Genomic DNA, 114,273 nt, shown 5'->3' on the forward strand with positions numbered 1-114,273 from the left:
GTGCCTTGGATCGGTGATCGTCGTGCGTGGAACCGGTCGGCGCGGAACAACTCCTCGTTTCAACCCACCGAGCCTTCCATCTGCAATTCGATCAGCCGGTTCAGTTCGACGGCATATTCCATCGGCAACTCCTTGACCAGCGGCTCGATAAAGCCGCTGACGATCATGGTGCTGGCTTCGGACTCGGATAATCCGCGGCTCATCAGGTAGAACAGTTGCTCCTCACCGATCCGCGAAACACTGGCCTCGTGGCCGACGGACGCGTCCTGTTCGGCAACTTCGATATACGGGTACGTGTCGCTGCGGCTGCGGGAGTCGAGAATCAAGGCGTCGCAAACCACCTTGCACTTGGCGTGCTTGGCGCCCTGCTCCACCTTGACCAGCCCGCGGTAGCTGCTGCGGCCGCCGTTTTTGGAGATCGACTTGGAGACGATCTGCCCGGTGGTGTGCGGAGCACAAAACACCAGTTTTGCGCCGGCGTCCTGGTGCTGGCCCTTCCCGGAAAAGGCGATCGACAGGATCTCGCCCCGGGCTCCGGGTTCCATCAGGTACACGGCGGGGTACTTCATGGTCAGGCGGCTGCCCAGGTTTCCGTCGACCCATTCCATGGTGGCATCGCGGTACGCCATGGCCCGCTTGGTCACCAGGTTGTAGATGTTGTTGGCCCAATTCGGGATCGTCGTATAGCGGCAACGCGCGCCCCGTTTGACGATGATTTCCACGACCGCCGAATGCAGGCTCTCGGTGCTGTACATGGGCGCCGTACAGCCTTCCACGTAATGGATCGAGGCTCCCTCGTCGACGATGATCAACGTGCGTTCAAACTGGCCCATGCTCTCGGCGTTGATGCGAAAGTAGGCCTGCAGCGGGAAGTCGATCTTCACGCCGGGGGGCACGTAGATGAACGAGCCGCCCGACCACACCGCCGTGTTGAGCGCGGAGAACTTGTTGTCTCCGGCCGGGATCACGGTGCCGAAGTACTCCTTGAACAGCTCCGGGTGTTCCTTGAGCGCGGAGTCGGTGTCCAGGAAGATGACGCCGAGCGCCTCCAGGTCCTCCCTGATCGAGTGGTAGACGACCTCCGACTCGTACTGCGCGGCGACACCTGAGACCAGTCGCTGCTTCTCGGCCTCGGGGATGCCGAGTCGGTCGTAGGTGTTCTTGATGTCGGCGGGCAGGTCATCCCACGTGGCGGCCTGCTTCTCGCTGGACCGGACGAAGTACTTGATGTTGTCGAAGTGGATGCCCTCGAGGTTGGAACCCCAGTTGGGCATCGGCTTCTTGTCGAACGTGCGCAGCGCCTTGAGCCGCATGTCGAGCATCCACTGGGGCTCGCTCTTCTTGGCCGAGATGTCCCGCACCACGGCCTCGGACAGGCCACGCTGCGCGCTGGCGCCCGCGACGTCGGAATCCGACCAGCCGTAGCCGTACGTTCCCAGCGAGGCAATGGTTTCCTCTTGGGTCAAAGCCTCCGGTGTGGTCGTCATCGTGACGCTCCTTGATTCTGGTTGGCGGGGGTGGGTTCGACGCGGGCCGTGCGCCGGGCGGGCTCGGAGATGAGCGGAACGTGCGTGGTGCATGCGCAGTCGCCGTTGACTATGGTCGCCAGCCTCTGCACGTGAGTACCCAGGATGTCGGCGAAGGCCTCTTGTTCGGCCTCGCACAGCTCGGGAAATTCCTCCGCGACGTGCGATACCGGGCAGTGGTGCTGGCAGATCTGGACGCCGTCGATCGGACCGGTCACCCGCGTCGTGGTCGTGGCGTACCCGGCCCCCGTGAGCGCTACGGCGACACGGTCGGCAGCGGTCGCGACGTCACCCTTGGTCTTGCTGCCCTCGACTCCGGACAGGATGGTGTCGATCCGCCGCCGCGCAAAGGCGCGAATGGCGCTGTCGCCGCCGACCTCGCGCAGCTGACGCATGGCGGCCACGGCCAGGTCGTCGTAGGCGTGGTCGAGCTTCGCCCGTCCTGCGGCGGTGAGCCGGTACCGCTTCGCGGGGCGACCCCGCCCGTTGTGCTGCCACGACGCCGCAGCGTTCGCTTCGGCATCGCCGCCATCGACCAGAGCATCCAGGTGCCTGCGCACACCGGCAGCCGAGATACCCAGGCGATCGCCGATCTCACCGGCCGTCGTAGGACCTTCGAGCAGCAGTTGAACGATCGCGCTTCGGGTGTGGCCGTCAGAGGTCGACGCGACACTGTTCGCGCCCACGGCCTTCGGACTTATTTTCACAACACCATTGTGACGGAATTCGGCAAACGGGTCTAGCAAGGCAACCCTTAGATAGCCGACTTACTACGCTGCGTCTATGGCCGCCCGCCGTCCGTCGCTGAGCACTGCCGTCGCGCGGTGGCATGCCGACGAGACGACGGTCGGCTCGCCATTGATCGCCTCCGAGGTCGCATTGCTGCGCCGCACCCGGGTGTTCGGCGCGACCGGCACGGTGCTGATGGCCATCGGCGCCCTTGGCGCAGGCGCCAGGCCGGTCGTGCAGGATCCGACGTTCGGGGTGCGGCTGCTCAATCTTCCGTCGCGCATCCAGACCGTGTCACTGACCATGACGACGACGGGCGCGGTCATGATGGCGCTCGCCTGGCTGATGCTCGGACGCTTCGCGCTGGGAAGTCGGCGCATGTCACGCAGCCAGTTGGACCGCACATTGCTGCTGTGGGCGCTGCCGTTGCTCGTCGCACCTCCGATGTACAGCAAGGACGTCTACTCATATCTCGCGCAGAGCCAGATCGCACGCCTCGGACTCGACCCCTACCGCGTCGGACCGGCGCCCGGCCTCGGGCTCGACCACGTCTTCACGCTGTCGGTGCCGAGCCTCTGGCGCGAGACACCCGCGCCGTACGGCCCGCTGTTCCTGTGGATCGGCCGCGGCATCTCCGAGATCACCGGTGACAACATCGTCGCCGCAGTCCTGCTCCACCGCATCGTCGTGCTCCTGGGCGTCGGGTTGATCGTCTGGGCCACGCCACGGCTGGCACGCCGGTGCGGGGTGGCCGAGGTCAGCGCCCTGTGGCTGGGCCCCTGCAACCCGCTGCTGTTCATGCACCTCGTCGCCGGGATCCACAACGAGGCCCTGATGCTGGGCCTGATGCTGACGGGCACCGAGTTCGCCCTCCGCGCGATCAGCCGTACTCGCGACAACTACCCGGCGGGCGCGCTGGTGCCGCGGCCACTGCACCGACCCCGCGGCCGTGAGGAGTGGGCGCGATGGATGCCGTTGGCCATGCTGGTCGCCGGCACGGTGCTGATCACCCTGTCGTCGCAGGTGAAGCTGCCGTCCCTGCTGGCGGTGGGGTTCGTGGCGATGGCTCTGGCGTGCAAGTGGGGAGGCACGTTCCGCGCGTTCGTCACGGCAGGCGGTCTGGTGTCGGCGATCGCGCTCGCGGTGACGGTGCTCATCGGTTGGGCCAGCGGGCTGGGCTTCGGCTGGTTGTTCACCCTCGGCACCGCGAATGTCGTGCGGTCGTGGATGTCTCCGCCGACGCTCGTCGCCCTGGGTACCGGCCAGGTAGGCAACCTCCTCGGACTGGGCGACCACACCACCGCTGTGCTCGGGCTCACCCGCGCCATGGGTGTGATCATCATCGCAATCCTGGTCACCTGGCTGCTGCTGGCCGTGTTGCGCGGGCGCCTGCACCCCATCGGCGGCCTCGGCGTCGCGCTGGGCGCCACGGTGCTGCTGTTTCCCGTGGTGCAGCCGTGGTATCTGCTGTGGGCGATCATTCCCCTGGCGACGTGGGCGACACGACCCGGATTCCGCGGCACGAGCATCGTGATCACGCTGATCGTCGGCATATTCGGACCGACGGCGAACGGCGACCGGTTCGCGCTCTTCCAGATCCTCGACGCGACGATCGCCAGCACGATCATCGTGCTGATCCTCATCGCGATCACCTACAACCGCCTGCCGTGGCGACCGGTGTCCGACTCGAACGAAGCCGAGGAGACGGAGTCTCCGCCACCGGCCACCAAGACCGACGCCTACGCTGAGTCACCGTGACCTCCCGTTCCGATACCCCCGTGAGACTACGGGGAGTGAGCAAGCGGTATGGGTCGACGACCGCCGTCGACGGACTCGACCTCGAGGTCCACGAAGCCGAAGTGCTGGCCCTGCTCGGGCCCAACGGCGCGGGCAAGACCACGACCGTCGAGATGTGCGAGGGATTCCTCAAACCCGACTCGGGAACGATCGAGATCCTCGGACTCGACCCGTTCGTCGACAACGCGCGACTTCGCGAACGCATTGGCGTGATGCTGCAGGGCGGCGGCGGCTATCCCGCGGCGCGCGCAGGCGAGATGCTCGACCTCGTCGCCGCGTACTCGGCCGACCCGCTGGACCCCAAGTGGTTGATGGCGACCCTCGGCCTCACGGAGGCGGCCAGGACCACTTACCGCAGGCTGTCAGGTGGCCAGCAGCAACGGCTCGCACTCGCGTGCGCCGTGGTCGGGCGCCCGGAACTGGTGTTCCTCGACGAGCCCACCGCGGGCATGGACGCCCACGCGCGCATCGTGGTGTGGGACCTGATCGACGGCCTGCGGCGCGACGGCGTCACCGTCGTCCTCACCACGCACCAGCTCACCGAAGCGGAGCAACTCGCGGACCATCTGGTGATCATCGACCACGGTGTCGCCGTGGCCAAGGGCACGCCCGCGGAGCTGATGGGCAGGGGCGCGGAGAATCAGCTGAGATTCTCCGCCCCGCCGAAACTCGATCTCTCGCTTCTGATTTCGGCGCTTCCGGAGACTTACCAGGCCAGCGAGGTCGGTTCCGGCGAGTACCTCGTCGAGGGTGAGATCGACCCGCAGGTGCTGGCCACCGTCACCGCCTGGTGTGCGCGGCTGGACGTGCTGGCCACCGACATGCGCGTCGAACAGCGCAGCCTCGAGGACGTGTTCCTCGACATCACCGGGCGGGAGTTGCGGCCGTGACCAATCGCTTCGAGCCGGGGACGTTCGCGCCCGACCCGCGTCCGGCGACCGTGCCGCACATGCTGGCCGCTCAGTTCCGCCTCGAACTCAAGCTCCTGCTGCGCAACGGCGAGCAATTGCTGCTGACGATGTTCATCCCCATCACCCTGCTGGTCGGGCTCGTGCTCATGCCGCTGGGCTCGTTCGGGCCCAACCGGGCGGCTACCTTCGTGCCCGCCATCATGGCGCTGGCGGTCATCTCGACGGCCTTCACCGGGCAGGCCATCGCGGTGGCGTTCGACCGTCGTTACGGCGCGTTGAAGCGGCTCGGGGCGACGGCGCTGCCGGTGTGGGGCATCATCGCGGGCAAGTCGCTCGCCGTCGTCACCGTGGTCTTCCTGCAGTCGATTCTGTTGGGTGCCATCGGTTTTGCACTCGGCTGGCGCCCCGCGATCGCGGGCTTGGCCCTCGGTGCACTGATCATCGCACTGGGTACGGCCGGCTTCACCGCGCTCGGTCTGCTGCTGGGCGGCACGCTGCGGGCCGAGATCGTTCTTGCGGTCGCCAACCTCCTGTGGTTCGTATTCGCCGGGGTGGGCGCGCTCACGCTCGAAGGTGACCTCGAGGGCGGCATGGTCTCCGACACCGCACGGTTCGTGGCGCGGTTGACTCCTTCCGGGGCTCTGACCGAGGCGCTCACCCAGGCCTTGACGGTGTCCGTGGACTGGTTCGGCGTCGCCGTGCTGGCCGCCTGGGGCGCGCTGGCCGGGCTATGCGCGTTGCGCTGGTTCCGCTTCACGTGACAAGCACCCCCTACTACGTCACGTAGTTACAGCTGCTCTACGATCGGGCGATGGCCGTCGGACGCTTCCTGATGCGGCTCGTCGACGTGCTCCCGCTGCCCAGCCTGCGAACGCAACGGATCATCGCGGCGGCGGTCATCCTGACTCAGGGCGGCATCGCCGTCACCGGCGCGATCGTCCGCGTCACCGCCTCGGGGCTGGGCTGTCCGACTTGGCCACAGTGCTTCCCGGGCAGCTTCACTCCCGTCCCGGTGGCCGAGGTTCCGATCGTCCACCAGGCCGTCGAGTTCGGCAACCGATTGATCACCTTCCTCGTCGTCCTCACGGCGGCCCTGGCCGTGCTCGCCGTGACCCGTGCACGTCGCCGCCGCGAAGTGCTCGTCTACGCCTGGCTGATGCCGGCATCCACGGTGGCGCAAGCCGTGATCGGCGGGATCACGGTCCTTACCGGACTGCTGTGGTGGACGGTGGCGATCCACCTGCTGGTGTCCATGACGATGGTCTGGTTGTCGGTTCTGCTGTTCGTCAAGATCGGCGAACCCGACGAGGGCGTCCCAGAACTCCTGGTGCCGAACCCCTTGCGCCAGTTGACCGTTCTCAGCGGTATGGCGCTCGCAGTCGTTCTCGTCACCGGCACGATGGTGACCGGCGCCGGGCCCCATGCCGGTGACAAGAGCGTCGACGCGCCGGTGCCGAGGCTGGGTCTGGACATCATCACGCTGGTCTACCGGCACTCGTCGCTGGTGGCCGCGTATCTCTCTCTGCTGATCGGCCTCGGCTTCGCCTTGCTCGCCGTGCGTGCGCCGCGGCCGGTGACACTGCGACTGGTCGCCGTGCTCGTGCTGGTCGCGCTGCAGGGCATTGTCGGGACGGTGCAGTTCTACACCGGTGTGCCGGCAGTCCTGGTGGCGGTGCACGTCGCCGGTGCGGCTGCCTGCACGGCGGCGACGTCGGCGCTATGGGCGTCGATGCGACAGCGGGCCGAGCCCGAGCCGATCCAGGGCTGACTCGACGCCGAGGGCGAACTCGCGTTGCTGCGTCGCGCGGGTGACGTCGTCGAGTTGGCGCCAGCCCAGCGAGGGTTCGACGAGTTCGAGTTCCAGCAGCCGTGGGTCGTCCGGACCCCCGATGACGTCGACGCGGGCATACAGCAAATCGCCGACGTCGAGGCCCAGCTTCGCCGACGCAGCGGTCAGCGCAGCGTGCCCGACGTCCCACAGCTCGAAGTCGGGTTCGGCGGGTTGCAGGGTTTCCTCGGCATAGGTGCCGGATTCGTCGAGCGCCGCCAGTTCGCCAGGCGGCGGCAGCAGCGGCCCCTTGTTGAACGCATGCGACTGGCGGCCGCCGATGAACACCAGTGCGGTCTCGCCGTCCACGATCCGCGGGTCGTAGGGCTGCACCAACGCGGTCAGACCTTCGGCCTGCAGCGCCAGCGCATGCTCGCGCGCCAGGTCGGCATCGGTGAAGCGATGCACACCAACGGATCCCGCACCGATCGCGGGCTTGACCACGACCTCGCCGCCCGGGATGCGTACCTTCGCCCCCGGAGCGAAGAACGCACTCGGCACCGTCGGCACGCCCGCTGCCGCGAGATCGGCCAGGTATCGCTTGTCGGTGTTCCATGCCACCACGGCAGGAGCGTTGACGAGGTTGTGGACCCGACGGGTCCAGGCGAGGAACTCGTCGAGCCGCTCGGTGTAGTCCCACGTCGCACGAAGGATGACGAGGTCGGCCTCGAGGGTCGCGGGGTCGTCCCACGACAGCCAGCGGGCGTGCAGACCCCGCGACCGCAGCGCGGGAATCAGGCCTGCATCGTCACCGTCGCCCTCGACCAGGGCGCTGCAACCTGCAAGGACGATGCGGGGATGACGAACGTCGGGCCGTGCGAGCTTCACGTTGGAATGATAGGTGGCATGTACGCGATCGAAGTGACCGAAACCGGCGGCCCTGAAGTCCTCACCTACGTCGAGAAGCCCGAGCCGGTGCCGGGCCCGGGCAAGGTGCTGATCAAGGCCGACGCCATCGGCGTCAACTTCATCGACACGTATTTCAGATCGGGTCAGTATCCGCGCGAGCTGCCCTTCGTCGTCGGCACCGAGGTCTGCGGCACGGTCGCCGCCGTCGGCGACGACGTCGCGGCCCTCAACGTCGGCGATCGGGTGGTCACTGCACAAGCCGACGGTGCCTATGCCGAATACTGCGTCGCACCTGCCGATTTCGTGGCCTACGTGCCCGATGCCGTCCCCGCCGAGGTCGCGGCGTCGTCGCTGCTCAAGGGGATGACCGCGCACTACCTGCTCAAGTCGGTCTATCCAGTGCAGCAGGGCGACACGGTCCTGGTTCACGCGGGCGCAGGCGGCGTCGGACTCATCCTCACGCAGTGGGCGACCAGCCTGGCGGTCAAGGTGATCTCCACCGTTTCCACCACCGCGAAGGCCGAACTGTCCCGGCAGGCGGGTGCCGTGGAAGTGCTCGACTATCCGGAGGACCCAGCAGAGTTCGGTGCCAGGATCCGCGAGCTCACCGGCGGGCGGGGCGTCTCGGCCGTGTACGACGGCGTCGGGGCGTCGACGTTCGACGCCAGCCTGGCCAGCTTGGCTCTACGCGGCACGCTCGCCTTGTTCGGCGCGTCCAGCGGACCCGTTCCCCCGTTCGACCCGCAACGTCTGAACAGCGCAGGCTCGCTGTTCCTGACCCGACCCACGCTGGCGCACTACACGCGTACACCCGACGAATTCTCATGGCGTGCTGGCGAACTCCTCGACGCCATCGCAACGGAGGCCATCTCGGTCACGGTCAGCGAGCGCTATCCCTTGGCCGACGCCGCCAAGGCACACACCGACCTGCAGGGCCGCAAGACCGTCGGCTCCGTGGTGTTGATTCCCTAGCAGCCGGTCGACGTGGCCGGGGACCTGGAGGTGGCACGGGGATTCGTGATTCCCGGGTCGGAGCTGAGCGAGCGGTTCTCCAGGTCCTCCGGACCCGGCGGACAAGGGGTGAACACTGCAGACAGCCGAGTCGAGCTGTCCTTCGACGTGGCTCACTCGAAATCAGTGCCGGAGTGGTTGCGCTACCGGATGGTCTGTCGCCTGCGCGGCCGCCTCACCGGCGGCGTACTCACCGTCACGGCGAGTGAACATCGCGGACAGCTGCAAAACCGTGCCGCGGCCCGCGAACGCATGGCCCGCCTGCTCCGCGATGCCGCCGCGGCACCTGCCCCGACGCGCCGGCCGACCAAGCCCTCCAGGGGTTCGAAGGAACGCCGACTCGCAGACAAGAAGCGGCAAGGGCGGATCAAGCAGGGGCGTCGCGGAAGCTGGGAGTCGAACTAGCCGAACAGCGTCGGCAGCGCCAGCGCGGAGTCGACGGCCAACGCGCAGAAAACCACGGCCAAGTAGTTGTTCGACTGCAGGAACAACCTCAGCGGCTTCACCGGCTCGCCGCGCTTGACGCCCGCGTACAGCTGATGCGCCATCGTCAGGAACCATGCGCCCGCCAGCAGGGCCACCGCGGCGTACAGCCAGCCGGTGGCCAACCCGAGCGCGAGCGTGGTGAGCACGGTCAGCCACGTGTAGATCAGGATCTGCTTGGTGACCTGCCGTTCGGTGGCCACCACCGGCAGCATGGGCACGCCCGCCGCCTTGTAGTCGTCCTTGTAGCGCATCGCCAGGGCCCAGGTGTGCGGCGGCGTCCAGAAGAAGATGATCCCGAACATGACCAGCGCGGGCCAACCGATGGTGCCGGTGACCGCGGACCAGCCGATCATCACCGGCATGCACCCCGCGGCGCCGCCCCAGACCACGTTCTGCGAGGTACGGCGCTTCAGCAGCAACGTGTAGATGAAGACGTAGAACGCGATGGTCGCGAGGGCCAGCACGCCCGACAGCAGATTGGTGGTCCACCACAGCCAGGCGAAGGACCCGGCGGTGAGCACCAAGCCGAACACCAGAGCGTTCCGCGTCGGCACCGCAGCGCGCGCCAGAGGTCGCAGCGCCGTCCGCTTCATCACCTTGTCGATGTCCGCGTCGGCGACGCAGTTCAGCGTGTTGGCACCCGCGGCGGCCAGCATGCCGCCGAAGAGGGTGTTGATGATCAGGATCGGATCGACGGTGCCCCGGTCGGCCAGCAGCATCGCGGGGATGGTGGTGACGAGCAGGAGTTCGATCACGCGCGGCTTGGTCAACGCCAGATAGGCCAACAGCGTGGTGCGGATTCGGCTCGGCGCCCTAGGGACGAGACGGCGCTCGCGAATGCTCACGCAGTTGTTCTCCTCGTAATTCGCGGCAGCACGCAGCTTCTACTACAGAGGATGGTAGACCGTGGATCTGTGCATCCGACAATGCAGGGTCGGTCGACGTGAACGCCCGACCAACTTGGGTGACGCGGCCTGCAGCGATGAGCTCATCCGCATTAGGGTATTCAAGGACAGCTTGCCGACCGGAGGAGCTCGCTCGTGACCACAGTGGAAGAGATTTCCGAACTGACCCGCCCCCACCATCCTGAGGACTGGGCGGACGTCGACTCGGTCGCCGTCGACACGGTGCGCGTGCTGGCGGCCGACGCCGTCCAGAAGGTCGGCAACGGCCACCCCGGCACCGCCATGAGCTTGGCGCCGTTGGCCTACACGCTCTTTCAGCGCCAGATGACACACGACCCGTCCGACGTGCACTGGCTGGGTCGTGATCGCTTCGTGCTGTCGTGTGGCCACAGCAGCCTGACGCTCTACATCCAGCTGTACCTCGGCGGGTTCGGGCTGGAGCTCGACGACATCGAGTCGCTGCGCACGTGGAAGTCGAAGACGCCCGGCCACCCGGAGTTCCGGCACACCAAGGGCGTGGAGATCACCACCGGACCGCTCGGACAGGGGCTGGCCTCGGCCGTCGGCATGGCGATGGCGTCGCGCTACGAGCGCGGCCTGTTCGACCCCGACGCCGCCCCCGGCAGCAGTCCCTTCGACCACTTCATCTACGTGATCGCCTCGGACGGTGACATGGAGGAGGGCGTCACCAGCGAGGCATCGTCACTGGCGGGCACGCAGCAGCTGGGCAACCTGATCGTGTTCTACGACCACAACCAGATCTCCATCGAGCACGACACCAACATCGCGCTTTCCGAAGACGTGCCTGCCCGCTACCGCGCCTACGGCTGGCACGTGCAGGAGGTCGAGGGTGGCGAGAACGTCACGGGTATCGAGGAGGCCATCGCCGCGGCGAAGGCCGTCACCGACAGGCCGTCGTTCATCTCGCTGCGCACGATCATCGGCTATCCCGCCCCCACCAAGATGAACACCGGCGGGGTGCACGGGTCGGCGCTCGGCGACGAGGAAGTGGCCGCCACCAAGAAGGTGCTCGGCTTCGACCCTGACAAGACCTTCGAGGTGCGCGGCGAGGTCATCGAGCACACCCGCAAGCTGGTCGACCGTGGCCGGGAAGCCCACGAGAAGTGGCAGCCAGAGTTCGACGCGTGGGCCGAGCGCGAGCCCGAACGCAAGAAGCTGCTCGACCGGCTGCTGGCCCAGGAGCTGCCCGACGGCTGGGATGCCCACGTGACTCATTGGGAACCGGGATCCAAGGCCGTAGCCACCCGCGCCGCGTTCGGGCAGGTACTCAACGACGTAGCACCCAAGCTTCCCGAGCTGTGGGGCGGCTCGGCCGACCTCGCGGGCAGTAACAACACCACCATCAAGGACGTCAAGTCGTTCGGCCCGCCGTCCATCTCGACCGAGGACTTCACCGCGGACTGGTACGGCCGTGTGCTGCACTTCGGCATCCGCGAGCACGCGATGGGTTCGATCCTGTCCGGCATCGTGCTGCACGGGCCGACGCGCGCCTTCGGCGGCACGTTCCTGCAGTTCTCCGACTACATGCGCCCTGCCGTGCGGCTGGCCTCGCTGATGGACATCGACACCATCTACATCTGGACGCACGACTCGATCGGACTGGGCGAGGACGGACCGACCCACCAGCCGATCGAACATCTCTCGGCACTTCGGGCCATCCCGAACCTGTCAGTGGTGCGGCCGGGCGACCCGAACGAGACGGCGTACGCGTGGCGCAGCATCGTCGCGCGCGGCAACGGCAGCGGCCCGGTCGGTTTCATCCTGACCCGGCAGGGCATCCCAGTCTTGGAGGGCACCGACTGCGAGGGTGTCTCCAAGGGCGGCTACGTGCTCGGCGGCGGGAACCCCGCCGACGACGCCGACGTCATCATCATCGGCACGGGTTCGGAACTGCAGTTGGCCGTCGAGGCGAAGAAGCTGCTGGCGGAAAAGGACATCACCGCCTACGTCGTCTCGATGCCATGCGTGGAGTGGTTCGAGAGCCAGCCCAAGGAGTACCGCGACAGCGTGTTGCCCCCGGAGGTGTCGGCGCGGGTGGCCGTCGAAGCTGGCGTCGCGCAGAGCTGGCACAAGCTGGTCGGCGACACCGGCGAGATCGTCTCGATCGAGCACTACGGCGAGTCGGCCGACGACAAGACGCTGTTCCGCGAGTTCGGCTTCACGCCGGAAGCCGTTGCGGCCGCAGCCGAACGATCACTCGACAACTAAGACAACGAGGAGCACTCATGACTCAGAACCCGAACCTCGCGGCACTGAGCGCCGCAGGCGTGTCCGTCTGGCTCGACGACCTGTCGCGTGAGCGCCTGCAGACCGGCAATCTGCAGAACCTGATCGACACTCGTAGTGTCGTGGGCGTCACGACCAACCCGTCGATCTTCCAGGCGGCCCTGTCGAAGGGGAACGCCTACGACGACCAGGTCAAGGAACTCGCCGAGCGCGGCGCCGACGTAGACGCCACCATCCGGACGGTGACCACCGACGACGTGCGCAACGCGTGTGATCTGCTGGCGAAGGCCTACGAGGCGTCCGACGGCGTCGACGGCAGGGTGTCCATCGAGGTCGACCCGCGGATGGCACGCGACGCCGACAAGACCATCCTGCAGGCCATCGAGTTGTGGAAGATCGTCGACCGGCCGAACCTTCTGATCAAGATTCCGGCCACCGAGCCGGGCCTGCCCGCGATCACCGCGGTCATTGCGGAGGGTATCTCGGTGAACGTCACCCTGATCTTCTCCGTGGAGCGGCATCGGATGGTGATGGACGCCTACCTGGCGGGCCTGGAGAAGGCGAAGGAAGCCGGCCACGATCTGTCCAAGATCCACTCGGTGGCATCGTTCTTCGTGTCCCGCGTCGACTCCGAGATCGACAAGCGACTCGAGGACATCGGGACCGAGGAGGCGCTGGGATTGCGCGGTCAGGCCGGCGTCGCCAACGCCCGCCTCGCCTATGCCGCCTACCAACAGGTGTTCGTGGGCGGCGAGCGGTTCGACGCGCTGGCCGTCGACGGAGCGCGGGTGCAGAGGCCGCTGTGGGCGTCGACCGGCGTCAAGAACCCGGACTACTCCGACACGCTCTACGTCACCGAGTTGGTCGCCAAGAACACCGTGAACACCATGCCGGAGAAGACGATGGACGCGGTGGCCGACCACGGCGAGGTCAAGGGTGACACCATCAGCGGGACTGCAGGCGCCGCGCAGATGTTGTTCGACAGGCTGTCGTCGATCGGCATCGATCTCACCGACGTCTTCCTGGTTCTGGAGAACGAGGGCGTCGACAAGTTCGAGAAGTCGTGGGGCGAGCTGCTCGAGGCGACTCGGGGACAGTTGGACGCCGCCGCCAAATGACCGGCACTGGGTCTGCTCCCACCGACTGGCAGAACCCGCTGCGCGACAAGCTCGACAAACGCTTGCCGCGCATCGCCGGTCCGTGCGCGGTGGTGATCTTCGGGGTGACCGGCGACCTGGCCACCAAGAAGTTGATGCCCGCGATCTACGACCTGGCCAACCGCGGTCTGCTGCCGCCGACGTTCTCGTTGATCGGCTTCGCCCGACGCGACTGGGCGGACGAGGACTTCGGCGACATCGTGCTGAAGGCGGTGCAGACGCACGCCCGCACGCCGTTCCGTCAGGAAGTCTGGGACCGGCTCAACGAGGGCATCCGCTTCGTGCAGGGCACGTTCGACGACGACGCCGCGTTCGCACGATTGTCCGCGAAGCTGGCGGCACTCGACGCCGAGCGTGGCACCGGCGGCAATCACGCGTTCTACCTGTCGATTCCGCCGAACGCGTTCCCGATGGTGTGCGAACAGCTCTTCAAGTCGGGCCTGGCCCGGCCCGACGGCGATCGGTGGAGTCGGGTCGTCATCGAGAAGCCGTTCGGCCACGATCTCGACAGCGCCCGCTCGCTCAACAAGGTGGTCAACAGCGTCTTCCCCGAGTCGTCGGTGTTCCGCATCGACCACTACCTGGGCAAGGAGACGGTGCAGAACATCCTTGCGCTGCGCTTCGCCAACCAGCTGTTCGACCCGATCTGGAACGCGCACTACGTCGACCACGTTCAGATCACCATGGCCGAGGACATCGGCCTGGGTGGACGAGGCGGCTACTACGACGGTGTCGGCGCCGCCCGCGACGTCATCCAGAATCACCTGACCCAGTTGCTCGCACTGACCGCCATGGAGGAGCCCGTCAGCTTCAGCCCCGCCGAGCTGCAGGCCGAGAAGATCAAGGTGCTGTCGGCGACGCGACTGGCGGAACCGTTGGACGAGAACACCTCCCGTGGCCAGTACACGGCAGGCTGGCAGGGCGGCGAGAAGGTGGTCGGGCTGCTCGAAGAAGAGGGCTTCTCACCGACCTCGACCACCGAGACCTACGCCGCGATCGCCTTGGAGGTCGACACCCGACGCTGGGCCGGGGTGCCGTTCTACCTCCGCACCGGAAAACGCCTCGGCCGTAGGGTGACCGAGATCGCGCTGGTCTTCAAACGAGCTCCGCACCTCCCCTTCGACGCGACCATGACCGACGAACTCGGCAAGAACGCACTCGTGATCCGGGTGCAGCCAGACGAGGGCATCACGCTTCGGTTCGGTTCGAAGGTGCCCGGCCACACCATGGAGGTCCGTGACGTCAACATGGACTTCTCGTACGGATCGGCGTTCGCCGAGGACTCCCCCGAGGCGTACGAGCGGCTCATCCTCGACGTCCTGCTCGGCGAGCCGTCGTTGTTCCCCGTGAACCAGGAGGTCGAATTGTCCTGGGAGATACTCGATCCCGCGCTCAAGTACTGGGCATCACATGGCAAACCCGACCCGTATGAATCAGGTGGCTGGGGTCCGGATTCGGCGTCGGAGATGTTGCGCCGGACCGGCCGGGAATGGCGGAGGCCCTAACATGATCGTCGATCTCGAGGCCACCACCACCACGGCGGTCAACAAGAAGCTGGACGGCCTACGTGAAGAAGGCGGCGCGTTCACCATGGCGCGGGTGCTCACCCTGGTCATCGCACCCGCCAGCGAGGCCATCCTCGAAGACTCCATCGAGGCGGCCAATGCCGCCAGTCGCGAGCATCCCTGCCGCGTGATCGTGGTGCTACCGGCGGACCGCGATGCCGTCGATGCCAAGCTGGACGCCCAGATTCGGGTCGGCCACGATGCGGGCGCGGGCGAGGTGGTCGTGCTCAAGCTGTCCGGCCCGCTGGCCGACCACGCCAGCAGTGTCGTCACGCCGTTCCTGTTGCCGGACACTCCGGTGGTGGCGTGGTGGCCGGACATCGCCCCGCGCGTGCCGGCTGAGGATCCGTTGGGACAGCTGGCCATCCGCCGCATCACCGATGCGACCTACGGCACCGACCCGCTGGCGTGCATCAAGAGCAGGCTGGAGGGCTACACGGCGGGCGACACCGATCTGGCGTGGAGCCGGATCACCTACTGGCGGGCGATGCTCACCTCGGCGCTGGACCAGGGACCGCACGAGGACATCCAGTCGGCGCTGGTCTCCGGTCGCAAGGAGGAACCGGCGCTCGACATCCTGGCGGGTTGGCTAGCCAGCCGCATCGACGGTCCGGTGCGGCGGGCAGTCGGCGAGCTCAAGGTCGAACTGGTACGCGCGAGCGAGACGATCACGCTCAGCAGGCCGCAGCAGGGCGTCACCGCGACCCTGACTCGCACCGCGAAGCCCGACGCCAAACTTCCGCTGGCGCGCAGGGAGACCCGCGATTGCCTGGCGGAGGACATGCGCAGGCTCGACGCCGACGTGATCTACTTCGCGGCGCTGCAGGGCATCGACAAGGTGGAATATGTCTGACACCGTCATCGAGACCTACGCGGACGCCGACGCCCTGGTTGCTGCAGCGGGTGACAGGCTGGTGATCGCCATGGCCGCAGCCATCGCGAAGCGTGGCGTCGCCTACGTCGTCCTGACGGGTGGCGGAACCGGCGTCAAGCTGCTGAAGCACCTCGGCGATCACGGCGAGGCGATCGACTGGTCGAAGGTGCACCTGTTCTGGGGTGACGACCGCTATGTTCCGGCCGCCGACGACGATCGCAATGACAAGCAGGCCCGCGAGGCGCTGCTCGATCACATCGCCATTCCGGCCGCAAACGTGCACGCGATGCCCGCCAGCGACGGCGAGTTCGGCGACGACATCGACGCCGCCGCACTGGCCTACGAGCAGGTGCTGGCCGCCAACGCCGTCGACGGCGGGCCTACGCCGGAATTCGACGTGCACCTGCTCGGCATGGGCGGTGAGGGCCACGTGAACTCGCTCTTCCCGCACAACGCGGCCACCCGAGAGGCCGACCGCATGGTCGTCGGCGTCGCCGACTCCCCCAAGCCGCCGCCGAAACGCATCACGCTGACGCTGCCCGCCGTCACCCGCTCGCGCGAGGTGTGGCTGGTGGTCTCCGGAGCCGAGAAGGCCGAGGCGGTGGCGGCAGCAGTGGCCGGCGCAGCCGCAGAGGACGTGCCCGCGGCGGGAGCGGTGGGGCGCGACGCGACGGTGTGGCTCCTCGACGAAGCGGCCGCGGCAAGCCTGTAGCAGCCCGCATACTGATTGCCATGGCAGACAGAGGGGACGGTCGGCGCAGGCAGGCCCCGGCGCGGCAACGCATCAGGACGCTGACCCAGGCCGCGTTGAACGTCGATGCCACCGTGGAGCAGGTGGACGCTCTGCTCTCGGACCTCGGGCAGACGCTGACGGACCTCGACAAGTCGACCAGCGGTCTGGACGCCACCCTCGAACGGTTCAACGACACCATCACCCGCATCGACGAGCTGGCGCCCCGGCTGATCGGCGTGGTCGAGCGTCTCGAAGGCATCGTGGAGCGCGTCGAACGCATCGTGGGTCTCGGTGAATCGGTGATGGCGCCGTGGACCGCGACCGAGCACGCCGTCCGCGGCGCGGTCAACGCGGTGCGCAAGAGCACCGGTCTCTGAGCGTTCGAACGTAGTGCCGGGGCCCCTCGACGTCCTTCCCCTGGCCGACGGCGTCGGTCTGCCATGGGACGTCCCGGTCGACGACGCGGTCGAGGCGATTGCGGCAGCACGCGCCGCGTGCGGTGACTCGTTCGTGGTGCGCAGCGCAGGGAGCCACTACCTGTTCACGTTCTCCCCGACCGGCGTCGAGTCGTTCTACGCGTTGCCGGAGGACGCGGCCAGCAAGGGCGTCGCGGACTATCTGATACTGCGGCGCAACTGCCCGACGAGGTGTTCGCGGGACGGCGGCTACTACCGGGTTCGCTGTTCCGGCGCGATGACGTGTCGTCGTACCTGGGTCATCTCGAGCATGCGCTCGACGCGACGGAGGTCGATTTGGGCGAACGCGGGTCGGTGGAGCTGTTCGCGCTGACGCGGCGGCTGGGCCACAGCATGGGACTGGCGTCGTGGGCCGGTCCCGGATGTGCGGACGGGGAGGCGTTCGAACGGCTGGTGCGCGCGTTCGACGTACTCGACGGCTCGGAGGCCTTCGTGCATCCCGATGCCATGGCGGCGGTGGCCGCCTCGGCCATGGGGGCTGAACGCGCCGCGCTCGACGACGTCACCGTGGTAATCGAAGATGCCGTGCGGCAGCATGATTCGGCGACACTGCCCGATGCGGGACTGTTCGGCCGGATCATCGACGCCTGGGCATCGGAGACGGCCGAGGTCCGGACGCGTGGCATCGCGATGGACGTCGCGCTCATCCACATCGCGTCGATGTCGAATCTGATGGCGGCGCTGGGCTGGGCGATCGTCGATCTGCTGGTGCATCCGGAGCAGATGCGGCAGGTCGCTGCGGGCGATGCGGATCTGGCTCAGCGCTGCGCCCTGGAGAGCACGCGGTTGGCGCAGCGGTCGATCATGGCCCGCGCCGTGATGAAGCCGGTCGCCTTCGATACGGGCGCGGGCGTCGTCGACGTGCCCCCGGGGTGGACGATCGCCACGCTGCTCCCCCTGGTGAACACCTCCGCGGCGACAGGCTGGCTTCGCCGATGCTGGTGACCGCCTTCGGTCAGGGCAGACATTCGTGCCCGGCGCAACCGTTTTCGTTGTCCGCGATGGCGATGGCGATGACTCGCCTTCTCGGTCGGTACGACATGAAGCCGCAGTGGCACGACTATCCGCGCCCCGTGCCCGCGCAGATCGGCGGCGTCGCGCGTTCAGCCGGGCTCTTTCGGGTCGATTACGTGCGCCGCTGACGCTCAGCCGCTGTTGCGCAGGGCGGTCGCCAGCCCGCTCATCGTGAGCAGGATTCCGCGTTTCACCAGTTCGCCCTCGTCGCCGGACCGATACCGCCGCAGGAGTTCGACCTGCAGATGATTCAGGGGTTCGAGATACGGGAACCGGTTGAACACCGATCGGGCCAGCGCCGGGTTGTCGGCCAGCAGATCGTCCTGCCCGGTGATGAGCCGGAGTATCTTGATGGTCCGGTCGTGCTCGGCCACGATCTTGTCGAAGACCCTGTGTCGCAACGCTTCGTCGTCGACCAGTTCGGAGTACCTGGCCGCCAGTCCCATGTCGGCCTTCGCGAGCACCTGGGCCATGTTGGACAGCACGGAGCGGAAGAACGGCCACTTCTCGTACAGGTCACGAAGCACGTGGAGTCTTGCGCCCTCCACACCGTCGGCGATGAACTCCTCGAACGCCGTGCCCGTCCCGTACCAGCCGGGCAGCATGACGCGAGACTGGCTCCACGCCAGCACCCACGGGATGGCGCGGAGGTCGGAGATCGCCGTGGTGGACTTGCGGGAGGCAGGACGGCTGCCGATGTTCAGCGCGCCGATCTCGCTGACGGGCGTGGACGCCGTGAAGTAGTCCACGAAACCCGGTGTCTCGTGCACCAGTTCGGAGTATGCCCGCTGGGCTCGCGCGGCCAGGTCGTCGAGTACCTCGTACGCGGGTCCTGCCGCGTCGCCCAGACCCTCCACGTCAAGCAGCGTCGACTCCAGCGTCGCCGCGAGCAAGGTCTCCAGATTGCGGAGCGCGATGGTCGGTTCGGCGTACTTGGCGGCGATCACCTCGCCCTGCTCGGTGATGCGCAACGATCCCTTCACCGCGCCGGGCGGCTGGGCCAGGATTGCGTCGTAGCTCGGTCCACCGCCACGGCCGACGGTGCCACCGCGACCATGGAAGAGCCGCAAGCGAATTCCTGTCTTGCGGGCGGATTCGACGAGGTCGAGCTCGGCACGGTAGAGCGCCCAGTTGGCGGCGAGGTAGCCGCCGTCCTTGTTCGAATCGGAATACCCAAGCATCACCTCCTGCTGCTCACCGCGGGCGTGCACCAGCGCCCGGTACGGCGGAATGTCCAGGACCGCTTCCAGAATCGCCGATCCGCGTTGCAGGTCGTCGATGGTCTCGAACAGGGGCACCACACCGACCGGGCTGTACGGCTCCTCTCCCGAGGCGTCGAGCAGGCCGGCCTCCTTCAGGAAGACCGCCGCTTCGAGCATGTCCGACACCGACTGGCACATGGAGATGATGTAGTTGGGCACCGCCTGGGGGCCGAACACTCGGACCGCCCGCGCGGCGGCAGCGGTGATGTCCAGCTCCTTGCGCGCGAGTTCCGACAGCTTTGCGCCGAGGCTCACCAACGGCCGACGGGTGGCCAGCTCGGCAGCCAGGATCTCGACGCGGTCGGACTCCGGCAGCGAGCGGTAGTCGGGATGCACACCCGCCCAGGCCAGCAGCTCGGCCATCACCTCCTCGTGCACTTCGGAGTTCTGCCGCAGGTCCAGCCCAGACAGGTGAAAGTCGAAGACGTGCACGGCTTCTCGCAAGCGGGCTAAGCGGTCGTCGGCCAGTACCGCGCTGCCGTTGGCGCGCAGGGATGCGCCGATGACGTCGAGATCGGCCAGGAACTGCTCCGGCGTCTCGTAGCGTTCCATCCCCAGGTCGAGCTCATGCTCCGGCTGTCGGTCCAGAATCTCGGCGGCGGTCGCCGTCAAACGGCCGCGCATCACTCTGAGCGCGCGCCGGTACGGTTCGTCGGCGCGCGCCGGCTCGCCACACGTGTCGGCCAGCGCCCGCAGCTCGTCGCTGATGTGCACCAGCCGCACCGACATCGAGAGTTCCTCCTCAAGCGCGGTCAGCTCGACGAAGTAGTGCGCGAGCGCGGTGTAAGCGGCACTGCCGGTCGCCAGCCGCACGACCTCGGACGTGACGTTCGGGTTGCCGTCGCGGTCGCCACCGATCCAGGAGCCGGGGCGCAGGATGGGCTTCTCGAGCACGTGGGACTCGGGCCAACGCGCCTGCAGAGCAGTGCGGACCTCGGCGTTGACCTGCGGGATGACCTCGAAGAAGGCAGCCGGATAATAGCGCAGGCCCGTTTCGATCTCGTCTTGAATCTTCAACCGCGACAACCGGATCAGTGCAGTTTGCCACAGGGTGAGAATGTTGCGGCGCAGTTCGAGGTCGATGCTGCGGCCGTCGTCGGTGTGGGCATGTCCGCGCATCCGGAGCCGCATCAGCTGGGTGATCCGGTGCTGGGTGTCGAACACCGTCCTGCGGCGGGTCTCGGTGGGGTGCGCGGTGATCACCGGCGATACCAGCGCACCGGTGAGGGCGTCGGCCACCGTCGCGGAGTCCAGCTCGGCGGACTCCAGCTTCAGATAGGTGGCGGCGAGGCTGCTGCGCTGCGGCGGTTCACCCGCTTCGACGTGCACGACGCGGCGCCGTTCCCGGTGGATGTCCTCGGCGACGTTGGCCAGTAGCGCGAAGTGGGTGAAGGCCCGGATGACGGGAATCGCCTCGTGGACGTCGATGCCGTCGAACAGGCTTGCGAGCTCGGCGCGGTCGATCTCGGAACGGCGCACCCGGAACGACTCCACGCGTGCCCGCTCCACCAGATCGAAGACCTCGTCACCGTTCTGCTCGCGCACCGTGTCGCCGAGGATCGCGCCGAGCAGACGGATGTCCTCTCGCATCGGTTCGGTCGCCTCACGGCCCACTTGGGTTCGGCGAACCGAGCCGATGGGTGCGAGAGCGGTATCGGGAGCATCGGCCATGGTTTCCAGTATCGACGTACCGGGATCGGGCCGCAGGACGAGCCCGGCATGCGCGGCCCGGGCACACCCGGGGCGGCTGGCGACGGCCGAGCATGGCACCTTTACAGCAAATACGAAGACAAGCCCGGCAAGCGATCGGAGGCAGGCTGGCGAACTTCGTCACGCGCAGGACTAGCTTCCGGTGCGCGGCATCGACAGCACGGGTAGCGTCGGCGGTGGCGTGCAGGGCGCCACCGGTCCGCGGAAATGGGTTCAACCCACCTGGAGTGAGAATCGATCAGGCCCGTCCTCCTTTCGGCCCGACGCAGCGGACCCCGGGCTGACGAAAGGAGGCCGCCATGGCCCCGTCTCTGCCCACCAATCCCTCCCTAGACCGATTCCGCCGAGATGCCCGTCGGCTGCAGCGCGCGGTACGCGACCGTTCCGCCGTTGGCCATGACGAGGCGCTCGCCCTGTTGGCACGACTTCATCCCGACGGGACACCCGGCGAGCCAACCGAATTCGCCTTGACGGCGGCTCAATACGTGGTGGCCCGCAAGGTCGGCTTTAGCAGCTGGCCGCGACTGCGGGCATATCTGCGCACGGCCGGGCAACTGCGGCGTGACCCCACGGTCGTCACCGACCACGACCCGCTCTCCCGCTTCCTGTCGCTGGCGTGCCTCACGTATTCGCAGGACGACGGCCCGGCCAGGTGGTCGGCCGCGGGTGACGTGCTGCGCGCCCACCCCGACCTGCCCGCGCGAGATCTGTACGCCGCCGCAGCGGTCGGCGATCCGTCCGCAGTGCGCGCACACCTCGAGGACCGGCCGGAGGGCGCCCGCAGTCAGGGCGGCCCCTTCGGGTGGACGGCGCTGTTTCACCTTGCCGCCTCGCGGGTGCCGCAACGGGACCCGTTGACGTCGGCTCGGCTCCTGCTCGACGCCGGGGCGGACCCGGACGCCGGGTATCTGTGGCTCGGCCTGCCCACCCCGTTCACCGTGCTCACCCTGTGCTTCGGTGAGGGCGAGGCAGGCCCCGGCAGGCAACCCCGACACCCGGCCGGTGAGGACCTGGCCCTGGCGTTGCTCGTCCATGGTGCGGATCCGAACGACGCGCAGACCCTGTACAACCGAATGTTCGGCCGAGATGACGGACATCTGCGGATCCTCCTGGAATCCGGACTCGGTCACGGCGAGGGCGGAACATGGCACCGACGGCTCGGCGAGGCGCTGGAGAGCCCGACCGACATGGTGCAGCGTCAGGTCGACTGGGCGCGGGACCGCGGGTTCACCGACCGGCTCGCGCTACTCGCGACGCACGGGTTCACCGAGGGTCGCTCCGCGGACTCGCCGTCACCGTGGCGACCAGATCGTTTGGAGCCGCCGATCGCGTCGGCCGGAACGCCAGACGGGGTGCGGGCGCTGGCCGCCGCGGGCGGTGATCTCGATGCCACGGTCGACGGGCACACGATGTTGCACCACGCGGCATGGATCGGTGATGTCGAACTGGTCCAGGCGCTTCTGGAGTGCGGGGCCGACCCCGACGCGGTCGACGACGAGTACGGCACGACACCGCTTGGCTGGGCCGAACACGGTCACGCCGAGGGGACGGCCGCGATTCTGCGGCTCAGGCGCCGTACTTGATCTGCAGGGCGACGGCGATGATGGAGACGAGCCAGATGCCGGTGACGAAGTAGGTCAGGCGATCGAGGTTCTTCTCGACGACGGTCGATCCGGAGAGACTGGACTGCACGCCGCCTCCGAAGAGCGTCGAGAGACCGCCACCCTTGGCCCGATGCAGCAGCACCAACAGGATCACCAGGAAGCTGGTGACGACGAGGGTGATCTGCAGAGCGAAAATCATGGACACCAGAATACCGGGCGCCACGCCGGGTCAGGGCAGGGGCCCGCCAGCGGCGATTGCCGACAGGATGGCGAATTGCTCGCCGTCCAGCGACGCTCCGCCCACTAGGGCTCCGTCGACGTCCGCCTGCCCGACGATCTCGCCCACGTTCTTGGCGTTCACCGAGCCGCCGTAGAGCACGCGGACCGTATCGGCGATGGCAGGTGTCGCCAACTCGCCCAATGCGGTGCGGATCGCGGCACAGACCTCCTGCGCGTCGGCAGCGCTGGCCACCCGGCCGGTGCCGATCGCCCAGACGGGCTCGTAGGCGATGGCGCTCGCACCGATCTGCTCGGCTGACAATCCGGCCAGCGAGCCCTTCAGCTGGTTGACGTTGTACGCCACGTGGTCGCCGGCCTCGCGGATCTCGAGTCCTTCGCCGATGCAGATGATCGGGGTCAGCCCGTGTTTGAGGGCGGCCGCGGCCTTCGCGGCGACCAGTGCGTCGTCTTCGTCGTGATAGATGCGGCGCTCGGAGTGGCCGACCACCGCAAACGTACAGCCGAGCTTGGCCAGGAACGTGCCGCTGATCTCGCCGGTGTAGGCGCCGGAGTCGTGCTTGGACACGTCCTGCGCCCCGTAGGTGAGCTTGAGCTTGTCGCCGTCGACGAGGGTCTGCACGCTGCGCAGGTCGGTGAACGGCGGGATGACCGTCACGTCAACCTTGTCGAAGTACTTCTCCGGCAACGAGAATGCGATCTTCTGCACCAGGGCGATGGCCTCGAAGTGGTTGAGGTTCATCTTCCAGTTGCCGGCGATCAGCGGCTTGCGGGGCACAGGGGGGTCTCCTAGGTGTCGAGAATGTCTATACCAGGCAGCGTCTTGCCCTCAAGGTATTCCAGCGAGGCCCCGCCACCGGTGGAAATGTGCGAGAAGCCGTCCTCCGGAAGGCCGAGCTGGCGCACCGCTGCAGCCGAGTCGCCGCCGCCGACGACGCTGAACGCACCCTTGGACGTGGCGCCGATGACGGCCTCCGCGACTCCCTTGGTGCCCGCCGCGTACGCCGGGAACTCGAACACACCCATCGGGCCGTTCCAGAAGACGGTCTTGGCGTTGGACAGCAGCGCGGTGAACCGCTTCACCGATTCCGGGCCGATGTCCAGGCCCATCTTGTCCTCGGGGATCTTGCCCGCGGCCACGGTCTCCGGTGGGGAGTCGGCGGCGAACTCCGCCGCGACGACGATGTCCACCGGCAGGTGGATGACGTCGCCGTGTTCCTCGAGAATCTTCTTGCAAGTGTCGATCATCTCCGGCTGCAGCAGCGAGGTGCCCACCGAAAGCCCCTGGGCAGCAAGGAAGGTGAAGCACATCCCGCCGCCGATGACGACGCTGTCAGCCTTGGTGGCCAGATTCTCGATGACGGCCAGCTTGTCGGACACCTTCGAGCCGCCGAGCACCACGGCGTAGGGCCGCTTGGTCGAGGAGGTCAGCTGCTCGAGCACCTTGACCTCCGTGGCCACCAACGAGCCCGCGTAGTGCGGCAGCAATGTCGCGACGTCGTATACCGATGCCTGCTTGCGGTGCACCACACCGAAACCGTCGGACACGAACGCACCGTCGTCTCCGACGAGTTCGGCGAGCGCCTTGGCCAACGCGAGACGTTCGCCGTCGTCCTTGCTGGTCTCCCGCGGTTCGAAGCGAATGTTCTCCAGCATCAAGAGGTCACCGTCGGTCAGTCCCTCTGCGCGTGCGAGCGCATCGGAGCCCACCACGTCACCGGCGAGTTGAACGTGCCTTCCCAGCTGCTCGCCGAGCGCGGCGGCGACCGGCGCGAGCGAGAACTTCGGCTCGGGCCCATGCTTCGGCCGTCCGAGATGCGCGACCACGACGACCTTGGCTCCCGCATCGGACAGTGCCTTCAGCGTCGGCACCGATGCCAGGATCCGACCCGGATCGGTGATGTGGCCCTCGTCGTCCAGCGGGACGTTCAGGTCGGAGCGCACGAGCACGCCTCGACCCTCGACGCCCTCAGCCAACAGATCCTCAAGCGATTTGATCGACACGTCTAGCCTTTCAGAGCGACTTGCCGACGAGCGCGACCAGGTCAACCAAGCGGTTGGAGTAGCCCCACTCGTTGTCGTACCACGACACGACCTTGGCCTGGTTGTCGATCACCTTGGTCAGGCCCGAGTCGAAGATCGAGCTGTGCGGATCGGTGACGATGTCGCTGGACACGATCGGCGCGTCGTAGTACTTCAGAATGCCCTTGAGCTTGCCCTCGGCGGCGGCCTTCATCGCGGCGTTGATCTCGTCGGCGCTGGCCGTCTTCTCGAGGTCGACGGTCAGATCGGTGCACGAGCCCGTCGGGATCGGCACCCGCAGCGCGAAGCCGTCCAGCTTGCCCTTCAGCTCGGGCAGAACCAGGCCGATGGCCTTGGCGGCACCGGTCGAGGTGGGCACGATGTTCAGTGCGGCAGCGCGGGCGCGACGTAGGTCGCCGTGCGGGCCGTCCTGCAGGTTCTGGTCCTGCGTGTAGGCGTGGATCGTGGTCATCAGGCCGCGGACGATGCCGAACTCGTCGTTGAGGACCTTCGCCAGCGGTCCAAGGCAGTTCGTGGTGCAAGAGGCATTGGAGATGATGTTCTGGCTGCCGTCGTACTTGTCGTCGTTCACGCCCAGCACGATGGTGATGTCCGGGTCGGTGGCCGGCGCCGAGATGATGACCTTCTTGGCTCCGGCGTCCAAGTGCCCCTTGGCCTTGGCGGCGTTGGTGAAGATACCAGTGGACTCGACGACGACGTCGACGCCCAGGTCGCCCCACGGCAGCTCTGCCGGACCCGCCTTGACCTCGAGGGCCTTGATCTTGGTGTCGCCCACGACGATCGTGTCGTCGCCTTCGAGGCTGACCTCGTAGGGCAGCCGGCCCAGGATCGAGTCGAACTTCAGCAGGTGGGCGAGCGTCGCGTTACTGGTCAGGTCGTTGACCGCGATGATCTCGATGTCGGTGTTGTTGCCCAGCGCCTTCTGCGCGTCCAGGGCCCTGAAGAAGTTGCGTCCGATTCGACCGAAGCCGTTAACGCCTACCCGAACCGTCACTGTCGTGCTCCTTAGATCTCGAAGATGCTCCGGCGTATCAACCCGACACTTGCCGCGTCACATTGCTCGGGGATCAGCCTAGTAGTGCGACCATCCCGACGCGAAGGCTGGTCAGCGGGCGGCCAGACTCTGGTCGCGGTACGGGTTGCCGAGCCATTTGCGCCGCATCGCCTGCAGGGTGCCGTCGGCTTCGAGTTCTGCCTGCGCCGCGGTGATCGCCGCCAACGTCGGGTCGTCACCCAGTGCGACGGCGATGGCGATGTCCTCGCGTGAGATTCCGCGCTGAACCACCTCGACGTCTACGACCGACCTGACGAGTTCGGTGAGCACGGGCCCAAGCTTCATGAAGGCATCGCAGCCACCATTGGTGAGATCCGATAGCGCCGAGCGGATGCCGCCGTAGTCATACACGCGGACGCCCTTGGCCTTGCCCTGAGCGACGAGGCGTTCGGCGATCGGCTGACTGGTGTTGCCCCTCTGCACGCCGATGGTCAACTCGGCGAGGTCGTCGACCGACCTGACCGTCGGGAAGCGGGCGGTATTCACGGCGAGCGACTGGCCCGACACCAGATACGGCGGCGCGAAGGCCGACCTGCGGGCGCGCTCCGGGGTCACGGTGGTGCCCGCGATCACGCAGTCGTACACACCGGCGGCCAATTCGTCGAAGATGCCGTTGAAGTCCGAGCCCTCGTAGGCGAGGACGTCGACCGCCACTCCCATCGCCGCACCCACTGCGTCCATCAGATCGACGTCGAGTCCCCCGCCGCCCGCCATGCCGTTGAACGGCGGATCGGGCAGCGCCATACCGACCCTCAGGGTGTGCACGGCATCAAGCGTCGTCGAGCAGGTCCGGCGTGACAGCCGACTCGGTGTCGGGGATGCCGTCGTGCTTGGCCTTGCGGTCGGCCATGGACAGCAGCCTCCGAATGCGACCAGCCACGGCGTCTTTCGTCATCGGCGGCTCCGCGAGCCTGCCCAGCTCCTCTAGTGACGCCTGACGGTGTTCGACCCGGAGCCTGCCCGCGGCCGACAGGTGATCCGGAACGGAGTCGCCGAGGATGTGCAGCGCACGTTCGACACGGGCCGCGGCGGCGACGGCCGCGCGCGCCGACCGCCGCAGGTTCGCGTCGTCGAAGTTGGCCAGCCGGTTGGCCGTGGCGCGCACCTCTCGACGCAGTCGACGCTCCTCCCACGTGAGCCGGGTGTCCTGGGCACCCATCCGCGTGAGCAGCGCACCGATCGCCTCACCGTCGCGCACCACCACCCGATCACTGCCCCGCACCTCGCGGGCCTTGGCGCTGACGCCGAGTCGGCGTGCCGCCCCGACCAGAGCCAATGCCGCCTCCGGACCCGGGCAACTAATCTCCAGCGATGACGAACGACCGGGCTCGGTCAGTGAGCCGTGCGCCAGAAACGCTCCGCGCCAAGCGGCTTCGGCATCGCCGACGCTGCCGCCGACGACCTGGGCGGGCAAACCGCGCACCGGACGGCCACGAAGATCCAACAATCCCGTCTGACGGGCGAGCGCCTCCCCGTCCTGCGCCACCCGCACCACGTACCTGGTGCCCTTGCGAATACCACTGGCCGTCATCACGTGCACTACGGCGTTGTAACCGTAGAGATCGTGGATGTCCTTGCGCAGCCGCCGCGCGATGACCCCGAGGTCGACTTCCGCCTCGACCACCACCCGGCCCGCCACGATGTGCAGACCGCCGGCGAAGCGCAGCAATGCGGCCACCTCCGCGCGGCGCGCGCTGACCGAGTTGATCACGAGCCGGCTGAGCTCGTCCTTGACCTCGCCTGTCATCGCCACGAAATCGTCACCTTTCGTCGACCGACCGCACGGCAGCAGTCGGCGCCGTCGGCGCCACGGGTGCACTACCGCGCAACCGCACCCGCTCAAGCGCCGCAGCCAACCTCGCCGGGTCATGTAAAGGTGTACCAGGTCTGGAGACGTCAGCAAACTCAACCAGAGCCTCGAGGCTGGCTGCGGTTCGCCGAAGTTGGTCCCGTTCCCGTTCTCCCGGTACGCGTGCCGCGTCCACGACGATGTCGTGCACGGTGAATCCTGGTGCATGCTGCGCCAGTACGTGGATGTGACGCTCGGCGGAGAAACCCGCCGTCTCGCCCGGCTCGGCGACCAAGTTGAGCACCAAGGCCTTGCGCGCCTCCGAGGCTTGAAGCGCCGCCACCAGCTGCGGCACCAACACGTGTGGGATGACGCTGGTGAACCACGAGCCCGGGCCGAGGACCACGAGATCCGCGGCCATGATCGCGTCGACCGCCTGCCGTGTCGCAGGCGGATTGCCAGGAAGCAGGCGCACCCGTCGCACCTTGCCGACGGTGGTGGCCACCGCCACCTGTCCCCTGATCACCCGGCTCATCCTGGGATCGGATTCGAGGCCCGCCACGTCCGCCTCGATCTGCAATGCGATCGGACACATCGGCAGCACACGGCCCTTGAGGTCGAGGATGCGGCCGAGTTCGTCGAGGGCCGCGACGGGGTCGGCGAGCACCTCGTTCAGGCCGGCGAGCAGCAGATTGCCGATCGGGTGGCCGGCCAACGCCCCGCTGCCACCGAACCTGTGCTGCATGATGGTGGCCCAGAGATGACCGTGCGGGGTGTCGGATGCCAACGCCGCCAACGCCATTCGTAGATCTCCCGGTGGCACGACGTCGAGTTCGCTGCGCAACCGACCCGACGAGCCACCGTCGTCGGCGACCGTCACGACCGCCGTCACGTGTGGCGTCAGCCGTCGCAATGCGGACAGCGTCGCGTACAGCCCGTGGCCACCGCCCAGCGCGACGATCCGTGCGCTCATTCGCGACCCAGATCGCGGTGCAGCACCCGCACCGTCAGATCGTCGTCACCGTCGAGCCGCCCCGCAAGGGCTTCGGCGATGGCGACACTGCGGTGCTTGCCGCCCGTGCAACCGATCGCGACGGTCATGTAGCGCTTTCCCTCCCTGCGGTATCCGTCGATGACGACGTCCAGCAGTCGATGGTAAGTGTCAATGAAGTCCGCCGCCCCCGGTTGGCCAAGGACGTAGTCTCGCACCGCCGGATGCTGACCCGTGTGCGGCCGCAACTCGTCGACCCAGTGCGGGTTCGGCAGGAAGCGGACGTCCATCACGGTGTCGGCGTCCATCGGCAGGCCGTACTTGTAGCCGAAGGACTCCACGGTGACGTTGGTGTGCGCCACCGTCTCGGCGGCGAAGGCGCGCTCGATGGTCTCGCGCAGTGCGGGCACCGGCAGCGACGAGGTGTCGATCACCAGATCGGCCGCCGCACGGATGGGGGCCAGCATCCTGCGCTCTGCGGAAATGCCCTCGGCCAGAGTCTGATTGCCCTGCAACGGATGACTGCGTCGGTTCTGCTCGTAGCGGCGGACGAGGATGTCGTCGGACGCTTCCAGGAAGAGCACGCGGGGAGTGATGTTGCGGGTGGCCAGGTCGTGGCGCACCCATTCCAGGTCGCCGGTGAAACCGCGGGAGCGCACGTCCATCACGACGGCCAGCTGGGTGATGCGTGATCCCGCCGCGAGGCCCAGCTCGACCATCCGGGCGATGAGCTCCGGCGGCAGGTTGTCGGCGACGTACCAGCCCAGGTCCTCGAGAACCTTGGCAGCGGTGCCCCGGCCGGCCCCCGACAGCCCAGTGACCAGAACGACGTCGATTCCCGCAGCCGGGCGGTCGTCGGCACGACCGTCCTGGAGCTCGGTCATGCGCGATCTGCCTCCTGGCCCGTCATCGGTGACACCTCGTCCTTGATCGTAGGCACGCCGAGTGCCTCGAGGACGGCGTTCGCCGTGGTCACTCCGATTCCCGGGACCGCGGTGATCTCCTCGACGCTGGCGTCCTTGAGCCGGGCCACCGAGCCGAAGTGCGTCACCAACGCCTTGCGCCGGCGCTCCCCCAGCCCGGGGACGGAGTCTAGTGCCGACGCCGTCATCCGTTTCGACCGCTTGCTGCGGTGGTAGCTGATCGCGAAGCGGTGCGCCTCGTCGCGCACGCGCTGCAGCAGGTAGAGACCGTCGCTGTTGCGCGGCATGATCACCGGATCCGGTTCCGACGGAACCCAGACCTCCTCGAGGCGCTTGGCCAACCCGATGACGGCCACGTCGTTGACGCCGAGATCCTCGAGGACCGCAGCGGCGGCGTTCACCTGGGGGGCGCCGCCGTCGACCACGAAGAGGTTCGGCGGGTACGCGAACCTGCGGGGCCGAGCGTCGTCGGTCAGCGGGGCCTGGACGTCGGCGACGTGCCGCGCGAAGCGACGCCGCGTCACCTCGGCGATCGACGCGACGTCGTCGGAACGCCCGTCGCCGGCCGCCTCGCGGATGGCGTAGTGACGGTAGTCCGACTTGCGCGGCAGCCCGTCTTCGAACACCACCAACGACGCCACCACGTCGGTGCCCTGCACGTGGCTGATGTCCACACACTCGATGCGAAGCGGCGCGTCGGTGAGGCCCAGGAACTCCTGAATGCTCTGCAGCGCTTCGGATCTGGCGTTGAAGTCACCAGCGCGCTTGAGCTTGTGCTGCGCCAGCGCGTCTTTCGCATTGCGATGCACGGTCTCGGCCAACGCACGCTTGTCACCGCGGTATGGCACGCGTAACTGGACGTTCGACCCACGCAGTCCGCTGAGCCACGCCGAAAGCTCGTCGGCGTTGTCGGGCAGCACCGGAACCAGGACCTGTCTCGGTACCAGGTTGGTCGGGTCGTCGGCGGCACCGCCGAGTTCCGCCTGGTCGCCGTAGAACTGCGTGAGGAACTGCTCGACGAGATGTTCCCGACCGGACTTTCCTGGCTCACCGGACTTCTCGACGACCCAGCCGCGCTGGCCACGCACTCTCCCACCGCGCACGTGAAACACCTGCACGGCGGCCTCGAGCTCGTCGTCGGCGAACGCCACGACGTCGGCGTCCGTGCCGTCGCCGAACACCACGGTCTGCTTCTCCAAGGCGCGCTTGAGGGCGGAGATGTTGTCTCGCAACCGGGCGGCCCGCTCGAAGTCGAGCTGCTCGGCGGCAGCGTTCATCTGCTGCTCCATGTCACGGGCCAGCCGGTCGGTCTTGCCGGCCAGGAAGTCGCAGAAGTCGAGCACGATCTTGCGGTGCTCGTCGGCACTCACCCGTCCGACGCACGGCGCCGAGCACTTGTCGATGTAGCCGAGCAGGCACGGCCGACCAATCTGGTTGTGCCGCTTGAACACCCCTGCCGAGCAGGTACGCGCCGGAAAGACGCGGGTCAGCAGATCGAGGGTTTCGCGGATGGCCCAGGCGTGGGAGTAGGGACCGAAGTAGCGCACGCCCTTGCGGCGCGGACCACGGTAGACGAACAGCCGCGGGTACTCCTCGTTCAGCGTCACGGCCAGAACCGGGTACGACTTGTCGTCGCGGTAGCGGATGTTGAACCGTGGATCGAACTCCTTGATCCAGTTGTATTCCAGCTGCAGCGCTTCGACTTCGGTGCCGACGACCGTCCACTCGACACTGCCCGCGGTCATCACCATCTGCCTGGTGCGCGGCGCAAGTCCGGACAGGTCCGCGAAGTAGGAGTTGAGGCGGTTTCGCAGGCTCTTGGCCTTGCCGACGTAGATCACCCGTCCGTGCGGATCGCGGAACCGGTAGACGCCGGGCTCGAGGGGTATCGAGCCCGGGGCAGGCCGGTAGGTCGCTGGATCGGGCACGGGTTCCAGGTTAGTTCGCCGTCCGACAGGCGGACGCCACCGGACGGGTTCGTCCCGGATCCCTCAGTTCAGCGCATCGATGAAACCGCAGTACGCGGAGGCCTTCGCCTCGTAGTTGGTGTACAGGTCGTAGCTTGCCGCTCCCGGCGAGAGCAGGACGACGTCGACGTCAGACAGCGACGCCGCCGTGTGCACCGCCTCCTCGAGACTGTGCACCAAGTGGGTGCGGGACGGATGCTCGCGCGCGAACCCTCGCCCGATGGCGACGCCGTTGGTCGGCGATTGGATCAGGGACACTCGGCGCTCGCCGCCCCGCAGGTAGTCGTCGAGTTGGTCGTAGTTCAGCTGACGATCCATGCCGCCCACGATCAAGGCGATGTGCTCGTCGGGGGGCATGGCCCGAAGTGCCGCGGCGACGCTCTCCCCCGTCGTCGCCAGGGTGTCGTCGATCCATCGGATGCGCCCCGTGGTCCGCACGGTCTGCAGTCGGTGGGGCAACCCCCGGTAGGTGTCCACGGCGCCATCGAATTCGGCGGCCGTCACGGGCCTGCCGATCACCTCCGCTGCGGCGACGGCGGCCAGCGCCCCGTTCACGACGTTGTGCTCGTACGTCATCACCGCGCGGCCCTCGGTGCGCCGAACGTGGGCGGGGTCGACGAGTCGAAGCTCTGGTTCGATCGGCATGGTACCCAGGCGCTCGAGGATTGCGACCACCTCCGGCGTCGTCACCAGCGAGCGGGCGCCGTGGCGGAAGACGTTCGCCTTCGCGAGGTGGTACGAGTCCTTGTCGCCATGCCAATCCAAGTGATCCTCATGGAGATTGGTGATGACCGCCACGGCTGGTGACGTCGTGAGCAGCGCCGCCTGCTGGCTGGACAACTCGGCGACGACCACGACGCCACCCGCCGGCGACAGATCCGACAAGGGGGTGCCGATGTTGCCCGCGACAACGGCCTCGACACCGACCCGTTGGAGGAGGTGACCGAGGAACGACGCCGTGGTGCTCTTCCCCTTGGTGCCGGTGACGCCGATCGTGGCCGAGCCGTGCCGGGACATGAACCAGTCGGCCGCACTGGAGATCCGGATCCCCGAGCGGCGCAGTTCCTCGAAGACGGGTTGGCGCCATGGCACGCCGGGGCTGACGAAGACGACGTCACAGGCGTTCAAACGGGCGAGATGCTCGGGGCCGCGGAACACCACGAGGTTCGCGCCCAACTCGCCGAGGCCCTCCGGTTCCTCGAAGGGGCGGCGGCCGACGTCGACGACCGCCTCGATGCGCGCGGCCCCAGCGGCGGCCGCGGTTCTGGCCATCGAGACGCCCTCGCGCCCGAACCCCCAGATGCCGACCGTCAGTCCGTCGAGGTCGGACGGTGATGGGCTCATGGCACGGCCAGTGCCGCGGCGTACCGCGCGGGAACGTAGTTCACGGCCGTCGCCCCCTCCTGCTCCGATTCGTCCGACGCGGCGACCTTCTCGAGTTCGTCACGCCGGGAACGGAACTCCTCGACGAGCGGCACACCGCGCCACTCGTCGTCGTCGAGGACCGAGACCAGGGACTCGGCTGCCTCGTAATATTCGCCGACGCACTCGAACGGCTTGTGCACACCGAGGCCGACGATGTCCTCGAAGCCGGGGCGGTTGTCTACGTCGGCGTAGAGATCATGACCGAAGATCGCTTCGACCTCCGCGCGACCCAGACGCGGCGCCATGAGTCCGAACACGAAGAGGCACTTGGGGCAGTGTCCGCACCACGAGGCGCCCCGGCGTCCCGAGTCCATCGCGAACGGGCGGTTGCAGCTGATGAAGTCGCGGAAGTACTGCGGGCTGTTGCGGAACCGGTCGGCGATCTCGGATTCCGAGAGCGGCCGGAGCAGCGAGAAGTAGCGGTCGGGGTTGAGCCCGTATGCGGTCAGGGTGTCCCGCAGTAGCGACTCGTACGAGATACTCTTGGACCATTGATGATTCACGTCGCGGCCAAGCCAGGTGACGTTGCCGACGTTGGACGACCGTTCGTTGGACAGCACGACCGGGCCGAGGCCGTTCGCGTCGGCGACGATGAGCCCGATGACGCTGTTGATCGCCGTGACGGGGACGTGCCCGTTGTGGGCGCCCTGGGCGTTGGCCTCGATGAGTCTGGGGTCGATGCGGCGCGTCACCCGGAGGCTGTCGAGTCCACTGATCTCGATGCACCGGTCGATGGGATCGAACTTGTTGACGCTGAACAACGTCGGGTGAAACCCGTGGCGCTTGAGCGCTTCGACGCTGACGACCGAGTCCTTGCCACCCCCGACGGGTACCAGCGGGTCGGCATCGGCGTCCCAAGCGTCTTCTCTTGCAGCCACCGCCTCCGCCTCGGGACCCGTGACGTCGGGCGTCAACGCGTCGGGAAGTGAGTTGCGGTAGGCGAATTCGCCGAGTCCGCCCGCAATGAGTTCGCGCAGGTAGTGACGTTCGAATCCACGGGTGGGAAATGCGATGTCGATGCGCGGCCGAGCAGCGGCCTTGAAGTAGCTCAGTGAGCAGGTCAGCGCCAACAACCGCAGCAGCCGGTCGTCGGGCCGCCGATCGCCCGCCGCAACGCCGAAGTCCACCACCTCGGCGAACGAAACGTCGTCAGAGTCGTTGCCGCGCAGCGTGTAATGCGCGCTAAACGTGCCGTCGTCGGACACGTTGTAGCCGTCGATCGTCATGGCCCGAAACGACGACGGGTCGAAGTTGCTCATGACCACCTCGCGAACGACGGTACCGCCTCGATCTCCACGGCGAACCGCCTCCCGTCGAGCTCGGCGACCGGATGCGTCTCGTACCGCGGCGACACCCACCACACGCGCTCGGCGTCGGTCGGGGGCGCCGCGACCCGGCCGATCGGCGCGATCACACCGCAGTGTGCCAGCTGATCGAGGACGGACGTCGGCTCCGGGTTCTCCACGCCGACGACGCCGTCGGGAGTCTCGAACACGAGGGCGCCGAGAAGCGGCTCACCGTCGGACAGACCATCGGCGTAGCCATTGCCGTTCAGCCAGCGCTCGCGCTGATCGAGTTCACCCTTGCTCGTGGTCCGCGCGGCCATCCTCTGCCACCAAGGGTCCGTTGGGCGGTGCGCCTGCGGCACCGACTGGTCACCCGCGACTCGCACCGCATCGGGACGCCGCGGCTGCACCGCCGTGCCCGACACCAGGATCTCCGGTGCGCCGGCACCGTCGACGATCGTGACGCTCGCAGCGATCAACGTCGGGCCCGTTCGCTCGGCGGCGAAGTCCGCGAGCGCGGCCGTGAACTCCGTCGGCTCCGGCATGGGGATGCCGAAGAACTCGGCGGCCTCCTGCAGGTAGTGCCAGATGCGGTCGACGTCGGGTTGGCGCCCACCCGCCATCGGGATCGTGATGGTGAGCAGCGTCCCGGGCCGCGTGATCAGCTGTGCGGCGCACAGGGTGCCGGAGTCGGGTTCCACAGCGGTCACCGACGTGCGAAAATGGTTCACTATCAGCGCATTCTAACGTACTTCACGAAGGAGCCATGCGACGCCGCATGAGTGCCCCAATGGTCACCCGACTCACCGAATCGGACTGGCGTGTGTTCGCCACCCTTCGGCTTCGCGCGCTGACCGATACCCTCGGCGCCGGCGACCAGCAGTACCGCCACGAAGTCACGTTCACCGCGGCTCAATGGCGCCGCCGGCTTCGCGCCCATGCCCAGTTCGCGGTGCTCATAGACGACCACCTCGTCGGGCTCATCGGCGCCCAGCGCCAAAGCGTCGAAGCGGTGTACCTGTACTCGCTGTGGCTCGAACCCGGCGCCCGCGGCCGAGGACTCGGACACGATCTGGTGGGCGCTGCCGTCGACTGGGCCCGCAGTCAACGGGCCCGCATCGTGACCTTGCGCGTCGACGCCGCCAACGCCACGGCTCGCGGGGTCTACGAGCAACTGGGTTTCGGAGTCATCGAGGCGTCGACTACGGCCAAGGAACTCACGATGTCGCTGAGCGTCGGTTGATGTCGGGGCGGTAGCGCATCAGCAGGGTCCGCACACTGTCCATCGCATCGACTGCGCGCTCCTTGTCGACGGACTGGATAGCCATCAAGGGGATGTACTCGTCGTCGGGGAGGTCCACGCGCGCCCAGCGCGCTCCCGGCGGGAACGATACGTCGACGACGTCCGACCACGGAATGAGTCGATAGGTCAACAGGTTTCGCACGGAGAGACCATCGGGACCGACCCGCAGCCGAGGCCTGGCGAACATTAGGACCAGGCATCCGATGATGACGCCCAGTAATCCGATGGCGATCTGATCGGCGGTCTGGAAGATCACACCGGACGAGCCGATCTTCAGCAGGAAGCCGACGGCGATGTGGGCACCGGCGATCACAAAGGCAGCGCCGTAGGCGAAGTAGGGCGTCAGGTGGGGCTTGACCTCGAGGTCGACGCCGGCAGCGGTGCCGGTCACGATTTCTTGCGCAGGTCGCGCAGTGTCAGCGCGGTCGACAATGCGGCGGCGGCCGCTTGCGCGCCCTTGTCCTCCGCCGATCCGGGCAAGCCCGCACGGTCGAGAGCCTGCTGCTCGTCGTTGGTGGTGAGGACGCCGTTGGCGACCGGAGTCCCCTCGTCGAGAGACACCCGGGTCAGGCCTTGGGTGACCGCGTCACATACGTAGTCGAAATGTGGCGTCTGACCCCGGATCACGACACCGAGCGCCACGACGGCGTCGTGCGACTTGGCCAACTGCTGTGCGACGACGGGCATTTCGATGACACCGAGCACCCGGATCACGTCGGGATCGTCGATGCCCGATGCCGACGCGGTTCTGCGCGCACCCTCGAGAAGCGCGTCGCAGATGCTGGTGTGCCAGGTGCTCGCGACGATCGCCAGCGTCAGCCCCGAGGCATCCACGGCCGGCATGTCCGGAACGCCTGCACCGCCGCTCATGATCGGGCTCCGCCCTCTGCACTCACTTGGTCGCACCCCCGAGATCGGTCACCGTGGGGGGCAACCGATCACCGAGCAGGTAGACGGCCTCGTCATACCCGTTCATCTTGGTGGCCTCATCGAAGTCCTCGAGCCCGGTCAGGTCGTGGCCCATCCGGTCGCGCTTGGTCATCAGGTAGCGGATGTTCTCCGCGTTGGCGCGCACCGGCAGCGGTACCCGCTCGATGATGTGCAGCCCGTAGCCGTCCAGACCGACGCGCTTGGCGGGGTTGTTGGTCAGCAGCCGCATCGAACGGACCCCGAGGTCGACCAGGATCTGGGCGCCGGTGCCGTAGTCCCTGGCATCGGCGGGCAGGCCTAGTTTGAGATTGGCGTCGACGGTGTCGTCGCCGGCGTCCTGGAGTTGGTAGGCCTGCAGCTTGTGTAGGAGTCCGATACCGCGACCTTCGTGTCCGCGCATGTAGAGCACCACGCCGCGGCCCTCGCGGGCGACCATGGCCATCGCGGCGTCGAGCTGCGGGCCGCAGTCGCAGCGTCGGGAACCGAAGACGTCCCCGGTCAAGCATTCGGAGTGCACTCGGACGAGGACGTCGTGCCCGTCGCTGTCGGGTCCGGCCCCGGGTCCGACGATGTCACCGCGGACCAGAGCGACGTGCTCGACGTCGTCGTAGATGCTGGTGTAGCCCACGGCGCGGAACTCGCCATGGCGGGTCGGGATGCGCGCTTCGGCGATGCGCACGATGTGCTTCTCGTGCTTGCGCCGCCACTCGATGAGGTCCGCGATGGAGATGAGCGCCAAGTCGTGGTCGTCGGCGAAGACCCGCAGCTCGTCGGTCTGGGCCATCGCGCCCTCGTCCTTTTGGCTGACGATCTCGCAGATGGCGCCGGCGGGCTGCAGGCCGGCGAGCCTGGCCAGGTCGACGGCTGCCTCGGTGTGGCCGGGGCGCCGAAGTACGCCGCCCTCCTTGGCACGCAGCGGCACGACGTGTCCCGGCCGGGTGAAGTCGTCGGCGATGGCGGCCGGGTCGGCGAGCAGACGCATCGTGGTTGCGCGGTCGGACGCCGAAATGCCGGTGCCAACATCCTTTTTCGCATCGACGGTCACCGTGTAGGCGGTACCGTGCTTGTCCTGGTTCACCGCGTACATCGGCAGCAGGCCGAGCCGGTCGCAGACGTCGCCCGACAGCGGCACACACAGGTAGCCGGACGTGTATCGGACCATGAACGCGACGAGTTCCGGGGTGGCCATCTCGGCCGCGAAGATCAGATCGCCCTCGTTCTCGCGGTCCTCGTCATCGATGACGACGACGGCCTTGCCCGCAGCGATGTCGGCTATCGCCCTTTCGACGGAATCCAGCCTCGTCATCCCTGCCACCCTTGCCGTTCCGATCTGAACCATCGTGCAATGCGCCATACAAGTCCATCAGTGTCTTCACGACGTCCTTCAGTATGAACCAATCGGGGGCAGCACTTATTGCCCGCTCCCGCCGGACCCTCTGAACAGGGCCGACGTTGCGATCAGGGCTTGCTGGAAAGCAGTCGCTCGACGTATTTCGCAATGACGTCGACCTCGAGGTTGACGGGGGTGCCCACGCCGGCCCGCCCCAACGTCGTCAACTGCAGCGTGGTCGGGATGAGCGACACCTCGAACCAGTCGGGTCCCAGGCCGGACACCGTGAGCGAGATGCCGTCGACGGTGATCGACCCCTTCTCCACGACGTAGCGCGACAAGGTGTCGGGCAGCGAGATCCGCACCACTTCCCAATGTTCTGACGGCGTCCGCATCACGACGCGACCCGTGCCGTCGACGTGGCCCTGCACGATGTGTCCGCCAAGCCTGCTGTTGAGAGCCGCGGCGCGCTCGAGGTTGACGTGACTGCCCACCTCGACACCCTGAAGGCTGGAGCGGTTGAGGGTCTCGCCCATCACGTCCGCGGTGAACGCACCGTCGGGTAGTAGATCCACGACGGTGAGACAGACGCCGTTGACGGCGATCGAGTCGCCGTGACCGGCGTCCGTCGTGACGAGCGGGCCACGGATGACGAAACGGGCGGCGTCGGCCAGGTCTTCCTTGCCGACGACCTCGCCCAACTCTTCGACGATGCCGGTGAACATGCAGACCAGGCTAGTCGGCGGCACAACACATCCCCCGGTCGCTTCGCTCCTGCCCGCCGGAACTCATCCCCCGGTCGCTTCGCTTCTGCCCGCCGGAACTACAGAAGCTTCTCCCCGAAGTACGTGGCGACCGGATTGTCGTTGAAGTTGGCGATGGCGACGTAGCCCTCCCGTTCGTAGAGCCCCTGCGCGTGTGGTTGTCGTGGCCCGGTGTCGAGCCGGGACACCGTGTAGCCGAGCGCGCGGACGGCGTCCTCCAAGGCGTGCAGCAGGCGACGCGCCAGGCCTTGCCCGCGAGCGTCGGGAATGACGTACATCCGCTTGATCTCGCAGGCACCGTCGGGCAGTCGCTTGAGGCCGCCGCCGCACACCGCAACCCCGTTGCGGTAGCCGACGAGGAAGACGCCGCCGGGCGGACCCAATTCCGTCGGCCCGGCCTTCGGCATGTCGGACGCGTCGAGATCCAGGCCGCCCGAACCGGTTCCGCCGAGGTCCCAGTACAGTTCGCGCATCTCATCTAGCATCGCCGCGACCAGCACGGCAGCGTCGCCGAAGTCGGAGGGGACGGGCCGAAAGACCAGCACTGTTCCACTCTTACCCGGTGCCCGGGGCAAAGGTCCACCCACCCGCACCCACTACGATGCAACCATGCAGACGCGCCCTCGCATTGCCGTCCTCGTGTCCATCTTCGCTACGTTCCTGCTCATCGCGGGATGCAGTTCCTCGACCAAGTCCGACGCACCACTGCCAGACGGAGCGTCTCTGCTCAAGGACTCCGATGAGACCACCCGGAAGCAGCAGAGCGTTCACCTCGAGCTGACGGTCACCGGCAAGATCGCCGAGCTGCCCGTCGAAACCCTCAGCGGTGACCTGACCAACACCCCGTTGGTCGCCGCCCAGGGCAAGGCCAGCATCATCGCCTTCGGCCAGACCTTCAAGGACGTCGACTTCGTGGTCGCGGACGGAGAGCTCTACGGCGCGCTGACGCCGGGCAGCTTCACCAACTTCGGGCCCGCGGCCGACATCTACGACGTGTCGAAGATCCTGAACCCCGACGTCGGCCTGGCCAACGTGCTCGCCAACTTCTCCGAGGCGAAGTCCGAGGGACGCGAGACCATCAACGGCGTCGACACCGTGAAGGTCAGCGGCAAGGTCACCGCCGAGGCCGTCAACGGTCTCGCCGAGGTCGGCGCCACCGGTGCCGTGCCCGCGACCGCGTGGATCAAGGAGGACGGTGACCACGACCTGGTGCAGGCCAAGCTCGACCCGAGCCAGGGCAACAGCGTGCAGATGACGCTGAGTGACTGGGGCAAGAGCGTCACCGTCACAAAGCCCGCCGCCTAATGTCGGGGGCTCACGGCACCGCCGAGCCGAACGCGTCCAGTCGGCGGATCGCGATCACTGCGGGCGGGCTCGCCGTTCTGCTGGGTGCGCTCGACACCTATGTCGTCGTCACGATCATCAACGACATCATGCGGGACATCGGGATCTCCCTGAACCAGATCCAGCGCGTCACCCCGATCATCACCTGGTACCTGCTGGGCTACATCGCGGCCATGCCGCTGCTGGGTAGGGCTTCCGACCGGTTCGGCCGCAAGCTGGTCCTTCAGCTCAGCCTCGCCGGCTTCGCCGCGGGTTCGGTGGTGACCGCGCTGTCCAGCGATCTCATCCCGATGGTGATCGGCCGCACCATCCAGGGCACGGCGAGCGGTGCGCTGCTGCCGGTGACCCTGGCCTTGGCCGCCGATCTGTGGGCCGAGCGCAACCGCGCCACCGTCCTCGGTGGCATCGGTGCGGCGCAGGAACTCGGCAGCGTGCTGGGACCGCTGTACGGGATCGCGGTGGTGTGGGCCCTGAGCACCTGGCGCGACGTGTTCTGGATCAACGTGCCGCTGGCGATCGTCGCCATGGTGATGATCCACTTCAGCCTGCCGTCCAAGGACAAGGACGGTCCCCGAGAAAAGGTGGACGTCGTCGGCGGCGTGCTGCTCGCCGTCGCGCTCGGGCTCATGGTCATCGGCCTGTACAACCCGGCGCCCGACGGCAAGCAGGTCCTTCCGAGCTGGGGACTGCCCGTGCTGGGTGCGGCGCTGGTGGTGGCGGTCGCGTTCTTCGTCTGGGAGAAGTTCGCCCGCACCCGACTCATCGATCCGACCGGTGTGAGGTTCCGACCATTCCTCGCGGCTCTCGGCGCCTCGCTGTGTGCGGGCGCGGCGTTGATGGTCACCCTGGTGAACGTCGAACTGTTCGGGCAGGGGGTGCTGGGCCTCGACCAGATCCCCGCCGCCGGACTGTTGATGAGGTTCCTGGTCGCGCTGCCCATCGGGGCGTTGCTCGGCGGCTGGATCGCCGCGAGGATCGGCGACCGCATCGTGGCGTTCGTCGGTCTGGGAATCGCCTCCTTCGGGTACTGGCTGGTGTCCCATTGGACCGTCGACGTGCGTTCTATGCGGCACGACCTGGGGTTGTTCACCCTGCCGACGTTCGACGTCGATCTCGCGCTGGCCGGCATCGGCCTCGGCCTAGTGATCGGTCCGCTGACGTCGGCGACGCTGCGGGCCGTCCCCGGCGCCCAGCACGGAATCGCCTCTGCCTCAGTGGTCGTCGCGCGGATGATCGGCATGCTGATCGGGCTGGCGTCGCTCAGTGCCTGGGGTCTCTACAAGTTCAACCAATACCTCGCAGAGCTGCCGAAACCCACGGGCAGCAACCTGATGGAGATCGGCGCGCAGCTCGCCGCCAACGTGCGAACGGCCTACACGATGCAGTACGGCCAGATCTTCTTCATCACGATGGTGGTGTGCGCGGTGGGTGCGGTCCTCGGACTGCTGATCACCGGCAAGAATGAGCGCGCCGAGGAGCCGGACGCCGCGACGGAGATCGTCGGCGCCCAGAGTTAGTGGGTCAGCAGCGTTCGACGCCCGGGTTCATCAGCTTGAGTTCGGAGCGTCGTTCGACGTCCGGGGTGCTCAATACCGCGCGCAGTGGGCGGCAGACCATGTCCATGATGGTGCTCTGATCGACGGGGCGAAAGCTGAGCCAGTCCTGCAGTGCAGTCATTGCTCTCGTCCTTCTTCGATGGGCAGCGGGCCGGGATGGCCGCGAACCTGAACCCAATTTTACGGGGACGACGGACGCCGACACGGTCCCCGCGGGGCGACTGAGGTCTCAAACCGGTAACGAGTCCCCCAACGGATGTATTCCGTGCGTGACGCGAGTCACATTGGCGGCCAAAGGAATTGCAGGTCTCACCGGTTTCGGGGTTTGCCGATGCTCAGCCCGGCACCAGGCTCATTCGAAGATCGGGCCCGAGGCGGAGGACGCCGTCGTACCGCCACCGCTGCGCGTGAACGATGCTCGCCACGCCGACGTCGTCGACCGCGGTGATCGGACCACCGAGCAGGATCGGCGCCACGTAGGCGAGGATGCGATCGACCACCCCGGCCCGGAGGAAGGCCCCCGCGACCGTCGGCCCGCCCTCCAGCAGCACGTCGGTCCGGTCCGACAGCGCTTGAATCACTTCGTGCGGGTCGCGCGTGCGGATCACCATGGTTCTGGAGTCGTCGTTGAGAACCCTGGCGTCGGGGGATATCTCCCGCTCGCCGACCACCACGCGCAAGGGTTGCCGCTTGGAGAGCGAACCGTCGGGCAGTCGCGCCGTCAACGTCGGATCGTCGACGAACACCGTGCCGGTGCCGACCACGATCGCATCGGCCACCGCGCGGAGTCGGTGCACGTCGGCCCGCGCCGCCTCGCTGGTGATCCACTGACTGCTGCCGTCGGCGGCGGCACTGCGCCCGTCGATGCTCGAGGCGAACTTCCAGGTGACGTGCGGCCTCCCCGTGCGCTGCCGGTGCAGCCACTCCCGCAACGCACCCCCGGCGACGTCGTCGGCCAGCACACCCGCCTCGACCGACAGCCCGGCTTCGGCCAACCCCTTCGCCCCGCCCGCCGCCACCGGATTGGGATCGTCGACGGCATACACCACACCCGAAACACCGGCGTTGACAAGGGCATCCACGCAGGGCGGCGTCCGGCCGTGATGGCTGCACGGCTCCAGCGTGACGACCGCGATACCCCCCACCGCGCGCTCCCCCGCCCGTCGCAACGCCACGACCTCTGCGTGCGGTCCGCCAGGAGGCTGTGTTGCGCCCACCCCGGCGATGGCGCCGTCGCGGTCCAGGATCACCGCACCGACGGGTGGGTTCGGATACGTCGTGCCCTTGACGCCGTCGGCCTGAGCGATGGCCGACCGCATGGCGTCCTGGACGTTCATGCCATCAGGTGCTTGGAGGCCGCCGCGGCCTGGCGCCGCAGCTTCTCCACGGCGAGCGCCGGGTCGGCAGCACCGAACACGGCCGACCCCGCGACGAAGCAGTCCACTCCTGCCTCGGCGGCGGCCTCGATGGTGTCGGCGTTGATTCCACCGTCGATCTCCACGATGATCGTCAACTCGCCCGCGTCGACCAGCCTCCGCACCGCGGCGACCTTCGGCAACACCTCCGGGATGAACTTCTGGCCGCCGAATCCCGGTTCCACGGACATCACCAGCAGGGTGTCGAAGTCCCGGAGGATCTCCAGATAGGGCTCGATCGGGGTGCCAGGCTTGACGCCCAGACCTGCCTTGGCCCCCGCCGCGCGGATGTCGCGGGCGACGCCGACGGGATCGTCGGTGGCCTCCGCATGAAAGGTGACGTTGTACACGCCCGCCTCCGCGTATGGAGGTGCCCACCGCGCGGGGTCGTCGATCATCAGATGGCAGTCCATCGGAATGTCGGTCGCCTTGAGCAGGCTCTCCACCACGGGCAGACCGAGCGTCAGGTTCGGCACGAAGTGGTTGTCCATCACGTCGACGTGCAACCAGTCGGAGCCGACGACGGCGGCGGTCTCGTCGGCCAGTCGGGCGAAGTCGGCGGCCAGAATCGACGGCGCGATCAAGGGTTCTGCCATGGCGGTCAGCTTAGGTGGACGGTCATCGCTGCACCTGTAGGGCCGCCGCGAACATCGCGTCCGTGCCGTGCCGATGCGGCCACAGCTGCACGTGCGGGCCCGGGCCGAGATCCGTCATCGGCGTGACTCCTGCATCGAACAGCGGTCGGGTGTCGATCGCTCGCACGGGTTGGCGGCGCAGCGCGTCGGCCACCACACCGACCGTCTCCGCCAGGTGCGGCGAGCACGTCGCGTACAGCACGATGCCGCCGTTGCGCGTCAGCGCAATGGCGGCGGCCAGCAATTGCTTCTGCAACTTCGCGAGCGCAGGTACGTCACCCGGTTGGCGGCGCCACCGCGCTTCCGGCCTGCGCCTCAGCGCACCGAGCCCCGTGCACGGCGCGTCGACGAGCACCCGGTCGAACGACTCTGGGGGCAGTCCCGACTCGCGTCCATCGACGCGCAGCACCTCGACGTCCAGACCGCGCACCGCCTGCTCGACGAGTTCGGCCCGGTGCGGCGTCGGCTCCACGGCCGTCACGCGTGCATCCGACTCGGCGGCGATGGCGGCCAGCAGCGACGCCTTGCCCCCGGGGCCCGCACACAGATCCAGCCACCGTCCGTCAGTGCCGTCGAGGGGTGCCAATGTCAGCGCCCTGGCCACCAGCTGACTGCCCTCGTCCTGCACCTGCGCCGCCCCGTCGCGTACGGCGACTAGCTGACCGGGGTCACCACCCGACAGGTAAACCGCATACGGCGAGTAGCGCCCGACCTCGCCGTCGGCGGCCTGCGCCAACTCCTCTGCCGTCAGAACGCCGGGCCGGGCGGCCAGATGCACCAGTGGGCGATCGTCGTCGCTGGCGAGCAGCGCGCCGAGTTCGGCGGCATCCGCGCCGAGGGCGTCGGCGAACGCCTGTCCGATCCACCGCGGGTGGGCGTGGGTGAAGGCGATGTGGCCGACCGGGTCGGTATCGGCGGCCGGCGCCAGTTCGGCTACCCAGGACTGTTCGTCGCGGGCCGCGATCGTCCGCAGCGTCCCGTTGACGAATCCGGCACGCGCCGTGTCGAATTCGATGGCCGCCTGCTCGACGGTGGTATCGACGGCGGCGTGGGCGTCCACCCGGGTGCGCAGCAGTTGGTACGTACCGAGCCGCAGCAGGTCGAGCAGCACTGGGTCGATGCGGTCGAGTGGGCGGTTCGCGGCGTGGACGATGACGGCGTCGAGCAGACCGAGCGCGCGGCAGGCCCCGTAGGCGAGTTCGGTGGCGAAGGCGGCGTCGCGCCCGGCGACGTGACGTTCACGCAGCAGCGCGGGCAGGACGAGGTTGGCGTAGGCGTCGCGCTCCGAGACGGCGCGCAGCACGTCGAACGCCGCTCGGCGGGCCGGATCGAGCGGCTTGCGCGGTGGGCGCCGGCCGCCCTGCGGGCGACTCACTGGGCACTCGCGTTCTCGTCGAGGCGTGCGCCCCTGGCCCAGTCGGCGGCCTTCATCGGTTTCTTGCCGGGAGGCTGGATGTCGCCGAGAAGCACCGGAACCGACGCCGTGCCGACCTGAACCCCTTGGCGGCCGACACGAATCATGCCGGGCGGCAACGGTTCCCCCTCGGCGAGGGTGACCGGGCCGACCTTGACGCGAAGGTCGCCGACCATGGTCCACGCCCCGGGATAGGGTGTCACGGCGCGGATCCTTCGATCGACCACCCGAGCGGGTAGGTCCCAGCGCACCCTTGCCTCCTCGACCGTGATCTTCGGCGCGACGGTGACACCGTCGGCCGGCTGCGGTACCGCGGCCAGCGAGCCGTCCGCGATGCCGTCCAGTGTCTTCTCCAGGAGCGCCGCCCCCGAGACCGACAGCCGTTCGAGCAGGACCCCGGCGGTGTCCGTCGGCCGGACGGTCTCGGTGACCACGCCGAACACGGGTCCCGAGTCGAGACTCGGCTCGATGCGGAACGTGGTCGCACCGGTCACCTCGTCGCCCGCCGCGATGGCGGCCTGCACGGGCGCCGCGCCCCGCCACGCAGGAAGCAGCGAGAAGTGCAGGTTGATCCAGCCGAGCGGCGGCACTCCCAGCAACCCCTCGCGCAGAAGTGCGCCGTACGCCACCACGGCGCAGCAGTCGGGCGCCAGATCGTGGAGCTCGGCGACGAATTCGGCGCCGTTGGGCTTGTCGGGCCGCAACACCGGGATGCCGTTGTCGATTGCGAGTTGCGCCACGGGTGACGGCGAAGAGCGTCCACGTCGACCGGACACGGCGTCCGGTCGCGTCAACACGGCGATCACGTCGTGGTGTGCAGAGTCGATGAGCCGCCGCAGTGACGGAAGCGCGGGTTCTGGGGTGCCCGCAAAGATGATGCGCACGAGCTATCCGCTTGATCCGGTGGGGAGCTGGTAGTACTCGCGTTCGGACACTCCGGCGAGTGGCGCGACGAACATCCACGGAATGGTGGTGACGGCCTTGTTGAGCGTGGCGACCGCGTCGTTGTAGTACTGGCGGGCGAACGCGAGCTTGTTCTCGGTGTCGGCGAGGTTGTCCTGCAGGTTCAGGAAGTTGCTCGACGAGTTGAGTTGGGGGTACGTCTGACCCAGTGCGAGAAGTGGTCCCAGCGCGGTGTCCAGTTCGCGTTCCGCGGCGCTGCGCTGCGCGACCGACTTCCCGCCGGTGGCGGAAGTGAGCGCGGCACGCGCATCGGTGACGTGGTCGAGCACACTCTTCTCGTGGGCGGTGAACGTCTGCACCGTGTGCACCAGGCTGGGGATGAGCGACGCCCGGCGGGTCAGTTCTACGTCGATGCCGGACAGCGCCTCCGACACCCGGACGTCGGCGGAGCGAATCTTGTTGTAGCCCATGATGAAACCGACGAGTACGAGCACCAGCAGTACCACAACCAAGATCAGCACGTAGCTCACCACGAGCCGCCTCCTCCTCCTCCACCGCCACCGCCGCCACCGCCCCCACTGCTGGAGCTACCGCCACCTGACGACGACGAGGACTGCGATGCAGTGTAAGCACCGATGGATGACGACAACGCCGATTCGAAGCTGTCGAAGTCCGGCCCACTGGAGTGCCCGCTGAGACCCCAGCCGCTCGACGTCGACGACGAATTATACCAATCTGGTTGCGGAGCAACGGCTCCCACCGTCTCCTGGTACTTCTTCGCCCACATCGCCGCGGCGCCTGTTGCGATGGCGAACGGGATGTAGGCGGTATAGAGGTCCTTGCGCGCCGCGAAGTCGAACCGCGTCTCCGCCGAATCGGTGGACAGGAGACGGTGGAATCCGCCTGCCTGCGACCACAACTGGCGCCCCGCATCCGTTCGCCGAGTGCCCAAGCCGTCAGACCAGGATCGCCTCGAGAACACGAGGAACGTGATGAACGGCAGCCCCCACATGGTGGCGGGAAAGCCCCAGCGGAAGAAACCGCAGACGGCGAGGACGAGGGCCAGCGAGTTGGCCGCGCGCACCCAGAGTTCCTTCCGGCGCTTCACGATCAGCCCGTCGCCGATCGCCCACGCCTGAACTGCCGCGGCCATGTCGGTCTTCGCCGCGGTGAGTTTCTTCCCCGCCGTGACCGTCTTCTTGGCCTCGAACTCCTTGCCGGGACCCATCACCTTGAGGGCGGACGCGACGGCGATGCCGACCGGGTCGACGTCCGCCCACGCCGCGCGCTCCGCCGTCCCGCGCACGTTCCACTGCTTGTCGTTGACCTGCCTGAGGTCGATCAGCTTTCGCTCGGCGAGATGGAAGAGAGTGGCCGTCAGCCCGTTCTTCGGCACCGCCTCGGTACGGATGTACTCGGTCTGCACCGGCCCGAGGCCGGGGGGCGGGCCGTACTGCACGGGGAAGCCGGGGTCCGGTTCGACCGTGGTGCGATACCAGAGGTAGGCGACCAGCGCGCCCGCGACCGAAAGCCCGAAGACCCAGGCGATGCCGCCGAACGAACGACCCAGGACGCGGTCCCACTCGTAGGACCACGGCAGGCTGATTCGCGACGGGGTCGGCACGTCGACGCCGGCCCTCAGGGTGACCGGCGTGCGGGGCGCCAAGTTCTGCGCACCGAATTCGACCGTGTTGCTGGACACCGCGAGCCCGTCGCAGGTGCGCCCGGTGCCGAAGCCGACGGAACACTCGGCGCCCGTGACGTCGGCGGGCAGCGTCGCGCGAACACGGACTCGCTGGATCACGTTGTTCCACGACGGCGCGATGACGTTCCAGAAGAACACCGACGTCGAGTCTGGATCGCCGACGACGTTGGCGAAGCCTCTGTTCTCGCCGGTACTTCCGGGGTCGAGGACGCCGGGGATGGCGTATCGGAGCTCGTAGGTGTGCGTGCCCCACGGCAGGGTGCTGTCGGGATCTCCGATCTTGGCGACCCGGAACCTGTCCCCCGATTCCCACAGCAGCTGATAGGGCACCGGTTCGCCATCCATCAGAATGGACGTGATCTCCGGCTCTTGACGCACCCGGGGGCTGTTCTGATTGGCGACGTCCCAGTAGCGGAAGATCCCGTGCCGACCCGACGGGAACTCGCCCCGAATCGTTTCGACCGCGTTGAGCCTTCCATCGGCTCCGATGGTGAAGTCGACCCGGTAGTCACTGATCACGACGGGATCGTCACCGGCTTGGGGGGCGGAGACGGTCTGGAACATAATGGGCCAGAGCAGTCCAACGGCGATGAGGCCCAACAGGATCAACCACCCGAGTACCCGCTTCACGACACCCCCCGCCCGCCTGCGTTCGCCTCACCCTATGTGCAACGGGTCGATCTGCACACGAACGGGCGGCTGATCGTGGCGGGCACTGAACACTCCGGTGGCGCGACGGAGCGCCGAGGCCAGCCCCAGTCCGGTGTCGCGAGGCACCCGGACGAGCATCCGGCTCACCTCGGCCTCACGCTCCGTGCCGGGTGGTCGACGGGCACCGGGTGGAAGCTCGACGGGACCGAGAACGTCGGCGTCGGCCGGAAGACGCGCTGCCGCAAGCAGAGCCGTGACCGCGGCGGGATCTCCGTCCACGGCGGCCATGTGGACCGCGGGCGGCAAGCCGACCTCGGCCCGCGCAGCCAGTTCGGATTCGGCGTGGCCGACGGGATCCCAGCGGATGAGCGCCTGGACGGTCGGGATCGCCGATTCGGCCACGATGGCCACGACGCCACCGTCGCCGCGGTGTCGGACGAGGGCCGCTGCGGCCATCCACCGACGCAGGGCGTCCTCGGAGGCCCGTAGGTCCTGCCTCCCGAGCAGGGCCCAGCCGTCGAGGAGCAGAAGGGCGCCGTATCCGCCGGGCGCCACGGGCTCGGCCCCCGGCGTGGCGACGACCAGGGATGGCGCGGCAGGCACCTCGGACACCACCGCATCACCGCCCGAGGTGATCACGGTGGTCCCCGGGAAGGCCCGTCCCAACTCCTCGGCGGTGCGGCGCGCACCTACGACGACGGCACGCACCGCGTCGGAACCACAACGGACACAACGCAGCGCCGCCTCGATGCGGCCACACCAGCGGCAGACGGCTCCGACCCCGCGGTCGGGCAGCGACATGGGACCGGTGCAGTGCCTGCACCTGGCGATCGTCCGGCACTTGCCGCACGAGAGCGCGGGCACGTATCCGCGCCGCGGCACCTGCACGAGGACCGGATGGTCGGACCTCAGGGCCGCGCGTGCCGCGTCGAGCGCCATCGACGGCAACCGCGCGGTATGGGAGGCGGCGTCGCGTTCCTGCGTGAAGCCGCTGTCGTCGAGCGCGACCACCCGTGGCGTGCGGGCCCGCACCACCGGCCGACTGGCCACCAGATCATGCGCCCACTTGCCGGTGACCAGGGCCTGCGCCTCCGCCGTGCGGGCGTAGCCGGCGATCAACGCCCCGCACCGCAGCTGATGTGCGCGCAGCATCGCGACCTCGCGCGCGTGCGGGTACGGAGCCCGCGGCTCAGAGAGGGTGTCATCGCCGTCGTCCCACACCATCACCAACCCAAGGTCGGCGACCGGCGCGAACACCGCGCTGCGGGTGCCGATGACGAACCTCGCATGTCCCCGCAGCACCGACAGCCACCGACGGTAGCGCTGCGACGGCCCGAGCCCTGCGGACAGCGCGACGACGGCACCGTCGTCGACGTGTCGGACCGCGGCCGCGTACAGCGCGTCGACGTCACGCTGGTCCGGCATGACCGCCAGCGCCGAACGGCCCGACTGGACGACGACTGCAGCGGCCTCGGCAAGCCGGTCCGTCCACTGCTCCCCCGGTAGCGCCTGCCAGACCGCGCGAGCAGCCCGGCCCTCGCCGAGTGCGCGGAGGTACTGCGTACCGCGGCCGTAGGCTGCCCAGGCCGCCGGATCGACCGTTCGCGCCGTCGGCGTGGGTGGGTCCGGCGTCGGCTGCTTCTCGACGTTCGCATGCCGCGGCGGGACCGCGAGTCGGAGCACGTCGGCCCGGGTGCCCGCATACCTGGCGGCGACCGCGTCGACCAGCCTGCGGACGTCGGGGGTCAAGACCCGTTCGCTGGACACGACGCGGTCCAGCCAACCCAGCTTGCCGTCGTGGTCGGTGTCGGAACGTCTTTCGAGGATGAAGGCGTCGACCAGCCTGCCGTGGAAGCGCACCCGGACCCGTACTCCGGGTTGCGCGTCGTCGGACTGTTCGGCGGTGACGAGGTAGTCGAAGTCGCGATCGAGATGGGGCACCGAGAGCATCGGCAGCACCCGAGCGATGGGCTCGTGCTCGGCCGCCTGCCTCATTTCGGTCACGCAGGTGGTGTAGCAGAGCGCTCCGACGCCGGTCGACCGCGGCCGAAGAAGAATCCGGCGGTGATCAACAGCAGCGAGGCCGCGTAGGCCCACCAGATCGGTACCGCGAGGACTTCGGACCGCAGCACGAACTTGCCGATCCCGATCATGCCGTCGGACATCGCGAAGCACACCGCTCCCAGTGCGGTCCACGGGGTCGGGAGCTGCGCCAAGAGGGCCGCGCACACCATCGCGGCAAGGACGACCATGTAGAGGATCACCGGAATCGCCATTCCCTCGGCGATCAGCTGCGGCCAGAACCAGACCAGCAGCGTCACGCAGGCGACGCACACCACGACCGCGGCCGCCACCCTCGATGGCGTTCTGGTGGCCGATGGCAGCAACGCGGCCAGGAAGCACAGGTGCGCGACGAGGAAGGCGCCGAGCCCGAGCACGAACGACGGGGGCCACCACGGCATCGCGAGCAGATAGTCACCCGCCGCCGAGAACACCAGGGCGGGTATCAACCAGCGACGTTCACGGCGCACGGGGTGGCTGAGCGCCGCGGCGGCGAGCAGCGCCGCGGCCAAGGCCTTGACGGCGGGTTGCAGGCCGAACTGGCCGGTGAGCTCGGCGCCGGCGGGCAATCGGAGTGCCGTGAGGACGAGAAGGATCCCGTACGCAGCGCCGACGACCAACGCTGCGCCCCACAGCGTTCGCGTGCTGCGCGATGCGTACGGTGAGGCGATGCCCGTCACCGACCACTCAGGCGACGACGTCGCCGACAAGCCCGGTCTGGATGCCATCCTGCAGAAGGTACTGGAAGCGGTGCCCTTCCAGTTGACAACCGACGGAGGTCCCGAGGCGGCCCGGCAAAGGTTCCGCGACCTGTCCCGCCGCCCAGTTCACCAGGAACTGCGCGCGTCGAGGACCGGACGATCGACGGACCGGGCGGCCCGGTGCCGATCCGGCTGTGCTGGCCACCCGAAGCCGACGACGGGGCCGTACCGGTGGTGATGTTCTTTCACGGCGGCGGTTGGGTGGTCGGCGACCGCGACAGTTACGACGGAGACGCCCGTGGGCACGCGGTCGGATCGGGCGCACTGGTGGTATCCGTCGACTACCGCTTGGCACCCGAGCACCCGTACCCGGCGGCGGTGTACGACGGATGGGCTGCGACGCAGTGGGTGGCCGAGCACGCGGACCACCTCGGGGCCGACGCGGCGCGGCTTGCGGTGGCGGGCGACTCCGCGGGCGGTAACCTCGCGGCGGTCGTCGCACAACTGTCGCGTGACGCAGGCGGGCCGCCGATCGCCTTCCAGCTGCTCTGGTATCCGGCGACCACCTGGGATACGTCACTGCCGTCGTTCACCGAGAACGCCGACGCGCCGATCCTGTCGCTCGACGCAGTCGGTGAGTTCTCCCGCTGGCATGCCCGCGGTCAGGATCTGAAGAATCCGCCCGCGACGACGGTGCCCGCTACGGCGAGCTGCTGACAGCCGCCGGAGTACCCGTCGAAGTGCACGACGCCGAGACGCTGGTGCACGGTTACCTCGGGTACGCCGGCGTCGTGCCCGCCGCCACCGATGCCGTCGAGCGGGGGTTGTCAGCGCTTCGTCGCGCGCTAGCCTGAGGCACATGACGGACACCTCGATGACGCGGCCCGGTATCGATCCCATCCTCAAGGCGCTCCTCGACGAAATACCGCTGGAGTTCACCATCGACGACGGCGTCGAGGTGGCGCGCGAGAGGTTCCGTGCGATGAAGCCGCCCGCGGAGATGTTGCCGGACATGCGAATCGAAGAGCGGACGGTCGGGTATGGAGACCTCGACGACATCCCCGTCCGCATCTACTGGCCGCCGATCGACAGTCACCACGATCTCCCGGTCGTGGTCTTCTATCACGGTGGCGGCTGGGCGATCGGCGACCTCGACACCCACGATCACGTCGCCCGGGCGCCGCGGGTGTGGACGATGCCTGGGCGGCGTTGCAATGGGTTGGTGAGCACGCCGCGGAACTCGGCGGTGACCCCTCTCGGATCGCCGTCGCCGGAGATTCCGCCGGTGGCAACCTGTCTGCGGTGATGGCGCTGCGGGCGCGGGATGCCGGCGGTCCGGCGCTGGCCTTCCAGTTGCTGTGATACCCGATCGCGGTCGGCGATCTGTCGGCGCCGTCGTTCACCGAGAATGCGGACGCACCGATCCTCAACGCGGACGTGACCACGGCGTTCCTGACCTGGTATCTGCCCGGGCTCGACATGTCCGATCCGAAGGCGCACCCCACCGACGTCGCCCCGGCGAACGCCGCGACACTGACCGGCCTGGCACCGGCCTTCATCGGCACTGCAGAGCACGACCCACTACGCGACGACGGGGGAAAGTATGCCGAAATGCTTTCTGCCGCAGGTGTTCCCGTCCATTTGAGCAACGAACCGACGATGGTGCACGGTTACGTCAGCCTGGCGATGGCGTCGCCTGCAGCCACCGAGGCCACCGATCGCGGACTGGCTGCGCTGAAGGCTGCGCTGCACGCCGGGCGATGAACGAACCGTCGGCCGACCGGCACGTGCTCGACGTCCGATCGCCCCGGCAGTGGGAACAGTGGCTGGCGACCAACCACGACTCGGTGGGCGAAGTGTGGGTGCGGCTCTTCAACAAGGCTGCGGGCGACGTGCCCCTGACATACGGCGAGGCCGTCGAGATCGCACTGTGCTTCGGCTGGACCGACAGCCTGGCCCGGGGGCACGACGAGATCTCCCGCATCCAGAGGTTCAGCCCGCGCAAGCCCAAGAGCGCCTGGTCGAAGTCCAATGTCGAACGGGTGAAGCGTCTCATCGACGACGGCCGGATGCGCGAGCACGGGATGCGTCACGTCGACGCCGCGAAGACCGACGGGCGCTGGCCGTTCGAGCGACTCTGGTGCGACCAGAGTAACTTGGTCGCCGTCGACGCAGACGGAGGCAACAGCGCATGACCGGACCCGATTTCCACACCATCATCGTTGGCGCCGGGTTCTCCGGCATCGGCACGGCGATCCAGCTCGACAAGGCTGGTCTCGGGGACTACCAGATCATCGAGGCCGGCGAGGAGCCCGGCGGAACCTGGTACTGGAACACCTATCCCGGCATCGCTGTGGACATTCCGTCGTTCTCGTACCAGTTCTCGTTCGAGCAGAGCGCGGACTGGTCTCGCACCTACGCTCCCGGCCGCGAACTCAAGGCGTACGCCGACCACTGCGTCGACAAGTACGGGCTGCGTCGCAAGATCCGGTTCAACACCAAGGTGACCGCAGCCGTGTTCGACGACGAATCCGATTGCTGGCGAATCGATCTGGACACCGGCGAGGCGCTGACGGCGCGTTTCCTCGTCAACGCGAGCGGTGTGCTCACGGTGCCGAACCTGCCCGACATCGACGGCGTCGACAGCTTCGCGGGCATGACGATGCACACGGCGCGATGGGACCACTCGCAGGACCTGTCCGGCAAACGCGTCGCCATCATCGGAACGGGCGCGTCCGCGGTGCAGGTGATTCCCGAGATCGCCCCGAACGTCGAGAAACTCACCGTGTTTCAGCGGACGCCGATCTGGTGCATGCCGAAGCTGGACGTCCCCCTTCCTGCGGCGGCACGCTGGGCGATGCGGATCCCCGGCGGCAAGGTGATCCAGAGAGCCCTCAGCCAGGCCTACGTCGAGCTCACGTTCACGATCTCGGCGCAGTACTACACGTTGCTCCCGCTGGCCAAACGCGCCGAGAAGACGGGCAGGGCCTACCTCCAGCGCGAGGTGCACGATCCGGAGGTCCGCGACAAGCTGACGCCGCGTTACGCGGTCGGGTGCAAACGCCCCGGATTTCACAACACGTACCTGTCGACGTACAACCGCGACAACGTGGAGTTGGTGACCGAGCCGATCGACAAGGTCACCGGCTCGGGCGTGGCCACCACCGATGGGGCGACGCGTGACGTCGACGTGCTGATCCTGGCCACCGGCTTCAAGGTGATGGACGTCGACAGCATCCCGACCTTCCCCGTCACCGGGGCGGGCGGACGCTCGTTGGCCGAGTTCTGGTCACGACAACGCCTGCAGGCCTACGAGGGTGTCAGCGTCCCGGGCTTTCCGAACTTCTTCACCGTGATGGGCCCCTACGGCTACGTCGGTTCGTCGTACTTCGCCCTGATCGAGACGCAGACGCACCACATCGTCAGGTGCCTGAAGCAGGCGTCCAGCGAGGCCGCAACCCGGGTCGAGGTGTCCCAGGAGGCCAACGACCGGTTCTTCGCCGAGATGATGCGCAAGCGACACCGCCAGATCTTCTGGCAGGACAGCTGCGCCCTGGCCAACAGTTATTACTTCGACCAGAACGGTGACGTGCCGCTCCGACCCACCACCACCGCAGAGGCGATCTGGCGCAGCCGGCGCTTTCCGCTCGCCGACTACGAGTTCAGCGCCTAAGCGATCAGAACTGCACGCCGCGAGTCAGCGCGCCGTCGACGACGAGGTTGGTGCCGGTGATGAAGCTCGCCGCCGAACTACTCAGGAAGACAACGGCATTGGCGACCTCCTGCGGCGTTGCCATCCGGCCCGTCGGATTGAGACCGAGTGCCGTGGCGAAGAGTTCTGGATCGTTCTCCTCGATCGACGGCCACACTCCGCCGGGAAAATAGGTGTTGCCCGGGCTGACGGTGTTCGCGCGCACACCCTTTCCCGCGAGGTTGTAGGCCAGGCCCTGCGTGTAGTGGATGATCGCGGCCTTCATGGTGCCGTAGGGGCCCGAGGCGAAGTCGACCTCGCGCCCGGACACGCTCGAGATCGTCACGATGGAACCCGAGTCGGCCGCCAGCAGGTGCGGCAGCGCCGCCTCCACCAGACCGACCGTGCCCATCAGGTCGACGTCGAAACTGCAGCGCCAGTTCTCCTGGGTGTCGGGTATCGCGAGGGCGCTGACGTTCGCGACCACGCCGTCGATGCCACCGAGGGCGGTCGCGCTGTCGTCCACCCACTTCTTCAGCGCTTCGGCGTCCCCGACGTCGACGGCCGTCCCGATTGCCGTGGCCCCGCTGGCCTTCAATTCGGACTCCGTCTGCGACACCGCCTCCGCCGTGCGGGCGCAGTACGCGACGGCGGCACCCTCTGCCAGGAGTCCGTCGACCACGGCCCTGCCGATCCCGCGCGTGCCTCCCGTGACCAGGAATCGCGTGCCTGCCAGTCCGAGTTCCACTTTGTCTCCGTCTGTCGTCTGCGGGTGGGTCAGTACGAGATCGAGCCGAGTGACCTTGCGGTACTTCGCATTTCGTCATGGATTCCGTCGTAGGCCGGTACCCTCGGCAGCAGTCGCTTGTCGACCTTGGTCACCGCGCTGTAGTTGGTGTCGACGACGTTCGCGATGGGCACCTGCGAGATCTGACTGAGCAGTTGGTACGCGTCGAGGCGGTCGAGACCGTACAACTGGCCCAGCCAGCCGATCATCTCGACCTGACCCGCCCGCCACGCCTCTTCGAGCGGACGCCCGGAACCGATGCACATCAGGTGCGTGTCGGTTTCGATCCTGGGCCAGGCCGGACCACCGCCCTTGGTCAGATCGACGATCGCGGTGACGTGCATCGCGCCCTCCACCGCGGTGCCGCACGATTCGCCTTCGCCCTGCCGGTAGTGGCCGTCGCCGAGTGAGAATAGGGCGCCGGCGACGTTCACGCGCAGATAACAGGTTGCGCCGGTGGCCATTTCGGGGCTGTCCATGTTTCCGCCGAAGTAGTCCGGCACCAGTGACGTCCGCACCTCGCGCCTGGCCGGCGCCACGCCGACCGTGCCGAGCATGGGGTTGGCGGGCAGGCGTAACTGGAAGTCACTGGCCAGTGCCGAGAAACCCAGCGTCCCCGTCCCGGCGTCGTAGTCATAGATGTACGTGCGCTCGGGCAGTGGGTCCTGCAGCGTCGGGTTGACCGGGATGCTGGTGAGCCCCCCGAAGAACGGGATCAGCGTCGAGGCGCCCCAGGTCCGCGCCGGCGTCAGATCGACCAGATGCACTGCCAACGTGTCCCCCGGCTCGGCACCCTCGATCCAGAACGGACCGGTCTGGGGATTGAGGTCCTCGGTGTCCAAGGCGGTGGTGGCGACGTCCGCCTTGCTGGTGATCCGACCGCCGTAGGCGTCCTCGGTCCACAGCGTCAGTGCCGTGCCCGGCTTGATCCGCATCACCGGCGCCGCACCACCGAAGGTGTAGGCAAGCTGATCCACCGTTGGCACGAAGGTCACGTGATCCATGACCACCATCCTGCTGGAATCGCGTGCCGGGCGCGGGACGAAACGCAACAGCCCCCATCCCGCGAGGGAGATGAGGGCCGTTGCGTCAGCTTGGCTGTCGAGCCTTTAGACGGAAGCCTTCAGTTCGTCCACCTTGTTCGTCTGCTCCCACGGCAGCTCGATGTCGGTGCGGCCGAAGTGGCCGTAGGCGGCGGTCGGCGCGTAGATCGGCCGCAGCAGGTCGAGATCGCGGACGATGGCGCCGGGCCGTAGGTCGAAGACCGAGGTGATGGCCTTCTCGATGCGGGCCGGATCGACGGTCTCCGAGCCGAAGGTCTCGACGAACAGCCCGACCGGGGCGGCCTTGCCGATCGCATAGGCAACCTGGACCTCGACGCGCTCGGCCAGGCCGGCTGCGACGACGTTCTTGGCCACCCACCGCATCGCGTACGCGGCGGAACGGTCCACCTTGGACGGATCCTTGCCGGAGAACGCGCCGCCGCCGTGACGGGCCCAGCCGCCGTAGGTGTCGACGATGATCTTTCGGCCGGTCAGGCCGGCGTCACCCATCGGGCCGCCGAGGACGAACTTGCCGGTGGGGTTCACCAGCAGTCGGTAGTCGGAGGTGTCCATGGACTGGTGATTGAGGTCGGCCAGCACGGTGTTGACGACCTTCTCGCGGATGTCCGGCGTCAGACCGGCCTCGAGGTCGATGCCGTCGGCGTGCTGGGTGGACAGCACGACGGTGTCCAGGCGGACCGGGGTGGTGCCGTCGTACTGGACCGTGACCTGGGTCTTGCCGTCGGGCCGCAGGTAGTCCAGCACGCCGCTCTTGCGGACCTCGGTCAGCCTGCGGGCGAGGCGGTGCGCCAACGCGATCGGCAGCGGCATCAGCTCGGGCGTGTCCTTGATGGCGTAGCCGAACATCAGACCCTGGTCGCCGGCACCCTGCGCGTCCAGCGGATCGCCTGCACCCTCGACCCGCGCCTCGTGCGCGGTGTCGACTCCCATCGCGATGTCGGGCGACTGAGCACCGATGCCGATGTTGACGCCACAGGTCTCGCCGTCGAAGCCCTTCTCCGACGAGTCGTAACCGATCTCGAGGATGCGCGCGCGCACGGTCTTCGGGATGTCGGCGAACGCTTCCTTGGCCGTCGTGGTGACCTCACCGACGACGTGCACCTGACCGGTCGTCACGAGCGTCTCGACTGCGACGCGTGACTTAGGGTCCTGCGCGAGCAGTGCATCGAGCACCGAGTCGCTGATGGCGTCACAGATCTTGTCGGGGTGTCCCTCTGTCACCGACTCACTGGTAAACAGCCGACCTTTGCTCACGGTGTCATCCCTCTCCGAAACTTAGTTGTGCGAATCATATCGATGCCTTGCTGCAGCCAAGCCTGCGCCCTGCCGCGACACAACACTTATGTGCAGCGTGTCGCTGTCGAAGCCGTCACCCGGCACGGTTCCCGAGGAACGCCACGACCGCGTCCACGATACGGCTCGACATCAATGTCTTCGAACCGTGCTCCAGTGCAACTTCGTTGCCATCGGCAGCCAACAGCCAGCCGTCGTTGTTGTCCACCTCGAACGCGCGGCCCTCACCGACGGCGTTGACGACCAGAAGATCGCACCCCTTGCGCTGCAGTTTCGCCCGAGCGTGGAAGAGCACGTCGCCGTTGGCGTCACCCGTCTCGGCGGCGAATCCGACGATGGCCCGCATGTTGGGCAGCTGACCGTCGGCGCGGGCCCGGACGGAGCCCGCCAGCACGTCGTCGGTCCGCGTGAGCTCGATCGCCGGCGCGGCCTCGGCGCCCGGCTCGTGCGACTTCTTGATCTTGCTGGACGCGACTTGGGTGGGCCGGAAGTCGGCCACGGCAGCGGCCATCACGAGCACGTTCGCGTACGGCGCGTGCTTGGACACTGCGTCCTGCAGTTGGCTCGCCGAGCCGATGTGCACGACGTCGACACCCGCAGGGTCGTCGAGTCCCGCGGTGTTGCCCGCGATCAGGGTGACGTCCGCGCCGCGCTGAGCGGCAACGCGGGCCATCGCGTAACCCTGCTTGCCCGAACTCCGGTTGCCGATGAAGCGCACCGGGTCCAATGGTTCACGCGTGCCACCGGCGGTGACGAGCACCTTCACCCCTGCGAGGTCGAAGGGCAGCGCGTCGGGACGGTCGAGTAGAAGCTGGGCGAGCGTCGAGATCTCGTCGGGCTCGGGCAGCCGGCCTGCGCCGCTGTCCGATCCGGTGAGCCTGCCCGACGCGGGTTCGAGCACGACGTTCCCCCGGCGCCGCAGCGTCTCGACGTTGTGGACGGTGGCGGGGTGCAACCACATCTCGGTATGCATGGCCGGCGCGAACAGCACCGGACATCTCGCGGTGAGCAGTGTGGCGGTCAACAGGTCGTCGGCGCGGCCGGCGACGGCACGGGCCAGCAGGTCGGCCGTCGCCGGAGCGACGACCACGAGGTCGGCCTCTTGGCCGATGCGGACGTGCGGAACCTCACTGACGTCTTCGAAGACACCGGTGCGTACCGGCTGCCCTGAAAGTGCCTCGAACGTGGCGGCGCCGACGAAGCGCAGCGCCGACTCGGTGGGAACGACGCGAACGGAGTGGCCGGCTTCCGAGAGCCGGCGGACCACGGTGCACGCCTTGTAGGCGGCGATGCCGCCCGCGACGCCTACGACGATCCGCTTCCGCTCGCTCATTTCCACTCTTCGCCCGAGAGGCTCATGGCCGGTGCGGGGGGCTTAGCCCTCGCCCTCGGTGTGCTCGAGCAGGTCGCCATGGATCTCGCGCATTGCGATCGACAGCGGCTTCTCCTGGAGTCCCGGCTCGACGAGCGGGCCGACGTACTCGAGGATGCCGTCGCCCAGCTGGTTGTAGTAGTCGTTGATCTGGCGCGCCCGCTTGGCGGCATAGATCACTAGTGCGTACTTGCTCGACGCGCGGGACAGCAACTCGTCGATCGGCGGGTTGGTGATGCCCAGCGGGGTGTCGTAGGCGTTGGCGGCGTCGGAGTCGGTGCTCTCGACAGGGGTTGTCACGAAGTTGTCTCCTGGCGTTTTCGCTTGAGGGCTAGCTAACTGCTCGATGTGTTCACGCCGGATCCGGCGTTTTGCCCGTCAGCAAGGATACCAATTCTGAGCAGGCAAATTCCAATTGCTCGTTGACTACGACGACGTCGAAGTCGTTCTGGGCAGCGAGTTCGTCGCGTGCGGTGGCGAGTCGGCGCTCCCTCACCTCGGGACTCTCGGTGCCCCGCCTGACCAATCGGGACTCCAGCGCCTCCCAATTCGGAGGGGCCAGAAACACGGTGATCGCCTCCGGCAGGGCGGCCTTCACGGACCGCGCCCCGGCGAGATCCACCTCGATGAGCACCGGGAATCCGGCGCTCGCAGCGGCTCTGACGGGTTCTGCAGGCGTTCCCGAGCGGTGCAGGCCACGGTGAATCTCGGCCCACTCGAGAAGCGCGCCGTCATCGATCAGCTGCTGAAACCGCTCAGGGGTGACGAACGCGTAATCCACACCGTCGACCTCACACGGCCTGGGCGCCCTGGTGGTCGCCGAGACGCTGAAGTGGAGGTCCGGGACCCGTTCGCGCAGGCAGCGGACCACGGTCGACTTACCGACTGCGGAGGGACCGGACAGCACGACGATTCGACTCACCGCAACCGCCGCCCGGTCCCTCGCCGGCACTAATCTGCCGTGAAGTCGAACTTTTCCAGCAGGGCCTTGCGCTGACGATCTCCGAGGCCGCGCAGGCGGCGGGTCGGTGCGATCTCGAGTTCGGTCATGATCTCCTGCGCCTTGACCTTGCCAACCTTCGGCAACGCCTCCAGCAACGCGGAAACCTTCATCTTGCCCAAGACCTCGTCGCTCTCAGCGTCCTTGAGGACCTGCTTGAGGTTGGTGCCGCCGCGCTTGAGTCGATCCTTCAGTTCAGCTCGCGCTCGACGTGCGGCAGCAGCCTTCTCCAACGCTGCCGCGCGCTGTTCGTCGGTCAACTGGGGAAGGGCCACGGGTTCCTCCGTCTCTCGCCATCTTCGTACTGGCCATCATTTACTTGTGTCTTGACTGGTTAGAGAACCAGCCAGCGACGACGACCGTACCCACGGCCGCTGACGAAAGCTAACCCCACCCCCCGACTTACCGGGTCAAAAGCGCAGCGTGTAGGGCAATCATCCGAATCCAGCCAGCCTGTCGACACGGGTCTCGTGAAGATCGCCAATGGCGGCGTTGTGCCTGCATGGCAGTGGTTTTGGGTGGTATTCAGCAGTCCCGGAGCCGGGCGGGGCGGCTGCCGGCGGACCGAGGTGTCACGCCGTGGCACCCGTTTGATGAGAATTTCGCTGGTCATGGCATGTCGGGCGTGTCGGAGACGCCGAGTCGAACCGCGGCCAGACCCCGCCCGTCACTTGGGTTGCGTGCGTCACGTACGCCACTCATACGCAGGAAATAGCTGACACACAGCTCGAGTCCATAGCGTGCGGCTGTCGGGGCCTATCCCTCTCCATCGAAACCTCGAAGGGAAGCTGCCATGCATCTCAAGACTGTTATCTGTGCTTCCGCCATCGTCGTCGGCGTCGGCCTCTCCATTTTCACCGCGGGTGTCGGATTCGCGGCGGCCCAGCCCGGCGGCCCCCCGCCGTGCGGGCCACAGTCTGGCAACTGCCAAGGTCCGGGCGGGCCGGGTGGCGGCGGACCTGGCGGGGCGCCACCCCAGCAGCAGGGTGATCGCGGCGGGCCCGGCGGGCCGCCGCCAGAGCAGCAAGGCGGCCCCGGCGGTCCAGGCGGACCGAACGGTGGCGGGGGTCAGGCGGCTTCGATGGACCCGGCGGGCCCCAATGGGGCGGACCCGGTGGACCAGACGACCACGGACCAGTGGGCCTGGCGGCGGCGGTCCCGATTACCACGGAGGCCCTGGCGGGCCTCAGTGGGGACAGCCGCCTCCCGACCTCGGATGGCGCGGTATCGACCAGGGTCGGTTCGATCACCAGCCGTTCAACTACAACGGCAACTGGGTACAGCCGATCTACAACCAGGACTACAACAACTGGGGCTTCTGGTTCTTCGGCATCTGGATTCCGCTGTGACGGTCTGACCGACTTTCTCGGCGATGGAGCGGCCGGTGGTGTTGACACCACCGGCCGCTTCGTCGCATCCGAGATGCTCGCATCAACTCGAGGCCGCCCGAATTCGTTCTTCCTGGTCGGAAGGTCTCCGCAATCCCTGATGGCAAACGGTTTTCGTACTATTGTCGAATGCACAGCGCGCACCCACCCTCGACACGGAGCGGGCTCATCGGAGGCACTCAATGTCTCGCGTGTGAGGCGAAATCGTCCGCACCGACGAGATGCGGAGTGACGTAGTGGCTTTCAAGAGGGCCCTGTACGCATCGACCCTGGCTGCCGGAGTCGGGCTCGCCGGGTTGTTCGGCGTGGGCCTCGGTACGGCAGTCGCCGATCCTGGGCAACAGTGCAACGCACCGAACAGGCCGCCTTGCGGCCAGGACCAGCACGACGACAACCGGGGACCTGGCAACGATGGCGGCGGTAATCCCGCACCTGCCAACTGGCAGAACCGGGACGTCGACCAGGGCCGTCAGGATCACCAGCCGTTCAACTGGAACGGCCAGCAGGTCACCCCGATGCCCGACGAAAACGTTGCAGGCTGGGGTTTCTGGTTCCTCGGCATGTGGATTCCGCTGTAAGCCAACAGACGACGAGGCGGCGGGTCACCGGCAGCGGTGGGCCGCCGTCTTCGGGTCTGGGTCAGCCGGTGAGGTAGGCGACGGCGTCCCGCATGCGCTCCCCCGCCGCCCGCACGGCCGAGACGTCGGGACCAGCCCGCAACACCTCGCGGGACACCGCCGGTAACAGCGTTCCCGGCGCCGCCCCGCCGAGACCGCGGAGCGCGTCCGGTCGGCCGCCCTGCGCGCCGACCCCCGGCAAGAGTACCGGTCCCCCCACGTCGCTGAGGTCTGGAACGTCGGCCAGCGTGGCGCCCACCACGACACCGACGGAACCCGCTCCCGCAGCACGGTTCTCAGCGCTGACGTCGTCGACGATCGACTGGGCGACCGTCCGCCCATCGGCCACGGCGAGCTGCACGCTCGCACCCTCGGGATTGGACGTCGCGGCCAGGACGAACACTCCGCGGTCGTGCTCGGCGGCCGTGTCGAGCAGTGGGCGCAGCGACCCGAACCCCAGGTAGGGCGACGCCGTTACGGCATCGCACGCCAGCGGCGAGTCGCCTGCCCACGCGGCCGCGTAGGCCGCCATGGTGGTGCCGATGTCACCGCGCTTGGCATCGGCGAGCACCAGAACGCCTGCGTCGCGTAGCTCGGCAATGGCGGTCTCGAGCACGGAATAGCCTGCTGCTCCGTAACTCTCGAAGAACGCCACCTGCGGCTTGACGATGGCGAAGCCAGCGTACGCCTCGACGCACACGTCGCAGAACGCGTTGAGCCCGTCGACGTCGACCGGCAATCCCCACGCCCTCAACAGTTCCGGGTGCGGATCGATACCCAGACACAGAGGGCCACGGTCAGCCATCGCGGCGGCCAACCGCTGGCCGAAGCCTGTCATGTCCAAGCGCCGAGCCTGCTGTGCAGTTCCTGCAGCGACAGCACGCCGATGTCGCCGCGGATGCCCGCCTCGATGCCCTGCACCGCCGCCGAGGCCCCCTGCACCGTCGTGACGCAGGGAATGTTCATGGCCACCGCCGCCGACCGGATCTCGTAGCCGTCGATGCGCGGGCCGGAGTTTCCGTACGGCGTGTTGATGACCATGTCGACCTCGCCGGCCCGGATCGCCTCGACCGCCGACATCGCCGGCCTGTCGGGGCTGGGCTCCTCGAAGTGCTTGCGCACCGTGTCGCAGGGTATACCGTTGCGGCGTAACATCTCCGCGGTTCCCTCCGTGGCGAGAACCCTGAATCCGAGATCGGCGAGCCGCTTGACGGGGAACACCAGCGAGCGCTTGTCGCGGTTGGCCACCGAGACGAACACCGTGCCCTCGGCGGGCAGCGAGCCGTACGCCGCGGTCTGACTCTTGGCGAATGCCGTGCCGAAGTCGCGGTCGATGCCCATCACCTCGCCCGTCGACTTCATCTCGGGCCCCAGCAGCGAATCGACCTGTGAGCCGTCCGCCTTGCGGAACCGGTTGAACGGCAGCACCGCCTCCTTGACCGCGATCGGAGCGTTCGGCGAGACGCTGGCTCCGTCGCCCGTCGCGGCGAGGACGCCTTCCTCCCGGAGCTGAGCAATGCTGGCGCCCAACATGATCCGTGCGCACGCCTTCGCCAGCGGCACCGCGGTGGCCTTCGAGACGAACGGCACCGTGCGGCTCGCGCGTGGATTGGCCTCCAACACGTAGAGCACGTCGTCCTTCAGCGCGTACTGCACGTTCAACAGTCCGACCACGCCGATGCCGTGGGCGATGGCCTCGGTTGCGTGCCGGACCGCAGCGATGTCCTGCCTGCCCAGCGTCACCGGCGGCAGGGCGCACGCCGAGTCACCCGAGTGGATGCCGGCTTCCTCGATGTGCTCCATCACACCGCCGATGTACACCTCGGCGCCGTCGCACAGGGCGTCCACGTCGATCTCGATCGCATCTTCGAGGAACCGGTCGACCAGCACCGGGTGTTCTGGCGAGAGTTCAGTGGCGCGAGTGATGTAGCCGCGCAGGGTCTCGTCGTCGTACACGATCTCCATGCCTCGACCGCCCAGCACATACGACGGCCGCACCAGCACCGGGTAGCCGATGTCGGCAGCGATGCGCCGGGCCTGCTCGAAGCTCGTCGCCATGCCGAAGCGCGGTGCAGGTAACCCGGCGTTTCGCAGCACCTCGCCGAACTCGCCACGGTCCTCGGCCAGGTCGATCGCCTTCGGATTGGTCCCGACGATCGGCACGCCGGCGTCGGCCAGACGCTGAGCCAGGCCCAGCGGGGTCTGGCCGCCGAGCTGCACGATCACCCCGACGACGCCGGGTCCTCCTGCCCCGGAGGCGGATTCGGCGTGGTACACCTCGAGCACATCCTCGAACGTCAAGGGCTCGAAGTACAACCTGTCGGCGGTGTCGTAGTCGGTCGACACCGTCTCCGGGTTGCAGTTCACCATGACGGTCTCGAAACCGACCTCACTCAGCGTGGTGGCGGCGTGCACGCAGCTGTAGTCGAACTCGATGCCCTGGCCGATCCGGTTGGGACCGGACCCGAGGATCAGTACCTTGGGCTTCTCGGTCTGCGGCGCCACCTCGGTCTCGGCCGCGGGATCGAACTCATAGCTGCTGTAGTGATAGGGCGTCTTGGCCTCGAACTCGGCGGCGCACGTGTCCACCGTCTTGTAGACGGGGTGGATTCCCAGCCGTCGTCGCAGCGTCCGGACGCCATCCTCACCCGCCAGTTCGGGCCGAAGCGCGGCGATCTGGCGATCGGACAGGCCGCTGTGCTTGGCGGTGCGCAACATTTCCTCGTTCAGCACGGGCGCGGCGCGCAGGTCGGTCCACAGGGTGACCAACCCGTTGATCTGATCGACGAACCACGGGTCGACGCCAGAGGCTTCGGCCACCTGCTCGACCGTGCCACCCTGCCGCAGCGCCTGCTCGATGTCGTACAGGCGGCCGTCCGTCGGTGTCCTGAGCCGCTGCAGCAACTCGTCGACCGAGAGGTCGGGGTCATCGCCGGTCCAGAAGCCGGCTCGACCCGTCTCGAGGGAGCGCATGACCTTGCCGAGCGCTTCGATGAAGTTGCGGCCCAACGACATCGCTTCACCGACCGACTTCATCGTGGTCGTCAGCGTGGGGTCGGCTCCGGGGAACTTCTCGAACGCGAACCGCGGCGCCTTGACGACCACGTAGTCGAGCGTGGGCTCGAAACAGGCCGGGGTCTCCTTGGTGATGTCGTTGACGATCTCGTCGAGCGTGTAGCCGATCGCCAGCTTGGCGGCGATCTTGGCGATCGGGAATCCGGTGGCCTTCGACGCCAAGGCACTCGATCGCGAGACGCGCGGATTCATCTCGATGACGACGAGTCGCCCATCGGACGGGTTGACGGCGAACTGGATGTTGCAGCCGCCCGTGTCGACGCCGACCTCCCGCAGAATCGCGATGCCGAGGTCGCGCATCTTCTGATACTCGCGGTCGGTCAGCGTCATCGCCGGCGCGACGGTGACCGAGTCACCCGTGTGCACGCCCATCGGATCGAAGTTCTCGATGGAGCACACCACCACCACGTTGTCGCGGCTGTCGCGCATGAGCTCCAGCTCGAACTCCTTCCACCCGAAGATGGATTCCTCGATCAGCACATTGGCGCTTGGGGACGCGGCCAGTCCGTCGCCCGCCATCCGCTCGAGGTCGTCGGCGCTGTGCGCCATCCCGGAACCGAGGCCGCCCATCGTGAACGACGGCCGCACCACGACCGGCAAGCCGAGTTCCGTGACCGTTTCGCGGACTTCGTCCATCGTGAAGCAGACGCGCGACTTCGCGGACTCGCCACCGACCTTGGCGACGATGTCCTTGAACTTCTGCCGGTCCTCGCCACGCTGGATGGCTTCGAAGTCTGCGCCGATGAGTTCGACACCGTGTCGGTCGAGTGCGCCGTTCTCGTAGAGTGCAACGGCGGTGTTGAGGGCGGTCTGGCCGCCGAGCGTGGCGAGCAGCGCGTCGATCTTGTTGCCGCGCTCCGCTTGCTGCACGATCACCTTCTCGACGAACGCGGCGGTGATGGGCTCGACGTAGGTGTTGTCGGCGTACTCGGGGTCGGTCATGATGGTCGCCGGGTTCGAGTTGACCAGGCTCACCTGCAGGCCCTCGGCGCGTAGCACGCGGCAGGCCTGGGTGCCCGAGTAGTCGAACTCGCAGGCCTGACCGATCACGATCGGCCCGGACCCGATCACCAACACGTGGTTGATATCTGCGCGACGTGGCATCTAACGACCCCCCAACTTCCCGCGAGCGTGCGTGTCTGCGGCCGACACGCCGCCTAGTGATCTGAGTTTGCGCACGCTCGGCGCGGCGCTGTGCATCCGACCGCTCCGCCGAGCGTGCGCTTTGTCGGCCTCGACGCGGCGTGTCGCGCCGCAGACACGCACGCTCGCGGAGGAGGGGTGCTCGGAGGAGGGGTACGCGGAGGAGGGGTGCGCGGAGAAGGGGTTCACTTCTCCCCCGCCATCAGATCGATGAACTGGTCGAACAGGTATTCGGCATCGTGCGGACCTGCCGCCGACTCGGGGTGGTATTGCACCGAGAACGCCCTTCCATCAAGCAATTTGATGCCTTCGACGACTCCGTCGTTGGCGCAGGTGTGACTGACGACGGCACGACCGAACTGGGTGTCGAACTCCTCGCCCGCCTCGCCTTCGAGGGCGAAGCCGTGGTTCTGCGCGGTGATCGCGACGCGACCGGTGGTGTGGTCGATGACCGGAACGTTGATCCCGCGGTGACCGAAGGTCATCTTGTACGTCGAGCGGCCCAGCGCGCGGCCTAGGATCTGGTTGCCGAAACAGATGCCCAACAGTGGGATTCCGGCCGCGAGTACGTTCCGCGTCACCTCGACCACGTGGTCGGCGGTAGCCGGGTCTCCTGGACCGTTGGACAGGAACACGCCGTCGGGCTCGAGCGCGGCCAGCTGGTCGAAGGTGGTGCTCGACGGCAGTACGTGGGTCCGGACACCTCGCCGGGCGAAGTTCCGCGGCGTGTTGGTCTTGATGCCGAGATCGAGGGCAGCGACCGTGAAGCGCTGCGGCCCATCGGGTTCCACGACGTAGGTGGAATCGGTGCTCACCTCGCCCGCGAGGTCGGCACCCAGCATCGACCGCTGGCTGCCCACGCGAGCCAACAGTTCGTCGACGTCAGCCAGAGCATCGCCCGAGAACACGCCCGCCTTCATCGACCCCGCGGTGCGAAGGTGACGGACGAGAGCGCGGGTGTCGATGCCCGCGATCCCGACGATGCCCTGGCGGACGAGTTCGTCGTCGAGCGTTCCGGTGGCTCGCCAGTTCGAGGCGCGCGGTGACGGGTCTCGAACGGCGTATCCGGCGACCCAGATCTTGTCGCCACGGCTTTCGCCGTCCTCATCGTTCCAGCCCGTGTTGCCGATCTGCGGCGCCGTCGCGACGACGATCTGGCCGTGATAGCTGGGGTCGGTCAGGGTCTCCTGGTAGCCGGACATGCCGGTGGAGAACACCGCCTCCCCCAGCGTCTGCCCGACCGCGCCGAACGTGGTGCCGGTGAACACCCGACCGTCGTCAAGCACCAACACGGCCTTCGAACCGACGCTGCGCGATCCGCTTCGCTCCTCGCTCATGCGGCCTCCTCTATCCAATTGGCGAGTTCGCGGCGGTCGTCGCCGCGGAACCCGGTGTCGATCTCGGTGCCCGATGGCAACTTCCAGCGGATGGCGAGGATGCCGTCGTGCGTCAGCGCCTTGCCGGCGATGCCGCGCTCGGTCCGGATCGCGGTGATCGACTCATCCGGAATCCAGATCGGGCCGGCACCCGTGCGCTGCAGCATGATTCCCTCGGGATAACGGGTCAGAACGGCCTTGCTCCGGAAGCCGAGATCCCCCACGGCGATGCGGTCCTGCCAGCTCGGCGCGATCGTGCTGCCGACGTACAGCCCCTTGGTGGCTGGGATGATCACGGGCCCGACGGTGTCGGGCAGCGGCGGTAGTGAGCCAATCATCTCCGCCTGCCGCTGGGCGCGGTGCAGCCAGCCACGCAGCATCTGTCGGATGAAGAAGGCGATCAGGAGGGCCAGCAGCGCAGCGATGATCAGCAACGCGATCAGAGTAGGGGTGTTCATGCCGGGCTCTTCCCATCCCGCGCAGTGACCTTGCCGCGCAACAGCGTCAGCGTCACGACGGCGGGCAGGGTCATCGATTCATAGGGGGTGTTTTCCGACCGGCTGGCCAGGTCGGCTCCACTCACCGTCCAGGTGGCGTCGGGGTCGACGACCGTCAGGTTGGCGGGCTCGCCCACCTCCAGTGGCCTGCCCTGGTCGGGGAGTCCGACGATGGCTGCGGGTGCCTCACTCATCACGCGCGCGACGTCACGCCACGTCATCGAGCCCGGCTGCACCATCGTCTCCACGACGACCGACAGCGCGGTCTGCAATCCGAGCATGCCTGGGCGGGCGACCGCGAACTCGCACATCTTCTCGTGTTCGGCGTGGGGGGCGTGGTCCGTCGCGACACAGTCGATGACGCCGTCCGCGAGCGCCTGCCGTAGTGCCAGCGCGTCACTGGCCTCGCGCAGCGGCGGGTTGACGCGGTTGCGCCCGTCGTAGGACTCGAGCCGCGCGTCGTCGAGCAGCAGGTGATGCGGCGTCACCTCGGCGGTGATCGAAATGCCTTGCTCCTTGGCCCATCTCACCAGCTCGACGGTGCCGGCGGTGGAGGCGTGGCAAATGTGCACGCGCGCTCCCGCGTCGCGAGCGAGGATGGCGTCGCGCGCGACGATCGACTCCTCGGCGGATCGCGGCCAGCCGGCCAGCCCGAGTCGGGCGGCGTTCGGCCCCTCGTGGGCGACGGCGTCGACGGTCAGTCGCGGCTCCTCGGCGTGCTGGGCGATGAGCACGCCGATGCCGCTGGCATACTCCAGCGCACGCCGCATGACCAGCGGGTCGTGCACGCAGATGCCGTCGTCGGAGAACATCCGCACCCGGCCCACTCCTGCGGCCATCAAGCCCATCTCGGTGAGTTGGGCGCCCTTGAGTCCGACGGTCACCGCGCCGACCGGATGCACGTCCACCAGGCCGACCTGCTGTCCTCGGTGCCAGACGTGGTCGGTGACGACGGCGCTGTCGGCGACGGGGTCGGTGTTGGCCATCGCGAACACCGCCGTGTAACCACCGAGAGCTGCTGCGGCCGAGCCTGTTTCGATGTCCTCGGCGTACTCGCGGCCGGGCTCGCGAAGATGGGTGTGCAGGTCGACGAAGCCGGGCAGAAGGACCTGACCGCGGGCGTCGATCACGTCTGCGTCGTCGGGAGCGCCGATCTCGGCGCCGATCTCGGCGATCTGACCATCGTCGACCAGGACGTCGACGGGCTCACCCTCGCCGTAGAGCAGCACGCCCCGTAGTAGGACCGAAACACTCAAGCATTCACCTCTGAACCCGCGCCGACGAGCAGATGGAACAGCACCGCCATCCGGACGTGGACGCCATTGGAAACCTGTTGCAACACCGCTGATTGCGACGAGTCGGCCACCGAGGACGCGATCTCCATGCCGCGCAGCATCGGCCCGGGGTGCAGGACCACCGCGTGGGCGGCGAGCTTGGCCGACCGCTTCTCCGACAGCCCGTAGAGCACCGAGTACTCCCTTGCCGACGGGAAGAAGCCGCCGTTCATCCGCTCGGCCTGCACGCGCAACATGAGCACCGCGTCCGCGGCGGGAAGTTCGGCGTCCAGGTCGTGGGACACCGTGACCGGCCACGTCTCGACACCCATCGGCAGCAGGGTCGGTGGCGCGACGAGCACCACCTCCGCGCCGAGCGTGGCCAGCAGAAGCACGTTCGAACGCGCCACGCGACTGTGCAGCACGTCGCCCACGATGACGACGCGCTTGCCCTCGACCGACCCCAGTCGCTGGCGGATGGTCAGCGCATCGAGCAGCGCCTGGGTCGGATGCTCGTGCGTCCCGTCACCGGCGTTGATGACGCTGGGCCCGGAGTCGTTCGCCTCGAGCGTCCACTCCGCAAGCTGTTGCGCCGCACCGGAAGCCGGGTGCCGGATGATCAGCGCGTCGGCACCGGCGGCCCGCAGGGTGAGGGCGGTGTCGCGCAGCGACTCACCCTTGGCCACCGACGATCCCGACGAGCTGACGTTGATGACGTCGGCGCTCATCCACTTGCCCGCGACCTCGAACGACACCCTCGTCCTGGTCGAGTTCTCGTAGAACATCGTGATCACGGTGCGCCCGCGCAGCGTAGGCAACTTCTTGACCTCCCGGCCGAGGAGCGCCTGGCTGAACCGGTCGGCGTCATCGAGGATCGCGGTCGCCTCGTCGCGGGACAGGTCGGCCGCCGAGAGCAGGTGCCTGGTGCTCACCGGGCCGGACCCCCGGTGTTCGCGATCAGCACGCCGTCGCGGCCGTCGTGTTCGGTCAACAGCACCTTGATGTTGTCGTTGCGGGAGGTGGGCACGTTCTTCCCGACGTAGTCGGGGCGGAAGGGAAGCTCACGATGACCCCGATCGACCAGGGCCGCAAGTTGAACCGCGCGCGGGCGGCCGAGGTCGCGCAGCGCATCGAGCGCGGCCCGCACGGTGCGGCCGGAGTACAGCACGTCGTCCACCAGAACGACCACCGCGTCGTCAATGCCGCCATCGGGGATCGACGTGTCCTCCAACGGGCGGGGTGGCTTGAAGTTGAGGTCGTCCCGGTAGAGCGTGACGTCCAAGGCACCTGCGGGGACGGTGACCGACGAGAACTCGGTGATGTTGTGGGCGAGCCGGGCGGCCAACGTCACGCCTCGGGTCGGAATGCCGAGGAGGATGACGCGCGGCGCGTCGGCGCCATCGAGGGCGGTCTTCTCGATGATCTGATGAGCGATGCGGGAGACGGTCCGGCTCACGTCTGCGGCGGACATCAATTCCCGGTCGGGGCTGGGTGCAGCCATACTGACCTGGACCTCCTTCTCCGCCTCTCGGGACGGATCGTTAAAGGACGTCGAACTTCCGCGGCAGCTTAGCACCCGCGTGCGGCTCGACGACGCTGACTAAGCTGACCCGGTGAATCTCGATGACAACCAAGCGTCCATCCGCGACGCCATCGACGCCGGCATGCTGGCAGGCGCCGTCACGATGGTGTGGCAAGCGGGCAAGGTGTTGCAGGTCAACGAACTCGGCCACCGCGACGTCCATGCCGGGTTGCCGATGCAGCGCGACACCATCTTCCGGATCGCCTCGATGACCAAGCCGGTGACGGTGGCCGCGGCGATGTCGATGATCGAGCAACGCACGTTCGCTCTTACCGACCCGGTCGCAAAGTGGTTGCCCGAGCTCGCCGACGTGCGAGTGATGGCCGACCCCGCGGGTCCGCTCGAGGCGACGGTGCCGCTGAGACGGCCGATCACGTTCGACGACCTCATGACGCACCGCAGCGGGCTCGCCTACACGTTTTCGGTCGGCCCGCCGCTGGGCCGGGCGTACGGCACGCTGATGTTCCGACAGGATCAGGACCGCTGGCTCGCCGAACTGGCGCGGCTGCCGCTGGCCCATCAGCCCGGTGAACGCCTCACCTACAGCCACGCGACCGACGTGCTGGGCATCGCGCTGTCCAGGATCGAGGCCAGACCGCTGGCGGAGGTGCTGGCGGCGCGCATCCTGGAGCCGCTCGGCATGTCCGACACCGGGTTTGCGGTGAGCCACGAAGGTCGTAGGCGGGCGGCCACCATGTACCAGCTCGACGAGAACGGCACCCTGCGAGACGACGTCATGGGCCCGGCGCCGGTGACCCTGCCGACGTTCTGCACCGGCGGAGCGGGATTCTGGTCGACCGCCGACGACTATCTCGCCTTCGCCCGCATGCTGCTCGGCGGCGGTTCCGTGGACGGCGTCAGAGTGCTTTCCGAGGAATCGGTGCGGCTGATGCGAACGGACCGGCTGACCGACCAGCAGAAGACGCATCCGTTCCTGGGCATGCCGTTCTGGCGAGGACGCGGTTTCGGCCTGAACCTGTCCGTCGTCACCGATGCCACACAGTCTCGCCAGCTGTTCGGGCCGGGCGGGCTCGGCACGTTCAGTTGGCCCGGGGCCTACGGCACGTGGTGGCAGGCCGATCCCTCGGCGGATCTGATCATGCTGTACCTCATCCAGAACCTGCCCGACCTCAGCTCGGACGCAGCAGCCGCAGCGGTGGCCGGCAATACCTCGCTGGCCAAGCTTCAGGCGGCTCAGCCGCGGTTCGTCCGCCGCACGTACCAAGCCCTGGAGTCGTAACGATTCGGTTGTGTGCGTGGACCCTTGCGCCAGGCTGCCCGTCAGCCGCCGAGTTCGGACACCTCGGCATCGAGGATCGCCGCCTGTCTGGTCAGGTCGTCATCGGAGAAGTCAGCGCGGCGACCGACGCGCTCCAGCAGCTCCGCTCGTGAAATCACCTGCAGGGCACCGCGATGCGCATCGTCGTCGAGTTCGCTACGACCGATCACCAGGACGCGTCCCTCGATGAGCACCAGAACCGCATCGTCGTCGGCGTCGAGCAGTCGGCGCACGTCATCACGTTCAATGGTCATGAACTGAGTATGCCCTCCTCGTAGGCGAAGAAGTCGTTCACGACCGCGGATTCCATCGAGTTGCCCGACTACGCGACCGCCGGGTGAGTCACGTCGATTGTCATAACACACGGCCGAACTGCAGCAGCCTCTGCATCTGAGCCAGCCCGCCGTCGTCGACCGTCTTGGTGTAGCGGAAGGACTCACAGAACAGGTCGGTGTCGACCGCGGACTTCTGCCGCGTGCGCGTCAACAGTTGGGTGTACATCCGCAGGCGGACTTCGGCGAGTCTGCGGGTTCCGTCGTCGAGGACCTCGAACTCGGTGGTGAGGATGTGGTCGGTGATCGTCGACAGCAGAATCGTCCGCGCCGAAGCGTTGGGGAGGCGCCGGGACGCGTGGTCCTCGTCGGTCAACAGTTCGTCGTCGGCGCGCCACATGATGAGGCGACGACCGTCGGTGAGCAGGACCTCCTGCCAGACGGCCTCACCCCAGGCGTCCTCGCTGGCGCCGTGGGACATGACGAACGAATTGATCGCGGAGAAGTCCACCAACGCCCACAGTTGGTCCAGCGCCAGCTCGGCATCCCGGAGGTAGACCCTGGCCGCCTGGTCGAGGGTGCTGTACGGCGCCCAGTCCTGCGGTACCGCCATCAAGCTCCCTCGGGGGTACTCCGGACGGCAGCCGCGGCAGCGCGAATCTGCGGAGTCACCAGCATCACCTGGCCGAGGACGCCGTTGACGAACGCCGGTGACTCGTCGGTGGACAAGCTCTTGGCCAACTCGACTGCCTCGTCGACGGCCACCGGCTCGGGAACGTCGTCGGCGTGCAGCAATTCCCACACCGCGACCCGAAGCACCGCCCGGTCGACGGCGGGCAACCGCTCCAGCGTCCAGCCCTGCAGGTGAGCAGAGATCAGGTCGTCGATGTGCGCGGCGTGCTCGGTGACGCCACGCGCGACCGTCACGGTGTACGGGTTCAAGGTGGACACCTCGGAGTCACCCTCCGCCAACGAGGTTCGACCGTCGGCGATCTCGGCCGGGGTCAACCCGCGCGCCTCCGCCTCGAACAGCAGATCGACCGCCCGCTTGCGCGCCTGATGGCGGCCACGGTCTCCGCGACGGTCAGGCATTCACCCGACTCCCCGTGCCGTCAGGCATTGACGCGACCGAGGTAACTGCCGTCGCGGGAGTCGACCTTGAGCTTGTCGCCGGTGTTGATGAACAGCGGCACGTTGATCTGAGCGCCCGTCTCCATGGTGGCCGGCTTGGTGCCCGCGCTGGAGCGGTCGCCCTGCAGACCGGGTTCGGTGCTGGCAACGAGTAGTTCGACCGTGACGGGCAGTTCCAGATACAGAGGTGCGCCGTCATGAAACGCCACCTGGACCGGCATGCCCTCGAGCAGGTAATTCGCCGCATCGCCGACCAGAGACTCCGGCAGCGGATGCTGCTCGTAGTCCTGGGCGTCCATGAACACGAAGTCGCTGCCGTCGCGGTACAGGTATGTGGTGTCGCGACGGTCGACGGTCGCGGTCTCGACCTTCACGCCGGCGTTGTACGTCTTGTCCACGACCTTGCCGGACAGTACGTTCTTGAGCTTGGTGCGCACGAACGCGGGGCCCTTGCCCGGCTTGACGTGCTGGAACTCGGTGATCTGCCACAACTGGCCGTCGATCTGCAGGACGAGCCCATTCTTGAAGTCGGCGGTCGATGCCACGGGGGTACTACTCCTAGCTCTATGTCTGTCTGTCAGTGCCTAAAGCACTGCCAGTTCCTTGGGGAACCGGGTCAGCAACTCGGGTGTGGGTGCATCGTCACTGCCCACGACCAGCGTGTCCTCGATGCGGACGCCGCCGCGGCCGGGTAGATAGACACCGGGCTCCACGGTCACCGCGGAGCCAGCAAGCAGTGTACCGGCGGATGACGCACTGATTCCCGGCGCTTCGTGGATCTGCAGACCGACCCCGTGACCGAGACCGTGCCCGAAGTTCTCCGCGAACCCCGCATCGGCGATGACCTGCCGCGACACGCCGTCCACCCCGGACAGTGACACACCCGGCGCCAACGCCTCCCGCCCCAGCCGCTGCGCGGTCGACACCAGGTCGTAGACGTCGAGTTGCCACTGCGCGACGGGCGACAGCACGAACGTGCGGGTCATGTCCGAGTGGTAGCCCGCGACGAGCGCACCGAAGTCGATCTTGACGAAGTCGCCTGCGGCAAGCATCGCGTCGGTCGGACGATGGTGTGGGATCGCCGAGTTCGCGCCCGCGGCGACGATCGTCTCGAACGACACACCGTCGGCGCCGTGGTCGAGCATCCGTGACTCCAGGTCCCGGCCGACCTCCCTCTCCGTCCGACCGGGCCGCAGTCCGCCCGCGGCGACCAGGTCCGCGAGCGCCGCGTCGGCGGCCTCGCACGCCAACCGCAGCAGTGCGATCTCGCCGGCGTCCTTGACCTCTCGCAGGGCCTCCACGGCGCCGGCGGCCCTCACCAGTTCGACGTCGCCCGCCGCCTTCGCCATCAGGGTGTGGCCGTCGACCGTCACCACGTGGCTCTCGAACCCCAGTCGCCGCACGCCACGCGCGGCCGCAGATGCCGCCAAGTGGGGCGCACAGGCCCGCTCGATGACGATCTCGGCGTCGGCAGACTGTTCCGCGGCCTGCGTCCGGTACCGGCCGTCGGTCGCCAACACGGGTCTCTCGTCGTCGACACGAATGAGCAGCGCCGCGTTCGAACCGGTGAATCCGGAGAGATAACGCACGTTGACCAGGTCCGTTACCAGCATTGCGTCCAACTCGGCGGCGGCCAGTCTGCGACGCAAGCGAGCCCTGCGCTGGGAAATCGTCACAGCTCATGACGGTACTCGCTACGCTGTGCCCTCATGAGTAAGTGGTTGCTGCGCGGACTGGTGTTCGCTGCGCTGATGGTCATCGTCCGGTTGCTTCAGGGCGCCCTGATCAACTTGATGGAAAGTCAGGCGCTGTACATCAGCATTCTCCTGGTCGCAGTGTTCGCGATCGCAGCGTTCCTCTGGGGTTTGATGGACGGCCGCGCCGACGCGCGGGCGAACCCCGACCCCGACCGTCGCGGCGATCTCGCCATGACGTGGCTCCTGGCAGGTCTGTTCGCAGGCATCGTCTCCGGCTTCGTCGCTTGGTTCATCTCGCTGTTCTACGAGAACCTGTACGCGCAGGGTCTGCTCAACGAGGTCACGACGTTCGCCGCGTTCACCGCGCTGCTGATGTTCGCCTTCGCCATCGCCGGCGTGGCTCTGGGCCGCGCACTGGTGGACCGCAGCGCTCCCCCGATCCAGCGTCGTATCGACGGTGACCGAGCCGACACCGATGTCTTCGCGGCCGTCCACGACGACCGGGTCGACGAGGGCGCGACCGTTCCGGCGGGCGAGACCGCGCCGACCAAGGTCGAGGAACGCCCCTAACTCAGGCTCGCCAGGTACCGCAGCGCCAACAGGTAGCCCTGCACGCCGAGACCGACGATCACCCCCGTGGCGATCCCACTCAGATATGAGTGATGCCGAAACTCCTCGCGCGCATGCACGTTCGAGACGTGCACCTCGATCAGCGGCGCGGTCAGTTCCGCACACGCGTCCCGAAGGGCCACCGACGTGTGTGTCAGCGCGCCGGCGTTGAGCACGACGGGCTCCTTCGCGTCGGCGGCGGCGTGAACCCAGCCCAACAGCTCGGCCTCGCTGTCGGTCTGCCGCACGACGACCGTCAAGCCGAGCTCGGCGGCTTCGCGTTCGATGATCGCGACCAGGTCGTCGTGGGTGGTGTTGCCGTAGACCTCGGGTTGGCGCTTGCCAAGTCTGCCGAGGTTGGGGCCGTTGAACACGTTGATGGTCACTGGCGGACTCCGATCTCCGAGTAGGCGGCAACCAGCAGCGCGGGATCCGGGCCCTCCAGCCTGCCCGGCTTGGCAAGGCCCTCGAGAACCACGAATCGCAGGACGCCCGAGCGGGTCTTCTTGTCACCCGCCATGTACTCGAGCAACTGCGGCAGCGCATCGGCGTCATAGGTCGTCGGAAGTCCGAGAGCCGTCAGGACGGAGCGATGACGGTCAGCCGTCGCGTCGTCGAGACGACCCGCCAGCCGACCCAGCTCCGCGGCGAACATCAGTCCCACCGACACCGCGGCGCCATGGCGCCACCGGTAGCGTTCCCGACGCTCGATCGCGTGCGCGAGGGTGTGTCCGTAGTTCAGGATCTCGCGCAGTTGCGATTCCTTCTCGTCCGCGGCGACGACCTCGGCCTTGACCGTGACGGCCCGCCGGATGAGTTCGGGCAGCACGGAACCGGCGGGGTCGAGGGCCGCCTCGGGGTCGGCCTCGATCATGTCGAGGATCACCGGGTCGGCGATGAATCCGGCCTTCACGATCTCCGCCATGCCTGCGACGATCTCGTTGCGCGGCAACGTCTCCAGCGTGGCGAGGTCGACGAGTACCGCGAGCGGTTGGTGGAAGGCTCCGACGAGGTTCTTGCCCGCATCGGTGTTGATGCCGGTCTTTCCGCCGACCGCGGCGTCGACCATGCCGAGAAGCGTGGTGGGTACGTGCACGACGTCGACGCCGCGCAGCCAGGTGGCGGCGACGAACCCGCTGACGTCGGTGGCCGCTCCCCCGCCCAGGCTGACGATGGCGTCTTGGCGGCCGATGCCGATGCGGCCCAACACATCCCAGATGAAGCCGACGACCGGCAGCTCCTTACCCGCCTCGGCATCCGGGATCTCGATGCGGTGGGCGTCGATTCCCTTGTCGGCCAAGTGCTTGCGGATCGACTCAGCAGTCTCGTTGAGCACCGGCTGATGCAGGATCGCCACTTTGTGACGTCCATCGAGAACGCGCGCCAGATCGTCGAGCAACCCGGTCCCGATGATCACCGGGTAGGGCCGGTCCACGAGCACGTCGACGGTCACGGGTTCAGTCATTGCGCGCTTCCGCTCGACGGGCCAGCGCCGCCGGGCTCGGCGGCGCCTCGGTGGTGGGTGCCGGGTTGAGAACGGTGGGAAGCCGACGCCACGTCGGCCGACGGCGGCGGCGCGCCTGCTGGCGGTCGACGGGCGCGGTCTCGAGCCGCTGCACGATGTGGCGCACCACCGCCCCGGGGTTGCGGCGATTGGTGTTGATCCGCACCGTCGCCACCTCCCGGTACAGGGGGACGCGCTGCGTCATCAGTTCGCGGAACCGCTCACCGGGATCGGCACCGGCGAGCAGCGGCCGGGTGACGCCACCGGAGGTACGCCGAATGCCCTCGGCTGCAGTGATTTCCAGATAGACGACGGTGTGACCCGCCAGAGCTTCGCGCACTTCCGGCGTGGTGATCGCGCCCCCGCCGAGCGAGACGATCCCGTCGTGTTCGGCGAGGGCCGCTCGCACCACGTCGGCCTCGATCCGCCGGAACTCCGCCTCACCCTCGACGAAGATGTCGGCGATGGAGCGGCCGGTGGTCTCGACGATCTTCGCGTCGGTGTCCAGCAGCGGGACGTCGAGCGCCTTGGCCAGGCGGCGCCCGATGGTGGACTTGCCCGATCCGGGCATGCCCACGAGCACGGCCTTGGGGGCCATCAGCCCGACGCCCGGGCGGGATCTCGCGCGGCGATCGAGGCGAGGTAGCCCTCGACGTTGGCCTTCGTCTCGGCCAGCGAGTCACCGCCGAACTTCTCCAGCGCGGCGCGGGCGAGCACCAGCGCCACCATCGTCTCGACGACGACGCCGGCGGCGGGCACCGCGCAGACGTCGGAACGCTGGTGAATCGCGACGGCCTCGTCGCCGGTAATCATGTCCACGGTGGCCAGCGCCCTGGGGACCGTCGAGATCGGCTTCATCGCGGCGCGGACTCGCAGCGCCTGACCGTTCGTCATGCCACCCTCGAGCCCGCCTGCGCGGTTGGTCGAGCGCATCACCCCACCGGGGCCGGGATAGATCTCGTCGTGCGCGACGCTGCCGCGGCGACGCGCGGTTTCGAACCCGTCACCGATCTCGACGCCCTTGATGGCCTGGATGCCCATGACCGCGGCCGCAAGCTGGCTGTCGAGCCGATTGTCACCGCTGGTGAAGGACCCCAGCCCGATGGGTAGTCCGTCGACGACGACCTCGACGATGCCGCCGAGCGTGTCACCGTCCTTCTTGGCCGCCTCGATCTCGGCGATCATGGACTGCTCAGCCGCTTCGTCGAAGGCACGGACCGGACTGTCGTCGATCCGGTCCAGGTCCTCCGGGCGCGGCGGCGGGCCGTCGTACGGCGCCGAAGCACCAATGGAGATGACGTGCGAAAGGACCTCGACCCCGAGTGCCTGGCGCAGGAACTCCCTGGCGACGGTGCCTGCGGCAACACGGGCGGCGGTCTCGCGGGCGCTCGCGCGCTCGAGAACCGGGCGGGCGTCGTCGAAGCCGTACTTGAGCATGCCCGCGTAGTCGGCGTGACCAGGCCGTGGCCGGGTGAGCGGAGCGTTGCGCGCGCCGTCCAGCTCGGCCTGCTCGACCGGGTCGGCGGCCATCACGGTCTCCCACTTGGGCCACTCGGTATTGCCGATCTCGATGGCAATCGGACCGCCCAGCGTCAAGCCGTGACGTACGCCGGCCAGCACGGTGACGGCGTCGGCTTCGAACTTCATCCGGGCGCCTCGTCCGTAGCCGAGTCTGCGCCGCTTCAACTGCCCGGCGATGTCCCCCGACGTGATCTCGAGTCCGGCGACCATGCCCTCGACCATGGCCACCAAGGCGCGGCCGTGGGATTCACCAGCTGTGGTCCATCGCAACACGCGTCCCATCTTCCCACGACGCCCTCGACCTGACGTAATCCGTCAAGCCAGGCTGCGCTGCAGCAGCAACGTATCGATGAAGCGGTCGTGCTTGTAGCCCACGCGCACGAGGCGGCCTGCGTCGGTGAAGCCGAAGCGGTGATGCAACTGGACCGAGGCCGGATCACCCGAATCGGCGATCACCGCGATCACCTCGCGGATGCCTGCCGAGCCGCATGCGTCGAGAAGCGCGCGCATCAACTCGGAGCCGCAGCCCTGCCCGAGCGCCGACGGTGCGACGTACACCGAATCCTCGACCGTGGCCGCATACGCGGGCCTCGTCTTCCAGGGCGCGCAGTAGGCGTACCCGGCGACTACTCCATCGCGTTCGGTGGCGAGGAAGGGCAGTCCGCCTTCGGTGATCGCGTCGAAGCGCCGACGCCACTCGGCTCGATCCGGCGGGTCCATCTCGAAGGTCGCGACGCTGGCCCGGACGTAGTGGGCGTAGATCTCGGCGATGGCGTCCAGGTCGTCCGGCGTCGCGGTGCGTGTCGGCATGGTCCGTGTTTCCTCCCGGTGTCACGGTAGGGCTACGCGAGCACCAGGGCGACCGCAGCGATCGCCGACACGCACATCGACGGGCCATGCGGCACCGTGCCCCGCGACCGTAGGCCGACGATCCCCCACAGCGCCGTCAGCAGCGGCGCCGCGATCGCCGCGAGCACCCACGCGTCAACCCCGTAAGCGCCCGTCAGCGCGCCCACACCGAGCGCCAGCTTGACGTCACCGGCGCCCATCGCCGCGGCGGAGATCAGATGGACGACGAGGTAGAGCGCGGTGAGGGTGATCGCCCCGAGCAGCGCGGCGGGCCCACGCCCGGCGAGCCCTGCGACGACCAGCACGACCACCGCGCCGGGCAGCGTCAACGCATTCGGCAACCGCCGCTCCCTGACGTCGTAGACGGTCAGCGCCGTCAGCCATGTCAGAGCACACCCACCGGCGATCGCTCCCCCCACGGGAGAAGCCTAGGTCGACCCCAGTGCGGCGATCATCGCCTCTTTCGGCGCGGGCCGGCCGGTGAACTGCTCGACCTGCGCGAACGCCTGATGAAGCAGCATCTGCAATCCACTGACTGCGCGGCCACCCGCAGCGACGAACGCCTCGGCGAGCGGCGTCGGCCACGGGTCGTAGATCGCGTCGAGCAGCACCGTCGCCATCGTGAGGGTGTCGGCGTACCGGGCGGCCACGTCGGCCGGGACCGTGTTGACCACGACGCCGAGGCCGACGAGCGGTGTGCCCAACTCCACCCAGTGGGTGTGAACGCCCAGCCGCGCCCCGAGTTCGAGCAGTGGCGCGGCCTTCTCGCGGTTGCGCGCGACGATCGAAATGTCCTGCACGCCAAGCTCGGCGAGTCCGGCGACGGCGGCAGGGGCGGTCCCGCCGGAGCCCAACACCGCGGCGCTGCCTGACACCGAACCGAGCGCGCCCGTCACCCCGTCGACGTCGGTGTTGTCCGCGCGCCAGCCCGTCGGCGTCCTGACGAGCGTGTTCGCTGAGCCGAGCAGTTCAGCGCGGGAGGTTCGCTCGTCGGCGAACCGCAGCGCGGCGAACTTGCCGGGCATCGTGACCGAGAGGCCGACCCACTCGGGACCCAATCCGCCCACCAGCAAAGGCAATTCGTCGGCCGTGCACTCGATGCGCTCGTAGGACCAGTCCAGTCCGAGGGCGCGGTAGGCCGCCAGGTGCAGTTGCGGTGACCGCGAGTGGGCGATCGGCGAGCCCAGGACCGCCGCCTTTCGGCTCATCGCGCGCTATCGAGCACACCGTTTAGTCGGGCGAGCTCGATGTTGGCCAGGTGCTGCTTGTAGTCACGGGTGAAGAGCGTGGTGCCCTGCATGTCGATGGTGACGAAGTACAGCCAGTCGCCCGGTTGGGGACTCTCGGCAGCGGCGAGTGCCGGCTGCCCCGGCGAGCAGATCGGCGTCGCCGGAAGTCCTTCGCGCACATAGGTGTTCCAGGGCGTGTTCCGGCCGCGGTCGGCGTCGGTGGTGGCGACCTCCTGGCGGTCGAGCGAGTAGTTGACCGTCGAGTCGAACTCCAACCGCCGATGATCGGGGGCGATCAGCCGGTTGAAGATGACCCTGGCCACCTTCGCGAAGTCCTGCGGCTTGGACTCGCGCTGCACGAGCGACGCCACTACGAGGATCTGATACGGCGACAGGTTCTCGGCGTTCCCGGCCTCGAGTAACCCGTTCTGCTCGTACTGCGTGGTGCTGGCGGCGATCAAGGTCGCCAGGATGTCCTGGGCGGGTGCCGACGGGTCGACGTTCCAGGTGCCCGGCGCGATGAGACCCTCGAGGCGCCGATGGTCGGCGCCCAGCGCCGTGACGGGGTCGACCGCCCAGGCGGGGACCGCGAGGGCCGCCAGATCAGCCGCGCCGGCGGCGTTCGTCAGGTCGTCAGCAGTGAGGCCGCACTTCTGCTGGTCGTCGAGGGTGACGCACGTCGCGTCGGCGACCAGCGAGAAGATCCCCTTCGTCACCGCACCGGACTTGACGTCGGTGATGTCGTCGAGTTGGCGGCCCTCGGGGATCACCAGCCGGCCCACCCGGTTCTGCGGGTCCGCGAGGCGGGAGACGGCGTTTGCCGCGGGAATCTCGGTGCGCACCTTGTAGAACCCCGGCTGGATCGCGGAGATCGCCGCATTGCCCGCCGCGGCGTCGACGAAGGCCTGCGACGTGGCCACGACGCCGCCGTCCTGCAGGGTCTTGCCGATCGCGGTCGTGGAGTCGCCGGTGCGGACCTGCACGACGACGTCGTTGACCCCGTCGCCCTGGTAGTCGCTCGGGTTGCCGAACATCCCATGCCACATCCGGGATCCCAAGAAGACGGCGCCGACGATGACGACGACGAGCGCAACCACCGAGAAGACCGTGATGTTGCGGCGTCTACGGCGGTTGCGGTTGGCGCGGGCCCGTTCCGTGCGGCTCATCGTCCTGCGCGGTCGCCCGACGGCCTCCGGCTCCGTGCGCTCGCGACCCCAATCGTCAGGCATCGGCCGCCCCGTCGTCATCCGCCAGGGCGACTCGCCGTTGGTCCAGCCAGGTCTGCAGGATGCCGACGGCAGCCGCCTGGTCGATCATCGACTTCTGTCCCCTCGCACGGACGCCCGCCTCCCGCAGCGACCGCTGGGCGGTCACCGTCGTGAGCCGCTCGTCGGCCATTCGCACGGGGACCGGGGTGATTTTGGTGGCTAGGGCATCGGCGACCGCGATCGCGTCGAGCGCCGAGGGTCCAGTCCGGTCGGCGAGGGTACGTGGCAGACCAACCACGACCTCGACCACGGCGAATTCGTCGGCGAGCTGGGCAAGGCGACGAATGTGCTTGCCCTTGACGTCTCTGCGATCCCGGGCCACCGTCTCGACCGGGGTGGCCAGGATGCCGTCGGGATCGCTCGTGGCGACACCGATGCGCACGGTGCCGACGTCGACCCCGAGCCGACGACCGCGTCCGGGGTCGTCACCGCCCGGCCGGTCCGGCTGACGGTCTTCGGTCTCGGCCAACCGATTCAACTCCGGGCAATCTCTGCGAGCAACGCCGACAGCGCCGCGTCGATGCTCGACGCTCCACTGCCCGAGCCCTGCGCGAGATCGGCCTTGCCTCCGCCACGCCCGTTCACGGCTGCGCCCAGCACCTTGACGAGATCGTTGGCACTCAGGCCGAGATCCTGCGCGGCCGGGTTGACCGCCACCACGTAGGGCACGGTGTCGCCGTCGCCCTCGGCGATCAGGGCCACGACGCCGGGCTCCGAACCGAGCTTTCCCTTGACGTCGCCGACCAGGCTGCGCAGATCGGCGGTCGAGATGCCGCCGGCCATGCGCTGTGCCACGACACGCACCTTACCCACGACCTCTGCGCCCGCGGCGGCGTTCGCTGCGGCTGCCCGCGCGTTGGTCAACCTGGACCGGTCGAGATCCTTCTCGGCGGCCTTCAGCCGTTCGACGAGGTTGGCAACCCTCGCGGGCACCTCGTCCGAGGGCACCTTCAGCGACGAGGCCAAGCCGGCCATCAGTGCGCGTTCCTTGGCCAGGTACTTGAACGAGTCGAGTCCGACGTATGCCTCGACGCGGCGCACGCCCGAGCCGACGGAGGACTCGCCGAGGATCGTCACCGGTCCGATCTGGGCCGAGTTGTGCACGTGGGTGCCGCCGCACAGTTCCAGCGAGAACGGTCCGCCGATCTCCACCAGGCGGACGTCCTCGGGATACGCCTCGCCGAAGAGCGCCATGGCGCCCATGGCCTTCGCCTTCTCGAGTTTGGTGTTGAAGGTGTTCACCGCGTAGTCGGCCTCGACGGCCTCGTTGGTGACCACTTCGATCTGCTCTCGCTGCTCGTCGGTGAGAGCGCCCTGCCAGTTGAAGTCGAACCGGAGGTAACCGGGTCGATTCAGCGAGCCAGCCTGAACCGCGTTGGGACCCAGTACCTGTCGCAACGCAGCGTGCACCATGTGCGTGCCGGAATGGCCCTGGGTGGCGCCGTGACGCCACTTCGGATCGACCGCCGCGACGATGGTGTCGCCCTCGACGAACTCACCGGACTCGACGTTGACGCGATGCACGAACAGCGTCTTCGCGATCTTCTGCACGTCCGTGACGGCCGCCTTGGCGGCACCGCTGGACCCGGTGCCGGTGATCGCGCCGACATCGGCGATCTGGCCGCCGGATTCGGCGTACAGCGGCGTGCGGTCGAGCACCAACTCGATGCGCTCCGCGGCTGCCCCGTCGTGCGCGACGACGGGTACCCGCTTGCCGTCGACGAAGATACCGAGAATCGTTGCCTCGGAGGATAATTCGTCGAAACCGGTGAACTCGGTGGGTCCGGCGTCGACCAACTCCCGGTAAGCCGAGAGATCCGCGTGTGCATGCTTGCGTGCCGCGGCGTCGGCCTTGGCGCGCTGACGCTGCTCGGCCATCAGGCCTCGGAAGCCCTCCTCGTCGACGGTCAGACCGGTCTCGGCCGCCATCTCCAAGGTGAGTTCGATCGGGAAGCCGTACGTGTCGTGCAATGTGAACGCGTCCGTGCCGGACAGCACCGAGACGCCGTATGCCTTGGTGGAGTTGGCCGCATCCTCGAACAGTCGTGAGCCGGAGGCGAGCGTGCGGTTGAACGCGGTTTCCTCGGCGACGGCGATGCGGTTGATCCGATCGAAGTCGGTGACGAGCTCGCGATACGAGGGGCCCATGGCGTCGCGGACGCATGCCATCAGCTCACCCACGATGGGCGTGTCGATGCCGAGGAGCTTGGCCGACCGGATGACGCGACGCAGCAGGCGGCGCAGCACGTAACCGCGACCGTCGTTGCCGGGCGTCACCCCGTCGCCGATGATGATCGCCGCGGTACGACTGTGGTCGGCGATGATGCGGTAGCGGACGTCGTCGTCGTGGTTGCCCGCGCCGTAACCGCGTGGCGCGATGCCGGAGACCAGATCGATCACTGGGCGGACGAGGTCCGTCTCGTAGACGTTGTCCACGCCCTGCAGCAGGCAGGCGACCCGCTCGACACCCATGCCGGTGTCGATGTTCTTGCGTGGCAACGGTCCGAGGATCTCGAAGTCGGACTTGCCGGTGCCCTCACCCCGCTCGTTCTGCATGAACACGAGGTTCCAGATCTCGATGTAGCGGTCTTCGTTGGCTTCGGGGCCGCCGTCGACGCCGTACTCGGGGCCTCGGTCGACGTAGATCTCCGACGACGGCCCGCACGGGCCGGGAATGCCCATCGACCAGTAGTTGTCGGCCATGCCGCGGCGCTGGATGCGTTCGAGCGGCAGCCCGGCCACCTCCTGCCACAGCGCGATCGCCTCGTCGTCGTCGAGATAGACCGTCGCCCAGATCGTTTCGGGGTCGAAGCCGTAACCACCCTGGTCCTGCGGGTTGGTCAACAGCGTCCAGGCGAACTCGATGGCGCCCTTCTTGAAGTAGTCACCGAAGGAGAAGTTGCCCGCCATCTGGAAAAAGGTGTTGTGGCGAGTGGTAATGCCCACCTCGTCGATGTCGGGGGTGCGGATGCACTTCTGGACGCTCACCGCGCGGTCCCACGGCGGCCGCTGCTGGCCCAGGAAGAACGGGACGAACTGCACCATGCCTGCGTTGACGAACAGCAGGTTCGGGTCGTCGAGGATGACCGACGCACTCGGTACCTCGCTGTGGCCTGCGTTCACGTAGTGATCGAGGAAGCGCTTCCTGATCTCGTGTGTCTGCACGTGCTGCTGTCCTTAATCATCCGAGGCATGGGTTCGCGATCTTGGTTTCCTGGTCGGTCGGGTGCCGATCTCGACCGCATCACAGTACCGGCCCGCCCCGGTCGCGCTGCAACGGCGCGGTCCGGACCTTGCCCCGCGTGGCAGGCGGTGGCGGTTCAGCCGCCGATGAAGCTCATTCGCACGGACCGTCGCGGGTTGTCCCTGTTCAGATCGACCAGCACGACGCTCTGCCAGGTGCCGAGCAGCGGCTCACCAGCCTGGACGGGGATCGTCACCGACGGCGCCACGATGCCGGGCAGGACGTGATCGGCCCCGTGTCCGGGTGAGCCGTGGGAGTGGCGGTAGCGATCGTCACGCGGCAGGAGTCGCTCCAGGGCGTCGATGAGATCGTCATCGGATCCGGCGCCGGTCTCGAGGATGGCGACACCTGCCGTCGCGTGCGGCACGAAGACGTTGCACAACCCGTCGCCGCGATGAGCGCAGAAGGTACGGACGGCGTCGGTCAGATCCACGGTGCGGCGGCCGGAGGTGTCCACGTCGATCAACTCGGTGTTCACATGGGAAAGGGTACGGCCCAGATCTATTCACGCCGACGTTTATTTCGCTGCCTCCGGGGTATTGCTGTTCCAGCTCAATGGCCGTCACCTCGAACGAAAGTGAAGTGCAATGACACCCACAGGCATCATCACCGCGATCCTCATCGGCGTGGTCGTCGGCGTGCTCGGGCGCCTCGTCCTTCCCGGCAAGCAGTCGATCGGGTTGCTCGTCACGATTCTGGTCGGCATCGTGTCCGCGCTCATCGGCACGTGGCTGGCGCGGCAGCTCAGCATCCCGACCGCAACCAGCGGCATCGATTGGATGGAACTGCTGGTCCAGGTGATCGTCGCCGCACTCGGCGTGGCGTTGGTCGCCGGGCTCATGGGACGTCGCCGGACGGGCATGATGCGCCGCTAGTCCGCCAGGCGGACCTGCTGCACCACCCAGGCGTTGCACGAGTCACTGCGCGGTCAGCCGGTCGCGAGCAGAGCGTCGAGGCGCTCGTAACCCTCGGTCATGCCGCCCTCCATGCCGGATGACAGGAGTGCGTCGCGCGCTTCGGTATTGGGGCAGATCGACCTGCCACGCAGCCGACTGCGGCCGTTGCCGAGATCCTCGAACCGCAGGAACTCGATGTTGACCATGTCGGGCGCATCCTCGAATTCGAACGTCTGAATCACGAGCTCGTCGTCACGCACGGTGTGGAAGACGCCGTTGAACCAGTATTCGTCGCCATCGGGTCCGAGGTGCAGATACCGGTAGCCTCCGCCGGTCCGGAATTCCCAACGCTCGACGGACATCTCGTTGCTAGCAGGACCGAGCCACTGCCTGACGAGGTCGGGGTCGGCGTGGGCGCGGAACAGTGCCTCGACGGGAGCGTAGAAGTCGCGGGTGAAGTCCATGGCCAGGGTGTCGACCGGTGCCACCAGGTCGAGTGCGTTCGTCATCGTGCGATTCCCTTCTCTTGTTCTGTCATTTCTCTTGGCCGGTCATCTGGGCCAACAGCACGTCGAGCCGGCGGTAGTGGCGTTCGGCGTCCAATCGGTACCGGTCGATCCAGCTCGTCAGCTGCTCGAGTGCCGCGGCGTCCAAATGCACGGGCCTGCGCTGCGCCTCGCGGGTCCTGGTCACCAGACCCGCCTGCTCCAGCACCTGAATGTGTCTGGACACCGCCTGTTTGGTGATGGCGAAGGGCTCGGCCAGTTCGTTCACGGTTGCGGGTCCGCGCGACAACCTCGCCACGATGGCCCTGCGCACCGGATCCGCCAACGCCAGGAAGGCGCGGTCCAGCCGCTCCTCGCCACCGTCACTCTCGTGGTCCACTAATCAACCTATGCATTGATCAATCAATTGGTTGAATACAAGTCAAGCCGCTGCTCGCCCGGATGTCAAGGCTGCGGCGATGGGCGCTGAGCTACCGCTTCCGGCGGAGGATCGCCCGCAACTTGTCGAGCCGTCCGGCGATGTCACGCTCGGCGCCGTGCGTCGTCGGCCGGTAATAGTCGACGCCAACCAGCTCGTCGGGCGCATACTGTTGCGGCACAATGCCATCCGGGTCATCGTGGGGGTACGAGTAGCCCTGCGCATTGCCCAGTGCCGCCGCTCCCGAATAGTGGCCGTCCCGCAGGTGCGGCGGCACCAGCCCCGCCTTTCCCGCCTTGATGTCCCCCATCGCTGCCGACAGTGCCATCGTCACCGCGTTGGACTTCGGGGCCGTCGCCAGGTGCACCGTGGCGTGGGCGAGCGTCAGCTGTGCCTCGGGCATGCCGATCAATTGCACGGTCTGCGCGGCGGCCACGGCGGTCTGCAGCGCCGTCGGGTCGGCCATCCCGATGTCCTCGCTCGCCAGGATCGTCAGCCGGCGCGCGATGAAGCGGGGGTCCTCCCCCGCGGTCAGCATCCGCGCGAGGTAGTGCAGCGCGGCATCGACGTCGGACCCGCGTACCGACTTGATGAAGGCACTGACGACGTCGTAGTGCTGATCGCCGTCCCGGTCGTAGCGGACGGCGGCCTTGTCGAGCGACTGTTCGATGACCTCGACCGTTACGTGCTCGCCCGCCTCGGCGGCGACCTCCAGCGCGGTCAACGCGCGTCGCGCGTCCCCGGCGCCGAGCTGCACCAGTAGTTCGACGGCGTCGGCGTCGACGGATACCGACCCGCCGAGGCCGCGCGGATCGGCGATGGCACGCTCGACGACCACCCGCACCGCGTCGGCGCCGAGCGGCTGCAGCTGCAGGATCAGCGAGCGTGACAGCAGCGGTGCCACCACCGAGAACGACGGGTTCTCGGTGGTCGCCGCCACGAGCAGCACCACGCGATTCTCGACGGCGGCGAGCAGGGCATCCTGCTGAGTCTTGGAGAACCGGTGCACCTCGTCGATGAACAGCACGGTCTGCTTGCCGTGTACCGCGGCCCGACGCGCGACGTCGATGACGGCCCGGACGTCCTTGACCCCCGCCGACAGCGCCGAGAGCGCCTCGAACCGGCGTCCCGTCGCCTGGGAGATCAGCGAGGCGAGCGTCGTCTTGCCGGTGCCCGGTGGTCCGTAGAGGATGACCGACGCCGCCCCGGAACCGTCGACGAGGCGCCGTAGTGGAGACCCGTCGCGCAGGAGGTGGTCCTGACCGACCACCTCGTCGAGGCCTGCCGGGCGCATCCGGACGGCCAGCGGGGATGACGGCCCGCCACCGGGGATGCCCTCACCCTCGCCCGGTTCGGGAGCCACGTCGAACAGACCATCGGCCACCGGACAGGCTTACCACGACGTGTCGACGCCGCCGAACCCAGAGAGCACCTCAGTCGCGGAGCGTGCGTCCGTCCGAATCTGGGACCCTGCCCACCAGAATCAGGATCGCGTCGATCAGCGGCCAGATTCCACAGGTCAACCACGACAGCAGCAGCATCGCCACGCCGAGACCGGTGTAACCCAGGTAGAAGCGTCCGATGCCGAAGGTGCCGAGGAACAGCTGCAGGAGGCCCGCGACGAGCTTGCTCTTGTCCGACAGCGGCCGACCGTAGGCGTCCACACCGAACGGCCCGGCGGGGTACGGCGGTGGATAGCCGCCGTACGGCGGCGGTGATCCGTAGGGCCCGGGAGGCGGTGGAGGCGGAGCGTCGTACGAACCGACCGGGGGCGGCAACGACGGATCCGAATCAGGAGGCGGCAGGTATGGCGGATCCGAACCGTAGGGCGGCGGTGGCACTGACATGCCACGGATGATGTCCCATTCCCGTGTCCGCGTCCACCATCGGTACGCGTCCGTCCGGAATTCGCACCGCGCGGCAGGACATTCCTGTCGGATCCCCCGCGGTTCGTCAGGGAGCCGTGACGAAGTCGATCAGTTCTTCGACGCGACCGATGAGCGCCGGCTCGAGGTCGTTCCAGTCCCGCACCGTGCCCCGGATCCGTCGCCAGGCGGCGGCGATGTCGGCCTGGTTCGAGTGCGGCCACCCGAGCGCGTCGCAGATGCCGTGCTTCCACTCCACGCCGCGCGGAATGACGGGCCACTGCTTCAGACCGAGGCGCGCGGGCTTCACGGCTTGCCAGACGTCGACGTAGGGGTGGCCCACCACCAGGGTGTGCTCTCCGCCGGGACCACGCCTAACCGCGTCGGCGATGCGGGCCTCCTTGGACCTGGTGACGAGGTGGTCGACGAGAACGCCGAGCCGACGGTCGGGGCCCGGTTCGAAGTCCCGCACGATGGCGGCGAGATCGTCGATGCCGCCTAGGTATTCGACGACGACGCCCTCGACGCGGAGGTCGGCGCCCCAGACCTGCTCGACGAGTTGGGCGTCGTGCCGACCCTCGACGTAGATGCGGCTCGCCAGCGCCGTCCTCGCTCGCGCGCCTGCGACGGCAACCGAGCCCGACGCCGTCCGGGCCGGGCCTGCCACCGCCTTCGGCTTGGGCGGGGTGAGGATCACCGGCTTGCCGTCGACGAGATAACCTGGGCCGACCGGGAACGGGCGTCTGTGCCCGTCGAAGTCCTCGACCTCCATGCGGCCGTACTCGACGCGGACGATGGCGCCGACATACCCGGTCTGCAAGTCCTCGACGACCAGACCGATGTCGGCTGCCATCTCGGTGGAGCGCACGCGTTTGGGGGCGTGAGGATTTCGGGCCAGGACGTCGGAGCCGTATCGATCGTTCACGACGGCGAGCCTAGGAACGATCGCTGCGGTTAGTCCGTCGCCGCGCCGAATCCGTGACCGATCAGTGACCGGCATGCCAGCTGGACGTCGGCAACCGCCTGGAGTGCGTCGAGTTCACCGCCCACCGTCCAGGTCAAGACGCCGAACGTCACCTGCTCGACGAGCCGGGCGGCGCGAAGGTGGTCCTCGGTCGGGTGCACCACCCCCGCGGTCGCGAGGATCAGGTCGCGCATGGCGTGATCTCCGGTGGCGCCGGCGCGTGCCCGCACGGCCTGGGTGGAGGTGATCATCGCGTGCGCAAGGTGCGGGTGCCGCAGGAGGTTCCGGCATGCCCCAGCCATCAGGTCGCCGATCGCCTCGGCGGGGTCGACGGGTGCCCGGACGTGCCCGGCAGGTGTGGCAAGTGCGGCGACCTGGGCATTGAGCACGGCCGCGAAGACGTGGTACTTCGACGGGTAGTACCGGTAGAGCGTGCGAAGGGCCACCCCGGCGTCTGCGGCGATCTCGTGGGCGGCGATCCGATCGATCTCCCTGGTCCGTCCGAGCCGGGTGGCCGCCTCGAGGATGGCGGCGCGACGGGCCTCCTGGTCATCGGTCGACGGCAGAGCAGGAGACCGCCGCTCACCGATTCGCGCCATCCCGCCAGTATCGGCACGGCGTGCGGGCACGCCGCGCGTGTACCGCTCAGCGGGACGACGCGGCCGGCTGACGGGTCGGTTTGCGACGATCGCCGGATGCTCGACGCAGCCAGATACGGTCCGTGGGCGTTGATCGCGGGCGGATCCGAGGGTGTGGGCGCCGAATTCGCCCGGCTCGCCGCCGAGTCCGGGATCAACCTCGTCCTGATCGCCCGCAAGCCGGGTCCGCTGGCGGCGACGGCGGACGCCTGCCGCAAGCTCGGCGTCGAGGTGCGCACACTGGCAGCGGACCTCGTCGAACCAGGCAGCATCGACCTGATCGCCGAAGCGACGGCTGACCTCGACGTGGGTCTGCTGATCTTCAACGCGGGCGCGAACACGTACAGCGAGGAGTTCCTCGACGGCGATCTGCACGCCTTCCAACGCGTTCTCGACCTCAATCTCGGGGCGATGATGGCGCTGGTCTCACACTTCGGCCGCCCGATGCGCGACCGCCGGCGCGGGGGTCTGTTGCTGGTCGGGTCGATGGCGGGTTACCTCGGGTCGGTGCGCCATACCGTGTACGGCGGCGTCAAGGCATTCGGACGCATCTTCGCCGAGAGTCTGTGGTTGGAGTTGCGCGAGTACGACGTGCATGTCCTCGAACTGGTGCTCGGTGTCACCAGGACACCCGCGATGGAACGGGTCGGCCTGAACTTCGACGTCCCCGGCCTGAAGGTGGCCGAGCCGGCCGACGTCGCTCGCGAGGGCCTCGAGCAGTTGGCGCACGGTCCGGTGTTCATCGCGGGCGGCAATGACGCCGACGTCGCCCGAAGGAACGGGGTCGACCGCGCCAAGGTGGTGCTGGGCACGCATCGCTTCATGCAGAAGCTCATCGGCCCGCGCTAGCCGAGCGCGCGACGGATGCGAGCTGCCGCATCGAGGGCCAGCGGTAGGTGGCGATGACCGGAGACGTTGTCGGGCAGCACTATTCCGACCGCGGCCCGCGCGTCGACGGTCGCCGCCACCGACGTGAGGCCAGGCGCATAGTCACCCGCACGTATCAGTCCCCCGGCGCGGCGCACGCGGTGCAGGTCGACGCTCGCATCCAGACCGACGTCCTCCGGCGGCCGCGCGGCCAGGATTGCCAGGCCCAGTGCGACGCGCTCAGCCCGGCTTCGCGAGCCCACCCTGGTCGGCACCCGGTCCGCAGACGCCCCACCCAGCTTGTCGACGTGCAGCACGTCATCGCCGTCGAGGACGCCGAGGTGCACCACGGCGTTGGTGAGGACGTGGAGTCGGTGCAGGGCCGGTGCGGCGGCCTCGCGCAGCCGCAGATCGGCCGCGTCGCCCGCACCCCACGACATGGCCCTGGCGCCCAGTCCATAGCCATTTTCGTTGTGGCACAGCCATTTCAACCGGACCAGGTGATCGAGGATGCGGTGTGTCGTCGACCGCGGCAGGTCTGCCCGATCAGCGATCTGATCGAGACTCAGACCCGTGGTGGCGTCATCGAACACGTCGATGATCGAGGTCACCCGGTCGACCATCGTCATTGCGCGCTCCGCCGTTGACAAGAATTGGTTCTACCCAGTCGAACACGCTAACGGTCCCGGTGATCGGGACGCAAGCCCCGGGCAGGCCTGGCCCGCGGTACAACCCGGGCGTGCGAATCGGACTGTCGACCCCCGTGGTGATGCGACTACCGGGAGCGACGTCCGACTGGGAACGCGACGGGGACATCGAGCAGATCGCCGGCATCGCGGCGGTGGCCGACGATCTCGGATTCGACTTCCTGACGTGCCCCGAGCACGTCGTCGTCCCAAGGGACGCTGCGGCCCAACGGGGATCCACCTATTGGGACCCGTTGGCGACGCTCGGCTTCCTCGCCGCCCGCACGTCGCGCATTCGGTTGGTGACGGCGGTCCTGGTGCTCGGATACCACCATCCACTGGAGATCGCGAAGCGCTACGGCACCCTGGACCGCGTGAGCGGTGGCCGGTTGGTCCTCGGCGTCGGAGTGGGTTCGCTGGCCGAGGAATTCGCGCTGCTCGGGGCGGAGTGGGACGATCGGGGGCCGCGGGCCGACGACGCCATCCGCGCCCTGCACGCGTCGCTGTCCACCAATACCCCCGCCTATGACGGCGAGTTCTACCGCTACGACTCCGTGATCGTGGACCCGTGTGCGGTCCAGTCGCACGTACCCATCTGGGTGGGTGGGCGGACCCGCCGATCGCTGCGGCGTGCCGCCACCCTCGCGCAGGGTTGGATGCCGTTCGGGCTGGGCCCCGACGAACTGGCCAAAATGCTTGCCGCCGTTGATCTTCCGGAGGGATTCGACGTGGTGCTGGCATGCGGCCCCGTCGACCCACTCGGCGCCCGCGACGACACCCGACGACGGCTGAAGGTCCTGGACGACCTCGGCGCGACCGCCGTCACCTGCGCAATCGCGGCGGACTCCGCCGACCACTACTGCGACCAACTCGCGGCGCTACGTGCGCTCGCCGACGACACCGAGGGCTGACACCGTGATCGAGGAACAGCTGGCAGAGCTCGCGGAACGACTGAGTCGCATCGAAGACGAACGCCAGATCGAAAGGATGATCGCGTCCTACGGTCCCCTAGTCGACGCAGGCGAGGCCGACGCCACCGCCGACCTGTGGGCCGTCGAAGGTACCTACGACGTCGAAGGCTGGCCGATGCGCAGCCGAGACGACGTGGCGGCGATGGTCCGGTCGGATGCGCATCAGGGACTGATCGGGCGGGGCTGTTGTCACTTCCTGGGCCCCGCCGTCGTCACCGTCGACGGGGATGACGCGGTGGCGGTGTGCGAGTCTGCGTTGCTCGTCAAGAGCACCAAGGGTTTCAACGTGTATCGCGCCGGTGCCAACCACTTCCGCTTGCACCGCATGAACGGGCGCTGGCAGATCGTGCACCGCACCACCCGCGCGCTCGACGGCGGAACCGATGCGCGGCGCCTGCTCTCGTCCGGCGTCACTGGTCGAGCCCTGTGAGCGGGCTACTGGACGACCGGGTCGCCTTGATCACGGGCGGGGCGCGGGCATCGGTGAGGGCATCGCACGTCGCTTCGCCGACGAGGGCGCCCGGGTGGTCGTTGCCGAACTCGACGAGGAGGCAGGCCGCGCCGTCGCCTCCGAGATCGGGGGCCTCTTCGTCCGCACCGACGTGTACGACCGCGCTCAGGTCGAATCCGTAGTCGCCGCAGCCGTTTCGGAGTACGGGTCGATCGACGTGTTGGTGAACAACGCCTGGGGCGGCGGGGCGATCGGTCGGGTCGAGTCGAAGACCGACGATCAACTCGCGAGTGGCATCGCGGTCGGCTACTACGGTCCGTTCTGGGCCATGCGCGCCGCGTTCGGCCACATGAAGGAACGCGGCTGGGGCCGCGTCGTGAACATGTGCAGCCTCAACGGTGTCAACGCCCACATGGGATCCCTGGAGTACAACGCCGCCAAGGAGGCGCTGCGCGCGTTGACTCGCACGGCCGCCAGGGAGTGGGCACCGGCCGGGGTGACCGTCAACGCGATGTGCCCGGCTGCCAAGAGTCGCGCCTTCCTCCGCGCCATCGGCGATTACCCGGAACTGGAAGCACTGGCCGACGCTGCCAATCCGATGGGGCGCATGGGTGATCCGTACGACGACATCGCACCCGTCGCGGTGTTCCTGGCGTCCGAAGGCGCGCGCTACCTGACCGGCAACGCGCTGTTCGTGGACGGAGGCGGCCACATCAACGGCGTGGCCTGGGCCCCCGACCTCGACGCGGTCTAGGCGCGATCGGAAGTGATGTCGAAAAGCACCACTTTGTCTTGGACCTTCGTGATCGTAAGGTGCGCGACGAAGTCCACGCCCTTAGATGTGGTGTACGTACAGTCGAACGTCACATCGACCTTTGCCTCGACGTCGGAGGGGCATTCAACGGTCGACACAGTGACATCTGTGTTCTTCGCGACGGCGTCCTTGACGGACTGTTGTGCGCTATCCGCATCTACCGTTGACTTACCGTCGCCGCAGCCAGTGAGACCCAGCACGGAGATACCAACGAACAGCACCGCGTGAAAGCGGGACCCGCGAGTTTGGATCATGCGCGTGATGCTCCCTTGATATTTGCCTGCAGGTCAATCCCTGGACCCAAACCACCGTCACACATTGATCCGTCACACATTGATACGGACAGATACGGCTGCTCCACGTGATTCAGGCGAGCTTGGTCTCGATGTCGTACCAGACGCCGCCGATCAGCGCAGGCTGTTCGCGGCGCACGCGGCCAGGCTGCACAACGACCACCCGCTGCGATTTCGGGAGCGCTACGTGACTGCCAAGGCCAGCGAGGACGGTAACGTCGCAGCCGAACGGGAGATCATCGCGACAGTGATGGACCTCGGCGCGCGCTTGCTCGAGGACGAGGCGGCAACCACCCATGGCTCCCCGCGCGCGAATGGACCCTGCGGGTACATCGCGCAGCCACCGATGCCGGTGTCCGACGGGTGGTGATGACGTCGTCGTTCGCAGCCGTCGGGTACAGCCCGAAGCCTGCCGGCGCGGCCTACGACGAGACCGACTGGACCGACCCGTCGACACCCAACTCCCCGTACGTGAAGTCCAAGGCGCTCGCCGAGCGCGACGCGTGGGCCTTCGCCGCCGCCAACGACATCGAGCTGAGCTCGCCACGTCGGTGCAGATCGTCAGGGGCTGTTGAACGGCACGCCGCCCGCACTGCCCCACGCGTCGTTCGCGTTGGTCGACGTCCGCGACGTCGCCGATCTACACGTCATGGCGCTGACGAACCCGCTCGCCGTCGGTCAGCGGTTCGTGGCCGCAGCCGGTCAACTCATGACGTCTCCAGAGATTGCAGCAATCCTGCGATCCCGGCTCGGTCCCGCGGGACGTCGCGTGCCACGGCGGACGGCACCCGACTGGCTGGTGCGAACGGCCGCCCTCGTGGTGCCCGCACTGCGGGAACGCGCCGGCCTGCTCGGAGAACCCCAACTGATCTGCGCCACCAAGGCCATCGAAGTGCTTGGCTGGCAACCGCGTCCAGTGGCCGACACCCTGGTCGCCACCGCCCAGAGCCTGCTGGACGGCGGGTTCGTGCGCGGCTAGCCCGCGCTACCGGCGGCGGCCGCGAGCTTGGCCGGGTCCGACGTCACCTCGTCTATGACGGTGTGGATGAACCGCATCTTCTCGAGCACCTTCGCCGGTAGCACGAACGGGTACAGATCGTCGTGGCCCATGGACCGGTTCACCATGTTGAGCGCCCACGACAGCGGCAGCCACATGTCGATGATCGAATCGAATCCGCTGGGCCCCAGGTTTCGTCGCTCGAACGTCGCCGAGGCAGGCGCGAAGCTGAAGGCGGCGGCGGTGTCCAGCGTGTCGCGAATGTGCAGATAGTGCGCGAACGTCTCCGCCCAGTCCTCGGCGGGGTGCATGGTGGCGTAGGACGAGACGAAGTTGCGCTCCCAGCCGGGCGGCACACCCTGGCTATAGTGCCGGTCCAGTGCCGCTTGGTAGTCGGCCTCGGGTTTGCCGAACAGTTCGCGGGCCGTCTCCTGGTACTCCGGTGCCGTGCCGACGAGTCGGTAGTAGTAGTAATGCCCGATCTCGTGGCGGAAGTGTCCGAGCAACGTGCGGTACGGCTCGTCCATGGCGATGCGCAGCTGCTCGCGGTGCACGTCGTCGCCCTCGGAGAGGTCGAGGGTGATGACGCCGTCCTCGTGACCGGTGAACACCTTCTCGAACGCACTGGACAGCAGATCAAACGCGAGGCCGTAGTTCGGGTCCTCATCACGTCCGACGATGGGCAGCTTCAGGTCCACCAGCTCCACGATCAACCGCCGCTTGGCCTTCTCGGCGATCGCGAAGGCCGCCATGGCCGGTTTGTCGGCGTCTCTGGGGCGCAGGCGGGTCAGCGCGCACGACGTGCACATCCCTGGCACCGGGTCCACTCTCACCAGCCAATTGCATTCGGCCGCATGCAGATTGGCGCACAGCTGGTACTCGCTGGCGTCGACGGCGCCGCCATGCTCGCTCTCGGCGCCCGACGCGATGACCAGGAAGGCCATGTCGTCGAGAGAGAAGCCCAGTTTGCTCTTGCATGCCAGGCACACCGAATTCTCGAACGACAGGTGCTGGCCGCAGTTGGGGCAGATGAAGTCACGCATGAAGGATTCCTCCGTCGAAGGGCGCCACGTCGACGGATACGTCGATCTTGCTGCTCTCCGAGTCGGTGTAGATGATGCCTCGCAGCGGTGGGACGTCGGCGTAGTCGCGGCCGAAACCGACTACGACATAACGCTCGTCGACCATTTGATCGTTGGTCGGGTCGAACCCCAACCACTGATTCTGCGGTGTCCACACGGATGCCCAGGCGTGTGTCGCATCGATCCCGACCATGCGTTCCCTTCCAGGAGGCGGGTCCGTCGCGAGATAGCCTGAGACGTAGCTGGCGGCGAGACCATTCGAGCGCAGGCAGGCGATCGCGAGCCGCGCGAAATCCTGACATACCCCCTCACCAGCAGCCAAAACCTCGGCGACCCGGGTGGACACCGTCGTCGAGCCCGAGCGATAGGTGAAGTCGTGATTGATCCTGTGATTGAGGTCCCGAAGCACCTCGATCAAGGGTCGCCCGGGTTGGAAACTGGGTGCGGCGTAACCGCGGACGGCTTCGGTGATCTCGGGTTGCTGGAGGTCGAGGGTGAACTCGACCGCCAGGGCACCATCGGTGCCGACGGGACGCGCGATCTCCCACGGCGCGAGGGCCGATCCACTCGAATAGAGCCCCGCGGGCGGCGGGTCTACCTCGACGACCGAGTGGCTGGTGATGGTCAGGGCCCGATGACGTTGGGTGACATGGAAGTACGAGCTGACGTTTCCGTAGCCGTCCCGACTCGTCGAACTGTCGGCTGCCTCGGGTTCGATGACCAGCTCGTGGGACAGGCAGCGCTGCCGGGTGGAGTCACGCGGCGTGAGGAAGCCGCGGCCGTAGGAGCTGGTGACGTCGTCGGAGTAGTGATACATCGTCCGGTGCGTCACCTCGTAGGTCCTGCCGGCGACGACGGAGGTCGGGCCCATTTCATATCCCCGGTCGCTTCGCCCCTGCCCGCCGTACCCATCCCCCGAGTCGCTGCGCTCCTGCCCGCCGTACCCATCCCCCGAGTCGCTGCGCTCCTGCCCGCCGGACGTCACGGCAGGCTCCTCCGTTCATCGGGACCCCACAGCGGCTGCATTCCGCCGGGCAACGACAGGTGCGTCGCGGTGATCAAACGCGACAGCTCACGCAGATCGGCGTGAATTCCGTTCAGCAGGCCGTCCAACTCGGCCCGCGTGCCGTCGGTGATGTACTCGAGGTCGGCGGGATCGAGCCGACGCAGCCGCGCGGCGACCTCGTCGATGAGCCGCTCGGGGCGGGTCGATCCCGAGGACGACGGAAGCGCCTTGAGGTTCACGCGCAACCGTTCGAACTGATACGCCAGCGAGCGCGGATTCTCCTCGTCGAACATCACCAGGTCCGCCACCGCGGCCACGCTCACCTTGCCGAGGGTGCGCCTGCGGTAGCTTACCGACGACTCGAACGCCACCAGCGTCGACTCGGTGATGGTCTGCTCGGCGCCTGGGCTTCGGACCGTGGTCAGCGTCGCGCGCATCAACGCGGCCAGCCAGATCCCCCGCTCGATGCGTTTGCCGATGTCCATCATCGTCCAGCCGACGTCGTGCACCATCGACTCCGCCGCGACGCCGGACAGCGCCAGCATCCCCGCGAGGGTCTGACTGTGGGCCGCCGCGAGGTAGCCCTCGCCTTCGGTGTGGGAATCCGGCGGCGTCACCGAAGGACGCATGACGGCACGGTCGACCGCGGCGAGCACCATCCACGTGTCGTTCGACATCTGGTCGCGCACGGCGCGGGCGGCCAGCCCGAGTCGTTCCACGGACTGCGCCAGGGACCCGGCGCGATGACGGTCGGCCGTCAGCGCCCACAGCGTGGTTGGCGCGATTGCGATCATCTCGGCGTCGTCCCCCGCGGCCCCGGTGTCGGTGCCGGTGATGCGCCCGAGCGCGGCGAGCAGCACCGGCACGCACTCACTGCCCGGCATCTCTTGGCGGTAACGGAATTCGTGGTACCGCTCCCGCGTCACGTTGAGCAGCCTGGCCATGCTCTCCGCGCGTTCGGAGTAGCGACCGAGCCAGAAGAGGTCGGACAACACACGCGGCGAGCTGATCGCGCCGGTCGGGCTCGGTGTGATCGCGGGCAGTTCCACCGAGGCCACGGGCGTACGCTCGGCGGTGGCCCGGGTCGGCGTGCGGACCCAGATGTCCTTGGCGGCAATGGTGTTCATCCGGTAGGCGGCATTGCCCGGAGCAAGGAGGTAGCCGAGACCGCCGACCATCGGCGCGTAACCGCCGCGCTGCGCAACCGTGAACAGCCGCATGCCCGTACTCCCCGGTGACAAGCCGTTGGCCACATGATCCGTTGGCGCCGAGGAGAACTGCGGCAGTTCCTGACCCACCCACTGCCACGGGGTGGCGCCGATGCGCGCCGCCAACTCGTCGCACTCCCCGGTCGACAGCGACGGGCCGACGATCGGCTCACCCCCCGTCACCGGCCGGATGAGCAGTGACGGCAGATGGTTCAGCAGATGCGACCTTTCGACGTCGATGCCGCCCCAGTACATCGGCGCCATGTTCAACTGCGGCCGCTCACCGAGCAGAAGCTCGGCGAGCTCGGGCAGAAAGCGCTGCAGCCCTGGGCTTTCCAGGATGCCGCTACCGAGGGTGTTGACGACGGTGACGGCGCCGCGACGCAGCACCTCGACGAGGCCGACGACGCCGAGTCGCGAATCCGCCCGCAGGTCCAGCGGATCGGCATAGGCGGCATCCACCCGGCGCAGCACGACGTCGACACGCTTGAGCGTGCCGAGGGAACGCATCCACAGCTTGCCGTCGCGCACCACCAGGTCCGCACTCTCCACCAGCGGGAAGCCGAGCAGGCTCGCCAGGTAGGCCTGATCGAAGGCCGTCTCGGAGTGGATGCCCGGGCTGAGCACGACGACGACCGGCTCCTCCGCGGATTCCGGTGCGGCGTCGATGAGCGCCAGTCGCAGCGCCTGCGCCCACGGTGACGCCGGCCGCGGGCTGATCCGTTCGTACAGATCCGGGAACGCGTGCGCGACGACCCGCCGATCGGCCAACGCGTAGCCGGCCCCCGACGGCGCCTGCGTCCAGTCGGCGTTGACGAGGAACTCGCCCGACCCGTCGCGGCTGACGTCGACCGCGTGCAGGAACAGCTGGTGACGGCCCGGCACCGCGATGCCACGCGCGGCGCGGAGGTAACCGGGGTGGGAGAACACCAACTGCGGCGGCAGCACCCCGCTGATGATGGACCGGCGCGCCCCGTACAGGTCGGTCAGGACGGCGTCGAGGACGCGGGAGCGTTGCACCAGACCGGATTCCAGGGTGTCCCAGTCCGCCGACGAGATGAGCAGCGGCAGCGCGTCGAGGTGCCACGGGCCGGGAACCTGGGTGCCGTCCCCGTTGGTGACCGCGTCGGCGCTGGAACTCCCCGCCTGGCCGCTGCGCTGCTGCCCACCGGGATGGTCCACCTGGACGAACGTGATGCCGTCGTTCTCGACCAGGCCGCGCACCACCGTTCGCAGCCGCTCGAGGCCGAATCGGCCGCGCTCCCCCACGCATTCGGCCAGTTCCTGCCACGCGGGGCGCACGTTACCGGCCGGGTCGACGAACTCGTCGTAACCGCTGCTGGGCCCGTCACGCACGTCGAACAGCGATTTCTGCGCGCGAACCGCGCGGTACTGCGCCAACAAGTCATCGGCGCCGGCTCCACCATCGAAGCCGGCGCCGGTGACGACGGGAATGGGCTCCGGTGGGCCGCTGGCGCGTAGAACCATCACCGCAGAACGGTACGCACCCGGCGGAGGTCCACGATGCCCGGCGCGCCCACGTCGGTGGATTGACGTGCTTGCTTCTCCCGAATGACGGACATGTCGACCCGACCGGGAGTGAATCCGGTTGCCTCGAAGCGCCTGCCACGTCGCGACTCCGCCTCGACGGCATTGACGGGCGGGTTGTCGTAGGCTCGGCCGCCGGGATGGCTGACGTGGTAGGTGCATCCGCCGCGCGACGTCCCAGTGGCGGTGTCGATGAGCTCGAACCGGAGCGGGCTGTCCACGGTGATCGTGGGATGCAGGGCGCTCGGCGGCTGCCAGGCGCGGAACCGGACACCGCCGACCTGCACGTCGGAGTTGCTGGTGGCCAGCAGCGGGATCGGGTAGCCGTTGGCGGTGACGACGTATCGGTGCCGGTCGGCCCCGATCAGGCGGACTTGGAGGCGCTCCACCGATGAGTCGACGTAGCGGGCCGTGCCGCCCGCCGTGGACTCCTCACCGAGGACATTCCACGGTTCGATCGCCCCGCGCAGTTCGATCTCGACCCCATCGAACACCGCGGTGCCGACGCGCGGAAAGCGGAACTCGGTGAAGGGGTCGAGCCAACTGGTGTCGAAGTCGATGTCGTGGGCCCGAAGGTCGGCGGCCACGTCGGCGATGTCTTGAATGATGAAGTGCGGCAACAGGTACCTGCCGTGAAGGTTGGCTCCGTGTCGAATGAGCGGTGCCCGCAGCGGCTGGTCCCAGAACCAAGCGACGAGCGACCGCACCAGCAGTGATTGCACCATCGCCATCTGGAAGTGCGGCGGCATCTCGAAGCCACGCAACTCCAACAACCCCAGCCGTCCGCGTGCGCTGTCCGGGCTGTAGAGCTTGTCGATGCAGAACTCGGCGCGGTGGGTGTTGCCGGTGATGTCGGTCAGGAGGTGGCGCAACGCCCGGTCGGTCACCCACGGCTTCGCGGACGCCGAACCGCTTGTCAGACGGTCGATCTCGGCGAAGGCGATCTCGAGCTCGTACAGCGACTCCGAGCGCCCCTCGTCGACGCGCGGCGCCTGCGAGGTGGTGCCGATGAATCGCCCGGAGAACAAGTAGGACAGGGACGGGTGCCGCTGCCAGTACGTCAGCATCGACACCAGCAGGTCTGGTCTGCGCAGCATCGGCGACTCGGCCGGGGTGATGCCGCCGAGGGTGATGTGGTTGCCGCCGCCGGTGCCTCCATGAGTGCCGTCGAAGTCGAAGGACTCCGTCGACAGGCGTGCGAGTCTTGCTTGTTCGTAAAGAGTTTCGAGCTGTTCGCGCTGTGCGGCGAAGCTGACAGTCGGCGCGACGTTGACCTCGATGACACCGGGGTCGGGGGTCACCGACATGGACGTCAGACGGGCATCCGGCGGTGGGCCGTACCCCTCCACCACCAGGGGGCAGTGGGCCTTGGCGGCCGCCGCCTCGAGGCGCGTGACGATGTCGACGAAGTGCTCGAGTTCCTCGGTCGGCGGCAGGAAGACGTAGAGCACCCCGTCGCGGACCTCTGCGACCATGGCGGTGATGGGTGCGCCGTCGACCTCTTCGACCTCGGCGTCCTCGGCTTCGGTGCTGCCGCTCAGCGCCCCACGGGGTGCCAACGGATCGGCGTCGTGCGACGCGCGAGGCGGCTGCCAACTGATCGCGTCCAGTGGAAGTCGCAGGCCGGCAGGTGAATCCCCGTCGAGCAGGACGATCCGCCCCCGGCGGAACTGCCAGTCGGCACTCGCCCAGCCACCGTCGTCTTCACGACGGTGCAGTGGCAAAACGTACGCGCTCGGTTCGGTCACGGATTCGTCGAGCCGGGCCAACAACTCGGCCCTGGCGGCGGGAGTGTCGGCCTCGAGGTCGTCGGGTTCGGCCACCAACTGACCGGCAGGCTGGCGAACTGCCGCGGCCAACCGGCTGAGCGGGTCTTCGTAGGCGGGCCGCACCTGCGAGGCGGGCAGTCCCAACCCGGCGGCGATGGCGCCCAGGACGTGAAGGCCCGCGTCGGGCGCGACGGGGTCACTCTGCTGTTCGGCCCACGGGTCGGCCAGCAGTGCGTCGTTCTCCCATAGCGGCTGCCCGTCGGCCCTCCAGTGCAGGCCAATCTGCCAGCGCGGCAACGGTTCTCCGGGGTACCACTTGCCTTGACTGCGCTGCACCAGGCCCTGCGGCGCCCAGCTGGCCTTGAGCCGGGCGGCCAGCACCGACGCGCGTTCGCGCTTGTGCGGTCCGTCGGCGTCGGTGGTCCATTCGGGATCGACCTGGTTGTCGATCGACACGAACGTCGGCTCGCCACCCATCGTCAACCGGACGTCACCGGCGGCCATCCGCGCGTCGACGGCGGCCCCCAACTCGACGATCGAATCCCACGCGGCGGGCGTGTAGGGCAGCGTGACCCGCGGATCCTCGTGCACGCGGGTCACGACGTTGGAGAAGTCCAGCGTGGTCTCGCAGGGCTCGGTGGCACCCGTGATCGGCGCTGCGGACGCCGGGTGTGGTGTCGCCGAGAGCGGGATGTGCCCTTCGCCGGCGAACAGAGCGGACGTGGGGTCGAGGCCGATCCAGCCCGCCCCGGGGATGTACACCTCGGTCCAGGCATGCAGATCGGTGAAGTCCGCGACGGGCCCCGACGGGCCGTCCAGCGCCTTGACGTCCGAGGTCAACTGGACGAGGTAGCCCGAAACGAAGCGGGCGGCCAGGCCCAGCTCGCGCAGCACCGACACCAGCAGCCAGGCCGAGTCGCGACAGGAGCCGATCGCGGTCCGCAGCGTGTGGTCCGGGGTCTGCACACCGGGTTCCATGCGCACGCTGTAACCGACGTCGGCATTGATCGCGCCGTTGAGCGCCACGAGGAAGTCGATGGTGCGCGTCCCCGGGCGCACGGTGAAGTTCCTGACCCAGTCGCTCGTGAGCTCCCCCGGTCCCGAGCCCTCGCCGTCCTCGTCGACCGGCCGCAGATACGGCTTGAGGTCTTCCAGCAGCGCCTTCGGGTACTCGAAGGGCCACTTCTCCGCGAACTCCTCGATGAAGAAGTCGAACGGGTTGATGACCTTCAGGTCGGCGATCAGGCCGACCGTGATGGTGAGCTCCCGCGTGCGGCTGGGAAACACGAGCCGAGCCAGGAAGTTTCCGAACGCGTCCTGCTGCCAGTTGACGAAGTGGTCCGCCGGCTCGACCTGAAGCGAATACGCCTCGATCGGGGTACGCGAGTGCGGCGCCGGACGCAGACGGACGACGTGTGGATAGACCTGTACCAGTCGGTCGAACGTGTAACTGGTGCGATGCTCCAGCGCCACCTTGATACCCATAGGGGTTGATCCCACCACACCCGCCACTGCGCCGCATGTGGCGCGTCACCCATGTTGCGGCTTCAGGTCTGAGCCGACCGGGGAATCAGGTTGCCGCGCGGTCGCACCACGAGAACGACGACACCGGCCACTACGATGCCGACCAAGTTCACGACCAGCTGGAGAGCCGATTTCGCCGCGACGTCCCAATCCCCGAGGATCGCCGCCACGGCGGCGAATCCGGCCGCGGGCACCGTGGTGACCGAGATGAAGACGCCGACGAGCGCGGCGGACTTGGCGGAGACCAGCGACAACATGCCTGCGGCGCCCGCCAATAGCGCGACCACGAGCGAGACGGGCCCGACCTGGAAGATGAAGTCCACCTCGGTGAGACGTCGCACGGTGTCGAGGCTGACCCATCCGAGGGCCTCACCCGCCAACGTGGCCAGCGCTGTGATGCCCATCGCGACGGGAAAGCCGACGACGAGGGCCAAGAGTGCGCGCCGGGCCAGTTCCCAGCGCCTCTGGACGATCGCCACCGCTACCGCCGCGAGCGGCCCGAACTCGGGACCGAGCACCATGGCGCCGACCACGGTGACGGTTGAGTCGGTCACCGCACCGATCGCGGCGATCAGGCAGGCCAGCGTCAGGAACAGCACGAACGTGACGGACAGGGTCGACTCTTCACGGGTACGCCCGATCAGCTCGTCCCACAGCAGGGCGTCAGCCGGATCCCCCTCCGCGGCGTCCTCGGCACGGTGTGCCCGCGTCGACAACACGGTGTCCAGCACTTCCAGCGTGATCGCTCCCCGGTGCTGCACGTCGAGCTCCTTGAGCTGCCTGATGAGTCTGTTCGCACACTCGCGCGCGACGTCGGCGGTGATCTCGTCGCCGACGGGCTCCAGCGCGGCGCCGGGATGGAGCAGGAGGTTCGCCACCCCGACCTCGCCTCGCAGGATGCCGATCACCTCGTCGCGGAGGTCCTCGGGCGCGATGACACGCAAGTGCAGCACGTGGCGCACGTTAGCCCGTGCGCCGAACGTTCAAACCATCTGTCGCTAAATGTGGGCACTACACACCAAGCTGTTGTAAATTCACACGACGCCCCCGTCGCTAACGGCCAAACGCAAGGATTCGGAAGTAGTGCCTGTGAATTTTCCACAGAACGAGTGGATCTGAGCGTGGACGCCAAGATGCGTCGAGATCGCATCGAGGAGCGCGTCCGCGTCGAGCGGGAAGTCGGCTACGCCGAACTGGCCGCCGAGTTCGACGTGTCCGAGATGACGATCCGGCGCGACATGGAGGCGCTGGAGACGCTCGGGGTGGTCCGGCGGGTGGTCGGTGGCGCAATCGCGATGAAGGGCAAGGACAACGAGCCGTCGTTCGCCACCAGAGTGGCCGACGCCGCAGAGGAGAAGCGCCACATCGCCGACGCGGTGGCCGACCTCGTCGGCCCCGGCGAAACCCTGATCCTCGACTCGGGCAGCACCGCTCTGGCCGTCGCACAGTCTCTGCGCGGACGTCGACTCGGCCTCACGGTCCTCACGCCGAGCGTGCTCGCCGCGCTGGAGTTGATCGACGAGGCCGACACCACCGTCGTGCTCACCGGTGGCGAGTTGCGTCCCGGTGAGCTCAGCCTGATCGGTCCTGCAGCCGAGGACACCCTGGCCCACTACAACTGCGACACGTTCGTGATGGGCGTGGCCGGCATCGACGGCCTTCGGGGCATCTCGGACTATCATCAGGCCGACAGCAGGGTGAAGCGCGCGGCAAGCAAGCGCGCAGACCGGGTGATCGTGGCCGCCGACCGGAGCAAGCTCGGCCGGGTCACGTTCACCAGCATCGCCCCACTCGCCGAGATCCACGTGATCATCACCGACGGGGAACCCGACCACCCGACTCTGGTCGCTGCGCGCGAGGCAGGTGTCGAGGTCATCTGCGTTGCGGGTATCGATTCGGTGGGCCAGGCGGAATCGCGGTGAGCCCCCACACGATCGGAATCGACATCGGCACCACCGGAACCAAGACCGTGCTGTTCGACACCGAACTCGGCATCATCGCCCAGGCGTCGCGCGAGTCGACGCTGCACTCCCCGCGACCGGGTTTCGCCGAGGCCGACACCGGCCAGTGGCACCGTAACGTCGTCGAATCCATCCGAGAGGTAGTGCGCAGCAGTGGAATTCGCGGTGAGACCGTGGATGCGGTGGCAGTCTCGGGCATGGTTCCGGCCGTTGTTCCCATCGATGACCGAGGTCACCCGCTGCGCCGCGCGATCCTGCAGAACGACGCCAGGGCGCACCGGGAGGTCTCGGAGCTGGCGCTGGCGTTGGAGGGCGTCGACCTCGTCGCGATGACGGGTTCGGCGCTGACCCAGCAGTCGGTCGCACCGACGACGGCCTGGTTGCGCACCCACGAACCGGAGGTCTACGACCGCACGGCACACTACGTCGGCTCCTACGACTGGGTGCTGAGCGCCCTCGGCGCCGATGTTCACGTCGAACAGAACTGGGCGCTGGAGTCGGGGTTGTTCACCATCGACGGGGACGTCGCGACCGAGGTCCTTGCCGCTGCGGCCCTCGACCCCGCCACTCTCGCCCCCGTCCATCGCCCCGGCGCCCAGGTCGGCGAATTGAGCGGTGCAGCAGCGGAATCGACCGGATTGCGGGCGGGCACCGCGCTGATCGTCGGTGGCGCCGACCACGTCCTGTCGGCCTTCGCGGCAGGCGTGAACACGCCGGGTGACGCGCTGGTGAAACTCGGCGGCGCCGGAGACATCTTGGTCGCCAGCGACACCCGGGTGGTCGACGAGAGGCTCTACCTCGACGCCCATCCGGTCCCCGGGCACTGGTTGCCGAACGGTTGCATGGCCACGAGCGGCAGCCTGATCCGCTGGTTCCAGGCGCTGGTCGGTGGTGTCGAACTCACCGACCTCGACGACGAGGCCGCCTCGTCGGCCCCGGCCGAGGTGCTGTGCCTGCCGTACTTCCTCGGCGAGAAGAGCCCGCTCCACGATCCCGACCTGCGCGGCGCCTTCGCCGGAATGCACCTCGGCCACACCCGCGCCAATCTGTACCGGTCGGTGTTGGAGGCCATCGCGTTCGGATTTCGGCACCACGTCGACGTCTTCACCGACATCGGCATCCCGCCGAGGCGGGTGATGATCACCAACGGTGGGTCGAAGTCGACCCTGTGGAAGCAGATCCACGCCGACGTACTCGGCATCGAGATGCGGCCCGTCCGAGGCCATCCCGGCGCATCCCTGGGTGCGGCGGTGATCGCCGCGATCGGCGTCGGCGCGCTCGACGACTGGTCCGACGCCGCCCGCTTCGTCGCTCTCGATCCGCCGGTCGTACCCGATCCGACCCGGCGAGCCGTCTACGACGACGCCTACCGGAACTGGCGCGATCTCGGATCGGCCGTGACGCCGATATCCCATGCGATGGCAAGAAGTGACCGAGAACAAACCGAGAAGTGAAAGGAATTGTGCCGCTATGAAGTCGATGCAATCTACGAAGACCAAGACACCCCGGCGGAGGCGGCCGTTCTTTGCCGCACCCGTATTCGCACTCCTGGCCGTGCTCACCTTGATCATGAGCGCCTGCGCGGGCAGCAGCGGCCCCGACCAGACCCAGGCGACGGGTACGGGCGAAGTGCCCAAGGACGTCTCCGGGACCGTTCGCATCCTGATGGAGAACGTGCCCGACACCGACGTGGTCAAGGCGATGGTGCCCGAGTTCAACAAGGACTACCCAAACGTCAAGGTGGACATCGAGACACTGACCTACGACCAGATGCGCGACAAGCTGGTGTCGTCGTTCCAGTCGTCGTCGCCCACCTACGACCTCATCATCGTGGACAACCCGTGGATGGTGGACTTCGCCAATGCCAAGTTCCTGCAGCCGTTGGATTCTCGGATCGACGGCACGCCCGACTACGACGCCGCCGACTTCTTCCCCTCGCTGACGCAGATCACGACCGTCGACAACGTGCGCTACGGGGTGCCGTTCTACAACTACGCACTCGGATACCTCTACAACACCGACGATCTGGCCGGGGCCAAGCTGGAGGCGCCCAAGACCCTCGACGAATTGGTCAGCACCTCGAAGGCGTTGAAGGTCGGTGACCGCGCGGGCATCGCGATGCAGCCGCAGCGCGGCTACAAGATCTTCGAGGAGTGGGGCAACTGGCTGTTCGCCGCGGGCGGGTCGATCTACGACGACAACGGCAAGCCCACGCTGAACACCCCGCAGGCCAAGCAGGCCCTGAACGCCTACATCGACACGTATCGGACCGCCGCACCGCCGAACAGCCTGAACTGGGCGTTCGACGAGGCGTTCCGCTCGGTGTCCAGCGGTCAAGCCGCATCGATGATCAGCTACAACTGGAATCTGCCCGCCCTCAACGAACCCGGCTCGGGACCGTCGGCGGGCAAGTACAAGCTGGCCCCGATCCCCGGTGGCAAGCAGGTGCTGGGCTCGTGGAGTTGGGCCATCCCCGCGAACTCCGGCGCGTCGGACGCCGCCTGGGCGTTCGCGTCCTGGCTCACCTCGAAGGTGCATGACGTCCAGCGCACCGAGAAGGGTGGCGCCGCGATCCGGCAGAGCACGCTGCAGAATCCGGCCGTCCTGAACGGCCCGCTGGGCGCCGACTACTACAAGACGGTGGAGCAGTTGCTGGCCGACGCGGCGCCGCTGAGCCAGGGCCCCAGCGGCGAGGAGATGATCCAAGCCGTCGGGACCGAGCTCAACGAAGCGGTCGCAGGCACCAAGAGCGTCGACGACGCGCTGGCCGCCGCGCAGGCCGCCGCCGAGAAGATCCAAGGCTAGCCCGCCCCCCGGGGCTAGCCCACATGAAACCGACCACCCCACGAAAGGAGCGACGACGACCATGAAGTTCAAACACGGCATGGTCGCCCCCCTCGTCGCGCTCTTCGTCGGGGTGGTCGGTTTCCCCCTTGGCTACGCGTTCTACCTGAGCGTGACCGATTACAAGCTGACCAGTCGCGGCACACCGAATCTGGTCGGCGTGGACAACTACGTCGCCACCCTGCAGGACGCGGCGTTCTGGCAGGCCTTCGGCACCACGGCGACCTTCGTCGGCGTGGCCGTCGGGCTGGAACTTCTGATCGGTCTGGCCATCGCGCTCGCCCTGCAAAAGCAACGCTGGGCAAGCGATCTCACGCGATCCATGCTGCTGGCGCCGATGTTCATCACACCGATCGCCGTCGGGTTGATCTTCCGGTTCCTGCTCAACGACCAGATCGGCGCCATCCCACATCTGTTGCGCGCCATCGGCGTCGACTACGACTTCTTCGGACCCGGCCGCGCTCTGTTCACCCTGACCTTCATCGACGTCTGGCAGTGGACGCCGTTCATGGTGCTGCTGCTGCTCGCGGGCCTCGAGTCCATTCCCAAGGATCCGCTCGAGGCGGCCAGGGTCGACGGCGCCGGTGGCTGGTACGTGCTGCGGAGGGTGACGCTGCCGTTGTTGGCGCCGGTGCTCGTGGTGGCGATTCTCCTGCGCTGTCTGGACGCCATGAAGGTGTTCGAGTACGTCTTCGCGACGACCCGCGGCGGACCCGGCACCGAGACCCAGACACTGCAGTACTTCGTGTACCAGACCGGAATTCAGTTCTTCCGCCTCGGATCCGCCTCGTCGATGGCATTCGTCGTGCTGCTGGTCGTGCTGACGATCATCGTCGTCGCGTTCCGCCGGATGGAGAAGGCCAAGCAGTCATGAGGAACTCGCCGGTGCTGGCCATCTGCCGCGTGGCGCTGTTGTGGGCGGCGGGCATCGCGGTGCTCTTCCCGGTGGCGTGGATCGCCCTGGCCAGCCTGAAGAACCCCGAGCAACTCAACGATCCGTTCCTGCTGTCCTTCACCCCCACGTTCACGGCGTGGCGCAACGTGCTGTCCTCCGGGATCCTCGAGGCGGCGGGGCGCAGCGCCGTCGTCGCGCTCACCACGGTAGGCATCAGCATCCTGGTCGGCAGCATGGGCGCCTACGCCATCGCCCGCTTCCGCGCCGGCGGCACCGCCACCCGGTTCGGCATGCTCGCCGCACAGGTGCTCCCACCGGCCGTGCTGGTGTTCCCCTTCTTGACGATGGCCTACGCCCTACGGCTCAACGACACGTTGGTTCCGGTGATCCTCGCGCATCTGAGTTTCGTTCTGCCCGTGGTCACCTGGTTCCTGATCGGGTTCTTCGAGGCTGTCCCCCGTTCACTCGAGGAACAGGCCCAAGTCGACGGATTCACCCGATTCCAGGCCTTCCGACTCGTCGTCCTGCCGCAGGTCTTCCCCGGCATGGGAGCGGCGGCGATCTTCGGATTCACGCTGTCGTGGAACGACCTCTTCTACGGTCTGATCCTGGCTCCCGGCAAGGCGGCCATCCTCCCGGTGGCCATCGCAGGCTTCAACACGTTCCGCGGCGTCCAGATCGGCTCGATGAGCGCCGCCATACTGATCGCCGTCGTCCCCGTCGTCATCGCGAGCTTCTTCATTCAGCGCAGGCTGGTGCAAGGCATCAGCGGCGGCGCGGTGAAGTTCTAGAAGGTAGGTCACCACCACTCATGGCAACCGTCCGATTCGCGAACGTCACCAAGGCCTACGGGTCGACGTCCGTGGTCAGCGACCTGAGCCTCGAACTGTCCGACGGGTCGTTCACCGTGCTCGTCGGGCCGTCGGGCTGTGGCAAGTCGACGTCGCTGCGGATGCTCGCCGGCCTCGAGTCCGTCACCTCGGGCACCATCACCATCGGTGACCGCGACGTGACCCACTTGCAGCCGCGCGATCGGGACGTGGCCATGGTGTTTCAGAACTACGCGCTCTACCCGCATCTCACCGTGCGCGAGAACATCGCCTTCCCGCTGCGCGCCGCGAAGGAGCCCCGCGCGGAAGCGCTCAAGCGTGCCGACGCGGTAGCCGAGTCCCTCGGCCTCTCGAAGCTGCTGAAGCGCAAGCCGAAAGACCTCAGCGGCGGCCAGCAGCAGCGGGTGGCGATCGGCCGGGCGATCATCCGCGAACCGTCGGTCTTCCTCTTCGACGAACCGCTGAGCAATCTCGACGCGAAACTACGGGTCGAGACGCGCACCGAGCTGCTGCAGATCCAGCGCCGACTCGGCATCACCTGCCTGTACGTCACACACGATCAGGAGGAGGCGATGACGCTGTCGGACCGGATGGTGGTGATGCGCGACGGGCGCGCGGCACAGGTCGGTACCCCGCTGGAGGTGTACGAATCGCCGGTCGACACGTTCGTCGCATCGTTCGTCGGCAGCCCGACGATGAACCTCGTCGACGGCGATCTCACCGGTGAGTCATTCACTCTGCCAAGCGGATTCGCGCTCACCGCCGAGCGGGTGAGTGCCCGCGGCGCCGTGACACTCGGAGTTCGACCCGACGACCTGGTCCCCACCGCAACGGACGGGGCCGACGCCACGGTGAAGCTGATCGAACTGCTCGGGCCGCGGGCCATCGTCACGATCGATGCCAGGGGCACCGAGTTGACGAGCGTCGTCGAATCATCTCGGATGTCCGGCATCACCGAAGGCGCGAAGGTCTCGTTGTCGGCCCGACCGGGCGCCGTCCACGTCTTCGACGCACAGACCGGCCGACGCATCGTCGGCGCCAGCCAAGAGCACCAGACGGATGGGAACCAAGTTCACAGATGACGAAGACAGTCGTGGTCACCGGCGCGGGGTCCGGAATTGGGCGTGCCATCGCGATGACCCTCGCCGAACGTAGCTGGCAGGTCGTGGTCACCGACATCGACGGCGACGCGGCGCGTGACGTCGCGGCCGCGCTCCCGTCGGACACCGGAGTCCGGCACGAATCGGCGGTTCTGAACGTCAGTTCGCCCGCGGACGCGTCGACGGTCGCCTTCGACGTGACCGATCGCCTCGGGCTCGACGCGTGGGTCAGCAATGCGGGCATTTCGTTCATGCACAGCTTCCTGGAGGCACCCATCGCGCGCTACGACCACACGATGGACGTCAACCTCAAGGGCGTCTTCGTGTGTGGGCAGGCCGCCGCCAGGGCGATGGTGCGAAGCGGGACGGCGGGCGCGATCGTCAACACCGCCTCGATGGCCGGCAAGCAGGGACGGGTGCCGTTTCTCGCCGACTACGTCGCGTCCAAGTTCGGCGTCGTCGGCCTCACTCAGGCGATGGCCTACGAACTCGGCGAGCACGGCATCACCGTCAACTGCGTGTGCCCTGGCTATGTCGAAACTCCCATGCAGTCAAGGGAATTGGAGTGGGAGGCGAAACTGCGTGGCATCACGACCGAGGGCGTTCGCACCATGATGGTCGAGGACACGCCGCTGCGACGACTCGAACAACCCGAGGACGTCGCCAAGTCGGTCGCGTTCCTGCTGTCCCCCGACGCCCGGTTCATCACCGGGGAGGCCTTGGCCGTCAACGGCGGCGCCTACATGGACTAGCCGTCGAAATCACTTCAACGACAACACAACCGAGAAAGGCATACACGTGACCACCACCTGGCTCGACGAGGTCTTCAACGTGAGAAAGCCCGTCATCGCCATGCTTCACCTCTCCGCCCTGCCTGGTGATCCCGGGTACGACGGCGCGGGCGGCATCGCCGCAGTCGTGGCTCGCGCGCGCGAGGAACTCGACGAACTGCAGGCCGGTGGCGTGGACGGCGTGATGGTCTCCAACGAATTCAGCCTGCCGTATCTGACGAAGGCGGAACCGATCACCGCCATCACGATGGCCAGGATCATCGGCGAGCTGTTGCCCGCGTTCGAGGTCCCCTACGGTGTGAACGTGTTGTGGGACGGGCGGGCCTCGATCGATCTGGCGGTCGCGACCGGCGCGAAGTTCGTCCGCGAGATCTTCACCGGCGTGTATGCCAGCGACTTCGGTCTCTGGGACACCAACGTCGGCGAGGTGGCGCGCCACCGTGCGCGCGTCGGAGGCGCCGACGTGAAGCTGTTCTTCAACATCGTCCCCGAGTCGGCGACCTATCTCGCGACGCGGGATTTGGCGTCCATCACTCGCACGACCGTCTTCGCGACGTTGCCCGACGCGATCTGCGTGTCCGGTGCGACGGCGGGGTCGCCGACCGACGCCGAGGCGCTGCGCGTGGTGAAGTCCGCCGCGGGCGCGGTCCCCGTGTTCGTCAACACCGGTGTGCGGGCCGAGAACGTAGCCGATCAGCTCGCCATCGCCGACGGTGCGATCGTGGGTACCTACTTCAAGCAGGGCGGCGTGTTCCAGAATCGAGCGGAGCGTTCGCGGGTCGAGGAGCTCATGGGTCAGGCGCGGAAGTTCCGGGATCAATTGGCCTGACCGAGGTTGGTCACACAGCTCCTCGCCTGGCCACCCGCACGGCCAGCTCGTCGGGTGGGACGTCGTGACCCTCCGCGCACCGGACTTCGACGACCGCCTCCGCGCCGCAGCCGAGATGTGCCAGCCGTAGCGGAGTGTCGGCGAAGTACTTCCTGCCCCAGTCGAACATCGCCCACACGACGGGCATGAACGCCGTCCCCTGCTCGGTGAGCACGTATTCGTCCCGGCTGCGCCGGCCCGGTTCCTGGTACGGCTGCTTGGCGAGCAACCCCGCCTCGACGAGCTCGGACAACCTGGTGGAGGTGGCGGCCTTGGTGATGCCGACGCGGCGGGCGAAGTCGTCGAACCGCGTGGTGCCGTAGTTGGCCTCGCGCATTATCAGCATCGCCGACTTGGTCCCCACCAGACCCATCGTCTTCTCGATCGGGCAGTGGCCCACCGCGGACCAGGAGTCGCGGTCGGCGAGGGGCCCTTGCAGGACTGTCATGTACATCACTCCACAGCTGGGTTGTTGAGACTCGATCGAGGTGTTGGATCTAAGTATAGAGAGCAGTACTCAGCGACGAGTCACTTGGGAGAACACGATGGCTGAATTCTCGGACCGCGACGCCGTAATCGTCGGCGCCGTGCGCACGCCGGTCGGGAAG

Annotated in this window: 115 protein-coding genes and 4 pseudogenes (1 of these 119 only partly in view); 44 read left to right on the plus strand and 75 right to left on the minus strand. The window is 67.8% G+C overall.

Annotated elements, in window-relative coordinates:
* Positions 1-59 precede the first annotated feature (59 nt).
* The gene (sufB, locus tag VET27_RS06630) at positions 60-1,487 is read right to left on the minus strand and encodes a Fe-S cluster assembly protein SufB (RefSeq protein ID WP_526516318.1); all 1,428 of its coding nucleotides are present in this window, start codon (positions 1,485-1,487) and stop codon (positions 60-62) included.
* Complete coding sequence (locus tag VET27_RS06635) at positions 1,484-2,233, minus strand: helix-turn-helix transcriptional regulator (protein ID WP_526516320.1); 750 nt, start codon at positions 2,231-2,233, stop codon at positions 1,484-1,486. Before VET27_RS06635 ends, sufB begins: the two co-directional genes overlap by 4 nt.
* A gap of 76 nt (positions 2,234-2,309) precedes the next feature.
* On the opposite strand from VET27_RS06635, the gene mptB reads away from it, so the two are divergent.
* From mptB to VET27_RS06655, 4 genes are read left to right on the plus strand one after another with little or no spacing between them, the layout of a single operon-like run.
* The gene (gene mptB / locus VET27_RS06640; RefSeq protein ID WP_526516322.1) at positions 2,310-4,013 is read left to right on the plus strand and encodes a polyprenol phosphomannose-dependent alpha 1,6 mannosyltransferase MptB; all 1,704 of its coding nucleotides are present in this window, start codon (positions 2,310-2,312) and stop codon (positions 4,011-4,013) included.
* Positions 4,010-4,942 carry an ABC transporter ATP-binding protein gene (locus tag VET27_RS06645; RefSeq protein ID WP_526516324.1) on the plus strand — a complete coding sequence of 311 codons (933 nt, stop codon included), beginning with the start codon at positions 4,010-4,012 and terminating at the stop codon, positions 4,940-4,942. The genes mptB and VET27_RS06645 overlap by 4 nt, the downstream gene beginning before the upstream one ends.
* Positions 4,939-5,724 (plus strand): ABC transporter permease, encoded by a 786-nt coding sequence (locus VET27_RS06650; protein WP_526516326.1) that lies wholly within the window; start codon positions 4,939-4,941, stop codon positions 5,722-5,724. The genes VET27_RS06645 and VET27_RS06650 overlap by 4 nt, the downstream gene beginning before the upstream one ends.
* A gap of 50 nt (positions 5,725-5,774) precedes the next feature.
* The gene (locus VET27_RS06655) at positions 5,775-6,731 is read left to right on the plus strand and encodes a COX15/CtaA family protein (protein ID WP_526516328.1); all 957 of its coding nucleotides are present in this window, start codon (positions 5,775-5,777) and stop codon (positions 6,729-6,731) included.
* On the opposite strand, the gene VET27_RS06660 is transcribed toward VET27_RS06655, so the two are convergent.
* The gene (locus tag VET27_RS06660) at positions 6,681-7,619 is read right to left on the minus strand and encodes an ATP-grasp domain-containing protein (RefSeq protein ID WP_526516330.1); all 939 of its coding nucleotides are present in this window, start codon (positions 7,617-7,619) and stop codon (positions 6,681-6,683) included. The two genes, VET27_RS06655 and VET27_RS06660, sit on opposite strands and share 51 nt — an antisense overlap.
* A gap of 18 nt (positions 7,620-7,637) precedes the next feature.
* Between VET27_RS06660 and VET27_RS06665 the strand changes: the two genes are divergently transcribed.
* Both VET27_RS06665 and arfB read left to right on the plus strand, forming a co-directional pair.
* Positions 7,638-8,612 carry a quinone oxidoreductase family protein gene (locus VET27_RS06665; protein ID WP_526516332.1) on the plus strand — a complete coding sequence of 325 codons (975 nt, stop codon included), beginning with the start codon at positions 7,638-7,640 and terminating at the stop codon, positions 8,610-8,612.
* Positions 8,613-8,624: 12 nt separating this feature from the next.
* The gene (gene arfB, locus VET27_RS06670; RefSeq protein ID WP_526516334.1) at positions 8,625-9,056 is read left to right on the plus strand and encodes an alternative ribosome rescue aminoacyl-tRNA hydrolase ArfB; all 432 of its coding nucleotides are present in this window, start codon (positions 8,625-8,627) and stop codon (positions 9,054-9,056) included.
* Here arfB and VET27_RS06675 read toward each other — a convergent pair.
* Complete coding sequence (locus tag VET27_RS06675) at positions 9,053-9,982, minus strand: heme o synthase (protein ID WP_526516336.1); 930 nt, start codon at positions 9,980-9,982, stop codon at positions 9,053-9,055. The genes arfB and VET27_RS06675 overlap by 4 nt on opposite strands.
* Positions 9,983-10,177: 195 nt before the next feature.
* Between VET27_RS06675 and tkt the strand changes: the two genes are divergently transcribed.
* The 9 genes from tkt to VET27_RS06720 are packed head-to-tail and all read left to right on the plus strand — an operon-like array spanning position 10,178 to position 18,236.
* Positions 10,178-12,271: a transketolase gene (tkt, locus tag VET27_RS06680; protein ID WP_526516338.1), complete on the plus strand. Its 2,094-nt coding sequence runs from the start codon at positions 10,178-10,180 to the stop codon at positions 12,269-12,271.
* A 17-nt stretch (positions 12,272-12,288) separates the two neighbouring features.
* On the plus strand, positions 12,289-13,407 hold the full coding sequence (gene tal / locus VET27_RS06685; RefSeq protein ID WP_526516340.1) for a transaldolase: 1,119 nt from the start codon (positions 12,289-12,291) through the stop codon (positions 13,405-13,407).
* Entirely contained in the window at positions 13,404-14,951 is a 1,548-nt protein-coding gene (gene zwf / locus VET27_RS06690; protein WP_526516342.1) for a glucose-6-phosphate dehydrogenase, read from the plus strand. Before tal ends, zwf begins: the two co-directional genes overlap by 4 nt.
* 1 nt (position 14,952) lies before the next feature.
* Positions 14,953-15,864 carry a glucose-6-phosphate dehydrogenase assembly protein OpcA gene (opcA, locus tag VET27_RS06695; protein ID WP_526516344.1) on the plus strand — a complete coding sequence of 304 codons (912 nt, stop codon included), beginning with the start codon at positions 14,953-14,955 and terminating at the stop codon, positions 15,862-15,864.
* Positions 15,857-16,597 (plus strand): 6-phosphogluconolactonase, encoded by a 741-nt coding sequence (gene pgl / locus VET27_RS06700; protein WP_526516346.1) that lies wholly within the window; start codon positions 15,857-15,859, stop codon positions 16,595-16,597. The genes opcA and pgl overlap by 8 nt, the downstream gene beginning before the upstream one ends.
* Positions 16,598-16,617: 20 nt before the next feature.
* Entirely contained in the window at positions 16,618-16,995 is a 378-nt protein-coding gene (locus tag VET27_RS06705) for an ATPase (RefSeq protein WP_526516348.1), read from the plus strand.
* A 13-nt stretch (positions 16,996-17,008) separates the two neighbouring features.
* The gene (locus tag VET27_RS06710) at positions 17,009-17,407 is read left to right on the plus strand and encodes a hypothetical protein (protein ID WP_526516350.1); all 399 of its coding nucleotides are present in this window, start codon (positions 17,009-17,011) and stop codon (positions 17,405-17,407) included.
* Positions 17,371-18,039 (plus strand): hypothetical protein, encoded by a 669-nt coding sequence (locus tag VET27_RS06715; RefSeq protein ID WP_526516352.1) that lies wholly within the window; start codon positions 17,371-17,373, stop codon positions 18,037-18,039. Before VET27_RS06710 ends, VET27_RS06715 begins: the two co-directional genes overlap by 37 nt.
* The gene (locus tag VET27_RS06720) at positions 18,030-18,236 is read left to right on the plus strand and encodes a hypothetical protein (protein ID WP_526516354.1); all 207 of its coding nucleotides are present in this window, start codon (positions 18,030-18,032) and stop codon (positions 18,234-18,236) included. The genes VET27_RS06715 and VET27_RS06720 overlap by 10 nt, the downstream gene beginning before the upstream one ends.
* 3 nt (positions 18,237-18,239) lie before the next feature.
* On the opposite strand, the gene ppc is transcribed toward VET27_RS06720, so the two are convergent.
* A complete protein-coding gene (gene ppc, locus VET27_RS06725) occupies positions 18,240-21,041 on the minus strand; it encodes a phosphoenolpyruvate carboxylase (protein WP_526516356.1) in 2,802 nt (933 codons plus the stop codon).
* A 338-nt stretch (positions 21,042-21,379) separates the two neighbouring features.
* Between ppc and VET27_RS06730 the strand changes: the two genes are divergently transcribed.
* Positions 21,380-22,663, plus strand: coding sequence for an ankyrin repeat domain-containing protein (locus VET27_RS06730; RefSeq protein ID WP_526516358.1), 1,284 nt, complete (start codon positions 21,380-21,382; stop codon positions 22,661-22,663).
* On the opposite strand, the gene secG is transcribed toward VET27_RS06730, so the two are convergent.
* The 12 genes from secG to VET27_RS06790 all read right to left on the minus strand — a co-directional run bounded on the left by secG (position 22,647) and on the right by VET27_RS06790 (position 35,109).
* Positions 22,647-22,883, minus strand: coding sequence for a preprotein translocase subunit SecG (gene secG, locus VET27_RS06735; protein WP_526516360.1), 237 nt, complete (start codon positions 22,881-22,883; stop codon positions 22,647-22,649). The two genes, VET27_RS06730 and secG, sit on opposite strands and share 17 nt — an antisense overlap.
* Positions 22,884-22,913: 30 nt before the next feature.
* A complete protein-coding gene (tpiA, locus tag VET27_RS06740) occupies positions 22,914-23,699 on the minus strand; it encodes a triose-phosphate isomerase (protein ID WP_526516362.1) in 786 nt (261 codons plus the stop codon).
* Between the two features lie 11 nt (positions 23,700-23,710).
* A complete protein-coding gene (locus tag VET27_RS06745; RefSeq protein WP_526516364.1) occupies positions 23,711-24,925 on the minus strand; it encodes a phosphoglycerate kinase in 1,215 nt (404 codons plus the stop codon).
* Between the two features lie 10 nt (positions 24,926-24,935).
* Positions 24,936-25,958 carry a type I glyceraldehyde-3-phosphate dehydrogenase gene (gene gap, locus VET27_RS06750; RefSeq protein ID WP_526516366.1) on the minus strand — a complete coding sequence of 341 codons (1,023 nt, stop codon included), beginning with the start codon at positions 25,956-25,958 and terminating at the stop codon, positions 24,936-24,938.
* Between the two features lie 111 nt (positions 25,959-26,069).
* Positions 26,070-26,783, minus strand: a complete 714-nt coding sequence (locus tag VET27_RS06755) for an ABC transporter substrate-binding protein (RefSeq protein ID WP_526516368.1) — start codon at positions 26,781-26,783, stop codon at positions 26,070-26,072.
* Positions 26,784-26,787: 4 nt separating this feature from the next.
* The gene (gene whiA, locus VET27_RS06760) at positions 26,788-27,771 is read right to left on the minus strand and encodes a DNA-binding protein WhiA (RefSeq protein ID WP_526516370.1); all 984 of its coding nucleotides are present in this window, start codon (positions 27,769-27,771) and stop codon (positions 26,788-26,790) included.
* A 7-nt stretch (positions 27,772-27,778) separates the two neighbouring features.
* A complete protein-coding gene (gene yvcK / locus VET27_RS06765) occupies positions 27,779-28,780 on the minus strand; it encodes a uridine diphosphate-N-acetylglucosamine-binding protein YvcK (protein ID WP_526516372.1) in 1,002 nt (333 codons plus the stop codon).
* A complete protein-coding gene (gene rapZ / locus VET27_RS06770) occupies positions 28,777-29,682 on the minus strand; it encodes an RNase adapter RapZ (protein ID WP_526516374.1) in 906 nt (301 codons plus the stop codon). The genes yvcK and rapZ overlap by 4 nt, the downstream gene beginning before the upstream one ends.
* Positions 29,679-31,649 (minus strand): excinuclease ABC subunit UvrC, encoded by a 1,971-nt coding sequence (gene uvrC, locus VET27_RS06775; protein ID WP_526516376.1) that lies wholly within the window; start codon positions 31,647-31,649, stop codon positions 29,679-29,681. The genes rapZ and uvrC overlap by 4 nt, the downstream gene beginning before the upstream one ends.
* A 63-nt stretch (positions 31,650-31,712) precedes the next feature.
* Positions 31,713-33,032, minus strand: a complete 1,320-nt coding sequence (murD, locus tag VET27_RS06780) for a UDP-N-acetylmuramoyl-L-alanine--D-glutamate ligase (protein ID WP_526516378.1) — start codon at positions 33,030-33,032, stop codon at positions 31,713-31,715.
* Complete coding sequence (locus tag VET27_RS06785) at positions 33,029-34,372, minus strand: MurL-like N-terminal domain-containing (RefSeq protein WP_526516380.1); 1,344 nt, start codon at positions 34,370-34,372, stop codon at positions 33,029-33,031. The genes murD and VET27_RS06785 overlap by 4 nt, the downstream gene beginning before the upstream one ends.
* Positions 34,369-35,109, minus strand: a complete 741-nt coding sequence (locus VET27_RS06790; RefSeq protein WP_526516382.1) for a hypothetical protein — start codon at positions 35,107-35,109, stop codon at positions 34,369-34,371. Before VET27_RS06790 ends, VET27_RS06785 begins: the two co-directional genes overlap by 4 nt.
* Before the next feature lie 68 nt (positions 35,110-35,177).
* Between VET27_RS06790 and VET27_RS06795 the strand changes: the two genes are divergently transcribed.
* Positions 35,178-35,642, plus strand: coding sequence for a GNAT family N-acetyltransferase (locus VET27_RS06795; protein ID WP_526516384.1), 465 nt, complete (start codon positions 35,178-35,180; stop codon positions 35,640-35,642).
* Here VET27_RS06795 and VET27_RS06800 read toward each other — a convergent pair.
* The 5 genes from VET27_RS06800 to VET27_RS06820 all read right to left on the minus strand — a co-directional run bounded on the left by VET27_RS06800 (position 35,617) and on the right by VET27_RS06820 (position 39,271).
* Positions 35,617-36,093 carry a PH domain-containing protein gene (locus VET27_RS06800; protein WP_526516386.1) on the minus strand — a complete coding sequence of 159 codons (477 nt, stop codon included), beginning with the start codon at positions 36,091-36,093 and terminating at the stop codon, positions 35,617-35,619. The genes VET27_RS06795 and VET27_RS06800 overlap by 26 nt on opposite strands.
* Positions 36,090-36,572 (minus strand): 6,7-dimethyl-8-ribityllumazine synthase, encoded by a 483-nt coding sequence (gene ribH / locus VET27_RS06805; RefSeq protein WP_526516388.1) that lies wholly within the window; start codon positions 36,570-36,572, stop codon positions 36,090-36,092. Before ribH ends, VET27_RS06800 begins: the two co-directional genes overlap by 4 nt.
* A 22-nt stretch (positions 36,573-36,594) precedes the next feature.
* Positions 36,595-37,938, minus strand: coding sequence for a bifunctional 3,4-dihydroxy-2-butanone-4-phosphate synthase/GTP cyclohydrolase II (locus tag VET27_RS06810; protein ID WP_526516390.1), 1,344 nt, complete (start codon positions 37,936-37,938; stop codon positions 36,595-36,597).
* Between the two features lie 152 nt (positions 37,939-38,090).
* Positions 38,091-38,687 carry a riboflavin synthase gene (locus VET27_RS06815; RefSeq protein WP_526516392.1) on the minus strand — a complete coding sequence of 199 codons (597 nt, stop codon included), beginning with the start codon at positions 38,685-38,687 and terminating at the stop codon, positions 38,091-38,093.
* A gap of 98 nt (positions 38,688-38,785) precedes the next feature.
* Complete coding sequence (locus VET27_RS06820) at positions 38,786-39,271, minus strand: GNAT family N-acetyltransferase (RefSeq protein ID WP_526516394.1); 486 nt, start codon at positions 39,269-39,271, stop codon at positions 38,786-38,788.
* Positions 39,272-39,335: 64 nt separating this feature from the next.
* On the opposite strand from VET27_RS06820, the gene VET27_RS06825 reads away from it, so the two are divergent.
* Positions 39,336-40,031, plus strand: a complete 696-nt coding sequence (locus tag VET27_RS06825) for an LppX_LprAFG lipoprotein (protein ID WP_526516396.1) — start codon at positions 39,336-39,338, stop codon at positions 40,029-40,031.
* Positions 40,031-41,587, plus strand: a complete 1,557-nt coding sequence (locus VET27_RS06830; protein WP_526516398.1) for an MFS transporter — start codon at positions 40,031-40,033, stop codon at positions 41,585-41,587. Before VET27_RS06825 ends, VET27_RS06830 begins: the two co-directional genes overlap by 1 nt.
* Positions 41,588-41,591: 4 nt before the next feature.
* On the opposite strand, the gene VET27_RS06835 is transcribed toward VET27_RS06830, so the two are convergent.
* The 9 genes from VET27_RS06835 to VET27_RS06875 all read right to left on the minus strand — a co-directional run bounded on the left by VET27_RS06835 (position 41,592) and on the right by VET27_RS06875 (position 51,138).
* Positions 41,592-41,747 carry a hypothetical protein gene (locus VET27_RS06835; protein ID WP_526516400.1) on the minus strand — a complete coding sequence of 52 codons (156 nt, stop codon included), beginning with the start codon at positions 41,745-41,747 and terminating at the stop codon, positions 41,592-41,594.
* A 214-nt stretch (positions 41,748-41,961) separates the two neighbouring features.
* The gene (gene ribD / locus VET27_RS06840; RefSeq protein WP_526516402.1) at positions 41,962-42,963 is read right to left on the minus strand and encodes a bifunctional diaminohydroxyphosphoribosylaminopyrimidine deaminase/5-amino-6-(5-phosphoribosylamino)uracil reductase RibD; all 1,002 of its coding nucleotides are present in this window, start codon (positions 42,961-42,963) and stop codon (positions 41,962-41,964) included.
* Positions 42,960-43,637, minus strand: a complete 678-nt coding sequence (rpe, locus tag VET27_RS06845; protein ID WP_526516404.1) for a ribulose-phosphate 3-epimerase — start codon at positions 43,635-43,637, stop codon at positions 42,960-42,962. The genes ribD and rpe overlap by 4 nt, the downstream gene beginning before the upstream one ends.
* Positions 43,638-43,659: 22 nt before the next feature.
* Positions 43,660-45,051 (minus strand): transcription antitermination factor NusB, encoded by a 1,392-nt coding sequence (locus VET27_RS06850; RefSeq protein WP_526516406.1) that lies wholly within the window; start codon positions 45,049-45,051, stop codon positions 43,660-43,662.
* Positions 45,048-45,974: a methionyl-tRNA formyltransferase gene (fmt, locus tag VET27_RS06855; protein WP_526516408.1), complete on the minus strand. Its 927-nt coding sequence runs from the start codon at positions 45,972-45,974 to the stop codon at positions 45,048-45,050. Before fmt ends, VET27_RS06850 begins: the two co-directional genes overlap by 4 nt.
* A gap of 3 nt (positions 45,975-45,977) precedes the next feature.
* Positions 45,978-46,526 (minus strand): LemA family protein, encoded by a 549-nt coding sequence (locus tag VET27_RS06860; RefSeq protein WP_526516409.1) that lies wholly within the window; start codon positions 46,524-46,526, stop codon positions 45,978-45,980.
* Positions 46,520-48,328, minus strand: a complete 1,809-nt coding sequence (locus tag VET27_RS06865; protein ID WP_526516411.1) for a DUF2207 family protein — start codon at positions 48,326-48,328, stop codon at positions 46,520-46,522. The genes VET27_RS06860 and VET27_RS06865 overlap by 7 nt, the downstream gene beginning before the upstream one ends.
* Positions 48,329-48,355: 27 nt before the next feature.
* Complete coding sequence (locus tag VET27_RS06870; RefSeq protein ID WP_526516539.1) at positions 48,356-50,344, minus strand: primosomal protein N'; 1,989 nt, start codon at positions 50,342-50,344, stop codon at positions 48,356-48,358.
* Between the two features lie 5 nt (positions 50,345-50,349).
* Positions 50,350-51,138: a lysoplasmalogenase family protein gene (locus VET27_RS06875; RefSeq protein WP_526516413.1), complete on the minus strand. Its 789-nt coding sequence runs from the start codon at positions 51,136-51,138 to the stop codon at positions 50,350-50,352.
* On the opposite strand from VET27_RS06875, the pseudogene VET27_RS06880 reads away from it, so the two are divergent.
* The 4 genes and pseudogenes from VET27_RS06880 (at position 51,080) to VET27_RS06895 (ending at position 54,784) form a co-directional block, all read left to right on the plus strand.
* Positions 51,080-51,965, plus strand: a pseudogene (locus VET27_RS06880) (alpha/beta hydrolase). The gene VET27_RS06875 and the pseudogene VET27_RS06880 sit on opposite strands and share 59 nt — an antisense overlap.
* 5 nt (positions 51,966-51,970) lie before the next feature.
* Positions 51,971-52,875: pseudogene (locus VET27_RS06885) on the plus strand (alpha/beta hydrolase).
* A complete protein-coding gene (locus VET27_RS06890; protein ID WP_526516415.1) occupies positions 52,872-53,306 on the plus strand; it encodes a YdeI/OmpD-associated family protein in 435 nt (144 codons plus the stop codon). The pseudogene VET27_RS06885 and the gene VET27_RS06890 overlap by 4 nt, the downstream one beginning before the upstream one ends.
* On the plus strand, positions 53,303-54,784 hold the full coding sequence (locus tag VET27_RS06895) for a flavin-containing monooxygenase (RefSeq protein WP_526516417.1): 1,482 nt from the start codon (positions 53,303-53,305) through the stop codon (positions 54,782-54,784). The genes VET27_RS06890 and VET27_RS06895 overlap by 4 nt, the downstream gene beginning before the upstream one ends.
* 4 nt (positions 54,785-54,788) lie before the next feature.
* On the opposite strand, the gene VET27_RS06900 is transcribed toward VET27_RS06895, so the two are convergent.
* The 7 genes from VET27_RS06900 to mihF form a co-directional block, all read right to left on the minus strand.
* Positions 54,789-55,550, minus strand: coding sequence for an SDR family NAD(P)-dependent oxidoreductase (locus tag VET27_RS06900; RefSeq protein ID WP_526516419.1), 762 nt, complete (start codon positions 55,548-55,550; stop codon positions 54,789-54,791).
* Positions 55,551-55,579: 29 nt separating this feature from the next.
* On the minus strand, positions 55,580-56,593 hold the full coding sequence (locus tag VET27_RS06905; protein WP_526516421.1) for an acetamidase/formamidase family protein: 1,014 nt from the start codon (positions 56,591-56,593) through the stop codon (positions 55,580-55,582).
* Between the two features lie 105 nt (positions 56,594-56,698).
* Positions 56,699-57,907 carry a methionine adenosyltransferase gene (gene metK, locus VET27_RS06910; RefSeq protein WP_526516423.1) on the minus strand — a complete coding sequence of 403 codons (1,209 nt, stop codon included), beginning with the start codon at positions 57,905-57,907 and terminating at the stop codon, positions 56,699-56,701.
* A 115-nt stretch (positions 57,908-58,022) separates the two neighbouring features.
* Positions 58,023-59,279 carry a bifunctional phosphopantothenoylcysteine decarboxylase/phosphopantothenate--cysteine ligase CoaBC gene (coaBC, locus tag VET27_RS06915; RefSeq protein ID WP_526516425.1) on the minus strand — a complete coding sequence of 419 codons (1,257 nt, stop codon included), beginning with the start codon at positions 59,277-59,279 and terminating at the stop codon, positions 58,023-58,025.
* Positions 59,280-59,321: 42 nt separating this feature from the next.
* Entirely contained in the window at positions 59,322-59,618 is a 297-nt protein-coding gene (gene rpoZ / locus VET27_RS06920; protein WP_140696413.1) for a DNA-directed RNA polymerase subunit omega, read from the minus strand.
* A 52-nt stretch (positions 59,619-59,670) separates the two neighbouring features.
* Complete coding sequence (gene gmk, locus VET27_RS06925; protein ID WP_526516427.1) at positions 59,671-60,270, minus strand: guanylate kinase; 600 nt, start codon at positions 60,268-60,270, stop codon at positions 59,671-59,673.
* A complete protein-coding gene (mihF, locus tag VET27_RS06930) occupies positions 60,270-60,593 on the minus strand; it encodes an integration host factor, actinobacterial type (protein ID WP_057165041.1) in 324 nt (107 codons plus the stop codon). The genes gmk and mihF overlap by 1 nt, the downstream gene beginning before the upstream one ends.
* Before the next feature lie 672 nt (positions 60,594-61,265).
* Here mihF and VET27_RS06935 point away from each other — a divergent pair.
* Positions 61,266-61,667: a hypothetical protein gene (locus VET27_RS06935; protein WP_526516429.1), complete on the plus strand. Its 402-nt coding sequence runs from the start codon at positions 61,266-61,268 to the stop codon at positions 61,665-61,667.
* Between the two features lie 275 nt (positions 61,668-61,942).
* Positions 61,943-62,284, plus strand: coding sequence for a hypothetical protein (locus VET27_RS06940; protein ID WP_526516431.1), 342 nt, complete (start codon positions 61,943-61,945; stop codon positions 62,282-62,284).
* A 61-nt stretch (positions 62,285-62,345) separates the two neighbouring features.
* On the opposite strand, the gene pyrF is transcribed toward VET27_RS06940, so the two are convergent.
* The 7 genes from pyrF to pyrR form a co-directional block, all read right to left on the minus strand.
* On the minus strand, positions 62,346-63,161 hold the full coding sequence (pyrF, locus tag VET27_RS06945; RefSeq protein WP_526516541.1) for an orotidine-5'-phosphate decarboxylase: 816 nt from the start codon (positions 63,159-63,161) through the stop codon (positions 62,346-62,348).
* Positions 63,158-66,502 (minus strand): carbamoyl-phosphate synthase large subunit, encoded by a 3,345-nt coding sequence (gene carB, locus VET27_RS06950; RefSeq protein ID WP_526516433.1) that lies wholly within the window; start codon positions 66,500-66,502, stop codon positions 63,158-63,160. Before carB ends, pyrF begins: the two co-directional genes overlap by 4 nt.
* Positions 66,503-66,726: 224 nt before the next feature.
* The gene (gene carA / locus VET27_RS06955) at positions 66,727-67,878 is read right to left on the minus strand and encodes a glutamine-hydrolyzing carbamoyl-phosphate synthase small subunit (protein ID WP_526516435.1); all 1,152 of its coding nucleotides are present in this window, start codon (positions 67,876-67,878) and stop codon (positions 66,727-66,729) included.
* Positions 67,875-68,375, minus strand: a complete 501-nt coding sequence (locus tag VET27_RS06960) for a PH-like domain-containing protein (RefSeq protein WP_526516437.1) — start codon at positions 68,373-68,375, stop codon at positions 67,875-67,877. Before VET27_RS06960 ends, carA begins: the two co-directional genes overlap by 4 nt.
* Complete coding sequence (locus tag VET27_RS06965; protein ID WP_526516439.1) at positions 68,372-69,670, minus strand: dihydroorotase; 1,299 nt, start codon at positions 69,668-69,670, stop codon at positions 68,372-68,374. The genes VET27_RS06960 and VET27_RS06965 overlap by 4 nt, the downstream gene beginning before the upstream one ends.
* Positions 69,667-70,620: an aspartate carbamoyltransferase catalytic subunit gene (locus tag VET27_RS06970; protein WP_526516441.1), complete on the minus strand. Its 954-nt coding sequence runs from the start codon at positions 70,618-70,620 to the stop codon at positions 69,667-69,669. The genes VET27_RS06965 and VET27_RS06970 overlap by 4 nt, the downstream gene beginning before the upstream one ends.
* A complete protein-coding gene (pyrR, locus tag VET27_RS06975; RefSeq protein WP_526516443.1) occupies positions 70,617-71,189 on the minus strand; it encodes a bifunctional pyr operon transcriptional regulator/uracil phosphoribosyltransferase PyrR in 573 nt (190 codons plus the stop codon). Before pyrR ends, VET27_RS06970 begins: the two co-directional genes overlap by 4 nt.
* 112 nt (positions 71,190-71,301) lie before the next feature.
* Between pyrR and VET27_RS06980 the strand changes: the two genes are divergently transcribed.
* On the plus strand, positions 71,302-72,510 hold the full coding sequence (locus tag VET27_RS06980) for a serine hydrolase domain-containing protein (RefSeq protein ID WP_526516445.1): 1,209 nt from the start codon (positions 71,302-71,304) through the stop codon (positions 72,508-72,510).
* Positions 72,511-72,551: 41 nt separating this feature from the next.
* On the opposite strand, the gene VET27_RS06985 is transcribed toward VET27_RS06980, so the two are convergent.
* The 5 genes from VET27_RS06985 to VET27_RS07005 all read right to left on the minus strand — a co-directional run bounded on the left by VET27_RS06985 (position 72,552) and on the right by VET27_RS07005 (position 75,628).
* Positions 72,552-72,803, minus strand: coding sequence for a hypothetical protein (locus tag VET27_RS06985; RefSeq protein WP_526516447.1), 252 nt, complete (start codon positions 72,801-72,803; stop codon positions 72,552-72,554).
* 100 nt (positions 72,804-72,903) lie between these two features.
* Positions 72,904-73,434, minus strand: coding sequence for a hypothetical protein (locus VET27_RS06990; protein WP_526516449.1), 531 nt, complete (start codon positions 73,432-73,434; stop codon positions 72,904-72,906).
* A complete protein-coding gene (gene nusB / locus VET27_RS06995; protein WP_526516451.1) occupies positions 73,434-73,913 on the minus strand; it encodes a transcription antitermination factor NusB in 480 nt (159 codons plus the stop codon). Before nusB ends, VET27_RS06990 begins: the two co-directional genes overlap by 1 nt.
* Positions 73,914-73,933: 20 nt before the next feature.
* Positions 73,934-74,497: an elongation factor P gene (gene efp, locus VET27_RS07000; RefSeq protein WP_526516453.1), complete on the minus strand. Its 564-nt coding sequence runs from the start codon at positions 74,495-74,497 to the stop codon at positions 73,934-73,936.
* A gap of 39 nt (positions 74,498-74,536) precedes the next feature.
* Positions 74,537-75,628 (minus strand): M24 family metallopeptidase, encoded by a 1,092-nt coding sequence (locus VET27_RS07005; protein WP_526516455.1) that lies wholly within the window; start codon positions 75,626-75,628, stop codon positions 74,537-74,539.
* Between the two features lie 33 nt (positions 75,629-75,661).
* Here VET27_RS07005 and VET27_RS07010 point away from each other — a divergent pair, with 33 nt between their 5' ends.
* Positions 75,662-76,219 (plus strand): B-4DMT family transporter, encoded by a 558-nt coding sequence (locus tag VET27_RS07010; protein WP_526516457.1) that lies wholly within the window; start codon positions 75,662-75,664, stop codon positions 76,217-76,219.
* Here the strand turns inward: VET27_RS07010 and aroQ are convergent.
* The 11 genes from aroQ to VET27_RS07065 all read right to left on the minus strand — a co-directional run bounded on the left by aroQ (position 76,216) and on the right by VET27_RS07065 (position 86,339).
* A complete protein-coding gene (aroQ, locus tag VET27_RS07015) occupies positions 76,216-76,644 on the minus strand; it encodes a type II 3-dehydroquinate dehydratase (RefSeq protein WP_526516459.1) in 429 nt (142 codons plus the stop codon). The two genes, VET27_RS07010 and aroQ, sit on opposite strands and share 4 nt — an antisense overlap.
* Positions 76,641-77,723: a 3-dehydroquinate synthase gene (gene aroB / locus VET27_RS07020; RefSeq protein ID WP_526516461.1), complete on the minus strand. Its 1,083-nt coding sequence runs from the start codon at positions 77,721-77,723 to the stop codon at positions 76,641-76,643. Before aroB ends, aroQ begins: the two co-directional genes overlap by 4 nt.
* Positions 77,716-78,360, minus strand: a complete 645-nt coding sequence (locus tag VET27_RS07025) for a shikimate kinase (RefSeq protein WP_526516463.1) — start codon at positions 78,358-78,360, stop codon at positions 77,716-77,718. The genes aroB and VET27_RS07025 overlap by 8 nt, the downstream gene beginning before the upstream one ends.
* Entirely contained in the window at positions 78,360-79,556 is a 1,197-nt protein-coding gene (aroC, locus tag VET27_RS07030) for a chorismate synthase (RefSeq protein ID WP_526516465.1), read from the minus strand. Before aroC ends, VET27_RS07025 begins: the two co-directional genes overlap by 1 nt.
* Positions 79,557-79,598: 42 nt before the next feature.
* Positions 79,599-80,093 (minus strand): GNAT family N-acetyltransferase, encoded by a 495-nt coding sequence (locus VET27_RS07035; RefSeq protein ID WP_526516467.1) that lies wholly within the window; start codon positions 80,091-80,093, stop codon positions 79,599-79,601.
* Positions 80,094-80,125: 32 nt separating this feature from the next.
* Complete coding sequence (locus VET27_RS07040; RefSeq protein ID WP_526516469.1) at positions 80,126-80,551, minus strand: prepilin peptidase; 426 nt, start codon at positions 80,549-80,551, stop codon at positions 80,126-80,128.
* A gap of 9 nt (positions 80,552-80,560) precedes the next feature.
* Positions 80,561-81,340 carry a shikimate dehydrogenase gene (locus tag VET27_RS07045; protein ID WP_526516471.1) on the minus strand — a complete coding sequence of 260 codons (780 nt, stop codon included), beginning with the start codon at positions 81,338-81,340 and terminating at the stop codon, positions 80,561-80,563.
* Entirely contained in the window at positions 81,337-82,590 is a 1,254-nt protein-coding gene (locus tag VET27_RS07050; protein ID WP_526516473.1) for an endolytic transglycosylase MltG, read from the minus strand. The genes VET27_RS07045 and VET27_RS07050 overlap by 4 nt, the downstream gene beginning before the upstream one ends.
* Positions 82,583-83,098: a Holliday junction resolvase RuvX gene (gene ruvX / locus VET27_RS07055; RefSeq protein WP_526516475.1), complete on the minus strand. Its 516-nt coding sequence runs from the start codon at positions 83,096-83,098 to the stop codon at positions 82,583-82,585. Before ruvX ends, VET27_RS07050 begins: the two co-directional genes overlap by 8 nt.
* A gap of 5 nt (positions 83,099-83,103) precedes the next feature.
* Entirely contained in the window at positions 83,104-85,794 is a 2,691-nt protein-coding gene (alaS, locus tag VET27_RS07060; protein WP_526516477.1) for an alanine--tRNA ligase, read from the minus strand.
* Positions 85,795-85,949: 155 nt separating this feature from the next.
* Positions 85,950-86,339 carry a secondary thiamine-phosphate synthase enzyme YjbQ gene (locus VET27_RS07065; RefSeq protein WP_526516543.1) on the minus strand — a complete coding sequence of 130 codons (390 nt, stop codon included), beginning with the start codon at positions 86,337-86,339 and terminating at the stop codon, positions 85,950-85,952.
* A gap of 121 nt (positions 86,340-86,460) precedes the next feature.
* On the opposite strand from VET27_RS07065, the gene VET27_RS07070 reads away from it, so the two are divergent.
* Positions 86,461-86,748 carry a GlsB/YeaQ/YmgE family stress response membrane protein gene (locus VET27_RS07070; protein WP_526516479.1) on the plus strand — a complete coding sequence of 96 codons (288 nt, stop codon included), beginning with the start codon at positions 86,461-86,463 and terminating at the stop codon, positions 86,746-86,748.
* A 53-nt stretch (positions 86,749-86,801) separates the two neighbouring features.
* Here the strand turns inward: VET27_RS07070 and VET27_RS07075 are convergent, their stop codons facing one another.
* From VET27_RS07075 to VET27_RS07100, 6 genes are all read right to left on the minus strand, one after another.
* Positions 86,802-87,278, minus strand: coding sequence for an SRPBCC family protein (locus VET27_RS07075; RefSeq protein ID WP_526516481.1), 477 nt, complete (start codon positions 87,276-87,278; stop codon positions 86,802-86,804).
* Positions 87,279-87,303: 25 nt separating this feature from the next.
* The gene (locus VET27_RS07080) at positions 87,304-87,654 is read right to left on the minus strand and encodes an ArsR/SmtB family transcription factor (protein ID WP_526516483.1); all 351 of its coding nucleotides are present in this window, start codon (positions 87,652-87,654) and stop codon (positions 87,304-87,306) included.
* 91 nt (positions 87,655-87,745) lie between these two features.
* Positions 87,746-89,077 (minus strand): replication-associated recombination protein A, encoded by a 1,332-nt coding sequence (locus tag VET27_RS07085; RefSeq protein ID WP_526516485.1) that lies wholly within the window; start codon positions 89,075-89,077, stop codon positions 87,746-87,748.
* A 49-nt stretch (positions 89,078-89,126) separates the two neighbouring features.
* Positions 89,127-89,540, minus strand: coding sequence for a TM2 domain-containing protein (locus VET27_RS07090; protein WP_526516487.1), 414 nt, complete (start codon positions 89,538-89,540; stop codon positions 89,127-89,129).
* A gap of 106 nt (positions 89,541-89,646) precedes the next feature.
* Entirely contained in the window at positions 89,647-90,483 is an 837-nt protein-coding gene (locus VET27_RS07095) for a DUF3097 family protein (RefSeq protein WP_526516489.1), read from the minus strand.
* A gap of 29 nt (positions 90,484-90,512) precedes the next feature.
* Positions 90,513-91,121 (minus strand): TetR/AcrR family transcriptional regulator, encoded by a 609-nt coding sequence (locus VET27_RS07100; protein ID WP_526516491.1) that lies wholly within the window; start codon positions 91,119-91,121, stop codon positions 90,513-90,515.
* A 96-nt stretch (positions 91,122-91,217) separates the two neighbouring features.
* On the opposite strand from VET27_RS07100, the gene VET27_RS07105 reads away from it, so the two are divergent.
* Complete coding sequence (locus VET27_RS07105) at positions 91,218-92,009, plus strand: SDR family NAD(P)-dependent oxidoreductase (protein WP_526516493.1); 792 nt, start codon at positions 91,218-91,220, stop codon at positions 92,007-92,009.
* On the opposite strand, the gene VET27_RS07110 is transcribed toward VET27_RS07105, so the two are convergent.
* The gene (locus VET27_RS07110; protein ID WP_526516495.1) at positions 92,006-92,656 is read right to left on the minus strand and encodes an IclR family transcriptional regulator; all 651 of its coding nucleotides are present in this window, start codon (positions 92,654-92,656) and stop codon (positions 92,006-92,008) included. The genes VET27_RS07105 and VET27_RS07110 overlap by 4 nt on opposite strands.
* A gap of 110 nt (positions 92,657-92,766) precedes the next feature.
* Between VET27_RS07110 and VET27_RS07115 the strand changes: the two genes are divergently transcribed.
* The 3 genes and pseudogenes from VET27_RS07115 (at position 92,767) to VET27_RS07125 (ending at position 94,889) form a co-directional block, all read left to right on the plus strand.
* Positions 92,767-93,624, plus strand: a complete 858-nt coding sequence (locus tag VET27_RS07115) for an LLM class F420-dependent oxidoreductase (protein ID WP_526516497.1) — start codon at positions 92,767-92,769, stop codon at positions 93,622-93,624.
* A gap of 4 nt (positions 93,625-93,628) precedes the next feature.
* Entirely contained in the window at positions 93,629-94,114 is a 486-nt protein-coding gene (locus tag VET27_RS07120) for a nuclear transport factor 2 family protein (protein WP_526516499.1), read from the plus strand.
* Positions 94,111-94,889: pseudogene (locus VET27_RS07125) on the plus strand (SDR family NAD(P)-dependent oxidoreductase). Before VET27_RS07120 ends, VET27_RS07125 begins: the two are co-directional and overlap by 4 nt.
* Here VET27_RS07125 and VET27_RS07130 read toward each other — a convergent pair.
* Positions 94,886-95,203 (minus strand): DUF4333 domain-containing protein, encoded by a 318-nt coding sequence (locus VET27_RS07130; protein WP_526516501.1) that lies wholly within the window; start codon positions 95,201-95,203, stop codon positions 94,886-94,888. The pseudogene VET27_RS07125 and the gene VET27_RS07130 sit on opposite strands and share 4 nt — an antisense overlap.
* 226 nt (positions 95,204-95,429) lie before the next feature.
* Here VET27_RS07130 and VET27_RS07135 point away from each other — a divergent pair, with 226 nt between their 5' ends.
* The 3 genes and pseudogenes from VET27_RS07135 (at position 95,430) to VET27_RS07145 (ending at position 96,221) form a co-directional block, all read left to right on the plus strand.
* Positions 95,430-95,612 (plus strand): hypothetical protein, encoded by a 183-nt coding sequence (locus tag VET27_RS07135; protein WP_526516503.1) that lies wholly within the window; start codon positions 95,430-95,432, stop codon positions 95,610-95,612.
* Positions 95,612-95,794 (plus strand): annotated as a pseudogene (locus VET27_RS07140) (aldehyde reductase); the annotation flags it as partial. The gene VET27_RS07135 and the pseudogene VET27_RS07140, both read left to right, overlap by 1 nt.
* Before the next feature lie 19 nt (positions 95,795-95,813).
* On the plus strand, positions 95,814-96,221 hold the full coding sequence (locus VET27_RS07145; protein ID WP_526516551.1) for a hypothetical protein: 408 nt from the start codon (positions 95,814-95,816) through the stop codon (positions 96,219-96,221).
* Here the strand turns inward: VET27_RS07145 and VET27_RS07150 are convergent.
* The 5 genes from VET27_RS07150 to VET27_RS07170 all read right to left on the minus strand — a co-directional run bounded on the left by VET27_RS07150 (position 96,218) and on the right by VET27_RS07170 (position 105,329).
* Entirely contained in the window at positions 96,218-97,282 is a 1,065-nt protein-coding gene (locus tag VET27_RS07150; protein ID WP_526516505.1) for a zinc-binding metallopeptidase family protein, read from the minus strand. The genes VET27_RS07145 and VET27_RS07150 overlap by 4 nt on opposite strands.
* On the minus strand, positions 97,275-98,192 hold the full coding sequence (locus VET27_RS07155; protein WP_526516545.1) for a transglutaminase-like domain-containing protein: 918 nt from the start codon (positions 98,190-98,192) through the stop codon (positions 97,275-97,277). The genes VET27_RS07150 and VET27_RS07155 overlap by 8 nt, the downstream gene beginning before the upstream one ends.
* Positions 98,193-98,302: 110 nt before the next feature.
* The gene (locus tag VET27_RS07160) at positions 98,303-101,023 is read right to left on the minus strand and encodes a circularly permuted type 2 ATP-grasp protein (RefSeq protein ID WP_526516547.1); all 2,721 of its coding nucleotides are present in this window, start codon (positions 101,021-101,023) and stop codon (positions 98,303-98,305) included.
* Complete coding sequence (locus tag VET27_RS07165) at positions 101,023-104,337, minus strand: transglutaminase family protein (RefSeq protein ID WP_526516507.1); 3,315 nt, start codon at positions 104,335-104,337, stop codon at positions 101,023-101,025. The genes VET27_RS07160 and VET27_RS07165 overlap by 1 nt, the downstream gene beginning before the upstream one ends.
* A 62-nt stretch (positions 104,338-104,399) precedes the next feature.
* Entirely contained in the window at positions 104,400-105,329 is a 930-nt protein-coding gene (locus tag VET27_RS07170; RefSeq protein WP_526516509.1) for a DUF389 domain-containing protein, read from the minus strand.
* Positions 105,330-105,509: 180 nt separating this feature from the next.
* Between VET27_RS07170 and VET27_RS07175 the strand changes: the two genes are divergently transcribed.
* The 8 genes from VET27_RS07175 (at position 105,510) to VET27_RS07210 (ending at position 113,626) form a co-directional block, all read left to right on the plus strand.
* Positions 105,510-106,298 (plus strand): DeoR/GlpR family DNA-binding transcription regulator, encoded by a 789-nt coding sequence (locus VET27_RS07175; RefSeq protein ID WP_526516549.1) that lies wholly within the window; start codon positions 105,510-105,512, stop codon positions 106,296-106,298.
* Positions 106,295-107,791 (plus strand): FGGY-family carbohydrate kinase, encoded by a 1,497-nt coding sequence (locus VET27_RS07180; RefSeq protein WP_526516511.1) that lies wholly within the window; start codon positions 106,295-106,297, stop codon positions 107,789-107,791. Before VET27_RS07175 ends, VET27_RS07180 begins: the two co-directional genes overlap by 4 nt.
* Before the next feature lie 25 nt (positions 107,792-107,816).
* Positions 107,817-109,142 carry an ABC transporter substrate-binding protein gene (locus tag VET27_RS07185; RefSeq protein WP_526516513.1) on the plus strand — a complete coding sequence of 442 codons (1,326 nt, stop codon included), beginning with the start codon at positions 107,817-107,819 and terminating at the stop codon, positions 109,140-109,142.
* Between the two features lie 61 nt (positions 109,143-109,203).
* Complete coding sequence (locus VET27_RS07190; protein WP_526516515.1) at positions 109,204-110,055, plus strand: carbohydrate ABC transporter permease; 852 nt, start codon at positions 109,204-109,206, stop codon at positions 110,053-110,055.
* The gene (locus tag VET27_RS07195) at positions 110,052-110,867 is read left to right on the plus strand and encodes a carbohydrate ABC transporter permease (protein WP_526516517.1); all 816 of its coding nucleotides are present in this window, start codon (positions 110,052-110,054) and stop codon (positions 110,865-110,867) included. Before VET27_RS07190 ends, VET27_RS07195 begins: the two co-directional genes overlap by 4 nt.
* 20 nt (positions 110,868-110,887) lie before the next feature.
* Positions 110,888-111,988, plus strand: a complete 1,101-nt coding sequence (locus VET27_RS07200; protein ID WP_526516519.1) for an ABC transporter ATP-binding protein — start codon at positions 110,888-110,890, stop codon at positions 111,986-111,988.
* Positions 111,985-112,758 carry an SDR family NAD(P)-dependent oxidoreductase gene (locus tag VET27_RS07205; RefSeq protein WP_526516521.1) on the plus strand — a complete coding sequence of 258 codons (774 nt, stop codon included), beginning with the start codon at positions 111,985-111,987 and terminating at the stop codon, positions 112,756-112,758. Before VET27_RS07200 ends, VET27_RS07205 begins: the two co-directional genes overlap by 4 nt.
* 46 nt (positions 112,759-112,804) lie before the next feature.
* On the plus strand, positions 112,805-113,626 hold the full coding sequence (locus tag VET27_RS07210; RefSeq protein ID WP_526516523.1) for a BtpA/SgcQ family protein: 822 nt from the start codon (positions 112,805-112,807) through the stop codon (positions 113,624-113,626).
* Between the two features lie 10 nt (positions 113,627-113,636).
* Here the strand turns inward: VET27_RS07210 and VET27_RS07215 are convergent, their stop codons facing one another.
* Positions 113,637-114,113: a winged helix-turn-helix transcriptional regulator gene (locus VET27_RS07215; RefSeq protein ID WP_526516525.1), complete on the minus strand. Its 477-nt coding sequence runs from the start codon at positions 114,111-114,113 to the stop codon at positions 113,637-113,639.
* 97 nt (positions 114,114-114,210) lie between these two features.
* Here VET27_RS07215 and VET27_RS07220 point away from each other — a divergent pair, with 97 nt between their 5' ends.
* Positions 114,211-114,273: the beginning of a thiolase family protein gene (locus VET27_RS07220; protein WP_526516527.1), read on the plus strand. Its footprint extends 1,122 nt past the window's final position; the window shows 63 of its 1,185 coding nt (coding positions 1-63); it begins with the start codon at positions 114,211-114,213; its stop codon lies off the right edge, out of view.

It is taken from the genome of Mycobacterium sp. (genome assembly GCF_035633495.1).
Lineage (GTDB): Bacteria > Actinomycetota > Actinomycetes > Mycobacteriales > Mycobacteriaceae > Mycobacterium.

Bases quoted from the DNA above. Each gene is read 5' to 3' on its own strand.
- pyrR (WP_526516443.1), bottom strand. From the start codon at position 71,189: ATGGCTGCACCCAGCCCCGACCGGGAATTGATGTCCGCCGCAGACGTG.
- tal (WP_526516340.1), top strand. From the start codon at position 12,289: ATGACTCAGAACCCGAACCTCGCGGCACTGAGCGCCGCAGGCGTGTCC.
- carA (WP_526516435.1), bottom strand. From the start codon at position 67,878: ATGAGCGAGGAGCGAAGCGGATCGCGCAGCGTCGGTTCGAAGGCCGTG.
- VET27_RS06960 (WP_526516437.1), bottom strand. From the start codon at position 68,375: ATGAACACCCCTACTCTGATCGCGTTGCTGATCATCGCTGCGCTGCTG.
- VET27_RS07200 (WP_526516519.1), top strand. From the start codon at position 110,888: ATGGCAACCGTCCGATTCGCGAACGTCACCAAGGCCTACGGGTCGACG.
- VET27_RS07175 (WP_526516549.1), top strand. From the start codon at position 105,510: ATGCGTCGAGATCGCATCGAGGAGCGCGTCCGCGTCGAGCGGGAAGTC.
- VET27_RS07160 (WP_526516547.1), bottom strand. From the start codon at position 101,023: ATGGTTCTACGCGCCAGCGGCCCACCGGAGCCCATTCCCGTCGTCACC.
- VET27_RS07155 (WP_526516545.1), bottom strand. From the start codon at position 98,192: ATGGGCCCGACCTCCGTCGTCGCCGGCAGGACCTACGAGGTGACGCAC.
- VET27_RS06985 (WP_526516447.1), bottom strand. From the start codon at position 72,803: ATGACCATTGAACGTGATGACGTGCGCCGACTGCTCGACGCCGACGAC.
- VET27_RS06730 (WP_526516358.1), top strand. From the start codon at position 21,380: ATGGCCCCGTCTCTGCCCACCAATCCCTCCCTAGACCGATTCCGCCGA.
- carB (WP_526516433.1), bottom strand. From the start codon at position 66,502: ATGCCACGTCGCGCAGATATCAACCACGTGTTGGTGATCGGGTCCGGG.
- VET27_RS07050 (WP_526516473.1), bottom strand. From the start codon at position 82,590: ATGCCTGACGATTGGGGTCGCGAGCGCACGGAGCCGGAGGCCGTCGGG.
- ppc (WP_526516356.1), bottom strand. From the start codon at position 21,041: ATGGCCGATGCTCCCGATACCGCTCTCGCACCCATCGGCTCGGTTCGC.
- VET27_RS06815 (WP_526516392.1), bottom strand. From the start codon at position 38,687: ATGTTCACCGGCATCGTCGAAGAGTTGGGCGAGGTCGTCGGCAAGGAA.
- VET27_RS07195 (WP_526516517.1), top strand. From the start codon at position 110,052: ATGAGGAACTCGCCGGTGCTGGCCATCTGCCGCGTGGCGCTGTTGTGG.
- VET27_RS07110 (WP_526516495.1), bottom strand. From the start codon at position 92,656: ATGACGATGGTCGACCGGGTGACCTCGATCATCGACGTGTTCGATGAC.
- VET27_RS06810 (WP_526516390.1), bottom strand. From the start codon at position 37,938: ATGACGAGGCTGGATTCCGTCGAAAGGGCGATAGCCGACATCGCTGCG.
- VET27_RS06705 (WP_526516348.1), top strand. From the start codon at position 16,618: ATGGCAGACAGAGGGGACGGTCGGCGCAGGCAGGCCCCGGCGCGGCAA.
- aroB (WP_526516461.1), bottom strand. From the start codon at position 77,723: ATGACTGAACCCGTGACCGTCGACGTGCTCGTGGACCGGCCCTACCCG.
- VET27_RS07090 (WP_526516487.1), bottom strand. From the start codon at position 89,540: ATGTCAGTGCCACCGCCGCCCTACGGTTCGGATCCGCCATACCTGCCG.
- secG (WP_526516360.1), bottom strand. From the start codon at position 22,883: ATGATTTTCGCTCTGCAGATCACCCTCGTCGTCACCAGCTTCCTGGTG.
- VET27_RS07190 (WP_526516515.1), top strand. From the start codon at position 109,204: ATGAAGTTCAAACACGGCATGGTCGCCCCCCTCGTCGCGCTCTTCGTC.
- VET27_RS06655 (WP_526516328.1), top strand. From the start codon at position 5,775: ATGGCCGTCGGACGCTTCCTGATGCGGCTCGTCGACGTGCTCCCGCTG.
- VET27_RS07035 (WP_526516467.1), bottom strand. From the start codon at position 80,093: ATGCCGACACGCACCGCGACGCCGGACGACCTGGACGCCATCGCCGAG.
- rpe (WP_526516404.1), bottom strand. From the start codon at position 43,637: ATGGCAGAACCCTTGATCGCGCCGTCGATTCTGGCCGCCGACTTCGCC.
- VET27_RS06905 (WP_526516421.1), bottom strand. From the start codon at position 56,593: ATGGATCACGTGACCTTCGTGCCAACGGTGGATCAGCTTGCCTACACC.
- VET27_RS06795 (WP_526516384.1), top strand. From the start codon at position 35,178: ATGAGTGCCCCAATGGTCACCCGACTCACCGAATCGGACTGGCGTGTG.
- sufB (WP_526516318.1), bottom strand. From the start codon at position 1,487: ATGACGACCACACCGGAGGCTTTGACCCAAGAGGAAACCATTGCCTCG.
- VET27_RS06720 (WP_526516354.1), top strand. From the start codon at position 18,030: ATGCTGGTGACCGCCTTCGGTCAGGGCAGACATTCGTGCCCGGCGCAA.
- VET27_RS06875 (WP_526516413.1), bottom strand. From the start codon at position 51,138: ATGGCATCCAGACCGGGCTTGTCGGCGACGTCGTCGCCTGAGTGGTCG.
- ribD (WP_526516402.1), bottom strand. From the start codon at position 42,963: ATGAACGTCCAGGACGCCATGCGGTCGGCCATCGCTCAGGCCGACGGC.
- VET27_RS07010 (WP_526516457.1), top strand. From the start codon at position 75,662: ATGAGTAAGTGGTTGCTGCGCGGACTGGTGTTCGCTGCGCTGATGGTC.
- VET27_RS06665 (WP_526516332.1), top strand. From the start codon at position 7,638: ATGTACGCGATCGAAGTGACCGAAACCGGCGGCCCTGAAGTCCTCACC.
- opcA (WP_526516344.1), top strand. From the start codon at position 14,953: ATGATCGTCGATCTCGAGGCCACCACCACCACGGCGGTCAACAAGAAG.
- VET27_RS06785 (WP_526516380.1), bottom strand. From the start codon at position 34,372: ATGAGCAACTTCGACCCGTCGTCGTTTCGGGCCATGACGATCGACGGC.
- VET27_RS06825 (WP_526516396.1), top strand. From the start codon at position 39,336: ATGCAGACGCGCCCTCGCATTGCCGTCCTCGTGTCCATCTTCGCTACG.
- zwf (WP_526516342.1), top strand. From the start codon at position 13,404: ATGACCGGCACTGGGTCTGCTCCCACCGACTGGCAGAACCCGCTGCGC.
- ribH (WP_526516388.1), bottom strand. From the start codon at position 36,572: ATGAGCGGCGGTGCAGGCGTTCCGGACATGCCGGCCGTGGATGCCTCG.
- VET27_RS07070 (WP_526516479.1), top strand. From the start codon at position 86,461: ATGACACCCACAGGCATCATCACCGCGATCCTCATCGGCGTGGTCGTC.
- VET27_RS07165 (WP_526516507.1), bottom strand. From the start codon at position 104,337: ATGGGTATCAAGGTGGCGCTGGAGCATCGCACCAGTTACACGTTCGAC.
- mptB (WP_526516322.1), top strand. From the start codon at position 2,310: ATGGCCGCCCGCCGTCCGTCGCTGAGCACTGCCGTCGCGCGGTGGCAT.
- murD (WP_526516378.1), bottom strand. From the start codon at position 33,032: ATGAGCCCATCACCGTCCGACCTCGACGGACTGACGGTCGGCATCTGG.
- VET27_RS07105 (WP_526516493.1), top strand. From the start codon at position 91,218: ATGCTCGACGCAGCCAGATACGGTCCGTGGGCGTTGATCGCGGGCGGA.
- yvcK (WP_526516372.1), bottom strand. From the start codon at position 28,780: ATGAGCGCACGGATCGTCGCGCTGGGCGGTGGCCACGGGCTGTACGCG.
- VET27_RS07130 (WP_526516501.1), bottom strand. From the start codon at position 95,203: ATGATCCAAACTCGCGGGTCCCGCTTTCACGCGGTGCTGTTCGTTGGT.
- VET27_RS07205 (WP_526516521.1), top strand. From the start codon at position 111,985: ATGACGAAGACAGTCGTGGTCACCGGCGCGGGGTCCGGAATTGGGCGT.
- VET27_RS07100 (WP_526516491.1), bottom strand. From the start codon at position 91,121: ATGGCGCGAATCGGTGAGCGGCGGTCTCCTGCTCTGCCGTCGACCGAT.
- coaBC (WP_526516425.1), bottom strand. From the start codon at position 59,279: ATGAGCGAGCGGAAGCGGATCGTCGTAGGCGTCGCGGGCGGCATCGCC.
- pgl (WP_526516346.1), top strand. From the start codon at position 15,857: ATGTCTGACACCGTCATCGAGACCTACGCGGACGCCGACGCCCTGGTT.
- VET27_RS07185 (WP_526516513.1), top strand. From the start codon at position 107,817: ATGCAATCTACGAAGACCAAGACACCCCGGCGGAGGCGGCCGTTCTTT.
- pyrF (WP_526516541.1), bottom strand. From the start codon at position 63,161: ATGACAGGCTTCGGCCAGCGGTTGGCCGCCGCGATGGCTGACCGTGGC.
- VET27_RS06990 (WP_526516449.1), bottom strand. From the start codon at position 73,434: ATGGCGGTACCGCAGGACTGGGCGCCGTACAGCACCCTCGACCAGGCG.
- nusB (WP_526516451.1), bottom strand. From the start codon at position 73,913: ATGCCTGACCGTCGCGGAGACCGTGGCCGCCATCAGGCGCGCAAGCGG.
- rapZ (WP_526516374.1), bottom strand. From the start codon at position 29,682: ATGACCGAGCTCCAGGACGGTCGTGCCGACGACCGCCCGGCTGCGGGA.
- VET27_RS06895 (WP_526516417.1), top strand. From the start codon at position 53,303: ATGACCGGACCCGATTTCCACACCATCATCGTTGGCGCCGGGTTCTCC.
- VET27_RS06835 (WP_526516400.1), bottom strand. From the start codon at position 41,747: ATGACTGCACTGCAGGACTGGCTCAGCTTTCGCCCCGTCGATCAGAGC.
- VET27_RS06890 (WP_526516415.1), top strand. From the start codon at position 52,872: ATGAACGAACCGTCGGCCGACCGGCACGTGCTCGACGTCCGATCGCCC.
- VET27_RS07215 (WP_526516525.1), bottom strand. From the start codon at position 114,113: ATGACAGTCCTGCAAGGGCCCCTCGCCGACCGCGACTCCTGGTCCGCG.
- VET27_RS07025 (WP_526516463.1), bottom strand. From the start codon at position 78,360: ATGGCCCCCAAGGCCGTGCTCGTGGGCATGCCCGGATCGGGCAAGTCC.
- VET27_RS07045 (WP_526516471.1), bottom strand. From the start codon at position 81,340: ATGAGCCGAAAGGCGGCGGTCCTGGGCTCGCCGATCGCCCACTCGCGG.
- VET27_RS07150 (WP_526516505.1), bottom strand. From the start codon at position 97,282: ATGCGTGACTTCATCTGCCCCAACTGCGGCCAGCACCTGTCGTTCGAG.
- VET27_RS07075 (WP_526516481.1), bottom strand. From the start codon at position 87,278: ATGACGAACGCACTCGACCTGGTGGCACCGGTCGACACCCTGGCCATG.
- VET27_RS06830 (WP_526516398.1), top strand. From the start codon at position 40,031: ATGTCGGGGGCTCACGGCACCGCCGAGCCGAACGCGTCCAGTCGGCGG.
- VET27_RS06870 (WP_526516539.1), bottom strand. From the start codon at position 50,344: ATGAGGCAGGCGGCCGAGCACGAGCCCATCGCTCGGGTGCTGCCGATG.